The 111,158-nt window shown below is 71.2% G+C and carries 110 protein-coding genes and 1 tRNA gene (1 of these 111 only partly in view); 59 read left to right on the top strand and 52 right to left on the bottom strand.

The annotated features are described in order from the left end of the window. Positions 1–115: 115 nt before the first annotated feature. A complete protein-coding gene (locus ACIBVP_RS11505; protein ID WP_396105989.1) occupies positions 116–802 on the bottom strand; it encodes a FadR/GntR family transcriptional regulator in 687 nt (228 codons plus the stop codon). An 8-nt stretch (positions 803–810) separates the two neighbouring features. Next, positions 811–1,791 carry a lactonase family protein gene (locus tag ACIBVP_RS11510; RefSeq protein ID WP_396105990.1) on the bottom strand — a complete coding sequence of 327 codons (981 nt, stop codon included), beginning with the start codon at positions 1,789–1,791 and terminating at the stop codon, positions 811–813. Between the two features lie 84 nt (positions 1,792–1,875). Between ACIBVP_RS11510 and ACIBVP_RS11515 the strand changes: the two genes are divergently transcribed. After that, the gene (locus tag ACIBVP_RS11515; RefSeq protein WP_396106410.1) at positions 1,876–2,568 is read left to right on the top strand and encodes an SDR family NAD(P)-dependent oxidoreductase; all 693 of its coding nucleotides are present in this window, start codon (positions 1,876–1,878) and stop codon (positions 2,566–2,568) included. A 9-nt stretch (positions 2,569–2,577) separates the two neighbouring features. Continuing rightward, complete coding sequence (dgoD, locus tag ACIBVP_RS11520; RefSeq protein WP_396105991.1) at positions 2,578–3,729, top strand: galactonate dehydratase; 1,152 nt, start codon at positions 2,578–2,580, stop codon at positions 3,727–3,729. Positions 3,730–3,777: 48 nt separating this feature from the next. Here the strand turns inward: dgoD and ACIBVP_RS11525 are convergent, their stop codons facing one another. The 3 genes from ACIBVP_RS11525 to ACIBVP_RS11535 all read right to left on the bottom strand — a co-directional run bounded on the left by ACIBVP_RS11525 (position 3,778) and on the right by ACIBVP_RS11535 (position 7,520). Continuing rightward, the gene (locus ACIBVP_RS11525) at positions 3,778–4,248 is read right to left on the bottom strand and encodes a hypothetical protein (RefSeq protein ID WP_396105992.1); all 471 of its coding nucleotides are present in this window, start codon (positions 4,246–4,248) and stop codon (positions 3,778–3,780) included. A 260-nt stretch (positions 4,249–4,508) separates the two neighbouring features. Continuing rightward, the gene (locus tag ACIBVP_RS11530) at positions 4,509–5,090 is read right to left on the bottom strand and encodes a pyridoxamine 5'-phosphate oxidase family protein (protein ID WP_396105993.1); all 582 of its coding nucleotides are present in this window, start codon (positions 5,088–5,090) and stop codon (positions 4,509–4,511) included. Positions 5,091–5,153: 63 nt separating this feature from the next. Next, positions 5,154–7,520 (bottom strand): Tex family protein, encoded by a 2,367-nt coding sequence (locus tag ACIBVP_RS11535; protein WP_396105994.1) that lies wholly within the window; start codon positions 7,518–7,520, stop codon positions 5,154–5,156. Between the two features lie 169 nt (positions 7,521–7,689). Between ACIBVP_RS11535 and ACIBVP_RS11540 the strand changes: the two genes are divergently transcribed. From ACIBVP_RS11540 to ACIBVP_RS11550, 3 genes are all read left to right on the top strand, one after another. After that, positions 7,690–8,163 carry a MarR family winged helix-turn-helix transcriptional regulator gene (locus tag ACIBVP_RS11540; RefSeq protein WP_396105995.1) on the top strand — a complete coding sequence of 158 codons (474 nt, stop codon included), beginning with the start codon at positions 7,690–7,692 and terminating at the stop codon, positions 8,161–8,163. An 11-nt stretch (positions 8,164–8,174) separates the two neighbouring features. Beyond that, on the top strand, positions 8,175–9,773 hold the full coding sequence (locus ACIBVP_RS11545; RefSeq protein WP_396105996.1) for a DHA2 family efflux MFS transporter permease subunit: 1,599 nt from the start codon (positions 8,175–8,177) through the stop codon (positions 9,771–9,773). 84 nt (positions 9,774–9,857) lie between these two features. After that, on the top strand, positions 9,858–10,406 hold the full coding sequence (locus tag ACIBVP_RS11550; RefSeq protein ID WP_396105997.1) for a hypothetical protein: 549 nt from the start codon (positions 9,858–9,860) through the stop codon (positions 10,404–10,406). Positions 10,407–10,408: 2 nt separating this feature from the next. Here ACIBVP_RS11550 and ACIBVP_RS11555 read toward each other — a convergent pair whose 3' ends face one another. Beyond that, a complete protein-coding gene (locus ACIBVP_RS11555; protein WP_396105998.1) occupies positions 10,409–11,449 on the bottom strand; it encodes a YCF48-related protein in 1,041 nt (346 codons plus the stop codon). Between the two features lie 99 nt (positions 11,450–11,548). Here ACIBVP_RS11555 and ACIBVP_RS11560 point away from each other — a divergent pair, with 99 nt between their 5' ends. Next, complete coding sequence (locus ACIBVP_RS11560) at positions 11,549–12,043, top strand: PH domain-containing protein (protein ID WP_396105999.1); 495 nt, start codon at positions 11,549–11,551, stop codon at positions 12,041–12,043. Continuing rightward, positions 12,040–13,545: a PH domain-containing protein gene (locus ACIBVP_RS11565; protein WP_396106001.1), complete on the top strand. Its 1,506-nt coding sequence runs from the start codon at positions 12,040–12,042 to the stop codon at positions 13,543–13,545. The genes ACIBVP_RS11560 and ACIBVP_RS11565 overlap by 4 nt, the downstream gene beginning before the upstream one ends. Here ACIBVP_RS11565 and ACIBVP_RS11570 read toward each other — a convergent pair. Further along, positions 13,517–13,924 (bottom strand): RidA family protein, encoded by a 408-nt coding sequence (locus ACIBVP_RS11570; RefSeq protein ID WP_396106002.1) that lies wholly within the window; start codon positions 13,922–13,924, stop codon positions 13,517–13,519. The two genes, ACIBVP_RS11565 and ACIBVP_RS11570, sit on opposite strands and share 29 nt — an antisense overlap. Continuing rightward, complete coding sequence (locus tag ACIBVP_RS11575) at positions 13,921–14,676, bottom strand: NAD(P)-dependent oxidoreductase (protein WP_396106003.1); 756 nt, start codon at positions 14,674–14,676, stop codon at positions 13,921–13,923. The genes ACIBVP_RS11570 and ACIBVP_RS11575 overlap by 4 nt, the downstream gene beginning before the upstream one ends. Positions 14,677–14,753: 77 nt before the next feature. On the opposite strand from ACIBVP_RS11575, the gene ACIBVP_RS11580 reads away from it, so the two are divergent. Beyond that, a complete protein-coding gene (locus tag ACIBVP_RS11580) occupies positions 14,754–15,647 on the top strand; it encodes a LysR family transcriptional regulator (RefSeq protein WP_396106004.1) in 894 nt (297 codons plus the stop codon). On the opposite strand, the gene ACIBVP_RS11585 is transcribed toward ACIBVP_RS11580, so the two are convergent. Continuing rightward, positions 15,622–16,413, bottom strand: coding sequence for an rRNA adenine N(6)-methyltransferase family protein (locus ACIBVP_RS11585; protein ID WP_396106005.1), 792 nt, complete (start codon positions 16,411–16,413; stop codon positions 15,622–15,624). The two genes, ACIBVP_RS11580 and ACIBVP_RS11585, sit on opposite strands and share 26 nt — an antisense overlap. A gap of 164 nt (positions 16,414–16,577) precedes the next feature. Here ACIBVP_RS11585 and ACIBVP_RS11590 point away from each other — a divergent pair, with 164 nt between their 5' ends. Genes ACIBVP_RS11590 through ACIBVP_RS11600 form a run of 3 tightly spaced genes read left to right on the top strand, consistent with a single transcriptional unit; the run spans position 16,578 to position 20,580 of the window. Next, positions 16,578–17,597 carry an NAD(P)/FAD-dependent oxidoreductase gene (locus tag ACIBVP_RS11590; RefSeq protein WP_396106006.1) on the top strand — a complete coding sequence of 340 codons (1,020 nt, stop codon included), beginning with the start codon at positions 16,578–16,580 and terminating at the stop codon, positions 17,595–17,597. A gap of 43 nt (positions 17,598–17,640) precedes the next feature. Continuing rightward, positions 17,641–19,014: an FAD-binding oxidoreductase gene (locus ACIBVP_RS11595; RefSeq protein ID WP_396106007.1), complete on the top strand. Its 1,374-nt coding sequence runs from the start codon at positions 17,641–17,643 to the stop codon at positions 19,012–19,014. A gap of 12 nt (positions 19,015–19,026) precedes the next feature. Further along, positions 19,027–20,580 (top strand): acetolactate synthase large subunit, encoded by a 1,554-nt coding sequence (locus ACIBVP_RS11600; RefSeq protein WP_396106008.1) that lies wholly within the window; start codon positions 19,027–19,029, stop codon positions 20,578–20,580. Positions 20,581–20,867: 287 nt separating this feature from the next. On the opposite strand, the gene ACIBVP_RS11605 is transcribed toward ACIBVP_RS11600, so the two are convergent. Continuing rightward, positions 20,868–21,578, bottom strand: coding sequence for a DUF2625 family protein (locus ACIBVP_RS11605; protein WP_396106009.1), 711 nt, complete (start codon positions 21,576–21,578; stop codon positions 20,868–20,870). 64 nt (positions 21,579–21,642) lie between these two features. Then, positions 21,643–22,167 (bottom strand): isochorismatase family protein, encoded by a 525-nt coding sequence (locus ACIBVP_RS11610; protein WP_396106010.1) that lies wholly within the window; start codon positions 22,165–22,167, stop codon positions 21,643–21,645. Here ACIBVP_RS11610 and ACIBVP_RS11615 point away from each other — a divergent pair. After that, the gene (locus ACIBVP_RS11615) at positions 22,166–23,041 is read left to right on the top strand and encodes an oxygenase MpaB family protein (protein ID WP_396106011.1); all 876 of its coding nucleotides are present in this window, start codon (positions 22,166–22,168) and stop codon (positions 23,039–23,041) included. The two genes, ACIBVP_RS11610 and ACIBVP_RS11615, sit on opposite strands and share 2 nt — an antisense overlap. On the opposite strand, the gene ACIBVP_RS11620 is transcribed toward ACIBVP_RS11615, so the two are convergent. After that, on the bottom strand, positions 23,038–23,382 hold the full coding sequence (locus ACIBVP_RS11620) for an Lsr2 family protein (protein WP_396106012.1): 345 nt from the start codon (positions 23,380–23,382) through the stop codon (positions 23,038–23,040). The two genes, ACIBVP_RS11615 and ACIBVP_RS11620, sit on opposite strands and share 4 nt — an antisense overlap. An 86-nt stretch (positions 23,383–23,468) precedes the next feature. Between ACIBVP_RS11620 and ACIBVP_RS11625 the strand changes: the two genes are divergently transcribed. Further along, complete coding sequence (locus ACIBVP_RS11625) at positions 23,469–24,419, top strand: pyridoxal-phosphate dependent enzyme (RefSeq protein ID WP_396106013.1); 951 nt, start codon at positions 23,469–23,471, stop codon at positions 24,417–24,419. Here the strand turns inward: ACIBVP_RS11625 and ACIBVP_RS11630 are convergent. Further along, entirely contained in the window at positions 24,409–25,710 is a 1,302-nt protein-coding gene (locus ACIBVP_RS11630) for a hypothetical protein (RefSeq protein ID WP_396106014.1), read from the bottom strand. The genes ACIBVP_RS11625 and ACIBVP_RS11630 overlap by 11 nt on opposite strands. A gap of 186 nt (positions 25,711–25,896) precedes the next feature. Between ACIBVP_RS11630 and ACIBVP_RS11635 the strand changes: the two genes are divergently transcribed. Together ACIBVP_RS11635 and ACIBVP_RS11640 are read left to right on the top strand one after the other, a co-directional pair. After that, a complete protein-coding gene (locus ACIBVP_RS11635) occupies positions 25,897–26,388 on the top strand; it encodes a DUF3145 domain-containing protein (RefSeq protein WP_396106015.1) in 492 nt (163 codons plus the stop codon). 19 nt (positions 26,389–26,407) lie between these two features. Beyond that, positions 26,408–26,995 carry a hypothetical protein gene (locus ACIBVP_RS11640; RefSeq protein ID WP_396106016.1) on the top strand — a complete coding sequence of 196 codons (588 nt, stop codon included), beginning with the start codon at positions 26,408–26,410 and terminating at the stop codon, positions 26,993–26,995. A gap of 68 nt (positions 26,996–27,063) precedes the next feature. Here ACIBVP_RS11640 and ACIBVP_RS11645 read toward each other — a convergent pair whose 3' ends face one another. From ACIBVP_RS11645 to aceE, 7 genes are all read right to left on the bottom strand, one after another. Then, positions 27,064–27,960, bottom strand: coding sequence for a peptidoglycan-binding protein (locus tag ACIBVP_RS11645; protein WP_396106017.1), 897 nt, complete (start codon positions 27,958–27,960; stop codon positions 27,064–27,066). Between the two features lie 163 nt (positions 27,961–28,123). Beyond that, positions 28,124–29,371, bottom strand: a complete 1,248-nt coding sequence (locus ACIBVP_RS11650; protein ID WP_396106018.1) for a beta-ketoacyl-[acyl-carrier-protein] synthase family protein — start codon at positions 29,369–29,371, stop codon at positions 28,124–28,126. Between the two features lie 44 nt (positions 29,372–29,415). Then, on the bottom strand, positions 29,416–29,667 hold the full coding sequence (locus ACIBVP_RS11655) for an acyl carrier protein (RefSeq protein ID WP_396106019.1): 252 nt from the start codon (positions 29,665–29,667) through the stop codon (positions 29,416–29,418). Positions 29,668–29,795: 128 nt separating this feature from the next. Then, positions 29,796–30,770, bottom strand: a complete 975-nt coding sequence (locus tag ACIBVP_RS11660; protein WP_396106020.1) for a beta-ketoacyl-ACP synthase III — start codon at positions 30,768–30,770, stop codon at positions 29,796–29,798. A gap of 7 nt (positions 30,771–30,777) precedes the next feature. Continuing rightward, positions 30,778–31,737 carry an ACP S-malonyltransferase gene (locus ACIBVP_RS11665; RefSeq protein ID WP_396106021.1) on the bottom strand — a complete coding sequence of 320 codons (960 nt, stop codon included), beginning with the start codon at positions 31,735–31,737 and terminating at the stop codon, positions 30,778–30,780. 103 nt (positions 31,738–31,840) lie between these two features. Beyond that, positions 31,841–33,007 carry a PucR family transcriptional regulator gene (locus ACIBVP_RS11670; RefSeq protein ID WP_396106022.1) on the bottom strand — a complete coding sequence of 389 codons (1,167 nt, stop codon included), beginning with the start codon at positions 33,005–33,007 and terminating at the stop codon, positions 31,841–31,843. 691 nt (positions 33,008–33,698) lie between these two features. Continuing rightward, a complete protein-coding gene (gene aceE, locus ACIBVP_RS11675; protein WP_396106023.1) occupies positions 33,699–36,473 on the bottom strand; it encodes a pyruvate dehydrogenase (acetyl-transferring), homodimeric type in 2,775 nt (924 codons plus the stop codon). Positions 36,474–36,702: 229 nt separating this feature from the next. On the opposite strand from aceE, the gene ACIBVP_RS11680 reads away from it, so the two are divergent. The 3 genes from ACIBVP_RS11680 (at position 36,703) to ACIBVP_RS11690 (ending at position 37,741) form a co-directional block, all read left to right on the top strand. After that, positions 36,703–37,134, top strand: coding sequence for a DUF3052 domain-containing protein (locus ACIBVP_RS11680; protein ID WP_396106024.1), 432 nt, complete (start codon positions 36,703–36,705; stop codon positions 37,132–37,134). A gap of 54 nt (positions 37,135–37,188) precedes the next feature. Next, entirely contained in the window at positions 37,189–37,638 is a 450-nt protein-coding gene (locus ACIBVP_RS11685) for a peroxiredoxin (RefSeq protein ID WP_396106025.1), read from the top strand. Between the two features lie 31 nt (positions 37,639–37,669). Next, positions 37,670–37,741 (top strand) — tRNA-Val (locus tag ACIBVP_RS11690). 170 nt (positions 37,742–37,911) lie between these two features. Here ACIBVP_RS11690 and ACIBVP_RS11695 read toward each other — a convergent pair. Beyond that, positions 37,912–38,364: a hypothetical protein gene (locus ACIBVP_RS11695; protein ID WP_396106026.1), complete on the bottom strand. Its 453-nt coding sequence runs from the start codon at positions 38,362–38,364 to the stop codon at positions 37,912–37,914. Between the two features lie 155 nt (positions 38,365–38,519). Between ACIBVP_RS11695 and ACIBVP_RS11700 the strand changes: the two genes are divergently transcribed. From ACIBVP_RS11700 to ACIBVP_RS11715, 4 genes are all read left to right on the top strand, one after another. Beyond that, positions 38,520–39,020 carry a SigE family RNA polymerase sigma factor gene (locus tag ACIBVP_RS11700; RefSeq protein ID WP_396106027.1) on the top strand — a complete coding sequence of 167 codons (501 nt, stop codon included), beginning with the start codon at positions 38,520–38,522 and terminating at the stop codon, positions 39,018–39,020. Continuing rightward, a complete protein-coding gene (locus tag ACIBVP_RS11705; protein WP_396106028.1) occupies positions 39,020–40,078 on the top strand; it encodes a hypothetical protein in 1,059 nt (352 codons plus the stop codon). Before ACIBVP_RS11700 ends, ACIBVP_RS11705 begins: the two co-directional genes overlap by 1 nt. A gap of 198 nt (positions 40,079–40,276) precedes the next feature. Then, positions 40,277–40,486: a KTSC domain-containing protein gene (locus ACIBVP_RS11710; RefSeq protein ID WP_396106030.1), complete on the top strand. Its 210-nt coding sequence runs from the start codon at positions 40,277–40,279 to the stop codon at positions 40,484–40,486. Between the two features lie 24 nt (positions 40,487–40,510). After that, on the top strand, positions 40,511–41,044 hold the full coding sequence (locus ACIBVP_RS11715; RefSeq protein WP_396106031.1) for a 2'-5' RNA ligase family protein: 534 nt from the start codon (positions 40,511–40,513) through the stop codon (positions 41,042–41,044). 18 nt (positions 41,045–41,062) lie between these two features. Here the strand turns inward: ACIBVP_RS11715 and ACIBVP_RS11720 are convergent, their stop codons facing one another. Then, positions 41,063–41,737, bottom strand: a complete 675-nt coding sequence (locus tag ACIBVP_RS11720; RefSeq protein ID WP_396106032.1) for a DedA family protein — start codon at positions 41,735–41,737, stop codon at positions 41,063–41,065. A 103-nt stretch (positions 41,738–41,840) separates the two neighbouring features. After that, entirely contained in the window at positions 41,841–42,848 is a 1,008-nt protein-coding gene (gene lipA, locus ACIBVP_RS11725; protein ID WP_396106033.1) for a lipoyl synthase, read from the bottom strand. A gap of 131 nt (positions 42,849–42,979) precedes the next feature. On the opposite strand from lipA, the gene ACIBVP_RS11730 reads away from it, so the two are divergent. Beyond that, positions 42,980–45,460 carry a M14 family zinc carboxypeptidase gene (locus ACIBVP_RS11730; RefSeq protein ID WP_396106034.1) on the top strand — a complete coding sequence of 827 codons (2,481 nt, stop codon included), beginning with the start codon at positions 42,980–42,982 and terminating at the stop codon, positions 45,458–45,460. Between the two features lie 224 nt (positions 45,461–45,684). On the opposite strand, the gene ACIBVP_RS11735 is transcribed toward ACIBVP_RS11730, so the two are convergent. After that, on the bottom strand, positions 45,685–46,143 hold the full coding sequence (locus ACIBVP_RS11735) for a hypothetical protein (RefSeq protein WP_396106035.1): 459 nt from the start codon (positions 46,141–46,143) through the stop codon (positions 45,685–45,687). Positions 46,144–46,269: 126 nt separating this feature from the next. Here ACIBVP_RS11735 and ACIBVP_RS11740 point away from each other — a divergent pair, with 126 nt between their 5' ends. Next, positions 46,270–46,911, top strand: coding sequence for a TetR/AcrR family transcriptional regulator (locus ACIBVP_RS11740; RefSeq protein ID WP_396106036.1), 642 nt, complete (start codon positions 46,270–46,272; stop codon positions 46,909–46,911). On the opposite strand, the gene lipB is transcribed toward ACIBVP_RS11740, so the two are convergent. The 4 genes from lipB to lpdA all read right to left on the bottom strand — a co-directional run bounded on the left by lipB (position 46,886) and on the right by lpdA (position 51,767). Further along, the gene (lipB, locus tag ACIBVP_RS11745) at positions 46,886–47,614 is read right to left on the bottom strand and encodes a lipoyl(octanoyl) transferase LipB (protein WP_396106037.1); all 729 of its coding nucleotides are present in this window, start codon (positions 47,612–47,614) and stop codon (positions 46,886–46,888) included. The two genes, ACIBVP_RS11740 and lipB, sit on opposite strands and share 26 nt — an antisense overlap. A gap of 41 nt (positions 47,615–47,655) precedes the next feature. Continuing rightward, the gene (locus tag ACIBVP_RS11750) at positions 47,656–48,540 is read right to left on the bottom strand and encodes a TIGR01777 family oxidoreductase (protein WP_396106038.1); all 885 of its coding nucleotides are present in this window, start codon (positions 48,538–48,540) and stop codon (positions 47,656–47,658) included. Between the two features lie 72 nt (positions 48,541–48,612). Next, complete coding sequence (gene sucB, locus ACIBVP_RS11755) at positions 48,613–50,331, bottom strand: 2-oxoglutarate dehydrogenase, E2 component, dihydrolipoamide succinyltransferase (RefSeq protein ID WP_396106039.1); 1,719 nt, start codon at positions 50,329–50,331, stop codon at positions 48,613–48,615. A gap of 65 nt (positions 50,332–50,396) precedes the next feature. Further along, positions 50,397–51,767 (bottom strand): dihydrolipoyl dehydrogenase, encoded by a 1,371-nt coding sequence (lpdA, locus tag ACIBVP_RS11760; protein ID WP_396106040.1) that lies wholly within the window; start codon positions 51,765–51,767, stop codon positions 50,397–50,399. A gap of 139 nt (positions 51,768–51,906) precedes the next feature. On the opposite strand from lpdA, the gene ACIBVP_RS11765 reads away from it, so the two are divergent. The 3 genes from ACIBVP_RS11765 to ACIBVP_RS11775 all read left to right on the top strand — a co-directional run bounded on the left by ACIBVP_RS11765 (position 51,907) and on the right by ACIBVP_RS11775 (position 56,440). Then, positions 51,907–52,215, top strand: coding sequence for an oxidoreductase (locus tag ACIBVP_RS11765; protein WP_396106411.1), 309 nt, complete (start codon positions 51,907–51,909; stop codon positions 52,213–52,215). An 83-nt stretch (positions 52,216–52,298) separates the two neighbouring features. Next, entirely contained in the window at positions 52,299–54,452 is a 2,154-nt protein-coding gene (locus ACIBVP_RS11770; RefSeq protein WP_396106041.1) for an Hsp70 family protein, read from the top strand. Continuing rightward, positions 54,449–56,440 carry an Hsp70 family protein gene (locus ACIBVP_RS11775; protein ID WP_396106042.1) on the top strand — a complete coding sequence of 664 codons (1,992 nt, stop codon included), beginning with the start codon at positions 54,449–54,451 and terminating at the stop codon, positions 56,438–56,440. Before ACIBVP_RS11770 ends, ACIBVP_RS11775 begins: the two co-directional genes overlap by 4 nt. Here ACIBVP_RS11775 and ACIBVP_RS11780 read toward each other — a convergent pair. Then, complete coding sequence (locus ACIBVP_RS11780; RefSeq protein WP_396106043.1) at positions 56,437–57,936, bottom strand: leucyl aminopeptidase; 1,500 nt, start codon at positions 57,934–57,936, stop codon at positions 56,437–56,439. The genes ACIBVP_RS11775 and ACIBVP_RS11780 overlap by 4 nt on opposite strands. Before the next feature lie 98 nt (positions 57,937–58,034). Between ACIBVP_RS11780 and ACIBVP_RS11785 the strand changes: the two genes are divergently transcribed. Together ACIBVP_RS11785 and ACIBVP_RS11790 are read left to right on the top strand one after the other, a co-directional pair. Continuing rightward, positions 58,035–58,964, top strand: a complete 930-nt coding sequence (locus tag ACIBVP_RS11785) for a hypothetical protein (RefSeq protein ID WP_396106044.1) — start codon at positions 58,035–58,037, stop codon at positions 58,962–58,964. Between the two features lie 95 nt (positions 58,965–59,059). Next, entirely contained in the window at positions 59,060–60,157 is a 1,098-nt protein-coding gene (locus ACIBVP_RS11790) for a branched-chain amino acid aminotransferase (protein WP_396106045.1), read from the top strand. A gap of 142 nt (positions 60,158–60,299) precedes the next feature. On the opposite strand, the gene cobS is transcribed toward ACIBVP_RS11790, so the two are convergent. From cobS to ACIBVP_RS11805, 3 genes are read right to left on the bottom strand one after another with little or no spacing between them, the layout of a single operon-like run. Further along, positions 60,300–61,001: an adenosylcobinamide-GDP ribazoletransferase gene (gene cobS, locus ACIBVP_RS11795; RefSeq protein ID WP_396106046.1), complete on the bottom strand. Its 702-nt coding sequence runs from the start codon at positions 60,999–61,001 to the stop codon at positions 60,300–60,302. Beyond that, positions 61,001–62,071: a nicotinate-nucleotide--dimethylbenzimidazole phosphoribosyltransferase gene (cobT, locus tag ACIBVP_RS11800; RefSeq protein WP_396106047.1), complete on the bottom strand. Its 1,071-nt coding sequence runs from the start codon at positions 62,069–62,071 to the stop codon at positions 61,001–61,003. The genes cobS and cobT overlap by 1 nt, the downstream gene beginning before the upstream one ends. A 16-nt stretch (positions 62,072–62,087) precedes the next feature. Next, positions 62,088–62,600: a bifunctional adenosylcobinamide kinase/adenosylcobinamide-phosphate guanylyltransferase gene (locus ACIBVP_RS11805; protein ID WP_396106048.1), complete on the bottom strand. Its 513-nt coding sequence runs from the start codon at positions 62,598–62,600 to the stop codon at positions 62,088–62,090. Between the two features lie 24 nt (positions 62,601–62,624). Here ACIBVP_RS11805 and ACIBVP_RS11810 point away from each other — a divergent pair, with 24 nt between their 5' ends. Next, entirely contained in the window at positions 62,625–62,798 is a 174-nt protein-coding gene (locus tag ACIBVP_RS11810) for a hypothetical protein (RefSeq protein ID WP_396106049.1), read from the top strand. A gap of 12 nt (positions 62,799–62,810) precedes the next feature. On the opposite strand, the gene ACIBVP_RS11815 is transcribed toward ACIBVP_RS11810, so the two are convergent. The 3 genes from ACIBVP_RS11815 to ACIBVP_RS11825 all read right to left on the bottom strand — a co-directional run bounded on the left by ACIBVP_RS11815 (position 62,811) and on the right by ACIBVP_RS11825 (position 65,724). Further along, positions 62,811–63,797, bottom strand: a complete 987-nt coding sequence (locus ACIBVP_RS11815) for an aldo/keto reductase family protein (RefSeq protein ID WP_396106050.1) — start codon at positions 63,795–63,797, stop codon at positions 62,811–62,813. Positions 63,798–64,286: 489 nt separating this feature from the next. Then, positions 64,287–65,072: an SDR family oxidoreductase gene (locus ACIBVP_RS11820; RefSeq protein WP_396106051.1), complete on the bottom strand. Its 786-nt coding sequence runs from the start codon at positions 65,070–65,072 to the stop codon at positions 64,287–64,289. Then, positions 65,065–65,724 carry a DUF3043 domain-containing protein gene (locus ACIBVP_RS11825; RefSeq protein WP_396106052.1) on the bottom strand — a complete coding sequence of 220 codons (660 nt, stop codon included), beginning with the start codon at positions 65,722–65,724 and terminating at the stop codon, positions 65,065–65,067. The genes ACIBVP_RS11820 and ACIBVP_RS11825 overlap by 8 nt, the downstream gene beginning before the upstream one ends. A gap of 38 nt (positions 65,725–65,762) precedes the next feature. Here ACIBVP_RS11825 and ACIBVP_RS11830 point away from each other — a divergent pair, with 38 nt between their 5' ends. Both ACIBVP_RS11830 and ACIBVP_RS11835 read left to right on the top strand, forming a co-directional pair. After that, positions 65,763–66,872 carry a glycerate kinase gene (locus ACIBVP_RS11830; RefSeq protein WP_396106053.1) on the top strand — a complete coding sequence of 370 codons (1,110 nt, stop codon included), beginning with the start codon at positions 65,763–65,765 and terminating at the stop codon, positions 66,870–66,872. A gap of 112 nt (positions 66,873–66,984) precedes the next feature. Continuing rightward, positions 66,985–67,347, top strand: coding sequence for a HesB/IscA family protein (locus tag ACIBVP_RS11835; protein WP_378060901.1), 363 nt, complete (start codon positions 66,985–66,987; stop codon positions 67,345–67,347). Between the two features lie 64 nt (positions 67,348–67,411). Here ACIBVP_RS11835 and ACIBVP_RS11840 read toward each other — a convergent pair whose 3' ends face one another. Further along, positions 67,412–67,582, bottom strand: coding sequence for a hypothetical protein (locus tag ACIBVP_RS11840; RefSeq protein ID WP_396106054.1), 171 nt, complete (start codon positions 67,580–67,582; stop codon positions 67,412–67,414). Positions 67,583–67,777: 195 nt separating this feature from the next. Between ACIBVP_RS11840 and ACIBVP_RS11845 the strand changes: the two genes are divergently transcribed. Together ACIBVP_RS11845 and ACIBVP_RS11850 are read left to right on the top strand one after the other, a co-directional pair. Beyond that, positions 67,778–68,710 carry a carbohydrate kinase family protein gene (locus ACIBVP_RS11845; RefSeq protein WP_396106412.1) on the top strand — a complete coding sequence of 311 codons (933 nt, stop codon included), beginning with the start codon at positions 67,778–67,780 and terminating at the stop codon, positions 68,708–68,710. Between the two features lie 41 nt (positions 68,711–68,751). Beyond that, positions 68,752–69,579 carry a hypothetical protein gene (locus ACIBVP_RS11850; RefSeq protein WP_396106055.1) on the top strand — a complete coding sequence of 276 codons (828 nt, stop codon included), beginning with the start codon at positions 68,752–68,754 and terminating at the stop codon, positions 69,577–69,579. Here the strand turns inward: ACIBVP_RS11850 and asnB are convergent. Next, a complete protein-coding gene (asnB, locus tag ACIBVP_RS11855; protein ID WP_396106056.1) occupies positions 69,576–71,495 on the bottom strand; it encodes an asparagine synthase (glutamine-hydrolyzing) in 1,920 nt (639 codons plus the stop codon). The two genes, ACIBVP_RS11850 and asnB, sit on opposite strands and share 4 nt — an antisense overlap. A 144-nt stretch (positions 71,496–71,639) precedes the next feature. Between asnB and ACIBVP_RS11860 the strand changes: the two genes are divergently transcribed. Next, on the top strand, positions 71,640–72,608 hold the full coding sequence (locus ACIBVP_RS11860; protein ID WP_396106057.1) for a cytochrome c oxidase subunit II: 969 nt from the start codon (positions 71,640–71,642) through the stop codon (positions 72,606–72,608). Positions 72,609–72,626: 18 nt separating this feature from the next. Next, the gene (locus ACIBVP_RS11865) at positions 72,627–73,028 is read left to right on the top strand and encodes a cytochrome c oxidase subunit 4 (RefSeq protein WP_396106058.1); all 402 of its coding nucleotides are present in this window, start codon (positions 72,627–72,629) and stop codon (positions 73,026–73,028) included. 111 nt (positions 73,029–73,139) lie between these two features. Here the strand turns inward: ACIBVP_RS11865 and trpD are convergent, their stop codons facing one another. Further along, positions 73,140–74,177, bottom strand: coding sequence for an anthranilate phosphoribosyltransferase (gene trpD, locus ACIBVP_RS11870; RefSeq protein WP_396106059.1), 1,038 nt, complete (start codon positions 74,175–74,177; stop codon positions 73,140–73,142). 6 nt (positions 74,178–74,183) lie between these two features. Next, positions 74,184–74,591 (bottom strand): hypothetical protein, encoded by a 408-nt coding sequence (locus tag ACIBVP_RS11875; RefSeq protein WP_396106060.1) that lies wholly within the window; start codon positions 74,589–74,591, stop codon positions 74,184–74,186. A 225-nt stretch (positions 74,592–74,816) separates the two neighbouring features. Here ACIBVP_RS11875 and ACIBVP_RS11880 point away from each other — a divergent pair, with 225 nt between their 5' ends. The 5 genes from ACIBVP_RS11880 (at position 74,817) to ACIBVP_RS11900 (ending at position 79,896) form a co-directional block, all read left to right on the top strand. Next, positions 74,817–75,362, top strand: coding sequence for a heme-copper oxidase subunit III (locus tag ACIBVP_RS11880; RefSeq protein WP_396106413.1), 546 nt, complete (start codon positions 74,817–74,819; stop codon positions 75,360–75,362). A 55-nt stretch (positions 75,363–75,417) separates the two neighbouring features. Continuing rightward, on the top strand, positions 75,418–76,215 hold the full coding sequence (locus ACIBVP_RS11885) for a c-type cytochrome (RefSeq protein ID WP_396106061.1): 798 nt from the start codon (positions 75,418–75,420) through the stop codon (positions 76,213–76,215). After that, entirely contained in the window at positions 76,212–77,342 is a 1,131-nt protein-coding gene (locus tag ACIBVP_RS11890) for a ubiquinol-cytochrome c reductase iron-sulfur subunit (protein WP_396106062.1), read from the top strand. Before ACIBVP_RS11885 ends, ACIBVP_RS11890 begins: the two co-directional genes overlap by 4 nt. Continuing rightward, positions 77,339–79,033 (top strand): cytochrome bc complex cytochrome b subunit, encoded by a 1,695-nt coding sequence (locus ACIBVP_RS11895; RefSeq protein ID WP_396106063.1) that lies wholly within the window; start codon positions 77,339–77,341, stop codon positions 79,031–79,033. The genes ACIBVP_RS11890 and ACIBVP_RS11895 overlap by 4 nt, the downstream gene beginning before the upstream one ends. Before the next feature lie 116 nt (positions 79,034–79,149). Beyond that, positions 79,150–79,896, top strand: a complete 747-nt coding sequence (locus tag ACIBVP_RS11900) for a tat pathway signal sequence (RefSeq protein ID WP_396106064.1) — start codon at positions 79,150–79,152, stop codon at positions 79,894–79,896. 564 nt (positions 79,897–80,460) lie between these two features. Here ACIBVP_RS11900 and iolB read toward each other — a convergent pair. Genes iolB through ACIBVP_RS11920 form a run of 4 tightly spaced genes read right to left on the bottom strand, consistent with a single transcriptional unit; the run spans position 80,461 to position 84,781 of the window. Further along, positions 80,461–81,249, bottom strand: a complete 789-nt coding sequence (gene iolB, locus ACIBVP_RS11905) for a 5-deoxy-glucuronate isomerase (RefSeq protein WP_396106065.1) — start codon at positions 81,247–81,249, stop codon at positions 80,461–80,463. Continuing rightward, positions 81,246–82,142, bottom strand: coding sequence for a hypothetical protein (locus ACIBVP_RS11910; protein WP_396106066.1), 897 nt, complete (start codon positions 82,140–82,142; stop codon positions 81,246–81,248). The genes iolB and ACIBVP_RS11910 overlap by 4 nt, the downstream gene beginning before the upstream one ends. Then, entirely contained in the window at positions 82,132–83,076 is a 945-nt protein-coding gene (iolC, locus tag ACIBVP_RS11915) for a 5-dehydro-2-deoxygluconokinase (protein WP_396106067.1), read from the bottom strand. Before iolC ends, ACIBVP_RS11910 begins: the two co-directional genes overlap by 11 nt. Next, positions 83,069–84,781, bottom strand: a complete 1,713-nt coding sequence (locus ACIBVP_RS11920; protein WP_396106068.1) for a DEDD exonuclease domain-containing protein — start codon at positions 84,779–84,781, stop codon at positions 83,069–83,071. Before ACIBVP_RS11920 ends, iolC begins: the two co-directional genes overlap by 8 nt. 233 nt (positions 84,782–85,014) lie before the next feature. On the opposite strand from ACIBVP_RS11920, the gene ACIBVP_RS11925 reads away from it, so the two are divergent. Together ACIBVP_RS11925 and ACIBVP_RS11930 are read left to right on the top strand one after the other, a co-directional pair. Further along, the gene (locus ACIBVP_RS11925; RefSeq protein WP_396106069.1) at positions 85,015–86,373 is read left to right on the top strand and encodes an NYN domain-containing protein; all 1,359 of its coding nucleotides are present in this window, start codon (positions 85,015–85,017) and stop codon (positions 86,371–86,373) included. Between the two features lie 30 nt (positions 86,374–86,403). Next, entirely contained in the window at positions 86,404–86,970 is a 567-nt protein-coding gene (locus ACIBVP_RS11930) for an isochorismatase family protein (protein ID WP_396106070.1), read from the top strand. Here the strand turns inward: ACIBVP_RS11930 and ACIBVP_RS11935 are convergent. Next, a complete protein-coding gene (locus ACIBVP_RS11935) occupies positions 86,967–88,619 on the bottom strand; it encodes a D-alanyl-D-alanine carboxypeptidase family protein (protein ID WP_396106071.1) in 1,653 nt (550 codons plus the stop codon). The genes ACIBVP_RS11930 and ACIBVP_RS11935 overlap by 4 nt on opposite strands. A gap of 199 nt (positions 88,620–88,818) precedes the next feature. On the opposite strand from ACIBVP_RS11935, the gene ACIBVP_RS11940 reads away from it, so the two are divergent. The 4 genes from ACIBVP_RS11940 (at position 88,819) to ACIBVP_RS11955 (ending at position 93,090) form a co-directional block, all read left to right on the top strand. Next, complete coding sequence (locus ACIBVP_RS11940) at positions 88,819–89,034, top strand: hypothetical protein (RefSeq protein WP_396106072.1); 216 nt, start codon at positions 88,819–88,821, stop codon at positions 89,032–89,034. Between the two features lie 412 nt (positions 89,035–89,446). Then, complete coding sequence (locus ACIBVP_RS11945) at positions 89,447–90,523, top strand: NlpC/P60 family protein (protein ID WP_396106073.1); 1,077 nt, start codon at positions 89,447–89,449, stop codon at positions 90,521–90,523. Positions 90,524–90,600: 77 nt separating this feature from the next. Then, positions 90,601–91,947, top strand: coding sequence for a hypothetical protein (locus ACIBVP_RS11950; RefSeq protein ID WP_396106074.1), 1,347 nt, complete (start codon positions 90,601–90,603; stop codon positions 91,945–91,947). 9 nt (positions 91,948–91,956) lie between these two features. Beyond that, a complete protein-coding gene (locus ACIBVP_RS11955) occupies positions 91,957–93,090 on the top strand; it encodes a glycosyltransferase family 4 protein (protein WP_396106075.1) in 1,134 nt (377 codons plus the stop codon). A 266-nt stretch (positions 93,091–93,356) separates the two neighbouring features. On the opposite strand, the gene ACIBVP_RS11960 is transcribed toward ACIBVP_RS11955, so the two are convergent. From ACIBVP_RS11960 to ACIBVP_RS11975, 4 genes are all read right to left on the bottom strand, one after another. Continuing rightward, positions 93,357–93,731: a hypothetical protein gene (locus ACIBVP_RS11960; RefSeq protein ID WP_396106076.1), complete on the bottom strand. Its 375-nt coding sequence runs from the start codon at positions 93,729–93,731 to the stop codon at positions 93,357–93,359. Between the two features lie 11 nt (positions 93,732–93,742). Continuing rightward, positions 93,743–94,039 carry a YbaB/EbfC family DNA-binding protein gene (locus tag ACIBVP_RS11965; RefSeq protein ID WP_396106077.1) on the bottom strand — a complete coding sequence of 99 codons (297 nt, stop codon included), beginning with the start codon at positions 94,037–94,039 and terminating at the stop codon, positions 93,743–93,745. Beyond that, positions 94,036–95,049, bottom strand: coding sequence for a CHAP domain-containing protein (locus tag ACIBVP_RS11970; RefSeq protein WP_396106078.1), 1,014 nt, complete (start codon positions 95,047–95,049; stop codon positions 94,036–94,038). The genes ACIBVP_RS11965 and ACIBVP_RS11970 overlap by 4 nt, the downstream gene beginning before the upstream one ends. Before the next feature lie 62 nt (positions 95,050–95,111). Further along, the gene (locus ACIBVP_RS11975; RefSeq protein WP_396106079.1) at positions 95,112–96,251 is read right to left on the bottom strand and encodes an AMP-binding protein; all 1,140 of its coding nucleotides are present in this window, start codon (positions 96,249–96,251) and stop codon (positions 95,112–95,114) included. Positions 96,252–96,309: 58 nt separating this feature from the next. Between ACIBVP_RS11975 and ACIBVP_RS11980 the strand changes: the two genes are divergently transcribed. From ACIBVP_RS11980 to ACIBVP_RS12005, 6 genes are read left to right on the top strand one after another with little or no spacing between them, the layout of a single operon-like run. Further along, a complete protein-coding gene (locus ACIBVP_RS11980; RefSeq protein ID WP_396106080.1) occupies positions 96,310–96,693 on the top strand; it encodes a polyketide cyclase / dehydrase and lipid transport in 384 nt (127 codons plus the stop codon). Between the two features lie 10 nt (positions 96,694–96,703). Beyond that, positions 96,704–97,489: a metallophosphoesterase gene (locus ACIBVP_RS11985; protein ID WP_396106081.1), complete on the top strand. Its 786-nt coding sequence runs from the start codon at positions 96,704–96,706 to the stop codon at positions 97,487–97,489. Positions 97,490–97,516: 27 nt separating this feature from the next. After that, positions 97,517–97,957 carry an SRPBCC family protein gene (locus ACIBVP_RS11990; protein WP_396106082.1) on the top strand — a complete coding sequence of 147 codons (441 nt, stop codon included), beginning with the start codon at positions 97,517–97,519 and terminating at the stop codon, positions 97,955–97,957. 7 nt (positions 97,958–97,964) lie between these two features. Continuing rightward, entirely contained in the window at positions 97,965–99,092 is a 1,128-nt protein-coding gene (locus tag ACIBVP_RS11995; RefSeq protein ID WP_396106083.1) for an ArsA family ATPase, read from the top strand. Continuing rightward, positions 99,089–99,439, top strand: a complete 351-nt coding sequence (locus ACIBVP_RS12000) for a hypothetical protein (protein ID WP_396106084.1) — start codon at positions 99,089–99,091, stop codon at positions 99,437–99,439. The genes ACIBVP_RS11995 and ACIBVP_RS12000 overlap by 4 nt, the downstream gene beginning before the upstream one ends. Positions 99,440–99,459: 20 nt before the next feature. Further along, positions 99,460–100,386, top strand: coding sequence for an ROK family glucokinase (locus ACIBVP_RS12005; RefSeq protein WP_396106414.1), 927 nt, complete (start codon positions 99,460–99,462; stop codon positions 100,384–100,386). Between the two features lie 225 nt (positions 100,387–100,611). Here ACIBVP_RS12005 and ACIBVP_RS12010 read toward each other — a convergent pair whose 3' ends face one another. Then, positions 100,612–101,073, bottom strand: a complete 462-nt coding sequence (locus ACIBVP_RS12010) for a hypothetical protein (protein ID WP_396106085.1) — start codon at positions 101,071–101,073, stop codon at positions 100,612–100,614. A gap of 236 nt (positions 101,074–101,309) precedes the next feature. On the opposite strand from ACIBVP_RS12010, the gene ACIBVP_RS12015 reads away from it, so the two are divergent. From ACIBVP_RS12015 to ACIBVP_RS12035, 5 genes are all read left to right on the top strand, one after another. Further along, the gene (locus ACIBVP_RS12015; protein WP_396106086.1) at positions 101,310–102,080 is read left to right on the top strand and encodes a lysophospholipid acyltransferase family protein; all 771 of its coding nucleotides are present in this window, start codon (positions 101,310–101,312) and stop codon (positions 102,078–102,080) included. Between the two features lie 20 nt (positions 102,081–102,100). Continuing rightward, positions 102,101–102,604 (top strand): polyadenylate-specific 3'-exoribonuclease AS, encoded by a 504-nt coding sequence (locus ACIBVP_RS12020; RefSeq protein WP_396106087.1) that lies wholly within the window; start codon positions 102,101–102,103, stop codon positions 102,602–102,604. Positions 102,605–102,704: 100 nt separating this feature from the next. After that, positions 102,705–103,730, top strand: a complete 1,026-nt coding sequence (locus tag ACIBVP_RS12025) for a 6-phosphofructokinase (RefSeq protein ID WP_396106088.1) — start codon at positions 102,705–102,707, stop codon at positions 103,728–103,730. A 27-nt stretch (positions 103,731–103,757) separates the two neighbouring features. Next, the gene (locus ACIBVP_RS12030) at positions 103,758–105,128 is read left to right on the top strand and encodes an amidase family protein (protein ID WP_396106089.1); all 1,371 of its coding nucleotides are present in this window, start codon (positions 103,758–103,760) and stop codon (positions 105,126–105,128) included. A 461-nt stretch (positions 105,129–105,589) separates the two neighbouring features. After that, positions 105,590–106,978 (top strand): class II 3-deoxy-7-phosphoheptulonate synthase, encoded by a 1,389-nt coding sequence (locus tag ACIBVP_RS12035; RefSeq protein ID WP_396106090.1) that lies wholly within the window; start codon positions 105,590–105,592, stop codon positions 106,976–106,978. A 63-nt stretch (positions 106,979–107,041) separates the two neighbouring features. On the opposite strand, the gene ACIBVP_RS12040 is transcribed toward ACIBVP_RS12035, so the two are convergent. Continuing rightward, on the bottom strand, positions 107,042–108,259 hold the full coding sequence (locus ACIBVP_RS12040; protein ID WP_396106092.1) for a wax ester/triacylglycerol synthase domain-containing protein: 1,218 nt from the start codon (positions 108,257–108,259) through the stop codon (positions 107,042–107,044). 77 nt (positions 108,260–108,336) lie between these two features. Continuing rightward, positions 108,337–110,466, bottom strand: coding sequence for a PASTA domain-containing protein (locus ACIBVP_RS12045; protein ID WP_396106093.1), 2,130 nt, complete (start codon positions 110,464–110,466; stop codon positions 108,337–108,339). A gap of 125 nt (positions 110,467–110,591) precedes the next feature. Between ACIBVP_RS12045 and ACIBVP_RS12050 the strand changes: the two genes are divergently transcribed. Continuing rightward, the gene (locus ACIBVP_RS12050) at positions 110,592–110,963 is read left to right on the top strand and encodes an Rv2175c family DNA-binding protein (RefSeq protein ID WP_396106094.1); all 372 of its coding nucleotides are present in this window, start codon (positions 110,592–110,594) and stop codon (positions 110,961–110,963) included. Here ACIBVP_RS12050 and ACIBVP_RS12055 read toward each other — a convergent pair. Continuing rightward, positions 110,945–111,158: the end of a MauE/DoxX family redox-associated membrane protein gene (locus ACIBVP_RS12055; protein ID WP_396106095.1), read on the bottom strand. The gene runs 467 nt beyond the window's last position; 214 of the gene's 681 nt are visible here — the last part of the coding sequence; the start codon falls outside the window, past its right edge; it ends in the stop codon at positions 110,945–110,947. The genes ACIBVP_RS12050 and ACIBVP_RS12055 overlap by 19 nt on opposite strands.

The following is a 111,158-nucleotide window of genomic DNA, read 5'->3' on the forward strand; positions in this document are numbered from 1 at the left end:
TGTCGGTTTCGTGCACATGCCCAGCTGCCCGGTGTGCACGAAACCGACAACTCGTGGTGTTGGAGAGCGCGACTCGCGGTGTTTGGGGGCGCGACTCGCGGGTTGTTGGGTTTGGTTAGCGGGTGGGGGTTTGGTCTTGGCTTGACTGGTTTACCAGGGTTCGCATGGCTTGTTCCGCTGCTTCCGGGGTGTGTGCCGTTACCGCGTCCAGGACCAGGCGGTGGGCGGGGACCGGGTCGGGCGGGTTCGTGTGGTGGACGAACTTGTCGCGTTCCGCCAGGCCGATCGCGATGATCTGGGCGATCTGGGCGAGGAAGTCGTTGTGCGTCGCCAGGAGCAGGTGGCGGTGGAACATGACGTCGGCCGTCACGGCCGACTCCACGTCCTCCGCTGCCGCCATGGCGTCCAGGGCGTCTCCCAGTGCCGCGAGGTCCTCGTCCGTCGCGCGTTCCGCTGCCATGCGGGCCGCCGCGGGTTCGACGATGGCGCGGACCTCGGTCAGCTGGTCGAACAGGACGGGGTCCGGCGCGGACGCGGTGTGCCACCGCATCACGTCCGCGTCCAGCATGTGCCACGACGACCGCGGCCGCACGAACGTGCCGCGTTTCTGCCGCGCGTCGATCATGCCCTTCGCGGTCAGGACCTTCAGCGCCTCCCGCAACGCGGTCAGGCTGACGTCCAGTTCCGCTCGCAGGGTGGGCAGGTCGAGGACCGTTCCCTCCGCGTACTCGTTCGACAGGATGCGGCGGGCCAGGGTCTCCACCGTCTGACCGTGCAGGCCGCGCGGACGGTGCTGGGTCACCCGTGTCACTACCTGACGAGCACGCACGTCGGGGTGCCCGTCGGGTAGCGGACCTGCGCGCCGCCCTCGACCGGGAAGGTCACGATCGCGTCGTCCCGCTGCGCGGCCACGTACACGGTTCCGTCCGCGATCGCGAAGTGCCGCGGCCACGCCCCGCTCGGGTGGTCGGCGAGCGCGACCGGCGTCTCGGCAGCGATGTCGAACTCGGTGATGACGTCCGGGTTGCGGTTCGACAGGTACAGCCGATCGCCGACGATCTCCAGGTGCGCCACCCAGTTCGGCGCCTCGTTCTCCCATGGCTCCTTGGTGGCGGGCACAGTGGCGACCGGAGTGAACAACCCGGGCTGCTCCTCACGCACCACCACAAGAGTGCCGTTGACCTCGCCCACCACGTACGCGACGTCCGTGCCAGGCCTGCGGACCAGCTGGCGCGGCCCAGTGCCGGGCGGCATCGCCGACACGGACAGCGGGTCGAGCTTGCCGTTGTCCATCAGCTCGTAGCTGCGGATCTCGTCGGTGCCGAGGTCGACGACGCTCACGATGCGGTCCCGCACGACCGCCATGTGGACGTGCGCCGCCTCCTGCCGCTGCTTGTGCGGGCCGCGGCCCTCGTGCCTGACGAGATCGGTCTGCCCGGTGATCCGGCCGCTCTCGGCGAGCGCGAACACCGACAGGCTGCCGCTGGAGTAGTTGCTGCACAACAGGTACCGCTCGTCGGCCGACACCACGAGGTGGCAGGGGGCCGCGCCGCCGGAGGAGGTCGCGCCGAGCACCTCGAGGTCCGTCGAGACCGTGGTGATCACGCCGTCGTCCGACTCGTTCGCCGCGTACACGACCGGCGCCGACGGGTGCGCGGTCAGCCACGACGGCGAGAGCATCGGCAGCTCGCGGTCGGGGGTGAGGGTGCCATCCGCCGCACGCCGGAACGTGCTGATCCCGGCCCCGTTTCCCCCGGTGGCCGACGTGTAACTGCCTACCCAGACGTCCATGCGGTTCACCGTATCCCATCGACGGAATATCAACTCATAAATTAGTATTTATCGAGCGTTGGATCGATGGACGGAGCAGGCGACATGACGTGTGCGGTGGTGACGGGTGCCGCGGCCGGAATCGGTGCCGCGACCGTGGCCCGGCTGGCGGCCGACGGCTACGAGGTCGTGGGCGTGGACATCGCCGAGGTGTCGCCGGCCGACCACGTCCACCCGGTCGTCGGTGACGTGTCCGATGAGGACACCTGGCGGCGGGTCGCCGAGACCGCGACCGCGTTCGGCGGGCCGACGGCGTTGGTGAGCAACGCGTACACCCTCACCGTGAAACCGTTGCACGAGCAGGACCGGGCCACGTGGGACCGGCAGCTGGCGGTGAACCTGTCGGCCGCCTACCTCGGGTTCCGGGCCTGCCTGCCGACGCTGCGATCGGCCGTCCTGGTGTCGTCGGTGCACGCGAGGTTCGGTCTGCCCGGCCACCCGGCGTACGCGGCGACCAAGGGCGCGCTCGTGTCGCTCGCCCGGCAGCTCGCGGTGGAGTACGCGCCGGACGTGCGGATCAACGCGGTCCTGCCGGGGCCCGTGCTGACCGCCGCGTGGGACCGCGTCAGCGAACCCGACCGCGCACGCAGTGCCCGCGCGACCCCGGCCGGACGGCTCGGGGACCCGGCAGAGGTCGCGTCGGCGATCGCGTTCCTCCTGTCGGACGCGGCGTCGTTCGTGACCGGCGCCGAACTGCTCGTCGACGGGGGCTGGTCGGCGGCGAAGGACTCGTCCTGAGGGGAAACCGTGAAGATCACGAACATCGAAACGTTCCTGGTGCCGCCGAGATGGCTGTTCCTCAAGGTCTCGACCGACGAGGGGATCGCAGGCTGGGGTGAGCCGGTGGTCGAGGGCCGCGCGGAGAGCGTGCGCGCGGCGGTGCACGAGATGGCCGACCTCGTGCTCGGCCGGGATCCGCTGCGCGTCGAGGACCACTGGCAGGTCCTGCGGCGCGCCGGTTTCTACCGCGGCGGCCCGGTGCTGTCGTCGGCGCTGTCCGGGTTCGACCACGCGCTGTGGGACATCGCGGGCAAGGTGCGGCAGGCACCCGCGCACGAGCTGCTCGGTGGGCCGGTGCGCGACAAGGTGCGGGCGTACTCGTGGGTCGGCGGCGACCGGCCGGAGGGCATTCACGAGGCCGTGTCCGCGCAGGTCGCGGCCGGGTTCACCGCAGTGAAGATGAACATGGCCGGCCCGATGGCCGCGATCGCGTCACCGGGGGAGGCGGCCGCCGCGCTCGACCGGGCCCGTGAGGCACGCGACGCGCTGGGACCCGACCGCGACCTCGCCATCGACTTCCACGGCCGCGTGTCACCCGCGATGGCGCGGCGGCTGGTGCGGCTGCTCGAAGAGGTCCAGCCGATGTTCGTGGAGGAGCCGATCCCGCCGGAGCTGAAGGGGCCCGCGCTCGAGTCGGTGGTGACCGCGTCGACGGTGCCGATCGCGCTCGGCGAGCGGCTGTACTCGCGGTGGGACTTCAAACCCGTGCTCGACGCGGGCGTGGCGGTCGTGCAGCCGGACCCCGCGCACGCGGGCGGGCTCTCGGAGCTGCGGCGGATCGCGGCGCTCGCCGAGGTGTACGGCGCCTCGCTGGCGCCGCACTGTCCACTGGGGCCGATCGCGCTCGCGGCGAGCCTGCAGGTGGCGTTCGCGACGCCGAACTTCCTGATCCAGGAACAGAGTCTCGGCATGCAGTACCACGACGGCGGGGTCGAGCTGCACAGTTACCTGGTCGACACGTCGCCGTTCGCCTTCGTGGACGGACACGTCGCGCGGCCGACCGGTCCCGGCCTGGGCATCGAGATCGACGAGGCCGCCGTGCGTGCGGCGGACGCCGTCGGGCACGCGTGGCGCTCGCCCGTGTGGCGGCACGACGACGGGGGACTGGCCGAGTGGTGACCCGGCTCGACAACGGTGTGGTGCGGCCGGTGTCGTGCTGTCGTTCCGCTACCGGGGCGCGGAGTCGCCGTGGCCCTGAGGAAGTCGGCCGGAAGCTGCCATGCCGACCGGGGTCACCGGGCCGTGCCAGTGGCTGGGCGGGGTGCGTACGTCGGACAGCCACGTGCGCACCTCGGGCCGGTACAGCATGGTGATCACGGCGAACCCGAACGCGATGTTCGTGAGCCCGGCGAGCGCCCCGGTGGCCAGCGACACCAGCCCGCTGGCCGCCGCCAACCCCTCGACGACGATGACCGGGTAACGCGCCCAGGCGTTGCGCAGCACCAGGAACAGCGCGCTCACCGCCAGCACGGCCGACGCGAGCAGCGCGAAGCAGACGACGATGTACAGCGCGCCGGAGTCGGGCCGTCCGCCGAGCGAGTACAGCAGGACCGCGCCACCGAACACGTTGAGAATGATCTGCACGAACAGGATCGCGAGGACCAGCCACAGGTGGTTCGGCAGGGCACGTCTGACCATGCCGCGAACGCTGCCAAAGCCTGCGCACGGGCACAAGTGCGCCCCACGTTGTCCACAGGTGTGCCGGTTGTCCACAGCGGCACCGTTCGCACCCGGTTCTGTCGGTAGCCCCCGGTAGACTGGCATGGCGGGTGGCCCCCGGGAATGGGTGGGGCTTGAGGTTACGTACTGGGCGGCGTGTTTTCGCAGGTCAGAGGGTTGGTGGCCCGGGTTGGCGGGTGCGCGGCGCCTTGCCGGAGCCAGAAATCAGGTGTCGTCACCTAGGACGTTCGCGCGGGCAACGGCATCGGCAGTGCGGGCAGCCCGTCGATGCTGGTCACGTTGTGCGGTTTGTTCGCGCAGTAGGCGGCGAACTCCTCGTCGGTCTTGCGGCCGAAGTGCTGTGCGTGCTGGGTGCGTTCCTCGCGGTAGTCCATGAACGGCACCGCGAAGCCGCAGCTGTCGCTGACCATGACCGCCTCGACGAGGATGATCGCCCGCGCCGCGGGTCCGTCCGCACCCGCGAAGTGCGGGATCAGCTCGGCCCAGCGTGGGTCGTCGCGGAAGATCGGGGTGCCCCGGCCGTGTACGCGCAACACCTTCGGCGGCCCGGTGAAGGCACACCACATCACCGTGACGCGACCGTTCTCCCGCAGGTGGGCGACGGTCTCCGCGTGGCTGCCGCCGAAGTCCAGGTACGCGAGCGAATGCTCACCGAGGACGACGAGCGTCCCCTCCCGCCCCTTCGGAGACAGATTGACATGCCCGTCCGCGGCCAGCGGCGCTGAAGCGACGAAGAAGACCTTCTGCTCTTCGATGAATGCCCGCAGCCGCGGCGTGATCCCCTCGTAGACCTTCCCCATGGCGTCCAACCTACCCGGTGAGCCGGCCGGCTCCGTGGACTCGAAGCCGGCCGGACCGTGACGCTAGTTGGGCCGGTAGCCCGCCCGCCGCAGAGCGTCCGCCATCGCGCCGCCGGCGGGTGCCTGGTTGTTGCGGCGCTGCTGCCCGCCACCGCCACGCTGCTGGCCGCCGCGCTGACCGCCGCCGCGTGGCCCGCGGTCGCGGTCCCTGGGCTGGCGGGGCGTCGAGGTGTCCTCGTCCAACCGCAACGTCAGGGAGATCCGTTTGCGCTGGATGTCGACCTCGAGCACCTTCGCGCGCACGATGTCGCCCGACTTGACCACCTCGCGCGGGTCCTTCACGAAGGTGCGCGACAGCTGCGACACGTGGGCCAGCCCGTCGCAGTGCACGCCGATGTCGATGAACGCGCCGAACGCGGCCACGTTCGTGACCACGCCCTCCAGCACCATCCCGACCTTGAGGTCGTTCAGCGTGTGCACCGCGTCGTTGAAGGACGCCGTCTTGAACGCGGGGCGCGGGTCGCGGCCCGGCTTGTCGAGCTCGGCCAGGATGTCGGTGACGGTCGGCAGGCCGAACTGCTCGTCCACGAACTCGGCGGGGCGCAGCGACTTCAGCGTCTTCGTGTTGCCGATCAGCTCCGCCAGCTCCACGCCGGTCGACGACACGATCCGGCGCACCACCGGGTACGCCTCCGGGTGGACGCTGGACGAGTCCAGGGGGTCCTCGCCGTCGCGGATCCGCAGGAAGCCCGCGCACTGTTCGAACGCCTTCGGGCCCAGCTTCGGCACGTTCTTCAACGCGGACCGCGACCGGAACGGCCCGTTGGCGTCGCGGTGGGCGACGATGCTCGCCGCGAGCGAGCCGCCGATGCCCGACACGCGGGTCAGCAGCGGCACCGACGCCGTGTTCAGGTCGACACCGACGCCGTTCACACAGTCCTCGACCACCGCGTCGAGCGACCGGGACAGCTTGGTCTCGGAGATGTCGTGCTGGTACTGGCCGACGCCGATGGACTTCGGGTCGATCTTCACCAGCTCGGCCAGCGGGTCCTGGAGGCGGCGGGCGATCGACACCGCGCCGCGCAGGGACACGTCCAGGTCCGGCAGTTCCTGCGACGCGTACGCCGACGCCGAGTACACCGACGCGCCCGCCTCGGACACCATCACCTTGGTGAGCTTGAGCTCCGGGCTCTTGGCCAGCAGTTCGGCCGCGAGCTTGTCGGTCTCGCGGGACGCGGTGCCGTTGCCGATCGCGATCAGGTCGACGTTGTGCGCGCGAGCCAGCGCGTGCAGCTTCACGAGCGACTCGTCCCAGCGCTTCGCCGGGGCGTGCGGGTAGATCGTGTCGGTGGCGACCACCTTGCCGGTGGCGTCGACGATCGCGACCTTCACACCCGTGCGCAGACCCGGGTCCAGCCCCATGGTCGCGCGGGTGCCCGCGGGCGCGGCGAGCAGCAGGTCACGCAGGTTGGCGGCGAACACGCGCACCGCCTCGTCCTCGGCCGCCTGCCGCAGGCGGGCACGCAGGTCGACGCCGAGGTGCACGATGACGCGGGTGCGCCACGCCCAGCGGACGGTGTCGGCGAGCCACTTGTCCGCGGGCCTGCCCTGGTCGTCGATGCCGAACCGGGCGGCGATGCGGACCTCGTACTCGGTAGGGCCGGGCGGCTGGTTGTCGTCGCTGTGCGGGTCGAGCACCAGCTCCAGCATCTCCTCCTTCTCCCCGCGGAACATCGCGAGGATCCGGTGCGAGGGGAGCTTGGTGAACGGCTCGGAGAAGTCGAAGTAGTCGGCGAACTTGGCGCCCTCGGTCTCCTTGCCGGCGCGGACCTTGGCGACCAGGCGCCCGTTCTCCCACATGCGCTCGCGCAGCCCGCCGATCAGGTCGGCGTCCTCGCTGAACCGCTCGACCAGGATGTCGCGGGCACCCGCCAGCGCGGCCTGCACGTCCGCGACGCCCTTGTCCGGGTCGACGAACACCGCGGCGGCGGCCTGCGGGTCGGTGTTCGGGTCGCCGAGCAGGCCCTCGGCCAGCGGCTCGAGACCGGCCTCGCGGGCGATCTGGGCCTTGGTGCGGCGCTTCGGCTTGTACGGCAGGTAGATGTCCTCGAGGCGGGCCTTGGAGTCGGCGGCCATGATCTGGCCCGCCAGCTCGTCGGTCAGCTTGCCCTGAGTTTTGATGGAGTCGAGGACGGCGGCGCGGCGCTCCTCCAGCTCACGCAGGTAGCGCAGCCGCTCCTCCAGGGTGCGGAGCTGCGCGTCGTCGAGGGCGCCGGTGACCTCCTTGCGGTACCGCGCGATGAACGGGACCGTCGAGCCGCCGTCGAGCAGCTCAACGGCCGAGCGCACCTGGCGCTCGGCGACGCCGAGTTCCTCGGCGATGCGCAGGAAGACGGAGGGGGGAGTGGCCGTGGCTGTCACGGCGAGCATTCTGCCCCGCACCCCCGACAATGCCGATGGACGGGGGTTGCCTCTGTGCGTGCTCGATCGGTCGCGCATTGCAGTCAGTGACGGAGAACCGCTGAAGTTACGCTGAAAGCGGACTGAGACGCCGGGCACAGTCACTTGCAGTTAGTTGCGTCGATGCGATGATTGTATCGTGCAAGTAACGCCGCTCTCCTCCGTCGAGTCTGTCACCGATCAGGTGATGGACTGCCTTGCGCGGCTGAAGAAGAGCGGAGAGGCGCACATATTGGGTGTCGCCCGAGGACTCGATCTGTCATTCTCCCAGATGCGCGCGCTCTTCGTGCTCGCCGACAGCCAGGGGGAACTGGCTGTTCACGAGCTCGCCGGACTGCTCGGGCTGTCGATGGCGACCGCCGGGCGAGCCGTCCAGGGCCTTGCGAAGGCCGAGATGGTGACGCGCAGGGAGGACGACAACGACCGCAGGGTCAAGCGGGTCCGCCTGTCCGAGCACGGCCGGCAGTTCGTCGGCGGTCTCCTGCAGGCGCACCGCGAGGCTGTACGGGAATGCATCGAGTCGTTGAGCCACCACGAGCGTGAGCAACTTTCACAGGCACTGGCGCCTCTGCTCGCTCGGGGGGAACAGCCCACCACCACACCTGGCTGCTAGAGGGGATAGTTGTGACTGAAGTGCTCCCGCCGACGCCGTCGGCGGCCGGCACGGGCTCGGAGAAGCTCGACCGCAGAGTCCTTTCCATCGCGTCGGTCGTCGTACTCGGCGCGATCATGGCGATGCTCGACATCACCGTGGTCAACGTCGCGATCAACCACCTGATCGACGAGTTCGACACCACGCTGAACACGATCCAGTGGGTGGCCACCGGCTACACGCTGGCACTCGCGACCGTCATTCCGCTGAGTGGGTGGGCGGCGGACCGGTTCGGCACCAAACGGATCTACCTGACCGCGGTCTTCCTGTTCATGGTCGGCTCCGCGCTGGCAGGCATGGCGTGGTCGGTCGAGTCGCTGATCCTGTTCCGGGTTCTGCAGGGTCTCGGCGGCGGCATGCTGATGCCGCTCGGCATGACCATTCTGACCAAGGCGGCCGGTCCCGAGCGGGTCGGCCGCGTGATGTCGGTGATCGGCGTGCCGATGCTGCTCGGCCCGATCGTCGGCCCGATCCTCGGTGGCTGGCTCGTTGACGACGTGTCGTGGCGCTGGATCTTCTTCATCAACGTGCCGGTCGGCATCGTGACGCTGCTGCTCGGCGCCAGGATCCTGGAGAAGGACGAGCCGCGGCCGGCGGAGAAGCTCGACGTGCTCGGCCTGATCCTGCTGTCGCCGGGTCTCGCCGCGCTGATCTACGGCCTCGCGCAGGTCCCGGCGCACGAGGGCTTCGGTCACCCGGAGGTGTACGGGCCCGCGGGCGTCGGCGCGCTGCTGGTCGCCGGGTTCATCTGGCACGCGGGCCGCACGTCCGGTGCGCTGATCGACCTGAAGCTGTTCCGCGACCGGAGCTTCTCCGTCGCCACGGTGACGATGGTCCTGTTCACCGTCGCGTTCTTCGGCTCGATGCTGCTCATGCCGCTGTACTTCCAGCAGGTGCGCGGCGAGGGCGCGTTGTCGGCGGGTCTGCTGCTGGCCCCGCAGGGCATCGGCGCGATGGTGATGATGCCCGCCGCGGGCCTGATCGTGGACAAGTTCGGCTCGGCGCGCATCGCGCAGCTCGGCATCATCGTGATCGTCGGCAGCATGGTGCTGTTCACCCAGTTGGAGGGCGACACCTCGTACTTCGCGATCGGGACCGCGCTGTTCGTGATGGGCCTCGGCATGGGTATGACGATGATGCCGATCATGTCGGCGGCGCTGAAGACGTTGCGGCAGAACGACGTCGCCCGCGCGTCGACGAGCCTGAACATCATCCAGCAGGTGGCCGCGTCGATCGGTACCGCGCTGCTGTCGGTGATCCTGTTCAACGAGACGAAGGACCGGCTGGCGCCGCTGCTCGCGAACGCCCCCGCCGGTGCCGCCCCGGACATGAACGCCAAGATCACCGACCTGCCGGAGCCGATCCGCACGCAGCTCGCGAACCTGATGTCGGAGGCGTACTCGTCCACGTTCGTGTGGGCGCTGGTGCTCCTGGCCGTCGCGTTCGTCCCCGCGCTGTTCCTGCCGCGCGGCAAGGGCACGCCGCCCGCGCCGGAGCAGCCGCACGACGTGCTCCCGGAGGGTGTCGAGCCGCCGCCGATCCTGGACGAGCCCGCGGGCGACCGCCGCTAGTCCACAGTGCACAGGAAGGGCACTTTCGGGGCTGAAACCCTGAAAGTGCCCTTCGTGGTGTCGAGGGCCCTCTACGCTCCCGGCATGGACGAGAAGACCGACGATGTCACAGTGCTCCAGCGTGAGGTGCGGCTCCTGCGGCACCGCGTGCACTACCTCGAAGTCGCTCTCTTCCGCGCGGTGGTGGCCGTCGGCGCGACCGCGCTCGTGTTCGGGTACTTCCTGCCGTTCCTGTCCGCGGCCGAGGAGGGGGGCGGCTCGGACGAGGACGACACCATCGCGCTGATCCCCGCGATCGCCGGTCTCGCGGACGCGGGCGACGGTCCGTTCCGCGGTGAGGCGGCCATGGCCGCGATCGTCGTGGGCGGGTTCGTCCTGGTCATCCTCGTCGCACTGATCGCGCTCCTGCGGTTGTTCCGGGACCGGGTCAGCAGCCGCACCGTGCGGATCGCGCGGATCTGCGGGATCGTCCTGCTCGTCGTGTGCGGGCTGGCGTGGCTGCTGGTGTTCGCCCTCGCCGGTCACACCGAGGGCGAGTCGAGCGCGTTCTCCCCGGCCACCCTGTCGATCACGATCGGTGGCGCCGTGACCCTCCTGGCCACGGCGCTCCACCCTCAGGACTGGCGGGACTGACCTCAGCCCACCGTGAGCGTGGCGACCGCGCCGCGCGCGCCGGACGCCCAGCAACCGCCGTCGCGGGCGCAGTCGACCGAGTCGAAGCTGCCGTCGTGGAACTGGCGCCAGTTCCGGCCGCCGTCGAACGACACGTCGCTGCCGGTCGGGCCGACCGCGATCAGGGCCGTCGGCAGGAACGGGTGGTACGTGACCGCCGAGCGGTAGCCGGCCGGCGCGGTCTCCGGCGCCCGCCACGTCCTGCCGCCGTCGCGGGTCAGCGCCAGCGCGTCGGCGCCGCTCGTCGGGTTCGCGTAGTCGCCGCCGATCGCGATGCCGCCGCGCGGGTTGCGGAACGCCACCGCGAACACGCCCGCGCTCTCGCTGCTCGCCAGCGGTGTCACCGACGCGGTCCACGTGCGGCCGCGGTCCTTCGAGTGCAGCACGCGCGCGACGGTCGAGCCGCCGGTCGCGAGCCACGCGTCCTTACGCCCGGCCACGGTCACGCACTGGCCGCTCGCCGAGAACTGGTACTCGCCGGCCAGCGCGGGCGGCAGGCCCGTCACCCGCGACCACGTGCGCCCACCGTCCGATGTGGTCAGCACGCGGAACTCGCCGTCGACCGGGTCGCCGACCGCGAGCCCGTTGCGGGAGTCCCAGAACGCGAGGCAGTTGTAGAACGCGGCAGGCTCGGTGTTGCGGAACGCCTCCGTCCACGTGCGACCGCCGTCGGCGGTCCGGTAGATCCGCGACGACTCGCCCGCGCCGATCGACAGCGCCACCGCCGTCTTCGCGTCGAACGCCTCGATGTCGCGGAAGTCGAGTTCGGCGGTGCCCGGCGGGCCGACCTGCTCGAAGCGGCGGCCGCCGTCGACCGTTCTGAGCACGGTGCCGCGCTGCCCGGACACCCAGGCGACCTGCCTGCTCACCGCGGACAGCCCGCGGAACTGGGCGTCGGTGCCGGTGGGCAGCGTCTTCCAGGTCGGCGAGGTCGCGCTCGCGCCCGGTGGCGCGGTGAGGAATGCGGCCAGGACCAGCACGGAGATCATCAGCGCACGTTTCATGGGCGGCGACGTTAGCCGGGAATGTCCACCGAGGGAATGACATCAGAACCGGACTCCGGGTGGACGTGCGCCGACGGCGTCTTCAGTACCGTGACTCGCATGGAGGCACAGGTACGGCTGCGACCGCCCGCGAACAGGGTCGACCCGCGGGCGGTGCGGTACTGGATGACGGGGGAGGCGATCTCGAACGGGGTCGTCGCGGTGGTGCTCGGCGTGCTCGCCTTCCTGATCGAACCGGCGAGACCGTGGTTGCTGCTGGCGCTCGGGGTAGCGCTGCTCATCGGCATCCCGTACATGATCGTCATGCCGATCTGGCGGTACCGGGTGCACCGCTGGGAGGTCACCGAGGACGCCGTGTACACCCGCACGGGCTGGCTGTGGCAGGAGTGGCGGATCGCGCCGATGTCGCGCATCCAGACCGTCGACACCCAGCGAGGGCCGCTCGAACAGGCGTACCGGTTATCGAGCGTGACCGTCACGACCGCGTCGGCGGCCGGACCTCTCAAGATCAAGGGGCTCGACCACGAGGTCGCGGCCGACCTGGCGCAGAAGCTGACCGAGGTGACGCAGGCGCACCGCGGGGACGCGACATGACGACCGCGGGCAGCACCGCCGAGAACGGCTGGCAGCAGCTGCACCCGAAGACGATCCACGTCACGGCCGTCACCTTCGGCGGGCTCGCGGTCGGCACGGCCGCGCCGTTCGTGGTCGGGTTCGCGGAGAAGGCCGGGCTGGGGCTGATGCTGCTGATCGCCCTCGGCGGGGTCGTGGTGGTGACCGTCGCCGCGGCGCTCGTCGACCTGATGCGGTGGCGGCACACCAGCTACCGGGTCACCGACGAACGGGTGGAGCTGCGGTACGCGTGGGTGCTGCACAAGATGCGGTCCGTGCCGAGGGACCGGGTGCGGACGGTCGACCTCACGGCGAACCCGCTGCAGCGGGTGTTCGGCGTGGCGCGGGTGAAGATCGGCACCGGCGAACAGACGTCGGAGTCGAGCCACCTGACGCTCGACCCGGTGAGCAAGGCGGAGGCCGAGCTGCTGCGCAGGGAACTGTTGCGCAGAGCGGGAACCGCGACGGCCGAGACACCGGGCGACGAGATCGCCGCGCTGGACTGGAGGTGGATCCGGTACGCGCCGGTGTCGGTGACCACCCCGATCCTCGGCGCGGCCGCGTTCGGCGCGGTCATGCAGGTGTCGGAGTGGTTCAACCTGCAGGGCGCGGTGTTCCGGACGGTGCGCGACCTGTTCGGCGGGCTGTCGGTCGTCGGGTTGATCGCCGTGCTGCTGGTCGCCGCGATCGTGGTCGGCGTGATCGGTTCGCTCGGGTTGTTCGTGGAGATGTGGTACCGCTACTCGCTGCGCCGCGAGGACGGCAACCTGGTGATGTCGCGGGGCCTGCTCAACACCCGGTCGTTGACGTTGGAGCGGCGCAGGTTACGCGGGGTCGAGGTGATCGAGCCGCTGGGCGTGCGCACGATGGGCGCCGCGCGCGTGGACGTGATCGCGACCGGCATGCGGCGGCAGTCCGACGACGAGCGGACCGACCCGAAGACGGTGTTACCCGCGGCGCCGTTCGCGGTCGCGCGCCGGGTGGCGGCCGACGTGCTGGGGTCGGAGGCCGCGACCGCGACGGCGGTCACCGGTCACCCGCGTGCCGCGCTGGGGCGGCGGGTGCGGTGGGCGTTGTACTGCGTGCTCGGGCTGGTGGCCGTGTTCGCCGTGCTGGGCGTCCTGCTGACCGACGTGCTGTTACACCTGGCGTGGATCGCCGCGGTGGTGTGCACGCCGATCGCGCTGTTCCTGGCGTTCGAGGCGTACCGCAACCTCGGGCACGGCCTCGCCGAGGAGCACCTCGTCACCCGCTACGGCGTCGGCTCCCGGCGGACCGCCGCGTTGCTGCGCACCGGCGTGATCGGGTGGACGATCTCGTCGTCGCCGTTCCAGCGTCGCGCGGGCCTGGTGACGATCAGGGCGACGACGGCCGCGAACAAGGGCGCCTACCCGGTGTACGACGTGGGCGTCGACGAGGGGCTGCGGTTCGCGGACGAGGCGGTGCCCGGTCTGCTCAGGCCGTTCCTGGAACGACGGCGGTGATGTCGACCTCGAGGAGGGCACCCGGGCGGAACAGCCGCGACACCTCGACGGTGGTGCTGGTCGGCGCCGACCCGTCCAGGTACCGCGCGCGTACCTCGCCGTACTCGCGCAGCCGTGACAGGTCGGTGAGGTAGGTGCGGATGTTGACCACGTGGGCGAAGGTGGCGCCCCGGTCGGCCAGCAGCGCACCGATGGCGTCGAACACCTGCCGGGTCTGGGCCCGCATGTCGTCACCGCCGACGAGTTCACCGTCGTGGTCGAGCGCGACCTGCCCGGCGAGGACCAGCAGCCGGGCGGTGCCGAGGTCGATCTCGGCGAGGTTCGAGTAGGCCGCGGCGGGCGGCGGCGCGGTCGGGGGATTGTGGAAGGTGACGGTCATGGTCTGCCTCGTGGATCGGCCAGGACACCCAGTTCGGCGTCCGGTGGGGTGGTGTTCAGGCGGGCGAGCGCCGCTGTCGTGAGCGGGCCCGCGTGGTCGCCGAGGAGGGTGAGGTCCTTCGTGGCGAGCGCGGTCGTGAAGTGCGCGCCCTCGCCGCGTGCACGGGTGACGAACTGAGCCATCGGTCCGGCGGCGAGCAGCGTCTCGGCGTCCACGTCGAGCCGCTCCGCCAGCTCGCGGAGTTCGCCGAGCAGGGCGAGGCCGCCGATGAGCGCGGTGTTGACGACCAGCTTCGCGGCCGCCGCGGACCGCGGGTCGGGGAACGGCACGACGGTGCCGAACACCTCGAGGACCTCCCGGACACCGGTCAGGTCACCGCCCGCGAACACGGTCAGCTCACCCGCCCGCGCCTTGCCGACGCTGCCGCCGACGGGTGCAGCGACCAGCCGTCCCGGCACCAGCTCGGCGAGGGCGGCGACGGCGTCCGGCCCGATGGTGGACATCTCGACGAGCACGGTCCCGGGGTCGAGGTCGGCGGCGCGCACGACCTCGTCGACCGCCGCGGGCCCGCGGAGCATCGTGACGACGACCTCCGCGCCCGCGGCCGCCGCCCCAGGACTGTCCGCGCTCGCCGCACCCGGCACGGTGCGTCCGGGACCGCGGTTCCAGGTGGTGACGTGGTGGCCCGCGGTCACGAGCCGGGTCGCCATGGGCAGGCCCATCGTGCCGAGGCCGAGGAACGCGATCTTCACGACACCGAACCTAGAACGAGCCCGCACATGCGACAAGCGAATGATTCGTATGCCAGTGATGACCTACGCTCATGGGTATGGACACCGTCCGGCTCACCGTCTTCCGCGTCGTGGCGACGCTCGGCTCGTTCACCTCGGCGGCGAAGTCGTTGCGGTACACGCAGTCCGCGGTCTCCCGGCAGATCGCCGCGCTCGAGGACGACCTCGCCGTGGCGTTGTTCGACCGGGAGGCGCGCGGCGTGCGCCTCACCGAGGAGGGCCGGGTGCTGCTCGCGCACGCGGAGGCGGTGCTCGACCGGCTCGACGTGGCCCGTAGGGAACTGGCCGCGCTGCGCGCCGTCGACGGCGGCAGGCTGCGCATCGGCGCGTTCGCGACCGCCGAGGCCGCGCTGGTGCCGAGGGCGATGGCGGCGTTCCAGCGTGACTTCCCGAACGTCGAACTGTCCCTTTCGGACGGTCTGACCGCGGCACTGGCCGCCCGGCTCCGGGCGGGGGAACTGGACGTGGCGGTGGTGAACCACGGCCCGGCCCTCGACGGCCTCACCACCCACCACGTCCTGGACGACCCGCAGTTCGTCGCCCTGCCACCGGACCACCGCCTGGCGCGCCGGAAGTCGGTGCGGCTCACCGAACTGGCGGAGGAGAACTGGATCGCGGGTTCGACCACGGTCGAGGACACCCTGATCGGCGCGTGCCTGCGCTCCGGCTTCCGGCCCGAGGTGCGGTACGTCGTGCAGGAGTGGACGGCGAAGCAGGGCCTCGTCGCGGCGGGTCTGGGCGTCACACTGGTGCCCGGCCTGCTGATGGGAGCGGTGCGCCCCGACATCGTCCTCACGCGACTCCGCAGCCCGGACATGACGCCACGCAAGGTCGTCGCCGCGGTCACGGACAGAGCGGCCGTGCAACGGTTCCTGCCGTACCTGACAGCCTCCGCCCGCGCGCTGCTCACGGCATGCCGCGCGGCGGGATGACGTTGCGGTCCGCCGCCAGGGTTTGCGCCAGTGCCAGCCACACGGCCGCGGGGACCTCAGCCGCCGGGAGGCCGCCGAGGAGCCGGTGCGTGATCCGCCGTGGGGCCACCCCCTGCAGCGACACCCGTGCCGGTGCGCTCGGCCGGGCATAGGCCGCCGACAGCACCGCCCACAGGATCGACGACGTCCGGCGGTCCACTTCGGACCGGCGGCGCACGGCCAGGTGCGCGGCGTCCACCCGGGGTGCGGGCGTGAAGCACTCGGCGGGCACCCGCCGCCGCACGGTGAGCACGAACCGGCACGACCACCACGCCGACTCGAGGTCCCGGGGTCGCGCGGCCGTCAGCCGTTTCGCGAGTCCCCACTCCACCACCAGCTCCGCGCGGGAGAAACCGCTCGCACCCGGCGTCAGCAGCCGCCGCAACAAGGGCGTCGTCACCGCGAACGGGATGCTCGCCACCACGGCGAAGGCCCGCCGTGGCAGGCGGACCGTGCGCAGGTCGTCGTGCACCACCCGCACTCTCGGCCGGTCGTCGAAGCGGCGGCGCAGGTCGGCGACGAACCGGGCGTCGCGTTCGACGGCCAGTACCCGCGAGCCCGTGCGGGCCAGCGGGGCGGTGATCGTGCCGGGACCGGCGCCGAAGTCGATGACGAGGTCGTCCTCGCCCAGCTGGGCTGCGGACACGAGCGCGGTGATCACCCGTGTGCTGGACAACAGGTGCACACCGGAAGAAGACGCGGCGGGACGCCGCGGTCGGGAAGACATGAGTGCCTGGCTCCAAGCCGGAGAATCGAACAAGGGTGCTTGGAGACAGCGGCGTGAACGCCGTCAGGAAGAGGGAACCGCCGCTGTCAGCGCCGGCGCAGCCTCAAGAACGCACTCATACCGCCCACGTTAGTGATCGCGGCAACCGAATTAAGCTCGTCGCCATGGTCGACGTACTGGTCATCGGTGGCGGCATCGCGGGGGTCTCGATCGCCTACGAGCTGGCCGCCGACGCACGCGTGCTGCTCGTCGAGGCCGAACCCGAACTCGCGCGCCACACCACCGGCCGATCCGCCGCGATCTACGCGCCCAGCTACGGCGGCCCCGTCGTCCGCGAGCTCACGAAGGCCAGCGAGGACCTCTTCGGCGACGACGTCCTCACCCCGCGCCCGGCGCTGTGGATCGCCGTCGACGACGAGGGTGTCGAGCGCATCGAGAAGCTCACCGACAACGGGGGAGCCGAGCCTGTCACCGCCCAGCGGGCCGTCGAGATGTGCCGCGTCCTGCGGCCACCGCTCGCCGCGGCCGTCGACCGCACCGCCCAGGACATCGACGTGATGGCCCTGCACAGCCGCTATGTCCGCGGGCTGCGGGAACGCGGTGGCGAGATCCGCACCGGCGCGCCCGTCACCGGCCTGCGGCGCGACGGCGGCGGCTGGGCCGCGGGGAACGTCAGGGCCGACGTCGTGGTCAACGCGGCGGGTGCGTGGGCCGACCGGGTCGCCGAGCTGGCCGGGGTGCCGCCGATCGGGCTGCGGCCGCTGCGCCGCACCCTCGCGATCGTGCCCGCCGAGGCCGACCCGGCGTGGCCGATGGTCGCCGACGCCGCCGACCGCTTCTACTTCCGCCCCGACAGCGGCGGCCTCATGATCTCCCCGGCCGACGAGACGGCGAGCGACCCCGGCGACGTCAAGCCGGAGGACGCCGACGTCGCGCTCGCCATCGAACGGGTGAACGCCGTCACCACGCTGGGGCTGCGGTCGGTGCGCACGGCCTGGGCGGGGCTGCGTTCGTTCGTGGCCGACCGCGAACCCGTCGTCGGCTCGTGGCCCGACCACCCCGGGTTCGTGTTCTTCGCGGGCCAGGGCGGCTACGGCATCCAGATGGCACCCGCGCTCGCCCGTACGGGTGCCGACATCGCACTCGGGCGAATCCCGGCACCGGTGATCATGTCGCCACGGTGACGGGCGAACTATTGTTGCCCTCACCAATGCGGGAGGTAGTCCAATGGCGGACCTTGCGGCACGGCTCGAGGAGATCGTCGGTGCCGGAAACGTGCTCAGCGGCGACGCGATCGGCGACGACTACGCGCACGACGAGACACTGACCGCGACGGCGACCAAGCCCGCGCACGTCGTGCGGCCCGCGAACGCCGACGAGGTGGCGGCGGTGCTCACGCTCGCCGCCGAGAACGGCACGCCGGTCACCGCGCGCGGCAGCGGCAGCGGCCTGTCCGGCAGCGCGGTGCCCCGCGAGGACGGCATCCTCGTGTCGTTCGAGCGGATGAACAAGATCGTCGAGATCGACACCGTCAACCACGTCGCCGTCGTGCAACCGGGCGTGACGCTGCACGAGCTGGAGGCCGCGACCGCCGAGGTCGGCATGGTCTACCCGGTGTACCCGGGCGAGCTGTCGGCGAGCCTCGGCGGCAACGTGTCGACCAACGCGGGCGGCATGCGCGCGGTCAAGTACGGCGTCACCCGCCACCACGTGCTCGGCCTGCAGGCGGTGCTGCCGACCGGCGAGATCATCCGCACCGGCGGCAAGTTCGTGAAGGCGTCCACCGGCTACGACCTCACCCAGCTGATCGTCGGTTCCGAGGGCACGCTCGCACTGGTCACCGAGGCCGTGCTGAAGCTGCAGCCGCGCATGAAGGAGCAGGCCACGATCCTCGCGCCGTTCCCCGACCTGGCGTCGGTCGCGACGGCGGTGCCGAAGGTCGTCGGCTCGGGCCTCGGGCCGCTGATCCTGGAGTACATCGACGCGCTCACGATGGGCGCCATCACCTACACCGCCGACCTGCAGCTCGGCATCCCGGACGAGGTCAAGGAGAAGTCGCAGGCCTACCTGGTGGTGATGCTGGAGAACAACTCCACCCAGCGCCTGGAGGAGGACGTCGAGGCGGTCGGTGTGCTGCTGTCCGAGCTGGGCTCGCTCGACGTGTACTCGCTGCCCGGCGGTGCCGCCCGCAAGCTGATCGAGGCCCGTGAGAAGGCGTTCTTCACCGCCAAGGGCGCGGGCGCCGACGACATCATCGACACCGTGCTGCCGCGTGCCGCGCTGCCGGACTTCTTCGCGAAGGTCATGGAGATCGCGCAGGGCAACCAGACGCTGGTGGTCGGCTGCGGGCACGCGGGTGACGGCAACGTGCACCTGGCCGTGTTCCAGAAGGACGCCGAGGTGCGGCACCGGGTGCTGCACGAGCTGTTCGCGGCGGGCATGGCGCTGGGCGGCGCGATCTCCGGCGAGCACGGCATCGGGCGGGAGAAGAAGCAGCACTTCCTCGACCTCGAGGACCCCGCCAAGATCGAGCTGATGAAGCGGATCAAGCAGGCCTTCGACCCGCGGGGGATCCTGAACCCCGGCGTTCTCTTCGACTGAGAGGTATCACCGATGAACGGCGCCCAGGCGCTCCTGCGGACCCTCGTCGACGGCGGCGTCGACACCTGCTTCGCGAACCCCGGCACCTCCGAGATGCACTTCGTCGCCGCGCTCGACGCCGTGCCGGAGATGCGCGCGGTGCTGTCGCTGTTCGAGGGCACCGTGACCGGCGCCGCCGACGGGTACGGCCGCATGGCCGACCGCCCGGCCGCGACGCTGCTGCACCTGGGGCCCGGCATGGCGAACGGCCTCGCGAACCTGCACAACGCGCGCCGCGCGCACACGCCGTTGATCAACGTCATCGGTGACCACGCCCGCTACCACAAGGGCTTCGACGCGCCGCTGGAGTCGGACATCGACGCGCTGACCGGCTGGCTGCACGGCTGGTCCCGCACGTCGAAGTCCCCGGAGGAGATCGGCGCGGACGCGGCCGCCGCGGTCGCGGCCGCCATGCAGCCGCCCGGCCAGCTGGCGAACCTGGTGCTGCCCGCGGACGTGTCGTGGGCCGAGGGCGGCATGGTCGGTGAGCAGGTGGAGCCGGTCGCGGCCCAGCCCGTCGAGGACGACCGGGTGGCGGAGATCGCGAAGATCGTGCGGTCCGGGGAGCCGGTCGTGCTGCTGCTCGGGCACGGCACCACCCGTGAGCGCGGGTTGGTGGCCGCGAGCCGGATCGCCGCCGCGACCGGGGTCAAGCTGTTCGCGGAGACGTTCCCGGCCCGCATCGAGCGCGGCGCGGGTCTGCCCGCGGTCGAGCGGCTCGGGTACCTGGCCGAGCAGGTGCAGTGGCAGCTCTCGGAGGCCAAGCACCTGGTGCTGGTCGGGGCGAAGAGCCCGGTGTCGTTCTTCGCGTACCCCGGCAAGGCGTCGGAGCTGGTACCTGACGGCTGTCAGGTCCACGTGCTGTCGGTGCTGGGGGAGGACGGCACGGGCGCGCTGGAGCACCTGGCCGACCTGGTCGCACCCGACGCGTCGCCGGTGCTGCAGGAGGCGGTCCGGCCTGGCGTGCCGTCGGGAGCGCTGACGCCGCAGAACTGGACCGAGGTGATCGGCGCGCTGCTGCCCGAGGGCGCGATCGTGTCCGACGAGGCCAACACGTCGGGACTGATGATCCCGATGACGACGGTAGGCGCACCGCGCCACGACGTGCTGACGTTGACCGGCGGCGCGATCGGGCAGGGGTTGCCGGTGGCCGTGGGGGCGGCGGTCGCCTGCCCGGACCGGCCGGTGGTGTGCCTGCAGGCCGACGGCAGCGCGATGTACACGGTGTCGTCACTGTGGACGATGGCCCGCGAGGGCCTCGACGTGACGACGGTGGTGCTGAACAACCGGGCCTACGCGATCCTGCGGATGGAGCTGTCCCGGGTGGGCGCGTCCGAGGCCGGCCCGAAGGCGCGGCAGTTGCTCGACCTGTCCGGCCCGGACCTGGACTTCGTGTCGATGTCCAACGGGATGGGGGTGCCCGCGTCCCGGGCCACCACCGCCGAGGAGCTGGCCGACCAGTTCGCGAAGGCCCTCGCCGAGCCGGGTCCACACCTGATCGAGGCGATGGTCCCGCCGCTGCTCTGATCGACTTGTCCACAGGTGCACCGGTTATCCACAACGACACCGTTCGCACCCGGTTCTGTCGGCAGGCCCCGGTAGACTGGCATGGCGGGTGGCCCCCGGGAATGGGTGGGGCTTGAGGTTACCTACTGGGTGGTGCGTTTCCGCAGTTCAGAGGCTTGTCTGCCTGATTTGGCGGGTGCGCAGCGGGGATGGCAGGCCTCCCACCCTTGCCGAGCCTCACAGGCCGCTCCCGGAGACCTGCCCGTCCAGGCGAGGACACCACCGACGCTGCGTGCGGCGCGCACACGTCAGCTGGTCGCGCCCAGGAAGCCCGGGTCGGGCAGGCCCAACTGGCCACACATCTCGATGTTCAGAGCAAGGATCTCCGCCATCGGCGCAGGGCCGCGTTCCGTGGCGGCCAAATCGGCGTGGGCTTGCTCGCTCCACAGAAACGGGTACACCGCGATCCCGTGCGACGAACCCAGCGCCCGGGTCTCGGCTTCCCACCCAGGCCACCGCAGACTCTTGTAGAAGCTCGTCGTGCCACCTGCCGCCAGCCACGACAACCACGCGCTGTGCCCCAGGTCCAGGGCCTCCCACTCCAACGTGTCCGGCGCGAAGTACACCATCTGGCCCGGCGCCCCCGGCCTGCCGTACCCGGACGGGTTGACGCCGTTCAGCACGAACACCCCGCCCAGCACGTCCTGCCCCACGACCAGCCCGGCTTCCCGTTGCCAGCTCGGGTCGTGCATCCGGTTGACGTGCGCCAGGTTCGGGGGGCCGTCCGGTGCGGCCGCGCCGCCGAAGACCCGCACCCAGCCGTTGTCCACGGTCAGGCCACCCGTGTACAGGGTCAGCGCGCCGAGCGCGGAGGCCGCCGTCACCTGCAGGAGGCGCAGGCAATCCTGGCCCTGCACCGGATCACCGGGGAACATGCGCACCGGCTCCCTGCCCAGCTCGGCCCGCAGCTCCGGCCATGCCGGGTCGGCCACGTTGATCAGCTCGGTCAGATCGCGCACTCGGCGGATACTGCCAGACGTGGTCAGAGCGCGAGGGCCAAACGCGTCGCCTCCACCGAAGCCGCTACCGAGTAGGTAGCTGTGCGAGCAGCGCGTCGGTGGTGACGACCACACCGAGCTTCGGGAAGACGTACTCCACCGCGAAGTCGTGCGCGTGCTGGTCCAGGCCCGCCATCGCGTCCGTGACCAGGACGACCGAGTAACCGTGGTCGTCGGCGGCACGAGCGGTGGACTCGACACCGAAGTTCGTCGCGATGCCACCGAACACGACCGTCTCCACGTCGTGTTCGCGCAGGCGGTCGGCGATGTCGCTGTTCCCGAACGCGCCCCAGCTGTGCTTCACCACCACCACGTCACCCTCGGCCGGCGTGACGGCCAGCTCGCTGCCCTCGGGTTGCACGCCACCCGGCCGTTCGACGCGGACCCACATCACGAGCCCACCGCGCGCGCGGAACGCGTCCGCCAGCCGCACGCACCGGGAGAAGACCTGCTCACCCGAGTGCGGCGCGGTCGGCAACGCGATGATCCTCGGCATCAGATCGATCAGGACCATCGCCGTGCGCCTCGGATCGAGGTTCAATGGGCTCATGTCCGCGAAGCCTAACGACGTCGGCTTGTTCGGCCCGGACTCGGTCAGCTGGCAGCTGCACGCGGAACCCGCCATGTGGCTCGCCGGTATCCGGAGCCTCTACCTGCAGGCACTGCACCCCCGCGCGGTGGCGGGCATCGTGCAGAACTCGGACTTCCGGGGCGATCCGCTCGGCAGGCTCGTGCGCACCGCCAACTTCGTGGGCGCGGTCACGTACTGCCCACGTGACGAGGTCGAACGGCAGGCGGCGAAGGTGCGCGCCGTGCACCGGTCGTTGCGCGGTGTGTACGAGGGGCGCACGTTCCGCATCGACGAGCCGGAGCTGTTGCTGTGGGTGCACTGCGCGGAAGTCTCGTCGTTCCTGACCGTTGTGCGGCGGGCCGGGTTTCCGCTCACCGCCGCGCACGCCGACCGGTACCTCGACGAGCAGCGCCGGTCGGCGGCGTTGGTGGGCCTGGATCCGGACGAGGTGCCGGGGTCCGTCGCCGCGATGCGCGCCTATCTGCGGGACATGCGGCCGTTGTTGCGGCGCACCGAGGACACCGACGCGATCTACGACTTCCTGCACCGGCCGCCGGTCGGTGGGCGGCTCGCACTGGGGTTGTCCGTGTACGAGCCGTTGGTGGGGCACCTGGCGTACTCGCTGCTGCCGCGTTGGGCGGTGTCCCTGTACGGGCGGCGCGCCTATCCGTACGCCGTGAGCACGGCGATGATGAAGGGGCTCTCGGAGACGTTGCGGGCTCTGCAGAAGACCGTGCGGACCGTGGTCCGCGAGCCGCGGCTCGGGCCGCTGGTGCCGCACCCGGTGCTCGCGGCGCGACGCCTTGGCACGTGGGCGTTTCCGTCCGCGCGGAAGCTGCCCGCCGCCGCCTAGTTGGCGTGCGCTTCCTGGAAGCGGATCACGAGCGCCTGCGGCACGCGGCCACGCTCGGCGACCGTCTCGCCCTGGCTGCGGGCCCACTCACGCACGGCCTGCGTGTCCGGCTTGCCGTTGCCGGTCGCCGGCACCTTCGGTGTGGCGGTACCGCGCTGCTTGCGGCCTCCGACGCGGCGGGCGTGGCCGACGAACTCCGCCAGCGTGTCCCGCAGGCGGGCGGCGTTGTCGGCGGACAGGTCGATCTCGAACTCGACCCCGTCAAGGGCGAAGGTCACGGTCTCGTCGGCCTTCTCGCCGTCGAGGTCGTCGACCAGTTCGAGAATCGTTCGCTGCGCCACAAGGTCCTCCGCATTCGGATCAGAATTGAACGCCACGAGCTTAGCGCGGTGTGGCGTCACGACCCGCGCGGCGGCAGACTCGTCGTGTGGATCTCTCGGCCTTTCCCCGCGTCCCCCTCGGTTCCTGGCCTTCGCCGCTCGACCCGTGTCCTCGCCTGAGCGCAGAGCTCGGCGCGACGGTGCTCGTGAAGCGGGACGACGTCGGCGGCGTCGGGCTCGGCGGCAACAAGCTGCGCAAGCTCGAGTTCACGCTCGCCGCCGCGCTCGCCGACGGCGCCGAGAAGATCGTCACGTTCGGTGGGGTGCAGACCAACCACGGCAGGCTCACCGCCGCGTCCTGCGCGCGGCTCGGGTTGCGGTGCGAGCTGGTGCTCACGCGTTCCGTGCCGCGCTCCGGCTTCGCCTACGACCGGTCCGGCAACGTCGCGCTCGACGAGTTGTTCGGCGCCCGGGTGCACCTGTGCGACACCGACGACGAGGCGGCCGCGCTCGCCGCCGAACTCTCCGACGACCGGACCGTGACGCTGCCGGTCGGCGGGTCGAGCGGACTCGGAGTGCTCGGCTACGTCGCCGCCGCGGCCGAGCTGCGGGAACAACTGGGGGACCGCGAGGTCGACCGGATCGTCTGCGCGCTGGGCAGCGGGGGCACGGTGGCCGGACTCGCGCTCGGCACCGACACGCCGATCACCGCCGTCACCGTGTCACGGAAGGCGGACGCGGCCATGGCGGTGGTCGAGCAGGTCGCGGGGCTCGCCGCCGAGGTGCTGGCCTCCGGCGAGCCGAAGCTCGACCACGTCACCCCCGACGACCGCGCGCTCGGCGACGGCTACGGCGTGCCGACCGACGAGGTGTGGGCGGCGCTGCGGCTGTTCGCGCGCAGCGAGGGCATCGTGCTCGACCCCGTGTACACCGGGAAGGCGGCGGCCGGGTTGGTCGCGGGCGTGCGTCCCGGTGAGACGGTCGTGTTCTGGCACACCGGCGGTGCCCCCGGCCTCTTCGGCTACGCCCCCGACCTCGCCGCCGAAGCTAGGCGTTGACCTGGATCTGAAGCGCGCTGTCGGCGATCTTCGTCAGGGTCGCGTCGTCCGGTGTGGACGGCGCGCCGATCCACACGGCCTGCACGAGCTTGAGGCTGTTGCCCTCCCGGCCGCTCGCGAACGCGGCCGACTCGAAGAACGGCTTGGACCTGCCCGGCCACGGCTCGCCCTCGGTCGACGCGTCGGCGACCGCGCCGCTGCCCGGCTGGTCCGTGATCTCGTTCAGCTCCCCGGCCAGCGCGGTCTCCGGGAACCGCAGCACGGCGACCAGGACCGCGGCGCGCTTGCCGTCCGTTGTGGACTCGTAGCGGGCCCGCACCAGCTCCGAGCAGCGGTTGCGTTCCAGCCACACCTGCACGTCGCCGTACGCGTGCGCCGCGCAGTCGGTGTCGCTGATCGTGCCCTTCGGCTCGAACACGAGGCCGTCGACGGTCACGCCGCTGGTCTCGGTGCGGGTCGTGGTCGCGTCCTGCACCTCGTCGTCCGGGTCACCGGAGGACGTGACCGCGTACACGATGCCCGTGAGCAGCAGCAACGCCACCAGCACCGCCGCGCCGGCGGGCAGCCACCGGATGGGGGAGCCCGCCCGCTTCGGCTTCGCCGGCTGCGCCGACGGGCGCTGCCGCGCGGTCGCCACGCGAGGGATGATCGTCGTGCTGGCGGCGGCCAGTTCCGGGACGGCGGTGCTCGCGAAGCCCTCGCCGGACAGGTCGCCGGACAGATCGATGTCGCCCGCGTCGGGGGCGAGCGCGGCGATGATCGCGGCTGCCTGCGCGATCGTGCACGGCCGCTGGTGGACCGCCAGCTCACGGGACGCGTTCAGCAGCGTCTTGGGTTCCGGGTGCAGGATCCGCACCCCGCGCAGCAGGTCCGAGGTCGGCTGGTGGACCTGCGACACGTACGGCCCGACCGCCACGACCGTGCCCACCGGCAGCGGCTCGACCTTCGCGGCCTCCAGCGTGCGACTGATCACGCCGACGACCTCCAACGCGTCGGCGGCGGGGTTCACCGCGCCGTCCGGGCGCACGAGTGGCCAGCCGTCGGTCTTCCACTGGCCGGACATCGGCGCGTCGAGCCGGACCGCCGGGTCCGGCAGGTCGACCCCCACGACGACCAGCACGCCCCTCGGCAGCAGAACCACCGCGTCGACCGGCCGGTCGGCACCTTGCGGGTGTAACCCGATGAGGGCGACTCCGCCCACGATCGAGTCGCCGCGGCCCCACGACGTCAACGCCGCGCGCACGTCAGCGCCCACGATCGATGCCTCGTCACCGATCCGCACCACCCGCACCGCGCACCCCCCTGACAGAACGCATGCGGACCGACAGGCCCGACGGCACCACGGTAGCCAAGGGCCGATAGTGTGGCGTAACTGCCCGTGGTCAGGGCACAATGGACGCGACGTGTGTCACTGAAGGTCAAGCTGTCACGAGGACGTAGGGGAAGACGAATCCTCGTCGAGCAGCGGAGGTCAGCAGTGAGCACTCGTGGCGTTGTGTACGTCCACTCGTCGCCGTCTGCGGTATGTCCGCACGTCGAGTGGGCTATTTCGGGCACCCTCGGGGTACGTGCGAACCTCCAGTGGACCGCGCAGCCCGAAGCAGCCGGTCAGCTCCGCGCCGAGTGCGGGTGGACCGGCGATCCAGGCACGGGCGCGAAACTGGTCGCCGCCCTCAAGGCCTGGCCCATGCTGCGCTTCGAGGTCACCGAGGAGCCGAGCCCCGGCGTCGACGGTGAGCGGTTCTGCTTCGCCCCCACTCTCGGGCTCTGGCGTGCGAGGACCAGCGCGAACGGTGACATCGTCGTCGGCGAGGACCAACTGCGTGCCATCGCGGTTACCGCCCGCGCGGGTGAGGCGTTCGCCCACAAGGTCGACGAGCTGCTGGGCGCGTCGTGGGACGCCGCGCTGGAGCCGTTCCGGCGGGCCGGCGACGGCGCTCCGGTGACCTGGCTGCACCGCGTCGGGTGAACGTGGCAGTCTTGCCCACGTGTCCACGGGGTCCCCTCGGCAGCTGTGGCTGCTGCCGGTGCTGCTGATCACGGTGATCGCGACCGCCCTCGGCGGCCTGCTGGCGCGTGACCTGTACTCGGAAACTCCCGCCGATCCGCCGCCGACCGTGGTGGCGACGTCGCCGTCGCCGAAGCCCTCCGGGCAACAGCCGGGGCCCGCGACCGTGCAGGGCACCGCGGACGCGGTCGCCCACCCGCTGTACGGGACGCTCCAGCCGCTGCTCCAGACGTACTTCGAGGCCATCAACGACAAGGACTACGAGCGCTGGTCGTCGGCGGTCACCTACGAGCGGCAGACCAACCAGCCGGAACAGAAGTGGCAGAAGGAGTTCCGGAGCACCAGGGACGGCAACATCGTCATGCACCGCGTCGAGGCCCGCGGCGACGGGACGGCGCGGGTGCTGTTGACGTTCACCAGCACGCAGGACGTCGCGGACGCGCCCCGGGAGCTGCCGCGGCCGTGCATCCACTGGAACGTCGTGTGGGCGTTCTCCACGGAGGACGGCGACTGGAAGCTCGCAGCCGGCCCCGCGTCGGCGACACCCCAGCACGAACCCTGCGGCTGAGCTCCATGCCCTGAAAGCCGCTTTCGGGACGTTCAGTGTCCCGAAAGCGGCTTTCAGGGAGGTGCCGGTCAGGAGCCGCAGTTGGATGTCGGCAGGCTTGACAGGCTCGGCGGGGTCACGCCGTCGTAGATCGCCAGCAGCAGCGGTTGCGGGCAGCGCTTCACGCCGTCCGCCGAGCGGATCTCGATGTGCAGGTGCGGAGCGCCGGAGTTGCCGGTGTCGCCGGTCGTCCCGACCCTGGTCCCGGCGCTCACCGACGCGCCGTTCGCCACCGAGCGGGCCGACAGGTGGCAGTACACGATCCGCGCGCCGTCCGACCGCACCAGTCGCAGACCGATGCCGCAGGTCGTGCTGGAGTAATGCTCGGCGCGGGAGGCCGTCATCGAGTACGCGGGCACGTACGACACGATCAGGTCGATCGCGGGGGTGCCGTCCCAGTGCCCGACGTTGTAGTCCGAGCGGCCTGCCGCGGCACGGTCCAGCGGCAGCGCCCAGCCACCCGTGCCACCGCCACCGCCGCCGACGAGGGTCTGCCACGTCTGCGGGCCGACCACGCCGTCGACCGCGAGCCCGTGCGCGCCCTGGAACGTGCGGACGGCACGGTCGGTGGCCGCGCCGAACTGCCCGTCCACGGCGAGGCCCGAGCCGTACCGGTTGAGCTGCGTCTGTGCGGCGCGCACCGCTTCGCCGGTACTGCCCTGCCGGACCGAGACGATCAACTTCGGCCACGTCTGGGCGCCCACCGTCCCGTCGGCGGTGAGACCGTTGGCGCTCTGGAACGCCACGACCGCGGACTTGGTGGCCGGCCCGAACTCGCCGTCGGCGGCGATGCCGTGGCCGTGGTGGCGGAGCAGGTACTGCACCGTGGTCACGTTCGGTCCGGTGGCGCCCTGGCCGACGTTGGGCCAGGCGGGGAGGGCGTTCGCGGACGGGCTGAACAGGAACATGGCGGCCAGGACGGCCACCGTTATCGAGAGGACTCGGGGTAATCGCATGTGCATGGCCTTTCGCGCAGGGTACGAACGGTCGGAAAAACACTAACCAGCCGTTCGTTCCAGGCATAAGGCCCAGATGCACGAAGGGCACCTTCGCGGAAAGGTGCCCTTCGAAAAACTCACGCGGCAGGGCTCATGCCGCGGTGAAGACCAGCGCCACGTTGTGCCCGCCGAACCCGAACGAGTCGTTCATCGCGGCGGTCAGGTCGAGTTTGCGCGCCTCCCCGGCCACGACGTCCAGCTCGACCTTCGGGTCCTGGTTCTCCAGGTTCCTGGTCGCCGGGATGATGCCGTGGTAGATCGCCAGCAGGGTCACGATGCTCTCGACCGCGCCCGCGCCGCCGACCAGGTGGCCGATCGAACCCTTCGGGGCGGTCAGCACCGCGTGGTCACCGACCGCCTTCTTGATCGCGACCGCCTCGCCGATGTCGCCGACGACCGTCGACGTGGCGTGGGCGTTGACGTGGCCGATGTCGGCGGGGGTGAGCCCGGCCTGCCGGATCGCCTGGGTCATCGCGTTGATCTGGCCGATGCCCTCGGGGTGGTTGCCCGTGATGTGGTAGGCGTCCGAGGTGATCCCGGTGCCCGCGAGCTTGCCGTAGACCCGCGCGCCACGGGCCCGTGCGTGCTCGGCCGACTCCAGCACGAGCACACCGGAACCCTCACCGAGGATGAACCCGTCGCGGTCGACGTCGAACGGGCGGGACGCCCGCTCGGGCTCGTCGTTGCGCAGCGAGAGGGTGCGGGACTGCGCGAAGCCGGCCACCGTGATCGGGTGGATGCACGCCTCCGCGCCGCCCGCGACCACCACGTCCGCGCGACCGGTCTGGATCATCTGGTACGCCTGGGCCAGGCCCTCGGCACCGGACGCGCAGGCCGACGCCGGGGAGTGCACCCCGGCCCGTGCCCGCAGTTCGATGCTGACCAGAGCCGCGGGCCCGTTGGGCATCAGCATCGGCACGGTCAGCGGTGACACCTTGCGCAGGCCGTGCTGCTCCAGCAGGTCGTCCTGGTCGAGCAGCGTGACCGGACCGCCGATGCCGGTGCCGATCGCGACGCCGAGGCGGTCGGGGTCGACCGGCTCGTGCTCGTCGGACGGCAGTTCGTACCCGGCGTCCGCCCAGGCCTGCCGGGCCGCGATGACCGCGATCTGCTCGCAACGGTCCATCCTGCGCAGTTGCACCCTGGGCAGGACCTCGGACGGCTCCACGGCCAACGGGGCCATGAGCCGGGACGGCAGGCCGTACTTCTCCGCCCACTCGGTGTCGTTGGGTTTGATTCCGTTGCGGCCGGCGATCAGCCCGTCCCATGTGGACGTGACGTCACCGCCGAGCGGAGTGGTCGCGCCCATACCGGTGACGACGACTTCGACCGTGCTCATGGCGTCTCCGTGATCCTTACTCAGGGTGTCTTCTGGTGAACCCGTCAGGCGTTCTTCGAGACGTACGTCACGGCGTCGCCGACGGTCTTCAGGTTGGCGAGCTCCGCGTCCGGGATCTTGACCTCGAAGCGGTCTTCCGCCTGCACGGCGATCTCCACCATCGACAGCGAGTCGATGTCCAGGTCGTCCACGAAGGACTTGTCGGCGGTGACCTCGTCGGCCTCCACGCCGGCGACCTCTTCGACGATCTCGGCGAGGCCGGCCAGGATCTCCTCGTCGGTGGGCTTCTCTGCCATGCTTCTTATCTCCTTTGTTGGCCCGGACCGGTCGGCCCGGAAGTGTTGTCTGTTCGGGTCGCAAGCTCCCCGAAGTGTTTGTCTGTTCGGGTCGCAAGCTCCCCGAAGTGCCGTTGTGCTGGTGAAGATTACGGGCAGACCACGACCTGCCCGGCGTAGGACAGTCCCGCGCCGAACCCGACGAGCAGCGCGGTGTCCCCGGAGTGGATCCGGCCCGCGGCACGCATGTGGTCCATCGCCAACGGGATGGACGCGGACGAGGTGTTGCCGGAGGTGACGATGTCGTCGGCGACGACCATGTCCTCCCGCGCGCCCTCCTTCCGGAGCCTCTTCGCGATCGCCTCGACGATCCGCAGGTTGGCCTGGTGCGGGATCAGCACGTCCACGTCCTTGGGCGCCACCCCGGCCAGTTCGAGCGCCCGCATGGCGATCGGCGCGATCTTCGACGTGGCCCAGCGGTACACCGACTGGCCCTCCTGGTAGATCTTCGCCTGCTCGGTCATGCCGATCATGTCGACGAGGTCGCCCGCGGTGCCCCACGCGACCGGCCCGATGCCCGGCTCGTCGGACGGACCGACGACCGCGGCGCCCGCAGCGTCGGCGAAGATGATCGCGGTGGACCGGTCGAGCGGGTCGACCACGTCGGTCAGCTTCTCCGAGCCGATCACCAGCACACGTCCCGACGAGCCCGAGCGGACGAGGTCGGAGGCGACGCCGAGCGCGTAGCAGAAGCCCGCGCACGCGGCGTTGAGGTCGAACCCGCCGGCGGCCTTGATACCGATGAGGTCGGCGACCTGCGCGGCGGCGTTCGGGATCGGCGCGGTGGCCGTGCAGTTGGCGACGATCACGGTGTCGAGGTCGGACGGCGAGAGCCCGGCCGCGGCGATGGCCTTCGACCCGGCTTCGACGGCCATGCTGACGACGGTGTCCTTCTCGGAGCCGAAGCGCCGCTCCGCGATGCCGACGCGTTCGCGGATCCATTCGTCGTTGGTGTCCATGATCTTGGACAGGTCGTCGTTGGTGACGACGCGTTCCGGCTGGGCGCTGCCGATGCCGAGGATGCGGGTGCCGGGAACGCCTGACGCGCTCCGCAGTGCGGTCATGTGGAGGTCACTCCTCGTCGGCGGTGGTGAGCGCGGCGGTCACCTTCGCCAGGTCGTCCGGGGTCTTGAGCGCGGTGGTGGTGATCCCGCTGAACTCGCGCTTGGCGAGGCCGGTCAGCGCTCCGGCGGGTGGCAGCTCGGCGGTGGCGTGCACGCCCAGCTCCTTCATCGTGGCCATGCACAGGTCCCAGCGGACCGGGAGCGTGACCTGGTTCACGAGCCGTTCGAGCACCTCGGCGCCGTCGGTGACGCGGGCGCCGTCGGCGTTCGACAACAGCGTGCGGGCCGGGTCGGTGACGTCGACGTCCTTGGCCCTGCCCCGGAGCGCCTCCTGCGCGGTCGCCATGTAGCTCGTGTGGAACGCTCCCGCGACCTTGAGCTTGATGACCTTCTTCACGAAGTCCGGCTTCTCGGCGACGACCGCGTCGATGCCCGCGATCGGCCCGGCGGCGACGATCTGGCCCGCCCCGTTCATGTTGGCGGCGGTGAGGTCGTGCTCCGCGAGCCAGGCGACGACGTCGTCCGGTTCCCCACCCATGACCGCGGCCATCCCGGTCGGCGCGAGGTCGCACGCGGCGGCCATCTCCCGGCCGCGGACGGCGGCGAGCGCGACCGCGTCGTCGCTGGTCAGCACACCCGCGACGGCGGCGGCGGCCAGTTCGCCGACGGAGTGCCCCGCGACGACCACGTCGTCGGGCAGCGTGATCCGGGCGGCGAGCACCTCGTAGGCCAGCAGCGACGCGGCGACGACGAGCGGCTGGGTGACGGACGTGTCCTTGATGGCGTCGGCGTCCGCGACGGTGCCGAGCTCGACCAGGTCGAGGCCGGCGAGTTCGGACCACGCGGTGAGCCGCTCGCGGGTGCCCTCCACCTCGAGCCAGGGGGAGAGCATGCCGGGTGTCTGTGAGCCCTGACCGGGGGCGAGGAGAGCGAGCACGTATTCAAGGGAACACGCTGGACCGGCCATGACGGCATGCTGACACGGACCAAGTCGAGCTGGCCGAGTTGTAGGAACCCTACAAAGGTTACCGCGGCGTGAACGGCCTGGAGGGGCGATCCGTAGTAGGTCCCTACCACAGACCGCGTGCCCGCGACAGCCTGCCGACGGCAAGTGCGATGCGAAGCACGAGCGCGTCGCGAGGGAGGTTCGCGTTGTGCCCGGTGATCTCCGTGGCCTTCCGCAGCCGGTACCGGACGGTGTTCGGGTGGACGAACAGCAGCCGCGCGCAGGTCTCCAGCACGCCGCCGACCTCCAGGTAGGTCTCGACGGTTTCGAGCAGCGCCCCGCCCGCTTCCTCGAGCGGCCGGGCGATCTGGTCGATGAGCTGCCACTCGGCCTCGGGGTCCCCGGCGAGCGCCCGTTCGGGCAGCAGGTCGGTGGACCGCACTGGCCGGGGCGCGGAGGGCCATGCGACGACGGCACGCAGCCCGGACAGTGCCTCGACGGACGACCGGTGCGCGTCGGCGATGGTCGCGACGGTGGGCCCGGCGACGACGGGACCGTCGCCGAAGGAGGCGGTCATCTTCTCCAGCACCCGGGGTTGGTCGGTGTCCCCGGCGAGGACGACGATCAGCCGTGAGCCCTGCACGCCGAGGAGAACGGGCCGGCCGGCGCGGGCGGCGCGGCTGCGGACCTCGTAGAGCACGGTGGGCGGGTCGTCGGAGGGCGAGTTGCCGACGAGGACGGTGGCGGGTTCGTCGAGGTCCCAGCCGAGGGCGGCGGCGCGGGAGAGGAGGGATTCCTCGGCGTCGCCGCGGACGATGGCGTCGACGACGGAGGCTTCGAGGCGGGCGTCCCAGGCGCCGCGGGTTTCCGCGGCGGTGGCGTAGGACATGGCGGAGGTGAAGGCGACTTCCCGGCCGTAGCGGAGGACGGCTTCGGTGAGGACGTGCCGTTCGTCGTCGTTGGCGGCGAGGTCGGGGACCTCGCGTTCGATGACGTGGACGGCGACGCGGACGAGTTCGACGGTTTGCCGCAGGGAGATCCAGCGGGAGAGGTCGCGGGGGGCCTGCCGGAAGGCGTCGGCGGTGAGCCGGATGGCGTCGCCCTGGTCGCGGAGGTAGGCGGTGAAGCCCGCGGCGCCGGTCTGGGCGATGAGTTGGACGGAGGCGCGCTGGTCGGCGGGCATGCGGCCGAACCAGGGGAACTGTTCGTCCATGGACGCGAGGGCGGCTGAGGCGAGCTTCCCGGAGGCGCGGTCGAGGGCCGCAAGCGTTTCCTGCGACACCTTGACCATGTTGTGAGCGTAGCGATTCTGTTCGGGTTTCTGTTTCGTCGTGCGCGGCTCCTCCGGTTCGGGCGTGTTGTGGTTTGGCATGGATGGGGTCTGCCCTCCGGGGGGTCCTCGCCGGACGGGCAAGTCTCGGGGAGGGGCCTCACGATTCGGGCTTGTTGAGATTTGGCATGGATGGGTTCTGCCTGCCCTCCCGTCGTCCTCCCTCCGGGCTATCACACCGCGTCAAGGGGCCGGTGTTTGTGCACGGGGTGCTTCGGGCAGGCCCCTTGACCCGGTGTGATCGGGCTTCGCCAGGTCGACGGGAGGGCAGGCAGGCCGTCTTTGTGGGCTGGCGCCCGGCTTGTGCACGGGGTGTTGCCCCGCTTCGCGGGCCCGCGAAGCGGGCCGCCTTGTGCATGGCCGAGCTTGATCAAAGCGTCTTTCAGGGCGCTGGGGTGGGCGTAACCACGCTGGGTCGGGAACCGTCCGCACCGTGGGGGGTTCGGGGGGCTCGGCCCCCCGGCAGACACTGAGGCGAAGCGGCGGGAAGGTGGCCTCCGGACACCGAACAGCCCCGCCCGGCTTCGCCGGGCGGGGCCTCTCCCCGGTCCCCACCGGTAGCTCCACTATGGAGGGTCCGGGGAGGGGACGCCACTGCTGTCCCCCGATCGTGCTAATTGTTCATCAGCGCAGGTCAGGGGGTTACCTAGAGTCAGGCGACGCCCGGGTCGGACGTTTGCGGGCCGGCGGCCGTGATGTCGTCGATGCGGTACCGGCGTGCTGCTTCGACGACCTTGTTCTGGTCCAGCTCACCGGCCTTGGCCAGGGCCGCGAGGACGCCGACGACGATCGATTCGGTGTCGACGAGGAAGTGGCGGCGTGCGGCCGGTCGGGTGTCGGAGAAGCCGAACCCGTCGGTACCGAGTGTCAGCATCTCGCCGGGGACCCAGGGGCGGATGAGGTCGGGCACGGCACGCATCCAGTCGGACACCGCCACGACCGGGCCGTTCGCGTTCTCCAGGACGGAGGTCACGTACGGCTTGCGGGGTTCGGCTTCCGGGTGCAGGAAGTTGTGCCGGTCGATCTCGACGGCGTCGCGGCGCAGTTCGCTCCACGACGTCGCCGACCACACGTCGGCGTAGACGCCCCATTCCTCGTCGAGTTTCCGCTGGGCGGCCAGTGCCCACGGCATGGCGACGCCCGAGACGAGGATGTTGGCGTGGGGGCCGTCACCCTCCTGCGCCTTCTGGTACCGGTAGAGGCCGCGCAGCAGGCCTTCGACGTCGAGGTTCTCCGGCTCCGGGGCCTGGACGTACGGCTCGTTGTAGATGGTGAGGTAGTAGAAGACGTCCTCTGCCTGCTCGCCGTACATGCGCCGCAGGCCGTCCTTGACGATGTGCGCGATCTCGAACGACCAGGCGGCGTCGTAGGCGATGACGGCCGGGTTCGTCGCGGCCAGCAGCAGTGAGTGGCCGTCGTTGTGCTGCAGGCCCTCACCGGTCAGCGTCGTGCGGCCCGCGGTGGCGCCGAGGACGAAACCGCGGGCCATCTGGTCCGCGGCCGCCCACAGGCCGTCGCCGGTGCGCTGGAAGCCGAACATCGAGTAGAAGATGTAGATCGGGATCATCGGCTCGCCGTGCGTGGCGTACGACGTGCCCGCCGCGGTGAACGACGCGGTCGAACCGGCCTCGTTGATGCCCTCGTGCAGGATCTGGCCGCTCTCGCTCTCCTTGTAGGACAGCATCAGCGACGCGTCGACCGACGTGTACAGCTGGCCGAGCGGGTTGTAGATCTTCTGCGTCGGGAACATCGAGTCCATGCCGAACGTGCGCGCCTCGTCCGGGATGATCGGCACGAGCCGCGGCCCGATCTCCTTGTCCTTGGCGAGGTCGCGGACCAGGCGCACGAACGCCATCGTGGTGGCGACCTCCTGCTTGCCCGACCCCTTGCGCACCACGTCGTAGACCTTGTCGCCGGGCAGCACCAGCGTCTTGGCCTTCTTGCGGCGTTCCGGCACGAACCCGCCGAGCTGGCGGCGCCGCTCCAGCAGGTACTGGATCTCCGGCGAGTCCGGGCCGGGGTGGTAGTACGGCGGCAGGTACGGGTCGGTCTCCAGCTCCTGGTCGGAGAGGGGGATCCGCAGCGTGTCGCGGAAGTTCTTCAGGTCGTCGAGCGTCATCTTCTTCATCTGGTGGGTCGCGTTGCGACCCTCGAAGTGCGGCCCGAGGTTGTAGCCCTTGATCGTCTTGGCGAGGATCACCGTGGGCTGACCGTGGTGCTCGACGGCGGCCTGGTAGGCGGCGTAGACCTTGCGGTAGTCGTGGCCGCCGCGCTTGAGGTTCCAGATCTCCTGGTCGCTCATCGGCGTGACCAGCTCCTTCGTGCGGGGGTCCCGCCCGAAGAAGTGCTCGCGCACGAACGCGCCGTCGTTGGCCTTGTACGTCTGGTAGTCGCCGTCCGGGGTGGTGTTCATCAGATTGATGAGGGCACCGTCACGGTCGGCGTGCAGCAGCGCGTCCCACTCGCGGCCCCAGATGACCTTGATGACGTTCCAGCCCGCACCGCGGAAGAACGACTCCAGCTCCTGGATGATCTTGCCGTTGCCGCGGACCGGGCCGTCGAGGCGCTGCAGGTTGCAGTTGATGACGAACGTCAGGTTGTCGAGGCCCTCGTTCGCGGCCACGTGCACCAGGCCGCGCGACTCCGGCTCGTCCATCTCGCCGTCACCGAGGAACGCCCACACGCGCTGGTCGGAGGTGTCCTTGATGCCGCGCGCGTGCAGGTAGCGGTTGAACCGCGCCTGGTAGATCGCGTTCATCGGGCCGAGGCCCATGGACACGGTCGGGTACTCCCAGAAGTCCGGCATCAGCCGGGGGTGCGGGTACGACGGCAGGCCGGCGCCCGGACCGCCGTGGGAGTACTCCTGCCGGAAGCCGTCGAGCTGGTCGGCGGACAGGCGGCCCTCGAGGAAGGCGCGCGCGTACATGCCGGGGGAGGCGTGGCCCTGGAAGAAGACCTGGTCCCCTCCTCCGGGATGGTCCTTGCCGCGGAAGAACCAGTTGAAGCCGACCTCGTAGAGCGTCGCCGAGGACGCGTAGGTCGAGATGTGGCCGCCGACGCCGACGCCGGGCCGCTGCGCGCGGTGCACGGTCATCGCCGCGTTCCAGCGGACCCACGCACGGTAACGGCGCTCTGTCTCCTCGTCACCGGGGAACCACGGTTCCTTGTCGGTGGGGATCGAGTTCACGTAGTCCGTGCTGGTCAGTGACGGTACGCCGACCCGGCTCTCGCGGGCCCGTTCGAGCAGGCGAAGCATCAGGTAGCGCGCACGCTGCTGGCCTCCCGACGCGAGCATCGCGTCGAACGACTCGAGCCACTCGCTCGTCTCGTCCGGATCGATGTCCGGGAGGTGTGCCGCGAGACCGTCGCGGATGACCCGGACCCGCTCGGGCTGTTTCCTGCTGTTTTCGCTGTTCTGCGTAGCCAAGGGGTCTCCAGTGCCTGCGCTCATGGGGCTAACTCTGCCATCGTCGTCTCAATGGGCGCTCAGGTCATCCTTACCGACGAGTAACGGCCAGTTTTGGGATGGTCCGTACAGGGCAAACCCGGCGTGGGTGGTTGCGCGGTAGGGCAAGGTCAGTGTTCGCTGTCCCAATACCGATTCGCGGTCGGCCACTTCGGCCACCGCGGTGGCGTTCGAGGAGGAGTGAGAAGCCGTGGTCGCCGCGGGAGACGCCGGGAAGGCTGGCGTCGCCGAGAGGCTCGGGATCGAGCCGGGGATGGTCGTCCAGGAACTCGGGTGGGACGAGGACGTCGACGACGGCGCCCGAGCCGCCATCGAGGAACAGATCGGCAGCGACCTGCTGGACGAGGATGCCGACGAGGTCGTCGACGTCGTCCTGCTGTGGTGGCGCGAAGACGACGGTGACCTGGTGGACGCCCTGATGGACGCCATGGGACCGCTCGCCGACAACGGCGTGATCTGGGTCCTGACGCCCAAGACCGGCCGGGACGGGCACGTCGAGCCGAGCGAGATCGCCGAGGCGGTGCCCACGGCGGGCCTCGCCCAGACGTCGAGCGTCAGCGTCGGCGGCGACTGGTCGGCCACCAGACTCGTGTCCCCCAAGTCGGCGAAGACCAAACGCTGAGCTTCGTTAGGCTGTCCTGCGGCATGGTTCGCTCGCTTCGGAGGTGGCAGCTCGGTGGTCGACGTCGGTGGCAAGGCGCCGGAGTTCACGCTCAAGGACTACAACAAGCAGGACGTGTCGCTGTCGTCGTACCTCGGGCAGAAGCCGGTGCTGCTGGTCTTCTACCCGTTCGCCTTCAGCGGCATCTGCACCGGCGAGCTGTGCCAGCTCCGCGACGACTTCTCGTCGTTCGACAGCGTCCAGGTGCTCGGGGTGTCCGTCGACACCCCGTTCAGCCTGAAGAAGTGGGCCGAGCAGGAGGGCTACCAGTTCCCGCTGCTGTCCGACTTCTGGCCGCACGGCGCCGTCGCGCAGCAGTACGGCGTCTTCAACGAGAAGGCGGGCATGGCCAACCGCGGCACGTTCCTCATCGACACCGACGGTGTCGTGCGGTTCGCCGAGGTGAACCAGCCCGGGGAGGCCCGGGACCAGGAAGCGTGGAAGAAGGCGGTCGCGAGTCTGTGACCGTCCGGCCGGGTTCGCGCCCGGCCACCAGGGGCGTATAGCTCAGCGGAAGAGCACTCGGTTTACACCCGAGCGGTCGCAGGTTCGATCCCTGCTGCGCCCACTCCCTCCGCCTCACCCTGCTTGGTGCCTTCGGCACCTGCGCCGGGTCGGTCGTCGTGGTGTTGGGGGGCCGAGCCCCCCAAACCCCCACGGCGCGGTTGGTGGCGGACCCAGCGTGCGTGCGTCGAGGATTCGGTGACGGTCGCATCTTCCGCGATCGATGCTCGTCGGTCAGTTGTCTGTGATGATGATGTCCAGGCCGTCGTCCGGGTGGTAGGTCCAGGTCGCGTTCAACCCGCTCCACGTCGCGTCCTGCATGCCGTCCAGGGCTCGGGTCGAGTTCATCTGTGTCATCACGCTGTCCGGGGTTTCCAGGTAGTCGAGGAGGCAGCTGACCTCGGAGAAGGACAGGAAACCCGACGAGAGTTCCTCGCCGCGCATGTCAATGACGAGCGTGTGGCCGCTGTCGACGAGATCTCCGACCATGCAGTGGTCGTGTGCCGCCTGCAGCGGTGTGGTCGACGCTTGCGGGATGCCGTCCATCTGTCTGCCCGCGGTCGCGGTCGCGATGATGACTGCGACGACGGCTACGGACATCATCGCGACCGGGATGGCGAACCGGCTGAACGCGGTTGGGCGGTGCGATGGAGGAGCCGGATGCGGGTGCGTTGGGTAGCCGGTCATGGTCCTGTCCTTCGAGGGCGACTGGTGTTGATCCACGCGTCGGCGTGGATCTTGGGGGTGTTGCACCTCGCGGAGCGGTGTGGCCACTTTCTGTCCACGAACATTGCCGCGCCGGGGTGTAAACAGAACGTCGCCCCGCGGAGTCTTTCCCAGTGATGGCTGATTACGAGGAGTTCGTCCGGGCGCAGCTGCCACGGCTGCTGCGTTACGCGACGATGCTCACCGGGGAGCGGGAGCAGGCTGCTGACCTGGTGCAGGACGTGCTGGTCAAGGTCTACCGGCGGTGGTCGCGGATCAGCGACGCCGACCACCCGGACCGCTACGTCCTGCGGATGACCACCAACGGCTACCTGTCCTGGCGGCGGAGCAGAGCGGCGCGGCTGGTCACCGCGGCCGAGCTGCCCGACGCGGTGCGGCCCGACGACTTCGCGTCGGACCACGCCGTGCGTGAGGACATGTGGCAGCGGCTCGCGAGGTTGCCTCGGCGCCAGCGGGCCGTGGTGGTGCTGCGGTACTACGAGCAACTGGCCGACGCCGAGATCGCCGACCTGCTCGGCTGTGCCCAGGCGACCGTGCGTGCCCACGCCCACCGGGCTCTGACGACATTGCGGAACGGCCTTGCCATCGAGTTGGTGGCCGAGGCCATGGAGAGCTGATGGAGATCGAGAAGTTGATCAAAGACACGTTCACGGCGCACGAGCACGTCGCGCCCGACAGTGACACCGTGCTGGCTACCGCGCGGGAGCGGATCGACCGCAAGCGCGCGATCAGCAGGCCGCTCGCGGTCGCGGCCGGGGTCGTCGCGGTGACCCTCGCGGCGGCCGCCGTCGTGGTGCTGAACCGGTCCGCGGGTGACGACGGTATGCAGGCCGCCGCACCCACGTCCGGCGAGGTCACCGCCACCGCCCCGGCCGCCCCGGCCATCGCCGACCTGACGATGCCCTACACCCTCGGGTGGCTGCCGTCCGGTGACGTCGAGTACTACGTGCACCGGATCAACACCGGAGCCACCGCCGAGGACCCGCACACACCGATCTACGGCGGTGAGTACATGCTCTCCGTCGACGTCGGCGGCAAGAAGATCATGGTCGACGTCCAGGAAGTCAAGATGTCGCCGGTCGAGAACGCGGCGTTCAAGTCCGGCCCCGGCAACCCTGTCACCATCAACGGGAAGCGCGGTGTCGAGAGCGCCAACCCGGGCGGCCCCGCCGGCTACGAGGTGTACTTCGAGCACCCCGAGGCCGGGTCGATGTACGTGGGCGTCGGTCCCGAGAACGGTGGCACGGCGGACGCGCAGCAGTTGGTCGACATCGGCAGGAACATCGCCGAGAACATCACTTTCCCCGGCACCACGAAGGTCACCCCGTCGTTCGGGCTCGGCGCGCTGCCGGACGGCATGCGGATGTGCACTTTCGGCGTCGAGAAGTCGCTCAAGTCGTCGTCCCCCAGCGGGTCGGCCGACACGAGCTACGCGGTCGGCACGTGCGCCGCTTCCGAAGGTTCGGTCACGGTCAGCACGTCGGTCGTGAACGGGCCACAGGGCACCGCGGGGAAGCCCGTACAGGGGCACGAGACGCTCATCGCCGACGAGCGTGGCTACCGGTCCCTGTGGATCCTCGACGCGGTCGGCGACACCCCGATTCTCGTCGCGGGCAAGGTTCCCGCGGCCGACCTGTACGCCATCGCGAACGGTCTGGTGCTGCCCGCGAAGTGATGGAGGCGACCGCGGCGCCGAGCAGGGATCCTGATCGTTACTGGGAACGATCTGTGCGGGGTGTGAAGGGATCCTGATGCTCGGTTGCCGCGGGCCTCGGTCCACCATGCTCCATTGGGGGGATCGGAGGGCGGTGACGGTGTGTTACCGCCCTCCGAGAGGATCACCCGCGAGGGTGATGGGCGGTAGCGTGGCGGCATGTACCGCCAGCGGGTCCAGTCTTCTGCGGTGGTGTCCGTGGGGTACGACAAGAAGCGGCGCGTGCTGGAGGTGGAAGTCGAGGGCGGCGCCGTGTACCAGTACCTCGACGTGCCCGCGCGCGAGTACTTCGCCCTGATCAGCGCGGACAGCGTCGGGCGGTACTACAACCAGAAGATCAAGGCCACCTACGACTTCCGCAAGGTCTGACCGAGTACGTCGTGAGCTGATCGCATGCAACCCACCGAGAGCGCGGTCATCGTGCCGTTTCCGAGTCTCGACCCGCTCGTCGGGGAGTACCGGCAGCGGATGGACCGGGCCGCCGCGTGGGGCGTGCCCGCGCACGTGACCGTGGTCTACCCGTTCGTTCCGCCGCCGGTCGGCGCCGACACGCTCGAACTGCTGGCGGCCGCGCTGACCGACGTGTCCGCCTTCGAGTGCGAGTTCGCGCGGGTCGAGTGGTTCGGTGACGACGTGGTGTGGCTGGCGCCGGAACCCGACCGGCCGTTCCGGGACATGACCGCCGCCGTCTGGCGCGCGTTCCCCGACCACCCGCCGTACGGCGGTCAGTGGGGCGACTCGATTCCGCACCTGACCGTCGGTCACACCGATCCGGCGGGCATGCGGGCGGCCGCCGACGAGCTGCCGCCGCACCTGCCGGTCCACGCGCCGGTCGACCGAGTATGGGTGCTCGAGGGGACCGACGCCCCTGGCTCGTGGGGGATGGTCGCCGAACTCAGCCTCGCGGCGCCGCGTCCTGCGGGTTGACGGCGCCGGCCGGGAACGTCAGCCAGCGGGCTCCAGTTCCGGGTCCGCGTCACCCGGGGCGACCGTGACCGCTGCCGCGCGGGCCTTCTTGCGGCGCTTGCGGATGGTCATCGTGATGAGCAGAGCCACGACGAGGCCGCCCACCAGGACCAGGCCACCGGTGCTGATGAACCCCTCGATGCGTTTCGCAGCCTCGCCCAACGCGGCGCCGATCGCGATGTGCATGGCAGACCAACAGGCCGCACCCGCGACCACCGCGGGCAGGAACTTGCGGTACGCCAGACCTGAGGTGCCCGCGGCCGCGGGTGTCAGTGTGCGGACCACCGGCAGGAAGCGCGCGAAGAACACCGCCCACGCGCCTCTGCGGCGCAGGATGTCGGTGGCCTTGTCCCAACCCTCGGCGCCGTACTTCTGGACGACCTTCGTCTCGCGCAGGGCCGGGCCAAAACGGCGGCCGATGGCGTAGCCGATCGAGTCGCCGATGCCCGCCGCGACCGTGACGACGGCCCACAGCACGATGAAGCGCGACACCGAATCGACCGTGGTGGCCGCGATCAGCAGACCGCCCTCACCCGGTGCGATGAACCCGAGGCCGATCGTGCACTCCGCGAAGACCAGCGCCCCCGTGGCCCCCACCAGCGCGGGTTGCGGCAATGCCTGCAACCACTCCAGGACGTCGGTCACCAATGCCACGATCTGCTCCCCTCAGATGGTCTTCCCCCGGGCGCGCCAAGTTTGGCACTAGGACCGAGGAAATCACATCCGGGTTCCCCCTGACATCAACCCAGGAGCTGACTTATGAGTGCCTACTCAGGACTGATGAGATCTCCTGGGAGGCCGGTCCGGCTTCCGCGAGGTGGCGCAGCGCCTCCGGGACTTCCTCGCCGCGGTGCGCGATGGCCTGCGCGTACAGGCGGCCGGCCCGGTAGGACGACCGCACCAGCGGGCCCGCCATGACCCCGGCGAAGCCGATCGCCTCGGCGGTCTCCTTGTGCACGAGGAACTCCTCCGGCTTCACCCACCGGTCGACCGGGTGGTGGCGCAGGGACGGGCGCAGGTACTGGGTGATGGTGATGATGTCGCAGCCCGCGTCGTGCAGGTCCCGCAGCGCCGCCGTGACCTCGTCCGGGGTCTCGCCCATGCCCAGGATCAGGTTCGACTTCGTGACCAGGCCCTCCTCGCGGGCCTTCGTGATGACCTCGAGCGACCGCTCGTAGCGGAACGCGGGCCGGATGCGCTTGAAGATCCGCGGCACCGTCTCCAGGTTGTGCGCGAGCACCTCCGGCCGCGACCCGAACACCTCGGCCAGCTGGTCGGGGTCGGCGTTGAAGTCGGGGATCAGCAGCTCGACGCCGGTGCCGGGGTTGAGCGTGTGGATCTGCCGGACGGTCTCGGCGTACAGCCATGCGCCGCCGTCCGCCAGGTCGTCGCGGGCGACGCCGGTGACCGTCGCGTACCGCAGGCCCATCGCCTGGACCGACTCCGCGACCTTGCGCGGCTCCGTGCGGTCCAGCTCGGCGGGCCTGCCCGTGTCGATCTGGCAGAAGTCGCAGCGCCGGGTGCACTGCTCGCCGCCGATGAGGAACGTGGCCTCGCGGTCCTCCCAGCACTCGTAGATGTTGGGACAGCCCGCCTCCTCGCACACAGTGTGCAGGCCCTCGCGGCGCACGAGGCCCTTCAGCTCGGTGTACTCGGGGCCCATCTTGGCGCGCGTCTTGATCCACGCCGGCTTCTTCTCGATCGGCGTCTGGCTGTTGCGGACCTCGAGACGCAGCAGTTTTCGACCTTCGGGAGCGATCGTCACGACGTTCAGGTTACGCCCCTTGACTGGCTCCGATCGTGGCCGCTAGACACGGCCGACCCTGTGACTTCTGGAGGCAGTTCGTGCATGTCAAACGAAGAGTTCTCCTCGCACTGACCACCGCGGCGCTGGCAGTGACATCCCTCACTGCCGCACCCGCGGCCGCGGCACCGGTCCAGGTGCCGGGGCGTGACTACGGCAACGGGCCGGAACGCAACGAGGTGGCCGCGGCCGGTCCGGCGGCGGCCAAGCGCGCCGCCGGGCCGCTCGGTGAGAACAAGGCCGGCGTCCGCCAGGGCTACCCGCGCAAGACACAGCTGCGGGTGTACCCCGAGGACACCACGGACAAGTCGATCAAGCTCGGGCTCACGCCGTACCACGCGATCGCGCCCGAGCTGAACGCGTTGCAGGCCCGCAGCGACCGGATCTCCGTCGAGGTCGTCGGCCAGACCGGGCTCGGCCGTGACCTGTACCTGGTGACACTGACCGCGCCGGAGACGGCGATGGAGACCCGGCAACAGGACGCCTGGCGGGCGCTCATCGAGAACGACCCGGTCCGCGCGGCCCGCGACAAGGGCCTGGAGCGCGGCTACAAGGCGCCGGTGTGGATCAACAACAACATCCACGGCAACGAGTGGGAGGGCACCGACGCGGCCCTGCGCCAGATCGAGTACCTGGCGACCACGGACGACCCGGCTGCCAAGCGCCTGCTCGCCACCAGCCGCGTCTACTTCAACGTCACCGCGAACCCCGACGGCCGGGTGGCCGGCACCCGCGCGAACTCCGCCGGGTTCGACATGAACCGCGACTTCGTGACGAACACGCAGCCGGAGAACCGCGCCATGCGGGACATGATCATCGACACGCAGCCGGTGATCATGCTGGACGAGCACGGGTACGTCTCGGGCACGCTGATCGAGCCGACCGGTCCGCCGCACGGCCAGAACTACGACTTCGACCTCTACATCAGGCACGGCTACGCGGGCGGCCTGGAGATGGAGAAGGCCGTGCAGGGCCTCGGCTACCCGGAGGCACAGGACGTCGTGGTGCCGTTCCGCGACCTGCCGCCGGGTGAGTGGGACGGCTGGCCGCCGATCTTCACCGCGCAGTACGCGATGTACCACGGTGCCGTGTCGTACACGATCGAGATCCCGCTGCGGGTCAACAACGCCGCCTACGACCAGCTGCCGGTCGAGGAGCTGCGGCGGCGGTCGGCGATCAACACCGACGTGTCCGAGGCGACCATGAAGACCACGCTGTCGTACCTGTACCGGCACCGCGACGAGCTGGTGGACAACCAGATCGAGATCTTCCGGCGTGGCGCGGCCGGTGAGGCGCAGCGGTACCTCCCCGACGGGTTCGTGCCGGGCTTCGGACCGGAGGACCGGTTCACCACGGAGTTCCCGCGCGCGTACGTGATCCCGGCCGGTTCCGGGCAGCGGTCGGCGCCGGCGGCGGCACGGCTGGTGGACCTGCTCGTCGACCACGACGTGCGGGTGCGGCAGGCGACGCGGCCGTTCTCGCTGGGCGGGCGGAGCTACCCGGCGGGTTCGTACCTCGTGGACATGCACCAGCCGAAGCGGGCTCTGGCCAACGCCATGCTGGAGGCGGGCAAGGACCTGTCGAACGACGCTCCCCAGATGTACGACATCGCGGGCTGGAGCCACCGCCTGCTGTGGGGCGCCTCGGTGGACATCGTGCGCCACGGGCAGGTGCGGGTGCCGTCGCGGGACGTGGTGGCCGCGTCGCCGACCGGTGGCGTGGCCGCGGCTCCGGGCCGGGACCTCGCGCTGCGGGTGCTCGACGGCAAGGACGCGAGCGCGGTGAACGACCTGCTCGGGCGCGGTGTCGAGCTGCGGCGGCTGGCCGACGGGACGATCGTCGTGCCCGGGGCGTCGCGGGCGGCCGCCCGTGAGGTCGCGGACCGGTACGGCGTGCGGTTCACCGCGGCGAGCGGCGGGCAGGGGAGCCCGTTGCGGCACGTGACGGTCGCGGCCGCGGTGTCCGCCGACGAGCTGTTCGCGTTGCGGGAGATGGGCTTCGACGTGCGTCCGGTGTCGACGGCGACGCTCAACGCCGGGTACGACCTGTCGGGCGTCGACGTGCTGATGGTGTCGTCCGGCCTGCGGTACGACCAGCTCGTGCCCGCGGCGAAGGCGCGGGTGGACGCGTTGTTCGCGCGCGGCGGTGTGGTCACGCGCGGTGCGACGGGCTCGCGGTTCAACGCCGATGCCGGGCTGCTGCCGGTGACGGCGGTGCCGGGGCGCGGGGACGCGAACGGGATCGTGGACGTGGACAACTCGGGCGCCTCGGTGCTGACGGGGTCGACGCCGCAGTCGTTCGTGTACTCGCCACAGTGGTTCGTGCACCTCGGTGCCGGGGTCCGCGTCGAGCAGCGGTACGCGCCGGGCAACCCGCTGGTCGCGGGCCACTGGCTGCCGAACGAGAACGGCTCGGGCGGCCCGCAGGAGGCCGGCGGCCAGGCCGCGGTGGTCTCGGGCGAGGCGAAGGGCGCCCGGATCCTGATGTTCGGCACGGAACCGATGTTCCGCGCCCACCCGAAGGGCCTGTTCGCCCAGGTAGCCACCGCCATCTACTGGACCACCACCCGCTAAACCCCGCGAGTCGCGCTCTCAACCACCGCGAGTCGCGTTCTCAACCACCGCGAGTCGCGTTCACAACCACCGCGAGTCGCGCGCTCGCCCATACCGAGTTGTACGTTTCGTGCACATCCGCGGCGAGGCGGGCTGCACGAAACGTACAACTCGGTGCGTCTGGGCGCGCGACTCGCGGTGTTCTGGGGCGCGACTCGCGGTGTTTTGGGGCGCGACTCGCGGGGTTAGGCGCTGGGGGCCAGGCGGCGGAGTAGGCGTTCCACCGGGTTGCGGCGTGCGGGGTGTGGGGTGGTGCGTTGTAGTGCCACGAAGGCCGCGCCGATGGCTGCTTCTTCCGTTGGGGAGTCGCCTCGTTCTGTCAGGCCCGCGGCGTGGGCCAGTGCGCGGTGTTCGGCGTCGACGAGTGCGCGGAGGGACGCGGTGTCCGCGTGTGCGTCCAGGAGGGCCCGGAGGGCCTGGTTTTCTTCCGCTGTCCGGCGCCACGCCGCGCCTACCGCGTCCACCGGGTCCTCGTCGGAGAGTTCTGCCAGTTCCACGCGGGCCGTGAGCCGCTGGGTCCAGCGGTGGTGGAGTGCGAGCAGCAGTTCGTGCTCGTCGGGGAAGGCGTCGCTCGTGCGCAGCTCACCGGATTCGATGGCCGCGTTCAGTGCGTCTCTGCGGGCGTAGAAGTCCTGCCAGCCCATGGTTTGCCCCCTGCGTGATCGTGGTCATACCGTCGGTTTTCGACATACCGCCGGTATGGTCGAACAACATCAACGTACCACCGGTATGTGGCCCCTATGTGTCGTAACGTTGTGAGCGTGGTGACAATGCGGTCCAGGCGCGTCGACTACACCGAATCCACCAGGCAGGCCCTGGTCGACTCGGCCCTTCAGCTCTTCACGAAGCGTGGCTACGCGGCCACGTCCCTCGACACGATCGTCAAGAACGCCCGGGTGACCAAGGGCGCGCTCTACCACCACTTCAGCGGCAAGCAGGCGCTGTTCGAGGCCGCCTTCGACCAGGTCGAGACGGCGGCCATCGCGAAGCTCGCGACGGTGGTCGACGGTGACGGGTCGGCGTGGGCCCGGGCCATGGCGGGCATCCACGCCTACGTCGGCGTGTGCCTGGAACCGGCCTACCAGCGGATCGTCATCCACGAGGCGCCGGTCGTCATGGGCTGGGAGCGCTGGCGGGAGGCCGAGGAGCGCTTCAGCTACGGGCTCGTGCGCGCCACCGTCGAGTCGCTGATCTCCTCCGGGGAGATCGAGAAGCTGCCGGTCGAGGTGACCGCCCGCGTCCTGTTCGGCGCACTGCAGGCGGGCGCGGAGGCCATCGCGAGCGCGTCGGACCCGAAGAAGACGGCGGCCGACGTGACGAAGACCGTCACCGCCGTCATGGCGGGCATGCGACGGGCCGCCCTGCCCACGGGCGCGGGGGAGCCGCCTACCGCTGCGCCAGCTCGAAGCTGACGCCTGGGCTCGACGGCGTCCACCTCGGCAGCCAGCGGTCCTCGATCTCGAGGGTGCCCTCCAGGGCCGCCTGGACGCACTTCTCCGCGAGCGGCGCCACCTCGTCGACGGTCACCGTGCGGCCCAGTTCCTTCGACAGCGACGTCACACCCGCGTCCCGGATGCCGCACGGCACGATCCGGTCGAACGCGGCCAGGTCGGCGTTGCAGTTGATCTCGAAGCCGTGCATGGTGACGCCCCGCTGCACCCGGATGCCGATGGCGGCGATCTTGCGTTCCCACTGGCTGTCACTGCCCGGCAGCCACACGCCGCTGCGGCCCTCGACGCGGCCGGTGTGCACGCCCAGCTCGTCGCACACGGCGATCAGCGCCTGCTCGACGCGGCGCACGTACTGCACGACGTCCACCGGGTCGGCGAGCTTCACGATCGGGTAGCCGACCAGCTGCCCGGGACCGTGCCACGTGATCTTGCCGCCGCGGTCGACGTCGACGACCGGGGTGCCGTCGTCGGGCCGCTCGTCGGGCTCGGTGCGCTTGCCCGCCGTGTACACCGACGGGTGCTCCAGCAGCAGGAGCGTGTCCGGCCCGGTCTCGTCGGCACGAGCCGTCGCCACCTCGCGTTGCAGCTGCCACGCCTCGAGGTAGTCGATCGTGCCCAGCTCACGGACATGCACAGGAGCGCCAGACGCGCGACAGGAAGTCACGAACCCGACCCTACGCCGTCCACTCGCGACACGGGAGAGCGCTACTGGAGCAGCGACGACAGGGTCTCGTCGAGATCCACATGGCGGTGCGTGAAACCGTTGTGCGCCAGCACCGCCGGCACCATGCGCTGGCTGTAGAGGATCTCCCCGTCGCTGTCACCGGCCGCCAGCCGGATCGCGGGCGACGGCACGAACCACGGCGCCGGGCGTCGCGTGGCACGGCCGAACGCGGCGGTGAACTCGGTGTTGGTGACCGGGTTGGGGGAGCACACGTTCACCGCGCCGGACACGGAGTCGTGCTCGACGAGGTACCGGATCGCGGCAGTCTGGTCGGCCACGTGGATCCACGGCATGTACTGCCGCCCGTTGCCCAGCTTCCCGCCGAGCGCGAGCTTGAACAGCGGCTTGAGCATGCCGACGAGGCCGCCGCGCCGGGCCAGCACGTGCCCGGTCCGCAGCCGCACCACTCGGGCGCCCGCATCGGCCGCGCGTTCGGTCGCGGCCTCCCACCGGCCGCACAGGTCGGCGAGGAACCCGCTGCCGCGTGGCGCGGACTCCTCGACGACCTGGTCGCCCTTGTCGCCGTAGTAACCGGCCGCGGACGCGTTCACCAGCACCGGGACGCCCCGCTCCGCGACGGCCGCGGCCAGCACCTCGGTCGGCTCGACCCGGCTGTTGACCAGCAGCTGCCGCCGGGCGTGGCTCCAGCGGCCGCCCGCGATGGGCGCGCCGCACAGGTTCACCACGGCGTCCGCGCCGGCCAGGGCATCGTCGTCGATGCGCCCGGCCGGCGGGTCCCACGAACGTTCGTCGGCGCGCTTCGCGGTGCGCCGGACGAGCCGCAGCACGTCGTGGCCTGCCTCCCGCAGCTCGGTGACGAGCGCGGTGCCGATCAGGCCGGACGCACCGGCGACGACGACCTTCACAGACCGCTCCTCGCAGGCTCCGAGCGGCCGTTCGGGTCTCCCAGCGTCATCGGTTCGCTCCGCAAGCTCCGCTCACAAACCGAGTTCGCCCTCGAAGTTGCCTTCCTCCAGGCGGTTCTTGATCGTCGTCAGGAACCGGCCCGCGTCGGCGCCGTCCACCAGGCGGTGGTCGTAGGTCAGCGCCAGGTAGATCATCGAGCGGATGGCGATCGTGTCGTTGCCCTCGTCGTCGGTGATCACGACCGGGCGCTTCACGACCAGGCCGACACCCAGGATCGCCACCTGCGGCAGCTGGATGATCGGGGTGTCCCACAGCGCGCCCTGGCTGCCCAGGTTGGTCAGGTTGAACGTGGCGCCGAACAGCTCGTCCGGCGTGACCTTGTTCGCCCTGGTGCGCTCGGCGAGGTCGGCGATCTTGTGCGCGAGACCGGCGACGGAGAGGTCACCCGCGTTGTGGATGGCGGGGGTGAGCAGACCGCGCTCGGTGTCCACCGCGATGCCGAGGTGCTCGGCGCCGTGGTAGGTCACCTCCTTGGTCTCGTCGTTGATCGACGCGTTCAGCTTCGGGTGCTGCTTGAGCGCCTCGACCGTGGCCTTCGCGAAGAACGGCAGGAACGTGAGCTTCACGCCCTCGCGCTGCTGGAACGCGTTCTTGGCCCGCGAACGCAGCCTGGCGATCTTGGTCACGTCGACCTCGACCACCTGGGTCAGCTGCGCCGCGGTCTGCAGCGACTCGACCATGCGCCGCGACACCGTCTGGCGAAGGCGCGACATCTTCTCGGTCTTGCCGCGCAGGTCCGCGGACGGCGCCGGGGCGGCCTTTGCCGCGGCCGGAGCCGGTGCGGCGGGCGCGGGCGTCTTCGCGGCCTCGGCGGCGGCCAGCACGTCCTGCTTGCGGATGCGGCCACCGACGCCGCTGCCCTTGACCGACGACAGGTCGACGTCGTGCTCGGCGGCGAGCTTGCGCACCAGCGGCGTCACGTACGGGCCGTCGCCACGCGCGCCGTTGTCGGCCGCGGCGGGCGCGGGCTGCGGCTTCGGTGCGGGCTTGGGCGCCTCCTGCCTGGGCGCGGGGGCGGGCTCGGGCTTCGGCTCCGGCTTGGGTTCCGGCTTCGGGGCCTCCTGCTTGGGAGCCTCCTGCTTCGGGGCTTCCTGCTTGGGCGCCGCGCTGCCCGAGCCGACGATCGCGAGCTGCCCGCCGACCTCGACGGTCTCGTCCTCGGCCGCGGTGATCTCCAGCACGGTGCCCGCCACCGGCGACGGGATCTCGGTGTCGACCTTGTCGGTGGACACCTCGAGCAGCGGCTCGTCGACCGCCACGGTGTCGCCGACCTGCTTGAGCCACCGGGTGACGGTGCCCTCGGTGACGCTCTCGCCGAGCGCGGGCATGGTGACCGGGGTGCCCTCGGCGGAACCGCCGGAGTCACCGGAGGCTTGCGCGGGCGCCGCCTCCTGCTGCGGCTCGGGTTCCGGCTCGGGCTCGGACTCGGGCTCTGCCTCCGGCTCGGCGGCCTGGGTGTCACCCGAGTCGCCGGAGTCACCCGCGCCGTCCGCGGAGTCGCCGATGACGGCCAGCTCGGCGCCGACCTCGACGGTCTCGTCCTCCTCGGCGACGATCTTCTGCAGCACGCCTGCCGCGGGGGACGGGATCTCGGTGTCGACCTTGTCGGTGGACACCTCGAGCAGCGGCTCGTCGACCGCTACGGTGTCGCCCACCTGCTTGAGCCACCGGGTGACAGTGCCCTCGGTGACACTCTCGCCGAGCGCCGGCATCTGGACGGAGAACGCCATGGTTTCGCTGACTCCTTGAACTGATTGTGCTGGCCCTGCAGTGATGTTCGCTCCGCGAGCTCCGCTCAGGAGTGCACGTGCAGCGGCTTGCCTGCCAAGGCGAGGAACGCCTCGCCGAGCGCCTCGGTCTGGGTGGGGTGGGCGTGGATGAGCGGTGCGACGTCCTCGGGGTACGCCTCCCAGTTGTAGATCAACTGCGCCTCGCCGACAAGCTCGCCGACCCGCTCGCCGACCATGGTGATCCCGACGACCGGACCGTCCGGCGCCTTCACGAGCTTCACGCCGCCCGCGGTCTTCAGGATCTGGGACTTGCCGTTGCCGCTCAGCGCGTAGGTGTAGGTCTGCGCGCCGCCGAAGCGCTCCTTCGCCTGCGCCTCGGTCAGTCCGACGGACGCGACCTCCGGCTTGCAGTACGTCACGCGCGGGATCCCGGCCTCCTCGACCGGCCGCGGGTTCTGGCCCGCGATCTCCTCCGCGACGAAGATGCCGTGCGCGAAGCCGCGGTGCGCGAGCTGCAGGCCCGGCACCAGGTCGCCGACCGCGTAGACGCCGTCGAGGTTGGTGCGCAGGCGCTCGTCCGTGAGGACGAAGCCGCGCTCCATGTTCACCCCGGCCTCCTCGTAGCCGTGGCCCGCGCTGTTGGGGCCGCGGCCGACGGCGACCAGGAGCGTGTCCGCCTCGATGGTCTCGCCGGACTCCAGCGACACGGTCACGGCGTTGTCGCTCTGCTCCGCGCCGGTGAACTTCACGCCGGTCTTGTACTTGATGCCGCGCTTGCGGAACGCGCGCTCCAGCTGCTTGGACGCCCACTCGTCCTCGAGCGGCACGAGCCGGGGCAGCGCCTCGACGATCGTGACGTCCGCGCCGAACGACGCCCACACGCTCGCGAACTCGACGCCGATCACGCCGCCGCCGAGCACGACCACGCTCTGGGGGATGTAGTCCAGGTGCACGGCCTGGTCGCTGGTGATGATCCGGCCGCCGATCTCCAGCCCGGGGAGCGTCTTCGCGTACGACCCGGTGGCGAGCACGACGTTCTTGCCGGTGTACCGCTGACCGTTCACCTCGACGGTGTTCTGCCCGACGAACGTGCCGGAGCCCTCGACGATCTGGACCTTGTTGGCCTTCGCGAGCCCCTGCAGGCCCTTGTACAGGCCGCCGACGATGCCGTCCTTGTAGGAGTTGACGCCCGCGATGTCGATGCCCTCGAGGGAGGACTTCACCCCGAACTGGTCGCCCTCGCGCGCGAGGTCCGCGACCTCCGCGGCGTGCAGCAGCGCCTTCGTGGGGATACACCCGCGGTGCAGGCAGGTGCCACCGAGCTTGTCCTTCTCGACCAGGATCACGGACATGCCGAGCTCGGCCGCGCGGAAGGCGCAGGCGTAGCCGCCCGAACCGCCACCCAGGATCACGAGGTCAGCGGAAGTATCAGTCACAGGTTCTCCTCGGGGCCGGTCAGCGCCTTATGGGCACACCACACATCATCTTGTCACTACGTGCGGCAGGCTTGCGAGGTGGCCGCACAGGCACAATGAAGGGGACGAAGTTCACGTATCGGAGGTACCCACTGTGGGGATGTTCCGCCGGAAGAAGAGTGCTGGGCAGGTTCGGAGCGCCAGTAAGGCGGACACCTCGCACCTGGACGAATGGGCGTCGTCCCGGACAGGTGTCGAGGCGTACGTGGAACCGCGCACGCATGTGACTGAAACCACTGTTCTGCTGGTCGCGCACGACGGCGAGTGGACGCGGCGCCGCATCGCCGACGTGGACGCCGCCCGGCAGTTCGCGCGCAAGCGGTCGATGCCGCTGTACGAGGTGGAGCGGGTGGGGTACCCGAAGCGGATGCGGGAGTACCAGGAGCGTCAGAAGCGCCAGAGCAGCTGATCAGCCTCCTTTTGCGGGCTCCCCAAGAACGGGGTCTTCTGACAGGCTGACGCGCAATCCTTCGTCGTCGGTGAGGACTTGGCGTGAGCGTCACTGCTGTTGTCGACTTCGGCAGTTCGCACACCGTCACCGTCGTCCACGTGCCGGGCTTCGTGCCCCGCGTGGTCACCGTGGACGGCGAGCCGTGGCTGTCGTCCGCCGTGTTCCTGTCCCGGGACGACGCGCTCGTCGTCGGCACGGACGCGGTGCGGATGGGCGTCGCGGACCCGTCGCGGCTGGAGACCGGTGCGAAGGCGCGGCTGGCGAAACGCGAGGTCCTGCTCGGTGACACCGTCGTGCCGGTCACGACCGTCGTGCGCGCGGTGCTGGCGAAGGCCGTCCGCGCGGCCGCGGCGGTCGCGGGCGCACCCGTCGACCACCTAGTGCTCACGCACCCCGCGAGCTGGAGCACCGAACGGCTCGGCGGGTTGCTGTCGGCCGCGTCCGGTGTGGCGGCACGGATCAGCACGATCGCCGAACCGGTCGGCGCGGGTGTCTGGTTCGCGACACGGGGCGAGGTCGGGGTCGACGGCGCGGACCGGTTGCCGCTGGGTGCCGCGGTCGGCGTGCTGGACGTCGGCGGCGGGAGCGTCGACGTGTCCGTGGTGCGGCGCGAGCGGACGGGCATCGTCGTGGTCGGCCGCGCGACCATCCCGGACCTCGGCGGCGACGACTTCGACCAGCGGCTCGCGGACCACCTGCGGGCGACCGTGCCGGGGCTCGCGGACCGGCTGGCCGACGCGGCCACGCCGGAGCTCGTGCGGCTGCGGGAACGGGTGGCGTTCCGGCAGGAAATGCGGCGTGCCAAGGAGTTGCTGTCCCGGCACGACCGCGTCGACGTGCGGCTGCCCGGCGGTCTGCCCGCCGCCACGCTGACCAGGGCCGACCTGGAGCGGGTGCTGTACCGCGACCTCGACCGGATCACCGCGTTCACGCTGCGGGCCATCCTCCACGCCGGGGTCGAGGCATCCGAGCTGACGGCGTTGCAGCTGGTCGGCGGGTCCACGCGGATCCCGTTGCTGCGGCGGTTGCTGGCCGAGGTCGTGCCGGTGCCGATCCAGCTGGACGACCAGCCGGAGTCGGTGGTGGCGCTGGGGGCGTGCGCGGTCGCCGTGTCACACAGCGGGTCACGGGTCGCGGTGCCACGCCACGCGCAGGTCGCCGCGCACCGGCCGCCGGGGCTCGTCGGGCTGGTGCTCGTGGTCGCGCTGGCGGTCGCCGGGATCGCGTACTCGCTGCTGCGGCCCGCCGAGCCGGTCGGCGGGGATGCCGTCGCCACGACGGAGCGGTTCGCGCTGCCCGCGGCGGTGCACGGGGCGCCGCTGGTCACCGCGGGCGTGGCGACCGACGGGCTGGTGACCGGGCGGCTCGGCGTGCCGGTGCGGATGTTCGACGGGGTCACCGACGTGGACTGGACCGTGCGCGAGCTGCGTGACCCGGCCACCGACGACATGGTGGCCGTCGGCGCGGTCGCACCGTCCTCGAGCGTGCGGTGGGTGGTCGTGGACGCGTCGATCCGCGCGCGGGACGACGTCGCCGCGCCCTACTACCTCGAGGACACGTTCCTCATGAACGACCGCGGGCTGCTGATCCCGCCGGCCGGCGACGTGGCCATGCCCGCGTCGTGCCCCACCGAACGACCGCGGCGGCTGTCCGCGGGGGACGAGGCGCGGCAGTGCCTCGCGTTCGTGGTGGCGGCGCGAACGCCCGTGCGTGCGGTCGTGATCAGCAAGGTGTCCGGCGGACGGCAGGTGGGCGTGACCGTGCCGGTGCGGGGCGCGGAGCCCGTCATCAGCGGCCCTGCCGCGCCGGCGCTGGCGCCCGGCACACAGCGGCCGTTCGCCAGCGGCGGGGTGCCGGTGCGCGCGGCGGTCGTCGACGTCGTGACCTGGGCCGGTGCCTACGCCGATCTCGCGGTCGTCGACCGGCCGGGATCGCGGGCCGTGGTCGTGCGCGCGGTGGTGGCGGCGACGAGTTCGGTGTCCGTGCCCGCGCTCGCCGCGCGGCTGGTGCTGCGGGACGACCGCGAGCAGCCGGTGGCGGCGCGGACGGTGTCCGCCCGGCAGGGGTGCGCGGCGGAGACGGCGGCGGGCCGGTTCACACTGTGCGTCGTGTTCGTGGTGCCCGCCCGCATGCCGCTCGGTTCGGTGGCGTGGTCGGGTGACGACGCGAGCCCGTTCTCCTGGGGGTTGCGATGACGTTGGTGATCGACCTCGGGACCGTCAACACGGTCGCCATGCTCGACGGGCGCCTGGTGACCGTGGACGGCGCGCCGTGGCTGCCGTCCGTGGTGCACCAGGGTGTGGTCGGTGCGGACGCGCTGGCACTCGCGGGCGGCCGGGCGGTGCGGGACCTGAAGGCGCGGCTCGACCCGGACGACGTGCGGACGTTGTTCGCGCGTGTCCTGTCGGCGGCACGCGACCAGGGCGGCGTGCTCGGCGACGTGGTGGTGACCCATCCCGCGGACTGGCCGCCGGAGCGGGTGGCGGTGCTCGTGTCGGCCGCGGGCACGTGGGCACGGGCCCTGCCCGAGCCGGTGGCCGTAGCGGCCCTGCACGGCGTCGAGACCGCGCTGGTCGTGGACGCGGGCGGCGGCACGTGGGACGTCGCCGCGGTGCACGGGCGGTCGGTGGCCGCGACGGCGACGCTTCCCTTCGGCGGCAACGACGTCGACCGGCTGATCGTCGAACGGGTACGGCCGTCTCTGCGTGGCCCGGCCGACGACGGCGTGCTGCTCCCGTCCGCGCGGACGGGCAAGGAACTGCTGTCCCGCCACGAGACGACGGAGATCGTGCTCCCGGACCACCGGGCCGTGCGCCTGGACCGCGCCGAGTTCGAACGTCTGGTGGCGGGGCACGTGGACCGGCTCGCCCGGCTGGCGGCGAAGGTCGGTGCGCGGGCGGGCGCGACGCGCGTGCTGCTCGTGGGCGGGTCGAGCCGGATGCCGCTGCTGGCCCGCCGTCTCGCTGAGGTGACCGGGCTGCCGGTCACCACGGACCCGGAACCGGAGACGGCCGTGGCGCGTGGCGCGCAGCTGCTGTCCCGGCCCGTCGTGCTGGAGGACCCGCTCGCCGCGCCACCGGAACCCGCCACCCCGCCCGCACCACCGGTCCCGCCGCCGGTCTCGCCGCCTGCCCCGGCCGCGCCGCCGCGCGTCCGGCGCGCTCCGGCACGCAAACCGCTCGCGGTGGCGCTTCTGCTCCTGCTGGTCGCGGCCGTGGCCGTCGTCGCGGGCGGCAAGAAGGTCATGGACGGCCGTCCTGTCGCCGTCGCCCTGCCGCCACCGCTGCCCGAGGTGTCGATCCCGCCCGCCGTGGCCGGGAACGAGGTGGTCAACGCGGAGATCGCCACGTTCACGTCCGGTGCGCTCGGCGAGGCCGTCGAGTACCGCTATCCCGGCGGCACCACGTTCATGGTCACGTTCACCGGGGTCGAGACGGCCGTGACCGCGCTGCAGCCCTACGGCGAGGCGCCGGACGGGTTCCGCTGGCTCGTGCTGCGCCTCCACGTCGCGAACGTCGAGGGACCCGACTTCGCGGACGACCCGCTGGAGAGCGTCGCCGTCCTCGACGACCGGGGCCAGTGGTTGCGACAGCCCTACGGCGCCGGGCAGGTGGCCTGCACGCCCGGCGTGCCGCCCCCGAACCGGCTTCCCGCCGAGTCGGAGGTCGACCTGTGCGGGGTCGTCGCCGTGCCCGAGGCGACACCGGTCACCGCCGTCCTGTTCGGCGTGCGGTCGCCGGAGGCACAGGCGCCGCTGCGGTTCGCGGTCGACGTGCCCGCCGCCCGCGACCGGTCGGCACCCATGCGCACGGTCGGCAGGCTCGGCGGGGACGCGGTGACCGTTGACGGGCTGCGTGCCAGGGTCGACCTGGTCAGCACCCCGTCCGGCTACCTGAACAGGCAGGCGCCCGCACCCGGGCACCGGTTGGTGGTCGTGCGCGTGGCGATCACCGCGACCGGGCAACGGCACCTCACCGTCGCGCTACGGGACGACCGCGGCGCGTTCCTGTCCGGGCGCATAGAAGTGCTGCGCGGGTGCCCCGTGCTGCCCGGCCCGCTGGTGCCGGACACGCCGGTGTACGGCTGCCGCGTGTTCGAGGTCGCCGCCGACACACCGGTCGTCGGGGTCACGTTCGTCGGCCGCGGCCCGGACATGACCCGCTGGCCGACGTGGCGTGACTAGCCGTTCTCGGCGATGTCCGCGAGCACGGCGGCCAGCGTGCGCACCGGCTGGCCGGTGCCACCCTTCGGGGTGTAGCCCCACGGGCCGCCGTTGTTGAAGGCCGGGCCCGCGACGTCCAGGTGCGCCCACGGCACGCCCTCGGCGACGAACTCGCGCAGGAACAGGCCCGCGACCAGCATGCCGCCCCACCGGTGCCCGGCGACGTTCGCGAGGTCGGCGAGCCGTGAGTCCAGGTCGGCGCGCAGCTCCTCGGGCAGCGGCATCGGCCAGCCGCCCTCGCCGGTTGCCTGCGCGATGGCGGCCACGCGGTCGCGGAACTCGTCCGAGCCCATGATCCCGGCGGTGCGGCGGCCGAGTGACACGATCTGCGCGCCGGTCAGCGTGGCCGCCTCGACCAGGTAGTCCGGGCCGTCCTCGCAGGCGCGGACGATCGCGTCCGCGAGGATGAGCCTGCCCTCGGCGTCGGTGTTGAGCACCTCGACGGTCTTGCCGCCGTACATGGTGAGCACGTCACCCGGCCGGTACGCGGCACCCGAGGGCATGTTCTCGGCCATCGGCACGGTCGCGGTCAGCTCGAGCGGGTACTTGAGCTTCGCGGCGAGCACCATGGTGGCGACGATCGCGGCCGCACCGGACATGTCGGAGGTCATCTCGTCCATGTTCGCGGCGGGCTTGATCGAGATGCCGCCGGTGTCGAACGTGATGCCCTTGCCGACGAGCGCGACCTTCTTGCGTGCCTTCGGGCCCTTCCAGGACATCCGCACCACGCGCGGCGGGCGGGAAGAGCCCATGCCGACGCCCAGCACGCCGCCGAAGCCACCCTTGCGGAGCGCCTTCTCGTCGAGGATCTCGACCTCCACCCCGGCGGCCTTGCCGAGCGCGGCGGCCCGCTCGGCGAACGACGCGGGGAACAGGTCGTTGGGTGGGGTGTTCACCAGGTCGCGGGCGGTGCACACGGCCTCGGCGATCGCCGTCGCTGCCTTGAGCGTGGCCCGGTGGTCCTTCGCGGCGCCCTCGGCGGGGGCGACGACGTCGACCCGTTCGACCGGCCGTTCCCCCGTGTCCGAGCGGTACTCGGTGAACCGGTAAGCGCCCAGCACGATGCCCTCGACCGCGGCCTGCAGGTCCACAGTGGACAACGTGGTGACCGCGCGGGCGGTGCCGGCGAGCGCGCGGGCCGCGGCGCCGGACGCGCGGCGCACCTGCTCCGCGGTCGGTCCGTCGCCAGTGGACCTGCCGAGCCCGGCCGCGACCACGAGCCCGGCCTTGACCTTGCCCATGCTCGGGATCTTCACGACCTCGTCCTGCGCGCCGGTGGCACCGACGGTGCGCAGGACCTCGGCGAGGGTGCCGCCGAACGCGGCGTCGACCCGCTCGCTCCCCGGCGCCAGCGCGACGCCCGATCCGTTGCCGTCCTGCACGGTGCCGATGATCACCGCGTCGGCGGTGGCCTCGTCAGCCGTGGTGGTGGTCAGAGACAGCTTGGGCGCGGTCAACGAAAGCTCCTGTCGCTCGGTTGCTGACGCATGCTAACGACATGTTTCACACCTGCCCACCGTCAGGTGGCGCTGGGCACGTCTGACACGGTGGTCACGTGACCGATCGGCTACCCCTGGTGGACGGGCTCGCGCGCGGTGTCGCACCCGCCTTCGGCGCGGGACTTTTCCTCGGCCTGGCACCAGCTTCCGCGCTCGCCGGGTGGTGGCTGGTGGCCGGGCTGGTGCTCGCCTCGGCCGCCGCGGTCCTGTTGGCACTGTCCATACCGGACACGACGCCCGGTCCCGTCGCGTCATCACTGGGAATACTGGGAAGGATTGCCGCGGCCGTGGCGGTCGCCGCCACCTTCGGTGTGTACGTGATGCCGGAACGGTTACAGGTCGGTGCGGTCGTGCTGGTCGTCGCGGTCGCTGCCGTGGTGCTGCTCGCGCCGCCGTTGCCGCCCGTGGTCGACCGGATCGCCGCCGTGGTCGTGGTGGGTGTGCTCGTGGTGGTGGCCGTGTCGTGCTTCACGATCGTGCCGATCGCGCCACCCGTCGCCCCGGCGCCGGACGCCCCGGGCGCGGACGAGCCCCTCGGCCTGCTGCCGTCGGCGGCACTGCTCTATCTGTGCTTCGTCGGCGGGCGGACCACCCGGCGGGCGCGACCGGCGGTGGTCGTGGTGGTGCTGGCCGTCAGCGCCGCGGTCGCGGTCGGGGCGCTGCGCCAGCTCGGCGGTGAGCGGCTCGCGCTGTCACCCGCGCCGCTGCGGGACGTGCTCACGGCCGCCGACGCGGCGTCGATCGACGGGCTGCTCGCCGCCGGCGTCACCGTGGCGTGCGCGTTCGCGCTCCGTGCCTGCCTGACCGACGTGCGTGACTTCGCGCCGGGGCGTCGTTCACCGGTGGCCGCGGTCGTGCTCGCGGCCGGGGTCGCCGCGCTGGGCTCGCTGGTGCTCGAACCGGAACATGCCCTGGTCGGAGCGGCCGTACTGCTGCTGGGTGAGGCCGTGATCCGCGTGGTCGCCGGTCGTATGGATCGGGCATAGTAGGACGTCCAACAGTCCGTCCGCCGCGATGTTCGCTCCGCAAGCCCCGCTCAGGCGATTCTCCCAGCGGCCCGTCGAGAGTTACGGTGCTTTCCATGACACAGCAGTCATTCACCAGGACTCCCCATCCGGCGCCGGCGACCCCGGAGCGGATCGCGGCGGTATTGGCCAACCCGGGTTTCGGAGCGCATTTCACCGACCACATGGTGACCGCGCGCTGGAACCGCACCGACGGTTGGCACGGGGCGACGGTCGAACCGTACCGCCCGATCGAGCTGGACCCCGCGGCCATGGTGCTGCACTACGGCCAGGCGATCTTCGAGGGTCTCAAGGCGTACCGGCACGCCGACGGGTCCATCCAGTCGTTCCGCCCCGAGGCCAACGCCGACCGGTTCCGCCGCTCAGCCCGCCGCCTCGCCATGCCCGAGCTGCCCGACGAGCTGTTCCTCGGCTCGCTGCGCGAACTGGTCGCGGTCGACGGGCACTGGGTGCCGTCGGCCGACGAGGAGTCCCTCTACCTGCGGCCGTTCATGATCTCCACCGAGGTGGGGCTGGGCGTGCGACCCGCGTCCGAGTACCTGTACGTGCTGATCGCCTCGCCCGCCGGCTCGTACTTCGCGAGCGGCGTCAGGCCGGTGAGCGTGTGGCTGTCCACCGAGTACGTGCGTGCCGCTCCCGGTGGTACGGGCGCCGCCAAGTTCGCGGGCAACTACGCCGCGTCGCTGGTCGCGCAGGCGCAGGCCGCCGAGCAGGGCTGCGACCAGGTGGTGTGGCTCGACGCCGTCGAGCGCCGCTGGGTCGAGGAGATGGGCGGGATGAACCTGTTCTTCGTCTTCGGCTCGGGTCCGTCCGCCCGCGTGGTGACCCCGGAACTGACCGGATCGCTCCTGGCGGGCATCACCCGCGACTCGCTGCTGGCGATGGCGTCGGAGCTGGGCTACCAGGTCGAGGAGCGCCGCATCTCGACCGAGGAGTGGGAGAAGAAGGTCGAGTCCGGTGAACTGACCGAGGTCTTCGCGTGCGGCACGGCCGCCGTCATCACCCCGGTCGGCTCGGTCAAGCACGCCGACGGCGGCTTCACCATCAACGGCGGCGAGCCGGGCCCGGTGTCGATGCGCCTGCGCGAGACGCTGACCGCCCTCCAGCGCGGCACGGCCCCCGACCCGCACGGCTGGATGACCAAGCTCAGCTGAGTTGTCCACAGCCACACCGGTTGTCCACAGGCAAGATCGACTTCGGTCCCTCTGTCGGTGGACACCGGTAGGCTGGCATGGCGGGTGGCCCCCGGGATGGGGTGGGGGTTGGTCACGTACTGGGGGGCGACGTTTTCGCAGGTCAGGGCGCTAGGGTGACCAGTACGGCGGTTGTCGCCAGTTCGCTCGCCGCGCCGAGCACGTCGCCGGTGACGCCGCCGAACCGCCTCCTCGCGTGGTGGACCAGAAGCACGACCAGCCCCGTGGCGACCGCGATCGCCACCGGGCCCCGCCATCCCTGCGTGACCGACCCCGCCGCCAGTGCGACCACCCACCCGACCGGGACCAGCGTCGGCTGGCTCCCCGCCACCAGCGCGCCCAGGCCCTCCGGCCGGGCGGCGGGCACCGCCCGGTGGCAGCAGATCGTGAACGCCACCCGTCCCGTCGCGACGGCGAGTACCAGCGCCTGCCAGTCGTGGATCGCCGCGGCCTGAGCGCCCAGCACCAGCACGATCGCGACCACCCCGAACGGCCCGACCGGACCGTCGCGCATGATGTCGAGTGCCTTCTCCGGGCCCTTGTACGAGCCCAGCCCGTCGGCGGTGTCGGCGAGCCCGTCGAGGTGCATGCCGCGCGTCGCCAGCGCAAGGAACGCCACCACCAGGACGCCGCCGAGCAAGCCCTTGTCGAGCAGCACCAGCAGGCCCGCCGCGGCGCCGCCCAGAACCAGGCCGACGACCGGCGCGAACGTGATCGCCCACCGCGCGACGTCCCGGTCGACGTGCGGCACGTGCACGGGGAGGACGGTCAGCCAGGAGAAGGCCAGCCGGAGCCCGGCGAGCATCAGCTGTCGGCTGGCTCTTCTTCGGGCGCCTCGGCGTCCTCTGCCGGGCCGCTCACGCCCGCGTCCGCGAACGTCGCCATGTCCGTCAGCACTCGGACGGCCATCGTGACCAGGGGGATCGCCGCCGCGGCGCCCGAACCCTCACCGAGCCGCATGTCCATCTCCAGCAGCGGCTTCATGTCCAGCTGCTCCAGCACCAGCGTGTGCGCGGGCTCGGTCGACCGGTGCCCGGCCACCCACCACGCACGCGCACCCGGCGCCAGCTCCTCCGCCAGCAACGCCGCCGCGCTCGACACCACCCCGTCCAGCACCACCGGGGTCCGCCGTACCGCGGCCTGGGCGAGGAACGCCGCCATCGCGGTGATGTCCGCGCCCGCGACCGTCCGCAGCAGCGCCACCGGGTCGGCCGTCACCGGCTTCGCACGGCGCAGCGCGTCGCGGATGGCGGCGGTCTTGCGCATCCACGTCTGGTCGTCGATGCCCGTTCCCCGGCCGACCACCGCGACCGGCTCGGCCCCGGTCAGCGCCGCCACCAGCACCGCGGCCGGGGTCGTGTTCCCGATGCCCATGTCGCCCGCGACCAGCAGGTCGGCGCCCGAGTCGACCTCCTCGTCCGCGATCGCCCTGCCCGCCGCCAGCGCGGCCTCGACCTCGTCCTCGGTCAGCGCGTCCTCGACGTCGATCGCGCCGGAGGAGCGGCGCACCTTCTTCCCGTCCGCCGTGGTGTCGGTCGCGACCGACATGTCGACCACCCGCACGGTCGCGCCGGCGACCTCCGCCAGCACGTTGATCGCCGCGCCACCCGCCTGGAAGTTCGCCACCATCTGCGCGGTGACCTCGCTCGGGTACGCGGACACGCCCTTCGCCGCGACGCCGTGGTCGCCGGCGAACACGACCACCCTGGGGCGCGACAGCGGCTTCGGTGGGCACTGCCCCTGGCACGCGGCGAGCCACGTCCCCAGCTCCTCCAGCCGACCCAGCGACCCCAGCGGCTTCGTGAGCTGGGCGTGCCGTTCTTCTGCCGCCTGCCGCACGGACTCGTCGGGTGGGCTGACGACGTCGAACTCCATGGGAAGAACCCTCCAGTCAGCGCAGGCGCAGCGGGAGACCGGCCACGAGCAGCAGCACCTCTGCGCACACTTCCGCAAGGCCCGCGTTGAGCGTGCCGAGCTGATCACGGAAGAGCCTGCCAGAACGGGTCGACGGCACCACGCCCAGGCCGACCTCGGACGACACCAGCACCAGCGTGGCGGAGGACGAGGCGACCGCGGCCACCAGCCGGTCGCACTCGCGGTGCACGCCGTCGAGGTCGCCGTCCCAGGCGTGGTGGTCGTCCATGACGCCGGTCAGCCAGGTCGCGACGTCGTCGACCAGCACGGGACCGTGCGCGGACGTGAGGAACGCGGGCAGATCCGGCGGTTCGACCGTGCGCCAGCCCGGCGGGCGGCGGGCGACGTGGGCCGCGATGCGGGCCCGCCACTCGGCGTCGGTGGGGTCGACGCGGGCCGTCGCCACGTAGGTGGCCTCGTCGGCGGGCAGGAGTCCCTCGGCGTGCGCGGACTTGCCGGACCGGGCGCCGCCGAGCACCAGGGTCGTCACGGCCGCACGCTATCTTGTGCGGCCGTGACCTACCGCTGGGACCACGACGGTTCGCCGACCTTCACCGACCAGACCGCCGCCGAGGAGTGGCTGTCCGCCAACTGGCGTCACCTCCTCGACGCGGGCGTCGACGAGGTCACGCTGCTGGACGGCGACGAGGTCGTGTACGGGCCGATGAGCCTGCACCCCGCTGACTGACGCCGACCGACCTCAGCCCGTGAGCGAGGCGTCCCGCACGACGACGCCGTCGAGCGCCTCGTCGATCTTCTTCAGGACGTCGGCGTCGAGCTTCACACCCGCGGCCTTGACGTTCTCGTGCACCTGCTCGGGCCGGGTGGCGCCGATGATCGCCGAGGCCACGTTCTGGTTCTGCAGCACCCACGCGACCGCCAGCTGCGCCATGGACAACCCGACCTCGTCGGCGATCGGCTGGAGGTCCTGGACCTTGCGCAGCAGCTCGTCGTTCTGCAGGAAGCGGGAGATGAAGTTCGCGCCGCTCTTCTCGTCGGTGGCGCGGGAGCCCGCGGGCGGCGGCTGACCCGGCTTGTACTTGCCGGTGAGCACGCCCTGCGCGATCGGCGACCACACGATCTGGCTCAGCCCGGCTTCCTCGCTGGCGGGGACGACCTCGGCCTCGATGACGCGCCACAGCATCGAGTACTGGGGCTGGTTGGAGATGAACGGCACCTTCAGCTCACGCGCCAGCTCGGCACCGGCCGCGATCTGCTCGGCGTTCCACTCGGACACCCCGACGTAGAGCACCTTGCCCTGCCGCACCAGGTCGGCGAACGCGAGCATCGTCTCCTCGAGCGGCACGGACTTGTCGAAGCGGTGCGCCTGGTAGAGGTCGACGTAGTCGGTCTGGAGACGCCTGAGCGACGCGTTCGCCGACTCGAGGATGTGCTTGCGGCCGAGCCCCTTGTCGTTGGGGCCGCCGGGGCCGGTCGGCCAGTACACCTTCGTGAAGATCTCCAGGCTCTCCCGCCGCTGCCCGGCCAGCGCCCGCCCCAGCACGGCCTCGGCGCGCGTGTTGGCGTACACGTCCGCAGTGTCGAAAGTACTCACTCCCGCGTCGAGCGCGGCCTTCACACAGGCGACCGCCTGCTCCTCCTCGACCTGGGACCCGTGCGTGATCCAGTTCCCGTACGAGATCTCACTGACACTGAGGCCACTACGGCCAAGACGACGAAACTCCATACCCCCAACCTATCCCTGGACCAACTCCAGCCCACCCCGCGAGTCGCGTTCCCGGACGTGCCGAGTTGCGGTTTTCGTGCAGATCTTGGTCCGTGGGGATGTGCACGAACCCGACAACTCGGTGTGTGCCAGAGCGCGACTCGCGGTCCGGACTCCGCGAGTCGCGCGCCGGAACACCGCGAGTCGCGTTCCCGGACGTGCCGAGTTGCGGTTTCGTGCAGATCTTGGTCCGTGGGGATGTGCACGAACCCGACAACTCGGTGTGCGCCAGAGCGCGACTCGCGGTGTCTGGGGGCGTGACTCGCGTAGCAGACCTTGCGTGTCGTGGGCGAGTACACCGCGAGTCGCGTTCCCGGACGTAGCGAGTTGCGGTTTCGTGCGGATGTTGGGCTGCGGGGATGTGCACGAAATTGACAACTCGGTGTGTGCCAGGGCGTGACTCGCGGTGTCTGGGGGCGTGACTCGCGGGGTTTGTGCTTGGTTGTGGGGTTAGCGGCGGAAGCCGCCTTCTGTGTTCAGGACCTGGCCTGTTATCCAGCTTGCTTCGTCTGTGGTCAGCCAGGTGATCAGGCGGGCCGGGTCGTCTGGTTCGGCCCACCGGCCGCCCGGGAAGCGGGTTGCCACCGCCGCTCGGGTCTCGTCGGAGGCGTAGCCCGTGTCCACCGGGCCCGGGTTGACCGTGTTCACCGTGATGCCCTGGGCAGCCAGTTCGTCGGCGAGCGTCGCCGTGACCGACCACAGGGCGCCCTTGCTCGCCGCGTACGCCACCTCGTTCGGCATCGGGCCCTCGTTCTGACCCGACGTCAGGAACACGAGGCGGCCTGGGCGGCCCAGTGCCGCGAACGCCCGCGCCAGCAGGATCGACGCTCGCGCGTTCACCGCCCAGTGCGCGTCCAGCATGGCCGCCGTCTGGCTGGACAGTGGACCGTCCGAACCGGACAGGGCCTGGTTGCACACCACGATGTCCGGCGCGCCGAGTGCCGCGACCACCGCGTCGACCAGTGCCGCCGGGCCGTCGGGCGCGGCCAGGTCCACCGAACCGTGCGCGACCGGCGCCGACGCCACCGCACGTACGCCGTCGACCACCGCCGTGACGTCGTCGGCGCCCCACGGCTGCTCCGCGTCGTGTGGCGAGTAGTGGTGGACGTACACGCTCGCCCCGTACGCGGCGAGCCGCCTGCACGTCGCGTACCCGATGCCCGCCCGCCGCGACGCGCCCGTCACCAGCGCGACCCGGCCGCGCAGCGGGAGCGGGTCGCGAGCGAGCTCAGTCAATCTGGTCGCCCGGACGCACCCTGGGCTTCGGCACCCGCAGCTTGCGCAGTTGCGACGCCCGGATGAACGCGTACCAGCCGATCGACAGCCCGCGGACCGGCTCCTTCGGGAACTTCGCCCGCACCTTCCTGGTCAGCCTGCCGCCGAGCAGAACGCCCTCGATGATCATCGCGACCAGCATCAGCAGGCACAGGAGCGTGGTGTAGCTCTGGACGGCGGGGTTCGGCACCAGCAGCGCGATGAAGATCAGGATCGCGAGCGGCATGAACAGGCCGAGCAGGTTGCGGCGCGAGTCGACCGAGTCGCGGATGAACGCCTTGACCGGGCCGCGGTCGCGCGGCATCAGGTACTTCTCGTCGCCCGCCATCATGCGTTCGCGCTGGGTGGCGCGGATCTCACGGCGCTTGGCGGAGAGCTCCTTGCGCTCCTCCTTGTTGCCGCGCGCCCGCTTGATCGCCTCGCGGGTCGTGCGCGGCGGCGGCGCGACCGGGCCGCGCTTGCGCTGCTCGGCCTCACGGCGCTTGGGAGTCGGGCGGCCCTTGCCCGGCGTGTGGGCCTTGTTCCGCGCGGCTTCCTCCTCCGCGAGCCCCACCTCACCGCCGTCGTCGTCGACGTCGGCGCTGTCTGCTTCTTTGCGGCGAAGGAACCTCACACGCCAAAGGGTAAAGGAGGTGCAACTACGCTTTGACCATGCGGGTCCTGATCGCTCCTGACTGCTTCGGTGGGACGTTGACCGCGCCGGAGGCCGCCGAGGCCATCGCCGCCGGGTGGCGCAGTAGTGCGCCGGACGACGAGCTCACCCTCTGCCCCCTGGCCGACGGCGGCCCCGGCTTCGTGGACGTGCTGCACTCGGCCCTCGGCGGGCACCTGCGGCACCGGTCCGTGGCCGGTCCGCTCGGCGCGTCCACCGACGCCGTGTGGCTGGAACACGACGGCACGGCCTACATCGAATGCGCGCAGGCCTGCGGCCTGACGCTGGTCCCCAAGGAAGAGCGGGACGCGCTCGCCGCCAACACCGTCGGTGTCGGCGAGTTGATCAGCCACGCCCTCGACTCGGGTGTGCACACGATCGTCGTCGGGCTCGGTGGCTCCGGCAGCACCGACGGCGGCGCCGGCATGTTCCGGGCGCTCGGCGCGATCCCGGTCGGCGAGGACGGCGAGCCCCTGCCACCCGGTGGCGGCCCGCTGATCGACACCGCGCGGCTCGTCGGCGAGGTGGACCTGCGCGGCGTGCGGCTCGTCGCGGCCTCCGACGTGGAGAACCCGCTGCTCGGCAAGGACGGCGCCGCCCGTGTCTTCGGCCCGCAGAAGGGCGCCGACGACCTGGCCGTCCGCAGGCTGGAGCGGTCGCTGACCCGGTGGGCCGACCTGCTCGGCGAGGTCGCGGGCCGGGACGTCCGCGACGAACCGGGTGCGGGCGCGGCGGGCGGCCTGGGTGCGGCGCTCATCGCGCTCGGCGCCACCGTCGAGTCCGGCGCGGGCGTGGTCCGGCGGCTCACCGGCCTCGACGGCGCGCTCGACCGGGCCCAGCTGGTGGTCACGGGCGAGGGCAGCTTCGACTTCCAGTCGCTGCGGGGCAAGTTGGTGACGAGGGTCTCGGGCGCCGCGTCCGAGCGCGGGGTGCCCTGCGTGGTGCTCGCGGGCCAGGTCAGCGTCGGCCGCCGCCGCGCCGCGTCCGCCGGGGTGGAGCAGGCCTACTCGGTCGCCGAGCACGTCGGGTCGGCCGAGGCGTCGCTCGCCGACCCCTCGGGCACGCTCACGCAGCTCGCCAAGCACGTGTCCACACAGTGGCGGCTGTAACAGCGAGGGTCGAGCCGCATGTGTCACCATGGACGGTGAGGACGGGGAATAAACCACGGTTCGACCGCGATTGACCCCGGGTAGTAGGAGTCCGAAAGGTCGAGGGAGAACCATGACGACTGCCCAGGAGAACACCACCGAGACGGAGACGCACGGCGTGCTCCTGTCGGACGCGGCTGCCAGCAAGGCCAAGGCCCTGTTGGACCAGGAAGGCCGTGACGACATGCACCTGCGCATCGCCGTTCAGCCCGGTGGCTGCGCCGGCCTGCGCTACCAGCTCTTCTTCGACGAGCGCACGCTCGACGGCGACCTGTTCCGGGACTTCAACGGCCTGAAGGTGGCCGTGGACCGGATGAGCGCGCCCTATGTGCAGGGCGCGACGATCGACTTCGTCGACACCATCGAGAAGCAGGGCTTCACCATCGACAACCCCAACGCCGGTGGTTCCTGCGCTTGTGGCGACTCGTTCCACTGAGCAGGTGACGTGATACGGGCCGCGACGTGCACACGTCGCGGCCCGTTCTCGTTCACACAGTCGTTCAGACGTACTCCTCCAGGCTGCTGACCTGGGCGAACGTCGCCTCGTCCACCTCCCACAGCACTGGTTCCCGCTGGCCGGGGAGGGTGGTCCCGCCGTCGCGGAGGGCGTGGGGGATGTCGGCGCAGTCCGCGATCAGTTCGGCGAAGGACTCGGGTTCAGGTGTGCTCACGGCTCGAACTTAGGTCGGAAGTCCTCGTCCGCACGAGCCTTACCAACCGGTAGTCTCCAGCGAGTGCCCTAGTGGGTCTCGATCGGCGTCGCGCACTATCGTTGACGACTCCGTGTCACTCCAACTGACGACCACCAGACAGGGGAAGCCCTCGTGCCCGTAGCCGTCTCCGGAAGCATCGCCACCGACCACCTCATGCACTTCCCGGGCAGGTTCGCCGAGCAGCTCGTCGCGGAGCAGCTGCACCGGATCTCCCTGAGCTTCCTCGTCGACGACCTGGTCGTCCGCCGCGGCGGGATCGGCGCGAACATCGCGTTCGGCATGGCGGTCCTCGGCAGCTCACCCGTTCTGGTCGGTTCCGTCGGCGAGGACTTCGGCGACTACCGGTCGTGGCTGGAGCGGCACGGTGTCGACTGCTCCGGCGTGCGGGTCTCCGAGACCGCCCACACGGCGCGGTTCGTGTGCACCACCGACGACGACATGTGCCAGATCGCGTCGTTCTACGCCGGTGCCATGGCCGAGGCCAGGCTCATCGAGCTGCGTCCCGTCGCGGAACGGGTCGGCGGCCTGGACCTGGTGCTGATCAGCCCGGACGACCCGGACGCGATGCTGCGCCACGCGGAGGAGTGCCGCCAGCGCGGGTACGCGTTCGCCGCCGACCCGTCGCAGCAGCTCGCGCGCATGTCCGGTGAGCAGATCCGCGAGTTCGTCACGGGCGCGCAGTACCTGTTCTCGAACGACTACGAGTGGGAGCTCCTGCGGCAGAAGACCGGCTGGTCGGAGCAGGACGTCATGTCGAAGGTCGGCATGCGGATCACGACGCTGGGCGAGAAGGGCGCGGAGCTGGTCGACCCGTCCGGCACGTCCATCCACGTCAGCGCGGTGCCGGAGACCGTGAAGGCCGACCCGACGGGCGTCGGTGACGCGTTCCGCGCGGGCCTGCTGTCGGGGCTGGAGAAGGGCCTGTCGCTGGAGCGGGCCGCGCAGCTGGGTTCCTACATCGCGGTGCTGGTGCTGGAGACCGTCGGCCCGCAGGAGTGGACGCTGGACAAGGCGCTCGCCGTGCAGCGGATCGGGTCGGCGTACGGCCCGGAGGCGGCCGAGGAGATCGGCGCCATCCTCCCGTAGCAGGTACCGCTTTCGGGGCACGCCTGGTACTTGTCATTACTATGCGTGCTCTCGCGGTCACCGCTGCGTTCCTGTTGTTGTTCGCCGGTGTGGCGTCGGCAGACGTCGGACCGTGGCGGACCATCGGGTCCGACGTCGCGCGGCCCCTGGACGAGAGCCAGGGGCTGGCCGTGGTGGAACGGCCGCCCGGCACGGTCGTGAAGTACACGGGCGTCGGCACCATTCCGGCGTCGCTGCGCACGCGGGGCTGGAACCACGTGGGTGACCCGGGTGCGGGCCACGGTTACTACGTGGAGCCGTACCAGCGCGACGACCGCGGGGCGAAGCTGTTCCGCGTCCAGGCGCCGGACGGCTCGTGGGCCGAGTACCAGCACGCGCTGGAGTCGTGGGAGGCGAACAACAACTCGTTCGCCGCCGTGTCCCCGGACGGCCGCTGGATGGTGGCCGGCGAGTGGGGGACCATGGACCGGCTCCTGGTGCACCCCATGCCGGGCATCGCGCACACGAACCCGGCGGCGAACCTGCCGTACGCGTCGGCGGTCCGGCTCGACCGGCCGGTCCGCGACATCCAGGGCTGCGACTTCACGTCGGCCACCCGGCTGCTGTGCTCGTCGGACGACCCGGAGGGGTCGCTGTTCGGCGTGACGAAGCCGTTGCTGCAGGTGGACCTGGCCGCCCCGGTGGGCGGCGGGGACGTCACCGGACGGGTCACGCTGCTGGGCCAGCTGCCGCTGGTGAGCGGGTGCTCCGGCGAGTTCGAGGTCGAGGGCATCGACTACGACGAACGCGACGGCACACTGCGGGTCGTGGTCCTCTCACCGAGCATCTGCGTCGCGTTCGACAGCAAGACCTGGCGGTTCCGGCGTTAGAGCTTCACCGGGTAGTGCGGCTCCGGGATGCGCGGCCGGATGTTCTGCTCCACGAAGATCCCGTGCCACAGCATGTACACCAGCAACGCCCAGATCCGCCTGCTGTGGTCGAGCGTGCCCGCGCGGTGCTCCTCCAGGAGCTTCAGCACCGCGTTCTTGTCGATCTCCTCCTCGGTCTGCGACTTGAGGATGATCTGGCGGGCCCAGTCGTACATCTCCTCCTTCAGCCACAGCCGGATCGGCACCGGGAACCCCAGCTTGCGCCGGTTGAGCACGTGCTCGGGCACGATCCGCTTCAGCGCCTGCCGCAGCGCGTACTTCGTGGTCTCCTTGGTGATCTTCTCCTCGGACGGGATCTTCGACGCCACCTTGAAGACCTCCGCGTCCAGGAACGGGACGCGCAGCTCCAGCGAGTTGGCCATGGTGACCTTGTCGGCCTTCACGAGGATGTCGCCGCGCAGCCACGTGAACAGGTCCACGTGCTGCATGCGGGTCACCGGGTCCCACGCCGTCGACTCGCCGTACGGGCCCGCCGTGACGTCCTTGTGGCCGATCGACGGGTCGAACGTCTTCAGCACGGCCTGCAGCTGGTCGTCCCGGAAGATGCGCGCGTTGCCGTAGTAGCGGTCCTCCAGGGACAGCGCGCCGCGGCGCAGCAGGTCCTTGCCGCGCGTGCCATCGGGGATCTTCGTGGACAGGTTGCCCATGGCCTTGCGCAGCGCGCCCGGCACCTTCTCGAACGCGGCGAGCGAGATCGGCTCCTTGTAGATGGTGTAGCCCCCGAACAGCTCGTCGGCGCCCTCGCCGGACAGCACCACCTTCACGTGGCGGCGGGCCTCCCGCGCGATGAACCACAGCGGCACCAGCGCCGGGTCCGCCACCGGGTCGTCCAGGTACCACACGATCAGCGGCAGCGCCTCCATCATCTCGTCGGCGTTGACCGTTCTGACCACGTGTTTCACCCCGATCGCCGCCGCCGACTCGGCCGCGACGTCCACCTCGGAGTAGCCCTCGCGCTCGAAACCCGTCGTGAACGTGATCAGGTTCGGGTTGTGCTCGCGGGCGAGCGCGGCGATGGCCGTGGAGTCGATGCCGCCCGACAGGAACGACCCGACCGTCACGTCCGCGCGCATGTGCTTGGCCACCGAGTCGCGCAAGACCTCGGCGATCTCGTCGTACAGCTGCTCGGAGTCCTTCACCGGGGTCGGCCGGAACGTGTGGAAGAAGTACCGGTCCGTGCGCAGCTGCCCGCCGGGCGAGATGGTGAACGAGTGACCGGACTCGATGCGCCGCACGTCCGTGTGCAGGGTCTCCGGCTCCGGGACGTACTGCAGCGTCAGGTAGTGCTGCAGCGCGGTGCGGTCCAGCTCGGGCTTCAGGTGCAGCCGAGGGGCCAGCTCGAGCAGCGCCTTCTTCTCACTCGAGAACGCCACCCCGCCCGGGCCCGCCGAGTAGAACAGCGGCTTGATGCCGAACGGGTCACGGGCGCCGAACACCTCGCGGCGCCGCCAGTCCCAGATGACGAACGCGAACATGCCGCGCAGCTTCTGCACGGCGGCGGGCCCGAGGTAGTGGTAGAGGGCGACGATGACCTCGCTGTCACCGTTCGTGCGCATGGTCGCGCCGTGCTTCTCGACCAGCTCCTCGCGCAGCTCGAGGTAGTTGTAGATCTCACCGTTGAACAGCAGCGTGTACCGCTCCTGCACGCCCTCCGGGCTCCAGTGCAGCGGCTGGTGGGAGTGGTCGACGTCGATGATGGACAGCCGGTTGAATCCGAAGACCACCTCGTCGCCGGTCCAGGTGCCCGTTTCGTCCGGGCCGCGGTGGCGCTGGCACCGCATCGCCGCGGCGACCGCGTCCCTGGCGGCAACGGCGTCCTGTTCCGTCGGGCACACCACACCAAGCAGACCGCACACGGTTCGGCACAACCTTCCCTGTCGAGTGCTTGTGAGGGGTAAGTATGGCCGTCGTGGCCAGGGCGGCCCCTAAGCGGTGTGGCCTGGGCCTCTGGGCTACGCTCCAACGCTGTGATCACCGGTCTTCCTAGGAGGGATCGCGCAGTGGGCGGAACGCAGCGTTCGCGGGCATCGCGACTGACCACCATCGGTGGGCTCGTCGGACTGGTCGCGTTCACCGCGACGGGGTGCTCCGGCAGCGAGGTCCTGCGTTTCGGCTGGCCAGAGGGCGTCACGCCGCAGGCTGACCGCATGGCGGCCTTCTGGACCTGGACGGTCGTCGCGTCCCTGGTCGTCGGCGTCATCATGTGGGCGCTCATCCTGTGGCCGGTCGTCGCCCACCGCAAGAAGGGCGACACGCTCCCCAAGCAGTTCCAGTACAACCACTTCCTCGAGTTCATCTACACCGGCCTGCCCGCGGTCATCGTCGTGGTGCTCTTCTACTTCACGGTGACCACGCAGAACTTCGTGCTGGCCGAGGAACCGGAGGACCAGGTCGACGTGAACGTCGACGTGCTGGCCTTCCAGTGGAACTGGCAGTTCACCTACAACGAGTACGTGGACGCCGACGGCAAGCGGGTCGTGCCGCGCACCTCGGACGGTGAGCTGGTGACCACCACCGGCAGCACCACCGAGATCCCGCTGCTCGTGCTCCCCGCGCAGCAGACCGTGCACTACGACCTGCGCGCCCGCGACGTCATCCACTCGTTCTTCGTGCCGGAGTTCAACTTCAAGCGGGACGTGTTCCCGTACCCGGAGAAGAACAACCAGGACAACACGTTCCAGAACTCGATCGACCGCGAGGGCTCGTTCGTCGGGCGCTGCGCCGAGCTGTGCGGCACCTACCACTCGGGCATGAACTTCGAGGTCAGGGCACTGAGCCCGGAGCGGTTCGACGACTACATGCAGCTGCGCGTCACCACGAACGAGGAGACGGGCAAGCCGTACACGGCCGCCGAGGCACTCACCCGCATGGGCGAGGAGGACCCGTCGTGTGGCGAGCTGTGCAGCCCGACGGCGGTGACCACGTCCCCGTTCAACCCGGACCGCACCGCGCGGACCTCGTCGAACTGACGCCTGGAGAGGATTCCCATGAAGGTCGAAGCCCGGCTCTTCGACGTGACGACGGCGTTCTTCTTCCTCGCCGCCATCGTGTACGGCTTCTGGTCCAAGGAGCCGGTCGGCATCGTCGGCCTCGTCCTGACCGGCGGCCTGTCACTGATCATCGGGTCGTACTTCCACTTCGTCGCCCGACGGGTGGAGCGGCGGCCGGAGGACAACCCGGACGCCGAGATCAGCGACGGTGCCGGTGAGGTGGGGTTCTTCTCGGCCGGGTCGTACTGGCCGGTGGGGATCGCCGCCTCCGGTGGGCTGGCGGCTGTGTCGCTCGCCTTCTGGCAGGTGTGGTTGCTGGTCGTGGCGATCGTGCTGGTGTTGCTCACGGTCGGCGGGCTCGTGTTCGAGTACCACACCCGGCCCAACGCCACCGACTGAGTTTCCGCTGCTCGAGGCGCGTCTCCGGGATCCCCGGGGGCGCGCCTTTCTGGTGTGTCTCCGCGCGGACCGTGGGTGCTGAAGGACCCCTTCAGCACCCACGGTCCGGCGTCAGGACGCCAGTTCGCGGCTACGCGTGATCCACCGCTCCAGCAGGTCCGCCGCCTTGCCCGAGTCGATGGCTTCCGCGGCCGTGTCCAGACCGGCCTTCAGGTCGCCCGTCAGGTCGTCCGAGAGGCCCCTGAACGCCGCGATCGTGCCCGCCGCGTTGATCAGCACCGTGTCGCGGACCGCGCCCGCGTCGCCCGCGATCAGGGACCGCAGGACCTTCGCGTTGTCCGCCGCGTCGCCGCCTTTCAGGGCGTCCCGGGCGGCGGGTGCCACGCCCAGCGCCGACGGGTCGATCCGGTCCTCGCGCACGACGCCGCCGGTCGCCACCCACGCCTTCGTCGTCGTGGTGGTGGTGATCTCGTCCAGGCCGTCGTCACCGCGGACGACGAGCACCGAGAAGCCGCGGGACGCGAGCACGGAGGCCACGACCGGGGCCAGGCGCGCGTGTGCGCAGCCGATCAGCGCCGACGTCGGCTGCGCCGGGTTCGTCAGCGGGCCGAGGATGTTGAACACCGTCGGGATGCCCAGTTCCCTGCGGGTCGGGCCCGCGTGCCGCAGCGCCGGGTGGAACGCGGGGGCGTAGCAGAAGCCGATCCCCAGCTCACGGACGCACGTGGCGACCGCCTCCGGTGAGAGTTCGATCACCACGCCGAGCGACTCCAGCACGTCCGCGGCACCGCAGCGGGACGACTGGGCGCGGTTCCCGTGCTTGACCACCGGCACACCGGCGGCCGCGGTCACCAGTGCGCTCATCGTGGAAATGTTCACACTGCCGGATTGATCACCACCGGTGCCGACGACGTCGGCCGCGGCCACGTCCAGGGGCACGCGGTGCGCGTGGGCCAGCATCACCGTCGCGAGACCGGCCACCTCCTCGGGCGTCTCGCCCTTGGACCGCAGCGCGGCCGCGAACGCGCCGATCTGACCGCCGGTGGCCCGGCCGGTCATGATCTCCTCCATCGCCCACGACGTGTCGTCGGTGGTCAGGTCCTCACGCGCGACCAACCGGCCCAGCAGGCCGGGCCAGGTCTGTGCCATCCGGGCTCACCCCTGTACGACTGGGAGCTGCTTGTTGCGCAGCACGTCGGCGACCGTCTCCGCGGCGGCCAGCGGGTCGAGCGGGTGCGAGATCACCGCGTCGGCCTGCGACCAGGTGGCGAGCCATCGGTCGTCCTTGCGGCGGATCGCGATCACGATCGGCGGGCAGTCGTCGATCTCGTTCTTGAGCTGCCTGCACAGGCCGATGCCCCCGGTCGGCTGCGACTCGCCGTCGAGGATGGCCAGGTCGACGTTGCCCGCGTCCATCTCCATCAGCACGTCGGCGATGGTGGCGGACTCGTGGTAGGTCACGCGGCCGAGATCGGCGGCGGGACGGCGCCCGACAGCTGTGACAATCCTCTCCCGGACCTCGGGCCGGTGGCTGAACACGAGGATCTTCAGCGGGGAGCTCATGGCGGTGCCTCCGGCGGTCGAAATAGGGCAGGTCCGGACACCTGGATGCTATCCGGCACGGCTTCGCGGCCCGCAGGTGCCCGACAAAGGCTCGACGATCTCTCGAACCACCGCGCCACGCCCCAACCCCGATCAGCTGACCGGGGACCGACAGGCAATAATGCCCGCGTGACGACAGCAGCGCCCTCAATCAGCCAGCGTGTGCACTCGCTGAACCGGCCGAACATGGTCAGCGTCGGCACCATCGTGTGGCTGGCCAGCGAGCTGATGTTCTTCGCCGGCCTTTTCGCCATGTTCTTCACGGTCAAGGCGCAGAACGACACCGGCCACTGGCCCCCACCGCCGTACCACCTCGACGTGCCATACGCGCTCGTTGTCACGATCGTGCTGGTCGCTTCGTCCCTCACCTGTCAGATGGGTGTGTTCGCGGCGGAGCGAGGTGATGTGTTCGGGTTGCGCAGGTGGTACACGGTCACCCTGGTCATGGGCATCTTCTTCGTGCTCGGCCAGGCGAACGAGTACCGGACGCTGATCGAGGAGGGGCTCACCATCCCGTCCTCGGCCTACGGCACGGTCTTCTACCTGACCACGGGCTTCCACGGCCTGCACGTGACCGGCGGTCTCATCGCGTTCGTGTACCTGCTCATGCGCACCAAGATGAGCAAGTTCACGCCTGCACAGGCCACGTCGGCCATCGTCGTGTCGTACTACTGGCACTTCGTGGACATCGTCTGGATCGGCCTGTTCACCGTCATCTACTTCATTCCGTGATGCGACCGAGCCGCCGACTCGCCGGGTCCGAACTGACACCAGAGGTTGCCGCACAATGACCAAGAAACTCAGGGCACGCACCAAGCTCCGGCGCCGCATCGCGGGCCTGCTGGCGCTGGGCATCGCGCTCGTGGGCGTCGGCGCGTTGTACAGCGTGCTCGTCCCCGAGCCGCAGACCGCGCAGGCCCAGCAGGATCCGGTCTTGGTGCGCGAGGGCGAGAAGATCTACAACAACACGTGCATCAGCTGTCACGGCAGCAACCTCGAGGGCGTGCAGGACCGCGGGCCGAGCCTGATCGGCGTCGGCGAGGCCAGCGTGTACTTCCAGACCTCGACCGGCCGCATGCCCGCCGTCGCCCAGAGCGCGCAGATCCCGAAGAAGCCCCGGGTGCTGTCGCCGCAGGAGGTCGACGCGGTCGCGGCGTACGTCCAGGCCAACGGTGGCGGCGTGGAGATGCCGGAGGAGAGCGGCCAGGCGCTGCGCGGGGACGACCCGGCCCGCGGCGGTGAGCTGTTCCGGTTCAACTGCGCGTCCTGCCACAACTTCACCGGCCGGGGCGGTGCGCTGTCCTCCGGCAAGGAGGCGCCGGCTCTGGACGGTGTCACCGAGGACGAGATCTACGCGGCCATGGTGTCCGGCCCGCAGAACATGCCTCGTTTCTCCGAGCGGCAGCTGTCGCCGGAGGAGAAGAAGGACATCATCACCTACGTCAAGTCGGTGACGGACGGCAACAACAACCCCGGTGGTAACCCGATCGGCGGTCTCGGTCCGCAGTCGGAGGGGTTCATCGCGTTCTTCGTCGGGATTGCCGCTCTGCTCGGCATCACGTTGTGGATCGGGGCAAAACATTGAGCACGGACAAGCCTGAGGAGCTGCCCAGCGAGGAGGAGCTCGGGCAGATGTCCCGGGACGAGCTGGTCAAGCTGGGGAGCACGCTCGACGGCGTCGAGCTGGTCGAGTACCCGGACCCGTGGCCGGTCAAGGGCACGCGCGCGGAGAAGCGGGCAGAGCGCCAGGTCGCGTTCTGGTTCGCGCTCGCGGGCATCTCCGGTCTCGCGTCGGTGGTCGCCTTCATCTGGTGGCCCGCCAAGTACGTGGCCCCGAGCGAGGACGGCCACTTCATGTACTCGCTCTACACGCCGGTCCTCGGCCTCACCTTCGGCCTCGCCGTCCTGGGCATCGGCATCGGCGTGCTGCAGTACGTGCGGAAGTTCATCCCGCACGAGATCGCGGTCCAGCAGCGGCACGACGGTGGCTCGAACGAGCTGGACAAGGCGACGATCCTCGCCAACCTCGCCGACGCGGGCAACCGCAGCACGATCGCCCGCCGCCCGATGATCAAGCGGTCGCTGGCCTTCGGTGGTGGCGTTCTCGGCCTCGCGCTGACGGCGCTGCCGCTCGGCGGGTTCCTCCGCAACCCGCACGCGCAGTCCGCCAACAAGGACGGCCTGATCCACACCCCGTGGCAGCACACCGAGGAGGGCGAGAAGGTCTTCCTGCGCCGTGTCACCGGTGACAACGACGAGCTGTCCCTGGTGCGGCCGGAGGACCTCGACGGTGGCGCCATGGAGACGGTGTTCCCGTACCGCGAGGGCGACACCCACGAGGACTGGGTGAAGATGCTCAAGCGTGGCGACAGCCCCGTGATGCTGATCCGCCTGCGGCCCGCCGACGCGGCCAGGGTGATCAAGCACGAGGGCCAGGAGGACTTCAACTACGGCGACTACTACGCCTACACGAAGATCTGCAGCCACGTCGGGTGCCCGACCTCGCTGTTCGAGGCGCGCAGCAACCGCATCCTGTGCCCGTGCCACCAGTCACAGTTCGACGCACTGCAGTACGCCAAGCCGGTGTTCGGGCCTGCCACGCGCAAGCTGGCGCAGCTGCCCATCGCGGTGGACGAGGAGACCGGCTACTTCATCTCGACCGGTGACTTCATCGAGCCGATCGGGCCCGCCTACTGGGAGCGGAAGTCATGAGTGGAATGACCACGCCGACGAAGCCCGACAACATGGTCATGCGGGCGGCCGGTGGCGCGGCCAAGTGGGCCGACGACCGGTACCACCTGTCGGGCGGCATCCGCAGGCAGCTGAACAAGGTCTTCCCGACGCACTGGTCGTTCCTGCTCGGCGAGATCGCGCTGTACAGCTTCATCGTGCTGCTGCTGTCGGGTACCTACCTGGCGCTGTTCTTCGACCCGTCGATGGCCGAGGTCACCTACAACGGTTCGTTCGCGAACCTGCGCGGCCTCGAGATGTCCCGGGCCTACGAGTCGACGCTGTACATCACGTTCGACGTGCGCGGCGGCCTGTTCGTGCGCCAGGTGCACCACTGGTCGGCGCTGCTGTTCATGCTGTCGCTGACGATCCACATGTTCCGCACGTTCTTCACCGGCGCGTTCCGCAGGCCGCGTGAGGTCAACTGGGTCATCGGTGTCCTGATCTTCCTGCTGGGCTGCTTCGAGGGCCTCGCGGGCTACTCGCTGCCGGACGACCTGCTCTCCGGCGCCGGCCTGCGCATCACCTCGGGTCTGACCATGTCGATCCCGGTGATCGGCACCTGGGCCAACTGGCTGCTGTTCGGCAGCGAGTTCCCGGGCACGGAGATCATCCCCAGGCTCTACACCGCGCACATCCTGCTGATCCCGGGCATCCTGCTCGCGCTGATCGGTGTGCACGTGGGTCTGGTCTGGTACCAGAAGCACACGCAGTTCCCGGGCGTGCGGCGCAAGGAGACCAACGTCGTCGGCGTCCGCATCATGCCGACGTTCGCCCTCAAGGCGGGCGGCTTCATGGCCGTCGTCATCGGTGTCACCGCGCTGCTCGGCGGTCTGTTCCAGATCAACCCGGTGTGGAACTTCGGTCCGTTCTCCCCGGCCCAGGTCTCGGCGGGCACCGTGCCCGACTGGTACATGGGCTGGACCGACGGTCTGGTCCGACTGTGGCCCGCGTGGGAGGTCTACCTCGGGAACTACACGATCCCGGCGCCGTTCTTCCCGTTCATGATGGGTCTGCCACTACTGACCGGAGTGGCGGCGGTCTATCCGTGGATCGAGAAGAAGTTCACCAAGGACTACGCGCACCACAACCTGCTGCAGCGGCCGCGTGACGTGCCGGTGCGCACCAGCCTCGGCGTCATGGCGATCACGTTCTTCATGGTGTCGCTGCTGTCCGCCGCGAACGACGTGCTCGCCGAGAAGTTCGACATCTCGCTGAACGCGACGACGTGGATGGGCCGTGTCGGGTTGCTGGTGCTGCCGCCGCTGGCGTACGCGATCACGTACCGCCTGTGCCTCGGCCTGCAGCGGTCCGACCGGATGGTGCTGGAGCACGGTGTCGAGACCGGCATCATCAAGCGCCTGCCGCACGGTGAGTTCATCGAGGTGCACCAGCCGCTGGCCGGGGTGGACGAGCACGGCCACCCGATCCCGCTGGAGTACCAGGGCACCCCGGTGCCGAAGAAGATGAACAAGCTCGGCTCGGCCGGTGCGCCGGTCGCCGGTTCGCTGCTGCGGCCGGACCCGCCGGAGGAGACCGCGGCGCTGGCGAAGGCCCGCGCGGCGCAGCACGGCCACGGTGCCGAACTGGAGTCGGGCTCCGGTGAGACCGAGACCGGCACGTCGGTCGCGACGACCGACGAGGACCCGACGAAGAAGATCGGGCCATCATAAGGTTCCGCTCGATAGCGGCCGCCGCGTTCTTCGCGGCGGCCGCTGTCGTCGTGGCCGGGTGTTCTTCGCCGCCGCCGCACCTGGCCGCGGCCCACATGCGAGGGACGGAGTGCCCGTTGCCGGACGCGGGGTTCGACTGCGACTTCCAGCGCCGGATCGCCGCCGTGCAGGCGTACCTGGCCGACCGCCCCGGCACCACCGGCGTGGTCCTCCACGACCTGCGGACGGGCGCGGTGTGGCACAACGACCACGCCGCCGACCTCACGTGGACCGCGTCCACGATCAAGCTCGCGATGGTCGTCGACCTGTTCACCCGCGACCGCGCGGGCGAGATCACGCTCACCGAGGACGACCGCGCCCTGATCCGGTCCATGCTCCACTCGTCGGACAACGACGCGGCGGACACCCTGTGGTACCGGTACTCGGGCGACGACCACATGGCGTTCAACGACAACTTCCCGGCGTACGGGTTGACGTCGCTGGAGCCACAGGAGGGCTACACGGAGTTCTACCCGTACTGGGGCTTCCAGAAGTGCACACCGGAGGACCTGGACCGGCTGATCCACCACGTGCTGACCGACCTGCCGCCGGACGACCGCACCTACCTTCTCGACCAGATGCGCGCGGTGGCACCCAACCAGCAGTGGGGCGTGTGGGGCGCCGGGACCGCCGCGCAGCCCGGCGCCAAGAACGGCTGGTCGGAGGAGGACGGCGGCTGGGTGATGAACTCGGTCGGCTTCGCGGGCCCCGATGCGCGGTACACGCTCGCGGAAATGAACAACCTCCGCGGCGAGGGCGGCTACGACGCGGGCCGGGAGACCGTGACGCACGTGGCGGAGCTGCTCTTCGAGGGCCGCTTCTGATGTGCTGGGAACCGCTGGACGCACCGCCAGAAGGCGAGCCTGAGGCCTCCTTCCGAGGGCGTTGGGAGGATCGGCTGTGGTTGAACGTTCCTGGCCCGTTCTACACCGGCATGACTGACAACTGTTGGACAGGCCGGCTACACGCACCGCGTCATGTGCTTTACGGCGGCGAGTACTTCGGTGAGTACGTATACCGCCAGCCGACGACGTCGGCGGAGGTCCGAACAGTCGTGAGGGCGGCGCACGCAGATCCGTTCTGCGGTTACGCCTGCGACGGTGATGATCGATGGTCACCTGATTCCGTTCGGGAATGGTGGCGCGACCGAGCACGGGTGTCCGAGTATCTGGAGTCACTCCTGCCCGAATGGTCTTTCAGCGACAGCGCGGAGAAACGGGAAGCCGCCGTTGGACTGAGGGACTTCGCGTCCTACCTTGCCGAGGGACTCAGCGCGGATCTCCGAACATACCTTTTCCGGCTCGAAGAGGGCCGCTACCCGACAAGCTCAGGACCGCTGCCCGATCTTCGCTGAGCACTGACGGCCGCCCGGGGGAGCGGAGGAACGGTCAGCGGTAGAACGGCAGCCTCGGGTCGATCCGCTCCTCCCGCCACGTGTCGCGGATCCACCCGTGCGCGGGGTCGTCGCTGATCAGCCACGCGCGTTCGGTGCCCGGGCCCGCCATGACGTTCAGGTAGTACAGGTCGTACCCGGGCGTCGCCATCGACGGGCCGTGCCAGCCGTGGGGGATCAGCACCACGTCGCCGCCGCGGACCTCCTCCAGGATGTCGATCGGCCGCTCCTCGGTGCCGTACACGCGCTGGTACGCCATCCCGCCGTTCGCCACCTCGAAGTAGTAGATCTCCTCCAGCTCGCACTCGCCCGGCCGTGCCTCGTCGTGCTTGTGCGGGGGATACGACGACCAGTTGCCGCCCGGCGTGAGCACCTCGCACGCGATCAGCTTGTCCGCCTTGAACACGCCGGGCGTGCAGAAGTTGTTCACCTGCCTGCTGCAGTTGCCCGCGCCACGCAACTCGACGGGCGTCCGCGAGGCCGGGGCGTACCGGACCGGCAGGCGGTTCTCGCACACCGCCGACGGGAAGGCGATCTTCGCGCCCGCCGCCTCGATCCGCGCCGTGCAGTCACGCGGCAGGTACAGGAAGTCGGTGTTCGCGGTGAACACCGACTCGCGGCCGGTCAGCTCGTAGGTCTCGCCGTCCACCGTCACCGTGCAGCCACCCGACAGCGGGAGCACCAGCGTCTCCGCGTCGCCGGTCACCACCTCGTGCGTGCCGGTGACGGTCAGTACCGTCAGGCCGCTGTACGTCCAGCCCGCCGTCGCCGGGGTGATCCTCACAGCAGCCCCGCCGCGGTGTCGACGGCACGCGCCACGTCGTCGTCCGGTGGGTACAGCAGCGACCGGCCCACCACGAGACCGTGCACGGTCGGGTTGCGCAGTGCGCGCTTCCACCGGCCGTACGTCGCTTCCTGGTCCGCCGCCACCTCGCCGCCGAGCAGCAGCGTCGGCAGTGTCGTCGTCGCCAGCACCTGCGCCATCTCCTCCCCACCGTCGCCGATCACCGGGACCTTCAGCCACGTGTACGCGGACGTCGTGCCGAGCCCGGACGCCACCGCCAGTGCCGTGGTCGCGGCCCGCACCGACAGGTCGTTGCGCAACCGGCCACCGTCCCGGACGGACACGAACGGCTCGACCATCGCGATCAGCCGTTCGTCCGCCAGCTCGCTCACCGCGGCCGCGCACGCCGCCAGTGTCGCTGCACTGCGGTCGTCGCTGTAGTCGATGCGCAGCAGCATCTTGCCGCCGTCGAACCCGTTGCGGGCGATCGCGGCGGTGTCGTAGCCGGTGAACCGGTCGTCCAGTTCGAACGACGCACCCGCCAGCCCGCCCCGGTTCATCGACCCGAAGACGCTCCTGTCGTGCAGTGCCTCCAGCAACAGCAGGTCCTCGAGGACGTCCGCGGTGCCCAGCACACCGGTCACGCCCGGCCGCGCCAGCGCGATCGTCAACCGCCGCAGCAGGTCCGCGCGGTCGGCCATCGCCAGTGGACGGTCCCCGGCGGCCAGCGCGCCGCGGGCCGGGTGATCGGCGGCGATGATCAGGGCCTTGCCGTTGTCCCCCAACAGGGATTCCGGTCGGGTGCGGGCCTGCGCCAGCTCCGTGATCCGTTCGGGACGGCGGGCACGGGTCAGCGCGATCCCCCGCACGACCTCCGGCCAGTCAACCCGCATCCAGTACCTCCTCCACCTCGGCGGTCGTGGGCATCGCCGCCGAACAGGACAGTCGCGACGCGACGATGGCGCCCGCCGCGTTCGCGAACCGCATGGTGTGCTCGGTGTCCCAGCCGGACAGCAGGCCGTGGCACAGCGCGCCGCCGAACGCGTCGCCGGCGCCGAGGCCGTTCACCACCTCGACCGGGTGTGGTGGCACCTCGACCGCGCCCGTGTCGTCCACCGCCAGCACGCCCTTCGGGCCCTGCTTCACCACCGCGAGCCGGACCCCCTTGTCCCGCAACGCCTCCGCTGCCTCGTGCGGGTCGCGGGTGGCGACCGCGGTCTCGCACTCGTCGAGGTTGCCGACGGTCACCGTCACGTGCTCGAGGGCCTCCTGCACCCAGCGGCGGGCCGCCTCGCGCGACTGCCAGAACGCCGGGCGGTAGTCCAGGTCCAGCACCGTCGACGCGGCCGGGTCGCGGGTACGCAGCGCGGTCAGCGTGGCGGAGCGGCTCGGCTCCTCGCACAGGCCGGTGACCGTCACCCACAGGATCTTCGCCGCCCGGACCGCGTCCAGGTCCAGCTCGTGCGGGTGGATCACCAGGTCGGGCGCCTTCGGCAGTCGGTAGAAGTAGATGGGGAAGTCGTCCGGCGGGAAGATCTCGCAGAACGTGACCGGGGTCGGCAGGTCGGGCACGTCGGTGACGTAGCGGTCGTCGACGCCGAAGTCCCGCAGCGCGCGGTGCAGGTACGCACCGAACGGGTCCGCGCCCGTCCTGCTCACCAGCGCCACGCGGTGCCCGTACCGCGCCACGGCGACCGTCACGTTGGCCGCCGTGCCGCCGAGGTACTTCGCGAACGTCGTCACGTCCGCCAGCCCGACGCCGGTCTGCTGCGGGTAGATGTCCACCCCGAGCCTGCCCATGGCGATCACGTCGTAGGGATCACCCATTCGCCACCTCCACGCTGCGTGCGGCGTCAGCCCTGGTCAGCCACCCGCGCCAGCTCGCGGCGGCGCGGGCGGGCTCGGTCCACGGCTGTGAGCATCGAACCATCCTGGTGCCCGGCCGATCCAGCCATCGCAGCACGAGCGCCACTTCTTCGGCCGGAGCGCCGCGCAACGGGCCCTCGCCGGGCAGCACGGTCTCCGCCGACGCCGCGAGCGCGTCCACCACCGGCATCGGCGGCACCCCACGCCGCGCGACGCCCGCCGACGCCAGCCGCCCGTGCCGCACGACCGCGAACTCCCAGCCGTTGTTCCCGTCCGGCCTGGCCGCGATCAGCTCCGGCACCGCCGCCAGCGCGGCCAGCCGCTGACCCCGGTCCAGCGCGCGGACCAGCACGGCGAGCCGGTCCCGGTCGACACCGGCCTGCTCGAACCGCTGCGCCGCCGAGTGCGCCATGAGCCGCCGCTCCAGGCGGTGCAGCGGGTCCAGCAGCCTGCCCGCCACCAGCGACACGAACGACGACACCGACGGCGTGTACTGCTCGATCGTCTGTCTGCCCGCGCACGGCGCCGCGCAGCGGTGCAGCTCCGCGAGCGCACAGGGCGTGCCACCGGCCCGCTGTGCCGGGATCCGCACGGTGCACGGCCGGATGCCGGTCGCGTCCTGCAGCGCGACCATCGCGTCCTCCGCGAGCCCCCGCGACCGGAACGGGCCGAGCGCGCCGTCGCGCGGCGTCCGCACCAGCGACAGCCGGGGGAACGGCTCGTCGGTGAGCGTCAGCCACCACGCCTGCTTCGGGTTCTTCGACCGCCGGTTGTACGCGGGCTTGTGCGCCGACAGGAGGCGCAGCTCCCTGACCTGCGCCTCCAGCGAGTGGGCGCACTCGACGTGGTCCACCCGCACCGCGAGCGCAACCATCTCCCGCAGCCTGCGGCGGGTCTCGCTGGCGGTGAAGTACTGCCGCACGCGTCGGCGCAGGTCGCTCGCCGTGCCGACGTACAGCACCTCCTCGCCCGGCCCCCGGAACAGGTACACACCCGGTGTCGACGGCAGGTGGGCCGCCATGGACCGCTTGCGGCGTTGTTCTGGCGTGACGTCGGGGATGTAGTCGTGCAGCTCCTCCAGTGTCTGCACACCGATCGACCCGACCCGCTCCAGTAACGAGTGGAAGACGTCGACGGTCGCCCGCGCGTCTTGGAGCGCGCGGTGGTTGGGCGTGGTGGACGCGTGTAAGAGCTCTGCCAGCGCGGACAGCCGGCAGCTCGGCGCCTCCTCCCTGGTCAGCACCCGTCTGGCGAGCTGGACGGTGCACACGACCGCCGGTTTCGGCCAGCGGTAACCCATCCGCTCGCACGCCTTGCGCACGAAGTTGGTGTCGAAGCCCGCGTTGTGCGCCACCAGCACGGCGCCGCTGATGAACTCCAGGAACGCCGGCAGGACGGTGTCCAGGCGGGGCGCCGCGTAGACCATGGCGTCGGTGATGCCGGTCAGCGCGACCACTTCCGGCGGGATGCCGCGGCCGGGGTCCACGAGCGTGGCGAACTCGCCGAGCACCTCACCGCCGCGCACCTTCACCGCGCCGAACTCGGTGATCGTGTCCTCGTCGCTGACCCCGGTGGTCTCGAGGTCGAACACGACGAAGGTCGTGGCACGCAGCGGCGTGCCGAGTTCGTCGAACGCGAGCTGCTCGCTCGCCCCCGCTTTCGTCATGCCGGGCAAGCTAGACCCGACCACCGACAAAGCCGGTCGGTGCCAGGGCACGTCCCGCGGATCTCAGCCGCGGGATTCGCGCCCATCTGGCCGCTGGCTGCGTTGTCGGAAAGCCCGAGTACAACCCGGTACGAGGGCTTCCCTCCGCCTTGCCAGCGACCAGATGGATCACGAATCCCATCGGCCGATATCCACGGAACGCGCCCCGCTCACCTGGGGACTAACCTGGTGTGATGGTGCCGTCGATCCAGCCGGTCGATCCAGTCGACCCGGGGGACGAGCCGTCCGGGGCGCCGGACGGCGACTCTACTGTGGACTGGACCGCGCTGCCGGACGCCGTGCGCACCAGGATCGCCGAGCTGGGCGCGGACGCGCTGGGTGCGTTGCCCAAGGTCGACGTGCCGCAGCAGTTGCGCGCCGTCGCGAAGTTCACCCCCGCCAAGCGGGCGCGACTGGGTGCCGGCGCCATCGTCGCGAGCCTGCGGGACTCGGTCGCGTTCCGCACCGCCGTCGTCGAGTGGTGCCGTGAGCACCGGGCCGCCGCGCTGGACATGTCCGGTGACGACCCGGCGGCCGTGGCCGCCGCCGCGGTCCTCCTGGGTGCCGACAACGCGCCGCACTACCTGGAGCTGGTGTCGCGCCGCGCCTCCGACGCCGGCCTGCGGGCCCAGCGGGACGCCGCGGTCGCCCGTGCCGACAAGGCGGAGACCGAGCTGGCGAAGGTCCGGGCCGAGCTGGAGGACGTTCAGGACGCCGTCGACCGGGTCCGCGCGGAGGGCGAGGCCGAACTCGAACGGCTCCGCAAACGCCTCCGCGAGCAGGGCGTCCGGGTGCGCAAGGCCAAGGACGAGGCCGAGAGCGCGGCAGGCGAGATCGAGCGGATCCAGGCCGAGGCGCAGGCGCGGGTCACGGCGCTCACCGAGCAGCGCGACCGCGAGCGGGAACGGGCCGAGAGCGAACGGGGCCGTGCGGAGCGGGCCGAGGCGGACGCCGAGATGGCCAGGCAGTCGGCGCGCGAGGCACGGCAGGCCGACGAGGTCCGGCTCGCGTTGCTCGTCGACACGCTCGACGGCGCGGTCACGGGTTTGCGCAGGGAGCTGGCCCTCGGCGGGTCGGGGCCCCGCCCCGCCGACCTCGTGCGCGGCGCGACGGAGGCACACGGCTCGGTCGGGCGCGTGGAGGACCCGGCGGCACTGGACCGGTTGCTGGCGCTCCCGTCGGTGCACCTCGTGGTCGACGGCTACAACGTCACGAAGACCGGCTATCCCGAGCTGTCGCTCTCCGAACAGCGGGAACGGCTGATCCGCCAGCTCGCGGCCCTTGCCGCACGCACGTCGGCCGAGGTGACGCTCGTGTTCGACGGCGCCGGGGTGGTCGCGGTGCCGACGACGGCGCCCCGGGGCGTGCGGGTCCTGTTCTCCGACCCCGGTGTACTGGCCGACGACGTGATCCGCGCGCTGGTGACGGCCGAACCGGAGGGCCGTCCGGTGGTCGTCGTGACCTCCGACCGCGCGGTCGCCGACTCGGTGCGCCGCCGCGGCGCGCACCCCGTCCCGTCCGCCGTTCTGCTGGCCCGCCTCGGACGGAGCTGAATTGTCGGTGGTCGGGTCTAGGTTCACCGCATGACAACTTTGGAGAACCGCCCGGGCACCGCACTGCTGGTCATCGACGTCCAGAACGGCGTGGTGGCGCAGGCCCACGAACGTGACGCGGTGGTCGCGAACATCGCGGCCCTGGTCGACAAGGCCAGGCAGGAGCAGGTCCCGGTCGTCTGGGTGCAGCACTCGAGCGACGAACTGCCGATGGGCAGCGACAGCTGGCAGTACGTCCCGGAGTTGCCGCGTGGCGACGCCGAGCCGCTGGTGGAGAAGCGGTACGGCGACTCGTTCGAGGACACGACCCTCGAGTCGGTGCTCGCCGACCTGGAGGTGGGGCGGCTGGTCGTCACCGGAGCGCAGACCGACGGTTGCGTCCGCGCGACGTTACACGGGGCGTTCACCAGGGGGTATGACGCGATCCTGGTGAGCGACGCGCACACGACCGAGGACCTGACGCAGTGGGGCGCGCCCGCTCCCGACCAGGTCATCTCGCACACGAACCTGTACTGGAACTTCCAGTCGGCGCCGGGCCGCACGGCGGGCACCGTCTCCACGGAGGAGGTGGACTTCGCCGCGCAGCCGGTTTCCTAGGTACCGAACTCCCAGTGCCACGGCTCTTCCCGGCCGCGGCCGGGCCACGCCCACTCCGGGTTGACCCAGCCGGCCGACGGCGCGTTGGCGCGGAGCCACGCGTACTGCGGTGAGCCGAACGACTGCGCGCCACCACACAGGTCGAGTGCCAGGCCCCAGCCGTGGTTGCTGGTGCCGGGCACGGCCGCGAGCGCCGGCTTCCGCGCGTACAGCCGGACCTGCGCGTCGAACGTGCGGTACGAGTCGGTGACGCACAGCGGTGCGCCGAACCTGGTGGCGTACGCCTGGTTCAGCGCACCGAACGCGGCGGCCGCGTCGCAGCGCAGCACGTGGCCGCCGACGCCGATCGGGCACAGGGCGGTCCGCGGGATGAACCCGTTCGGATACCCGCCCCAGAGGCCGGACGGCAGCGACACGCCACCGCAGCGCCACGGCAGGCCGTCGTCGGTCGCCTTCGGGACGGCTCGTGCCCGCACGTGAGCGAGCGCGGGCCGGGCGAAGCCGAGCGCGTCGGCGGGCAGGTCGGTGACCACGACGCCCGCGACACGGGCGTCGGCGGCGAGCATCGTGCGGTCGTCGAGCACGATGCCGACGCCCTGCACGCCGTACCGCTCCGGTCCGAGGAACACGAGGTCGCCGGGGTGCGGCCGCGTGACGGGGGCGAGCACGGCGTACTGGTCGGCGATGCCCGCGGGCACCGCGGCGCCGTACGCGGCGCGGACCAGCCCGTCGCACGAGTAGGCGGCGGGGCCCGTGTCCTTGGGCGCGTACGGCTTGCCGAGCGCGTCCACGGCCCGGGTGACGGCGGCGATGGTCTCGGCGGGCAGCACGAGCAACCGGCCCCCGGACGGCAGCACGCGTTCCGCGACCCCGGGTTCGGACAGCGGCGTCAGCCCGGCCGGGAAGCGGGCCGTGTCACGCAGTCGCGCGGCGGCTGGTGGCATGATGCCCGCCGCCGCGAGCCGGTCGAGGTACGCGCGCCAGTTGCCGGCCGTGGTCCGGTTGCGTTGCTGCTGCGCGTGCTGCTGCGCGACGACCGCGGCGTCGGTGTCGGCGACGATCCCGCGCAGTTCCGAGGAGATCGCGGCGGCGCGGTTGCGCGCGTCCCCGTCACGCCGGTCGAGGTCGGCCTTGCGGCGTGCCGCGGCGGCCGCGGTCGCCTCGGCGGCGTCCTCGGCCGCCGTCGCCGCGCTCTGCCTGCGCACGGCGCCGGCGAGACGCCCGTCCTGGTCGGCACGCAGACGGCCGAGGAGGTCGGTGCCGTCGAGGAACTCGGCCGGGTCGTCGGCGGACACCAGGGCGCGCAGCCCGGTGGGCTGGGCGAGGGTTTCGTAGACGGTCGCGGAGTAGGCGTCCACCTCGGCCTGCTGCGCGGCGACGACCCTGTCGGCGGCCGCGCGTGCCGCCCTGGCCTTCGCCGCGGCGTCGTTCGCGGTCCGCAGGTCCCGTTCCGCGCTGTGGATCCGGCCCGCGAGGTCCGCCAGTTCGCGCTGCACGCCGGCCGCGGTGTGCTGTAGGCGCGCCACCTCCGGCGCGGCGAACGCCGCGCCGGGCCGTGGGTCCGTCGCCGGGGCGCCGGGCGGGCCCGGTTCGACGGGCGGCGCGGCGAGCACTGCGGCGGCCAGCGCCAGTCCCACCGCCACGCGCACGCGGCACCTCCCCGTCCTGATGTCGTCCGGTGTCCTCACCGCGTACAACGCGCCTGGGGCGGACGGGGATGCGGTCCGCCCGGTTCACCGTGTTCGCCGACTCTCGGTGGACGGTTCGCGGGCGTCGACGAACTGCGGACGTCGGCCCTGAGCTGCGCGAACCCCGAAATTGTCGGTGGTGTCGCATAACGTGCCGGGCATGAGGAACGACAAGCGATCGGAGCTCGGCATGATCATCGACTGCGACAGCTGCGTGGTCCGCGGCCTGGCCTGCGGGGACTGTGTCGTGAGCGTCCTGCTCGGGGTGCCGCCGAACGTGGAGATCGACGCGCTCGAACAACGCGCGATAGACACGCTCGGCCGTGCCGGCATAGTCCCGAGGCTGCGGCTGGAGCCCATCGACCGGTCAGCGTGAGCCGATTTGTCCGACACGCGGGGCCGAAACCATCTGTCGCCGAGCGGTCGGTAAACGTCGCCGAGTGGCACGAGCGGATTAACGCAAGCCGGTGAACAGTGGTGTTGCCGTAGTCACACATTGGAGTCAGGGCTGCTCCATTGGTGTCCAGGGCTATCTGATCCACATTTTTCGGCGGGCCCGGTAGACGCATCGACTCACGTTTCGTAACCTGTCCGAGATCTCGCGGCCGACAGCGGCACACCCCCGAGGCCGCAACGCGGGATCGCCGTCGAAGTCGGCCTTGTCGAGAGGCCGGACCGGTTCCCCCACGGTGGGTGGGGCACTGAGGCTGGACAGCCGTTCTTGCGGTAGTCCCTTGCCGCCAGCGCCACCCGATCGGCGGTTCGGATGTAAGGGAGAGACGCGCGACGTGGCGTCGCAAAGAACCAAGCGCGCAGTCCGTGCCGGGTTGAGTGTCACCGCCGCTGCGGCGCTGCTCACCTTCGTGCCGGGACCTGCTCTCGCGCTTCCCCTCGCCTACCAGCAGCCGCCGCCCCCGGAGACGGCTTCCGAGGCGCTTGCCCAGTACAAGAAGCTGTCGGACCAGGTCAGCGATGTGAACGAGGACCTGCTGGCCGCGAAGACCGACCTCGACAAGAAGAACGCCGCGCACCGCAAGGCCAACCAGGACCTCGCCGCCGCCAAGAAGGCGCAGGCCCAGGCGATGGCCGACCAGGAGGCGTTCCGCGGCAAGGTCGACAACCTGACCAACGCGTCCTTCCAGGGTGCGCGGTTCAACAAGCTGTCGGCACTGCTCACCGGCTCGTCGGCGGACGACTTCCTTGAGCGCGCGTCCGCGCTCGGTGTCCTCGCCGCCGACAACGAAGAAGCGCTCGCGAAGTTCAGCGCGGCCGTGAACCAGGCCGACGCCGCGCAGGCGAAGGCGGCCGGCGCCAAGAAGCGTGCCGCCGACGCGGCCGCGGCGGCGAAGAAGCTGGTCGACAAGGTCACCAAGACCAAGAACACCCTCGAAGACCAGATCGAGGAGGTCGAAGAGGCCTACCAGGAGCTGTCCGGCGCGGAACAGCAAACCCTGATGGGCGAGGAGGACAACTCCGTCTACCTCGCGGTCGGCCCGGGCCTCGGTCCCGCGGCGGCGGAGGCTGCCATGTCGCAGCGCGGTGACATGTACGTGTGGGGCGCGGCTGGTCCGGACACCTACGACTGCTCCGGGCTGACCATGTGGGCCTACAACCAGGTCGGCATCAGCCTCCCGCACTCCAGCCGTGCGCAGTTCGGCTACGGCAAGTCCGTGGCCTATGGCGAGTGGAAGGCCGGTGACCTGCTGTTCTACGGCAGCAGCGCGAGCTCCATCCACCACGTCGCCATGTACGTCGGTGACGGCATGCTGGTGCACGCCTCCCAGTCCGGCACCCCGGTCAAGACCGGGGCGGCCCCGGACGGCGGCGGCAGCGACTACCTCGGCGCCAAGCGCATCGTCGGCTGACGCCGTCGACATCGAACACCTCGGGACCGGCGCGTTCGCGTCGGTCCCGAGGCGTATTGGCACCTAACATGCTCTCTGTGCAGCCCAGGTCGAAGGTGCGGACGTGGCTCGGCGCGGCGGTGGCCGCGATCGTGCTCGCCGGCCTCGCGCTCGTGTCGCTGCCCGGCGCCGACCAGCAGGCGGGCCCGGCCGCCGGTCCCGGCAGGCCGATGGGCGCGGTCAGCCCGGCGCCCGAGGCCGACGCGTCCCGCGCCGACGCCGTCACCGACCTGCTGAACCGCCGCGCCAAGGCACTGGTCGACCACGACGAGCAGGCGTTCCTCGCCACGCTCGACCCGAAGGCGGACGAGGCCTTCGTCAGCACCCAGCGCAGGCTGTTCGACAACCTCGCCGGTGTCCCACTAGACGAGTGGAGCTACCGCCTGCACCCGGACGACGCGCTCGACGTCGCCGAGGTGCCGTCCCGGTTCACCTCGGCGCCGTCGGACGAGCTGTGGGCGCCCGCGGTCGACCTGCGGTACGCGCTGCGCGGCGGCGACGTCATCCCGACCGAGCGCGCGATGGGGTTCCTGTTCGCCCGGCACGGCGACGACTGGTACCTGCGGTCGGACACCGCTCTGGACAGCCTGGGCAGGCGCACGTGGCGTGGCCCGTGGGACTTCGCGCCGTGCGTGGTCACCACCACCGAGCACGGCATCGTGCTGAGCCATCCCGGCAGCAAGCCGATGGTGGACCGGCTGGTCCGCGAACTCGACCCGTCGGTGCGCGCGGTGAGCGAGCTGTGGCCGACACCGTGGTCGCGGCGGGTCGCGGTGCTGCTGCCGGACTCGCCGGGGGAGATGCGTGCGCTGGTCGGACCGGACTTCCCGGTCGAGTCGGTGGTGGCCGTCGCGGTCGCCGACCGGGTCGACAACAAGACCCGCACGGTCGCCGGCCAGCGGGTGGTGCTGAGCCCGAACGGGGTGCGCAGCCTGTCGATCCCGTCGCTGCGGATCGTGCTGCGCCACGAGATCACCCACCTCGCCGCCCGCGCGGACACCGTCGACGGCTCGCCGACGTGGCTGCTGGAGGGCTTCGCGGACTACGTCGGCTACCGAGACAGCGGGGTCACCCTCGCCGAAGGTGCGCCTGACCTGGCCAAACAGGTGCGCCAGGACGGTCCGCCCGCCGGGCTGCCCGAGGACAGGGCGTTCCGCTCCGGCGGTTCCGACCTCGACCTCGCCTACCAGCAGAGCTGGTCACTGGCCCGCTACGTCGCCGAGACGCACGGCGAGGCGGCGCTGATCGCGATGTACCGCGAGCTGGCGGCGGCCGGTCCGGTGTCGGCCACGGAGACCGACCGGATACTGCGTGACGTGCTCGGATCCGACCGCGCGGAGCTGGTGCGGGGCTGGCAGTCGTACCTGAGAAAAGCGCTCAAGTAGGGTTCTCGGGTGCCTCGGACCCTGGTGGTGACCAACGACTTCCCGCCACGCAACGGCGGTATCCAGTCCTACCTGCACGCACTGGCGAGCCGACTGCCCGAGGACGACCTGGTCGTCTACGCGCCGGCGTGGGAGGGCGCCCGTGAGTTCGACGCGGCGCAGCCGTTCCCGGTCGTGCGGCACCCGACGAGCCTGATGCTCCCGGTGCCGGACGTGGCGCGGCGGGCGAAGGAGATCCTGCGGGCCGAGGACTGTGACGCCGTGTGGTTCGGTGCGGCCGCCCCGCTGGCGCTGCTCGCGCCGACGCTGCGCAAGGCGGGCGCCGAGCGGGTGATCGCGAGCACGCACGGCCACGAGGTGGGCTGGTCCATGCTGCCCGGCGCGCGCCAGGCGCTGCGGCGGATCGGCGACACCACGGATGTCGTGACGTTCGTCAGCAAGTACACGCGTTCCCGGTTCGCGTCGGCGTTCGGCCCGATGGCGGCGCTGGAGCACCTGCCGTCCGGTGTGGACACCGAGCAGTTCCGCCCGGACTTCGCCGCGCGCAAGGAGATCCGCACACGGCACGGCCTTGGCGACCGGCCGGTCGTGGTGTGCGTGTCCCGGCTGTGGCCGCGCAAGGGGCAGGACATGCTGATCCGCTCCCTGCCCGCGATCCGCGGGCGGGTTCCGGAGGCGGCGCTGCTGCTGGTGGGCGGTGGCCCGTACGAGGACCGGCTGCGCTCGCTGGCGGCGCAGCTGGACGTGGCGGAGCACGTGATCTTCACCGGCCGGGTGCCGTGGGAGGAGCTGCCCGCGCACTACGTGGCGGGCGACGTGTTCGCGATGCCGTGCCGGACGCACGGGCGCGGGCTCGACGTCGAGGGGCTCGGCATCGTGTACCTGGAGGCGTCGGCGTCCGGTCTGCCGGTGGTCGCGGGCAACTCCGGTGGTGCGCCCGAGGCGGTGCTCGACGGCGTGACCGGCAACGTGGTCGACGGCCGCGACCTGCCGACGATCGCGAAGAAGGTCGGCGACCTGCTGGCGGATCCGGCGCTGGCGACGGAGATGGGGGAGGCCGGGCGCCGGTGGGTGTCGCGGCACTGGCGCTGGGAGGACATCGCCCACCGGTTGACGCGCCTGCTGGACGGCTCCGCGTTCTGAGGGGCCGGCCTCCGGCCCCCGTTTTCCAGCGTACCGGCGACCACCGACAGGAAGGGCGGCTCGCGGGGTCGGCTTGTGGACAACCGCACGGCGGCCTCCGGCCCCCGGTTGCCAGCCTACGGGCGGGCACCGACAGTGCGGTGCGCTCCGTGCGCACACTGTGGACAACCGTGCTCGTTGTGGACAAGCCCTTGTCCCGCAACGGTTTCCGCCGGTCCGTGTCGGTGGTGGCTGGTAGCGTGGTTCGAGGGGGCCGGCGGCCACCCTCAGCGCGGCACCGCCCAGGTCTCGATCTGCGAGAAGTCGTCCGTCACCTCGGGCATCGGCCGCGGCGGTGTGGGTTCCGGGAGCACGAGGGCACGTAGCTCGGCCGCCACGTCCTCGCCCGCCGCCGGGGCCAGCACCTCGATCCCCGCGTTCAACGCCGCCGCCGACGCCTCCTGCACCAGGCGGAAGATCTCCGCCGCCAGCGGCTCCGGCCCGGCCGCCAGCGCGTGCGGCGCCAAGTCCAACGCGATCAGGCGTCCCTCCAGGTTCACCGTCGCCGCGATGCCGTCACCGCTCGCCGTCGCGGTGATCCGGCTCAGTGCCGTGAAGACCTCCGAGGTGGGCCGGGTGCTCAGCTCGATCAGCTCGTCCACCGACCACTCCGTCACTGCGCCCGCCACGTGTCCGGGACCGTCGACTCGGCCCGCTCGGTCAGCGACTCCGCCTGCGCCAGCCCCAGCAGCGACGGATCGACACCGGTCAGCGCCGCACGCAGTGCGTGCTTCGTCCGCTGGTTCGCCTGCGCCGTCGCCATCGCGACCGCTTCGACGACCGTCGCCGCCAGCGCCGCCGCGCCATGGTCCAGTGCCGACCGCGTCAGCCCCAAACCCGCCATGGCACCGCCCGGGCAGACCTCGGCCGTCACGCCACGCACGGTCGCCGTGCCTCTGATGTCACTCACCTCGGGTGCACCCCTCCGTAGAACGTCGCGCTGGACAGGGTGTGGGTCACGCGCCGCACCTGGTCCCCGGAGTTGCCCTCGATCAGGGTGACCCGGTCGCCGTGCACGCTCTCCACGATCCCGATGTGCTTGCTCGTCGCCGTGCTCTCGGGGCCGGTGCCGAACAGCAGCACGTCACCGGGCCTCGCCTCGTCGAGGTCGTTCCTGCCGTACGCGAGGCCGCGTTCGCGACCCCAGTCGTAGACGTCGCCCGTGAACGGCAGGATCCCGATGTCCACCCCGGACTTCTGCCACACCCACGTCGCGAAGTTGGCGCACCACGGGCCCGTCGGGCCGTACTTGTTCGCGTTGCCAGGTCCCTCGTGGTAGCCGAGCTGGCCGCGGGCGCGGTCGAGGACCCGCTTGCCGAGGGCACCACCCTCGCGCTTCTTGGGCTTGCGCTCACCGGGGTCGGCGTACCCGTCGTGCTCGACGCGGCGTTCGAGCTTGCGCAGGTCCGCCGCCGCGTCCTCCATCTCCCGGCGCACCGCTCGCAGGTGCTTGACCGACTCGTTGGTGTACGTGCGCACCAGGTCGACCACCTGCCCGACCGCCCGCAACAGCGCCGCCCGCTGCCCCGCGCCCTGCACCGCCCGGGCGCCGTCGAGGATCGCGGCCGCCTTCGTCGTGTACTCGTCAACCAGGTGCGCGACCGCGCGGTGGTTCGCGTCCAGCGACGACGCCGTGGCCGCGACGATCGACGCGCCCTTCGCGGCGGCCGCCGCCGTCACGTCCAGCGCCTTGGTCATCGTGCGGGCCTTGCGGTCGAACGACGCCGCGGCCTTGCCCTCCCAGTGGCCGGTGGCGGTCGCCGCGGTCGTCCTGTGCTCGGCGTGGTGGCGTTCCACCGCCCGCGCGGTCGCCTCCAGCGCCGCCTGAGCCCGATACGCGTCCTCCGCCTTGCCCGCCAGCTTGTTGCGGTGCGCGATGAGCTGTCCCGCGACCTTGCGCGCGATCACCTGCGAGTCCATGCGCCCACGATCGGGCCCCGTACGCACGGGTGGAAGCACCGGTGCACGGACGGGCACACGCACTACTCGGACAGTGCGGTCCCCAGCTGGTGCACCTCGATGCCGATGCCGCGGAAGAAGTTCACCCGCTGCCCGTCGAGCGGCACACCCGACGTGAGCGCGGCGACGCACCGGCCACCGAACGCGGCACGCAGCTTCGGGTACACGATCTTGCCCGCCATCGCGTGCTTGAGCCGCAGTGCGAGCGACACCGAACCCCGCTGCGCGCCGTACGAGATGGCCACCGACTCGGCGGTGTCGAACACGAACATGTTGCCGTCCGCGTACGCCTTCGCACGGGCCGAGTCGTGGAACCGCCCCAGCAGCTCCGCGTCGGCGACGATCACCCGGGGCCGGAACACGCCGAGGTCGGTGAACAGGTCGTCGGAGTCCGGCGCGTGGCCGAGCGTGGTGCGCGTGTACACGCAGGCCAGCGTGATCAGCCGGGTCGGCAGGTCCGCGAGCTGCAGCAACACCAGCAGCGAGTGGCCTGCCCGCAGCGGCGCCGGGTGCGCCGCGATCGTCCCGCGCACCTGCGCCAGCAGCTCGCCGTGCGTCAGCTCGGCCCGCTTCGGGTGGTCCCCGTGCGGGTACACGACCGTCGCGATGTCGTCCGTGCGCACGGCCAGCCTGCGCTCGTGGGCGCGGTCGTCGAAGACCTGCGTGCCGAGCGCGGTCAGCTCCTCGACCGCGGACGGCACCTCCTCGTCGCCGTCCAGCTGCCACACCCACACGATCTCGGGCAGCCGGTCCACGACCCGCCGGACCGTCTCGCGGTGCGCAGCCGACTCCACGAGCACCGCGCACGCGCCGGAGTCCGACAGGATCCACTCGACCTCGGCGGACGTCGCCGTCGGGTCGACCGGCACCGTCGCGGCGCCGACCGACCAGCACGCGAAGTCGAACAACGTCCACTCGTAGCGGGTCGCCGAGAACAACGCGACCCGGTCGCCCGGCCGCAGCCCCGCGGCGATCATGCCCTTCGCCAGCTCCAGCACCTGCGTGGCGAACTCGCGGGTGGTCACGTCCACCCACGAGCCCGCGTCGCGGCGGCGGAACCCGATGGTGGCGCCGAACCGCTCCGCGTTGGCCCAGACCATGTCGGTCAGGCTCTCGGTGCCGGTAACGGAACCGGTCGCAGCGCCGTTCACACTGTCGGTCACACCAGGCAAACTAGCGTGCCGGTGCACTCGGCGCGTTTCGAGGCGGTGGCTGTCTGACATGCTGCACCCCGTGCCCGCTGTTGACGTGATCGACGAGACCTTCCTCGCCGTGCCGCCGGAGGTCGTCGCGGCCGCGTTCGCCGATCCGCGTGCCTGGCGCCGGTTCTGGCCCGACCTCGACCTCGACGTGTACGCCGACCGCGGCGCGCAGGGCCTGCGGTGGACGGTACGCGGTGCGCTGGTCGGCACCATGGAGGTGTGGCTGGAGCCCGTTCTCGACGGCACGGTCCTGCACTACTTCCTGCGCGCCGACTTCCCCGAGCACAAACCTGGCAAGCCGCTCAAGGAGGTCGCCCGCCGCCAGCGCGCGGCCAAGGCGGTGGCGCTGGACCTCAAGTTCGTGCTGGAGGACGGCCGACCGCCCGGCGTGCCGCCCGCATAGTCTCGTACCCATGCGGGTTCACGTGGTTTCGGACGTGCACGGCAACGCCGAGGCACTCGCCCGTGCCGGCGAGGGTGCGGACGCGCTCGTCGTGCTCGGCGACCTGATCGACTTCGTCGACTACCACGACCACAGCGGCGGCATCCTCGGCTCGGTGTTCGGCCCGGCGGCGGTCGGCGAGTTCGCCCGGCTGCGGCGCGAGCGGCCCGCCGAGCTGCCCGCGTTCTCCCGCGCGCTGTGGGAGGGCCTCGGTGACCCGCAGGCGGTCGTGGCCGACGCCGTCCGCGCGCAGTACGCCCGGCTGTTCGGCGCGATGACCGCGCCGACCTACGCCACGCCCGGCAACGTCGACACGCCCGACCTGTGGCCCGAGTTCGCGGGCGAGCACGTGCACGTCCTCGACGGCGAGGTGGCCGAGATCGGCGGGCTGCGGTTCGGGTTCGTCGGCGGTGCGCTGCTCCCACCTGGGATTACGGCACGCAGGCCGGGCGTGTTCCGGCCCTACCTGCGCACCGAGGAGGACTTCGCCGCCGGCGTCGCGCGCCTCACCGACGTCGACGTGATGTGCACGCACATCCCGCCGGACGTGCCGGAACTCACCTACGACGTGGTCGCCCGCCGGTCCGAGCTCGGGTCGCCGTCGCTGCTCGACCTGATCGTGAAGCAGCAGCCCAGGTGGGCCGTGTTCGGCCACGTCCACCAGCCGCTCGCGCCGCGTATGCGCGTCGGGTACACGGAGTGCGCGAACGTCGGGCACTTCCAGCGCGCCGAGCGGCCCTACGTGCTGCGCTGGTGAGGCCTACGCTCGGGTAGCCTCCCCGGCATGGCCGACGAGTCCACCCAGTCCATCGTGGTCGACGCGCCACCGCAGGAGATCATGGCGGTGATCGCGGACTTCCCGGCGTACCCGGAATGGGCGAACGCCATGAAGAAGACCGAGGTCCTCGACGAGTTCGAGGGCGGCAAGGCACGCGAGGTGCGGTTCACGCTCGACGCCGGGCCGTTCAAGGACGTGTACACCCTGGCCTACGACTGGGCGGACGACGGCCTGTGCGTCGACTGGCACCTGGTCAAGGGGCAGATGCAGAAGGCGCAGAAGGGCCAGTACCTGCTCACGCCCGAAGGCGACAAGACGCGGGTCACCTACACCCTGTCGGTGCAGCTGGCCGTGCCGATGATCGGCCTCTTCCGCCGCAAGGCCGAGAAGATGATCATGGACATCGCGCTGAAGGAGCTCAAGCGCCGAGTGGAGGGCGCCCAGTAGGGCACCCATGGACCGGCCGGCGCGACTGCTCCTGTTCACCGGCAAGGGGGGAGTGGGCAAGACCACCCTTGCCGCGGCGACGGCTGCCCGCCTCGCGGTGAGCGGGCACAAGGTGCTGGTCGCGTCCGCCGACCCCGCGCACTCGCTCGGCGACGTGTTCGGCGTCCCGGTCGGCAGCGAACCGTCCGAAGTGGACACCTGTCTGTACGCGGCGCACGTCGACGCGCGCGGGCTCGTCGACCGGTCGTGGCAGTCGATCCGCACGCAGCTGCGCGGCGCGCTGTCCGGGCTCGGGCTCTCCGACCTGGACGCCGCCGAGCTGACCGTCCTGCCCGGCGTCGACGAACTCCTCGCGCTGACCGAGGTCGCGCGGCTCGCGTCGGAGGGTCCGTGGGAGGTCGTCGTCGTGGACTGCGGGCCGACCGCGGAGACGCTGCGGCTGCTCGCGTTGCCCGAGGCGGTCGGCGCCTACCTCGAACGGTTGTCGCTCGGCAGCCACATCGCCCGGCTCGCCATGCACCTCGACCGGTTGCGGGACCTGCTCGTGGACCCGGCGCGGACGTCGGTGCGGCTGGTGCTGACGCCCGAGCGGCTCGTGGTCGCCGAGACCCGGCGCACGCTCGCCGCGTTGGCACTGCGGGGGATCAGGGTCGACGCGTTGATCGCGAACCGGCTCGTGCCGCCCGCGAAGCGCTGGCAGGGCCCGGCGGCGAGCTGGCTGCGCACCCGGCGCCGCGAACAGGACGCCGTGCTGTCCGAACTGGACTCGTCGACCACGCTGCCGGTGCGGCGGGTGGAGCACCGCGCGGCGGAACCCGTTGGGGTGGCCGCGTTGTCGCTGCTCGCCGACGACCTGTACGGCGCCGACGACCCGCTCACGACCACGGGCCCGTACACCGCGCCGCTGCTGTCGATCGACACCGTCGACGGCGCCTACGAACTGACGGTGGCGCTGCCGCTCACCGACGCGGCCGACGTGGACCTCGCACGGGTCGGCGACGACCTGGCGATCACCGTGGACGGCGTCCGGCGGCTGGTCGCGCTGCCGGTGCTGCTGCGCAGGCACACCGTGACCGACGCGGTGACCGGCCCGAACGGGCTGGTGCTGCGTTTCGAGGCAGGAGGGGCCGCGTGAGTTCTGAGCCGGGAAGCCGACTGGTCGAGGAGCTGCGGCTGCTCGCCGACGCGGTCGCCGACCGGGCCGGGCCGTGGCTGGACCGGGTGGCGGCCGACGACGAGTCCACCTGCACGTGGTGCCCCCTGTGCGCGGCGGTCGCGGTGGTGCGGGGTGAGCCCAGCGAGCTGGCCACGCGCGGTCTGGACGCGGCGGCCGACCTGGTGGCGCTGTTGCGTGCCGTGCTGGCGGACCGGTGGGAGCCGGGGGTGTCGCACATGCCCGGGTTCACGCCGTCGGGTCCCTCGTCCTCGTCCTCGTCCTCGGGAAAGGTGCAGCACATCCCCGTCCGGCGGGAGCCTCGTTGAGGGCCAGGACGACGATCGGGGTGGACATCGGGGGGACGAGCGTGCGGGCCGGGGTGGTGGACCGGCACGGCAACGTCCTGGACACCGCGCGTGCGCCGACACCGGCCGGGGAGGCCGCGCTGGAGGACGCGATCGTGTCCGCGGTGACCGGGCTGCTCGGCGGCAGGCACCGCGTGACCGGCGTGGGGCTGGCCGTGGCGGGGTTCGTGACCACGGACCGCCGGTCGGTGATGTTCGCGCCGCACCTGGCGTGGCGCGACGCGCCGGTGGCGGACCGCATCGCGAAGCGGGTCGGGCTGCCGGTGGTGCTGGAACACGACGCGAACGCGGCGGTGGTCGGTGAGCACCGGTTCGGCGCGGCACGCGGTGCCGGCGTGGCGTTGCTGGTCGCGATCGGCACCGGCATCGGCGGCGGCCTGTTGCTGAACGGCGAGCTGTTCCGCGGCGCGCACGGCGTGGCACCGGAACTGGGGCACCTGCGGCTCGTGCCCGGCGGCCGCGCGTGCCCGTGTGGGAAGCAGGGATGCTGGGAGCGGTACTGCAGCGGCACCGCGCTGTCGACGACCGCGATCGAACTGCTGGCGAGGCACCGGGGCAGACCGACGCTGCTGCTGCGGGACTCCGAGGACGCGCGGGCGATCACGGGCCGCAAGGTGGCGGCCGCGGCGCGTGAGGGTGACCAGCTGGCGCAGCGCGCGATGTCCGAGCTGGCCCGGTGGCTCGGCGAGGGCCTGGCGCTGGCGGCGGACATCTACGACCCCGAGGTCGTCGTGATCGCGGGCGGCGTGTCGGAGTCGGCCCCGCTGTTCCTGGACGACGCCCGCGACCACTACAAGAAGATGATCACCGGCGCGGGCTACCGCCCCCTGGCCCGCATCCGCACAGCCCAGCTAGGCGACGACGCGGCCCTGGTAGGCGCAGCAGCCCTGGCAGCAGACAACGCCTGACCCCCAAAAAAACCCCCGCGAGTCGCGCCCAGGAACCCCGCGAGTCGCGCTCTCGGACACCGCGAGTCGCGCTCTCGGGCATGCCGAGTTGTCGGTTTCGTGTAGGTGATGCGGGGTCTGAGGTGCACGAAACACACAACTCGTTGTGTACGAGCGCGCGACTCGCGGTGTTTGTGCGCGCGACTCGCGGTGTTGGAGAGCGCGACTCGCGGGGTGTGTGGGGGGTCAGATTTGGGCGCCGTCGTCTCTGGCGTCTGGGTTTTTCGGGGTGTTGCGGGGTCGTAGGAGGAGCATGACGCCGCCGGAGATGATCGAGAGCAGGGCTATCGGGGTCGCGATCCTGGCGTCCAGGCCGATCAGGGTGGGGACGACCAGGAGGACGACGCCCAGCACGATCAGTACCAGTGCCACGATCGTCATGGGGCGCAGCTTCGGGAGTGGGGGTGGTTCCGGGGGGACGTAGTGGTCCTCGTCGGTGCCCCACGACCAGTCCCAGTCGGTGTCGTGGCCGCGCCACGCCTGCGGGGGCTCGGCCGGACGCGGTTGAGCCGGCGTGGGGGCGGTCGGCGTTTCCGGTTCGTCCAGCGGTTCGTTCAGGTCCGGAAGCGTTCGGCCGACACCCTCGCGTTCCAGGTCCGCCACGATCTCCGCGAACGCGGCGTCTACGTCGTCAGGCCGGTCGGACACCCAGGCCTCCTCGGTTCGCGAGCCAGCGATCAGGTGCTCGGTCCATGGTCGCACGAACTGGGCCCACCATGGCCGGATCTCCTGTCCATGTTTACTCGTTGGGTACCGTGGATGTCCGGGAGAGTTAGTCCTGTTACATGTTCCGACATTCGGGTGGCGAAGCATTGTGCGCGTCCGCCACCCTTCGTACGCTCGACAAACGGCGGACGCCGTGGCGAAAGGGAGGCACAGGACCGGTGCTGTACTTCTGGATGAAGTGGGTGTTCCTGGGGCCGGTGCTGAGACTCTTCTTCCGTCCCGAGGTCGAGGGTGGCGAGAACATCCCGGCCGAGGGCGGCGCGCTGCTCGCCAGCAACCACCTCGCCGTGGCCGACTCCTTCTTCCTCCCGCTGATGCTCTCCCGCCGCGTCACCTTCCCGGCCAAGCTGGAGTACTTCACCCAGACCGGTGTGAAGGGCAGGTTGAAGAAGTGGTTCTTCACCGGCATGGGCCAGATCCCGATCGACCGGTCCGGTGGCGCCGCCGCACAGGCCGCGCTCGACACCGGCATCCGGCTCCTGCGTGAGGGCCACCTGCTCGGCATCTACCCGGAGGGCACCCGCTCGCCAGACGGCCGCCTGTACAAGGGCAAGACCGGCCTCGCCCGCATGGTGCTCGAGTCCCGCGTCCCGGTCATCCCGGTCGCCATGTTCGGCACCGACAAGGCCAACCCCATCGGCTCCAAGATGTGGCGGCCGCACAAGATCCGCATCAAGATCGGCAAGCCGCTGGACTTCTCGCGCTACGAAGGCCTCGCGGGTGACCGGTTCGTCGAGCGGTCCATCACCGACGAGATCATGTACGCGCTGATGGAGCTGTCCGGCCAGGAGTACGTCGACATCTACGCGGCGAAGGCCAAGGAGTTGCTCGCCGAGGAGCAGAACGGCAAGCCGACCGAACTCCCCACGCAGCAGCGGCGCACCGCGGGCCGTGACGCGGACCGGATCCCCGAGACCGAGGCCGGCTGACCCACCACTAACCTCGCTGGGTGCGGTTCTTTTTTGACACCGAGTTCATCGAGGACGGTAGGACCATCGACCTGGTGTCGATCGGTGTTGTGGACGAGCGCGGACGGGAGTTCTACGCCGTCTCCACGGAGTTCGATCCGGACAGAGCCGGGCCGTGGGTCCGGGAGAACGTGCTCGACAAGCTGCCGCCGCCCGCCGACCCGGCGTGGTGCGACCGCAGGACGATCAGGGACCGACTGCTGGAGTTCCTGCGCCGCGATCGCGAACGGGTCGAGCTGTGGGCGTGGTTCGCCGCCTACGACCACGTCGCGCTCGCCCAGCTGTGGGGTGACATGCCCGCGTTGCCCCGCGAGCTGCCCCGGTTCACCCGCGAGCTGCGCCAGCGGTGGGAGGACGTGGGCAAACCGGTGCTGCCGCCACCGCCGACCGACGCGCACGACGCGCTCGCCGACGCGCGGCACAACCTGGCCCGCTGGCGTGTGATCGAGGCGGAGCGTGTGAAGCGCGGGTTCCCCGCCAGTTAGCGGGGCTGCCTTGCTGCACCGATACAGAAGATGGCACCCTACGGGCTGACAAGACCCGAACAGGACCCGTGCTCTAGCGGCCGGATGGAGGATCGAGCACATGCGCGTCGGATTGCTCACAGGTGGCGGTGACTGCCCAGGACTGAACGCGGTCATCCGCGCCGTGGTCCGCAAGGGCATCGAGGTTCACGGCTGGGAGACCGTCGGCTTCCGCAACGGCTGGCAGGGGCCGATCGAGGGCCTGACCAGGCCGCTCGGGCTCGACGACGTCGAGGACATCCTGACCAGGGGCGGCACGATCCTCGGTTCCTCGCGGACGAACCCGTACAAGGTCGACGGCGGCGTCGACAGGATCAAGGCGACGCTCGCCGAGCAGGGTGTCGACGCGCTGGTCGCGATCGGCGGCGAGGACACCCTGGGTGTCGCGAAGCGCCTGACCGACGACGGCGTCGGCGTGGTCGGCGTGCCGAAGACCATCGACAACGACCTCGGCGCCACCGACTACACGTTCGGTTTCGACACCGCGGTGCACATCGCCACCGAGTCCATCGACCGCCTGCGCACGACCGCCGAGTCGCACCACCGCGCGCTGGTCGTCGAGGTCATGGGCCGCCACGCGGGCTGGATCGCGCTGCACTCCGGTCTGGCCGGTGGCGCGAACGTGATCCTGGTGCCGGAGCGGCACTTCTCGGTCGACCAGGTCGTCGAGTGGGTGAAGCGCCGGTTCGAGCGCGAGTACGCGCCGATCATCGTGGTCGCCGAGGGCGCGCTGCCCGAGGGCGGCGAGGAGAAGCTGCTGACCGGGGAGAAGGACGCCTTCGGTCACGTCCGGCTGGGCGGTATCGGCACCTGGCTCGCCGAGGAGATCGCGCAGAAGACCGGCAAGGAGTCGCGTGCGGTCGTGCTGGGCCACACCCAGCGCGGTGGCACCCCGACCGCGTACGACCGCGTCCTCGCGACCCGGTTCGGCCTGCACGCGGTGGACGCGGTGGCCGACGGCGACTTCGGCGTGATGGTGGCGCTGAAGGGCACCGACATCGTGCGCGTGAAGCTGGCGGAGGCGACCGCCGAGCTGAAGACCGTGCCGCTGGAGCGGTACCAGGAGGCCGAAGTCTTCTTCGGCTGAGGTCCTGCGCGGGACTAGTGTTCCCGCATGGACCTTGACGAGCTGTTGTGGTCGGGCGCGGACGCCCAGGCCGCCGCCCTGCGCGACGGCACGGTGTCCGCGCCCGACCTGCTCGAGGCGGTGCTCGCCCGTCTCGACGCGGTCAACCCGGCGCTGAACGCGTTCCGCGTGGTGTACACCGACAAGGCACGTGAGCAGGCGGCCGACGCGCAACGGCGGCTCGACGCGGGTGAGCGCACGCCGCTGCTCGGCGTCCCGGTCGCGGTGAAGGACGACCTGGACGTGGCGGGTGACGTCACCGCCATGGGCGGGCGGCCGCAGTTCCCGCCCGCGGAGGCGGACGCGCCGACGGTGGCGCGGCTGCGTGCGGCGGGCGCGGTGCTGGTGGGCCACACCAACACACCGGACCGGTGTCTGTGGCCGTTCACCGAGACCCTCACGAACGGCGCGACGCGCAACCCGTGGCAGCTCGACCACACACCCGGCGGCTCGTCCGGCGGTTCGGCCGCCGCGGTGGCGGCGGGTGTCGTCGGCGTGGCGACGGGGTCCGACGGCGGCGGCTCGGTCCGCATCCCGGCGAACTTCTGCGGCCTGTTCGGTCTGAAGACCACCCGCGGCCTGATCAACATGGGCGACGAGGAGCACTGGCACGGCCTGGCCGGTGTCGGCCCGCTCGGTCGCCGGGTCGCGGACGCGGCCGCGATGCTCGACGTGGTCGCCGACGAGCCCGGCGGCTACCGGGAGGCCGTCGACACCGACCCCGGCCCGCTGCGGATCGCGCTGTCGTGGCGCACCCCGCTCGGCCCGACTCCCATCGAGCGGCAACGCAAGCAGGCCGTGCGCGACACGGCGGACCGGCTGCGCGCGCTCGGGCACACGGTCGACGTGACCGAGCCGCCGCTCGGTGTGCGGCCGAGCCCGCAGTTCCTGGTCCGGTACCTGCGCGGGGTCGCCGACGACGTGGCGCAGCTGCCGCACCCGGAGTGGCTGGAGCCCCGCACCCGGCGCATCGCCGCACTGGGCAGGCGGGTGCCGGACGCGGTCCTGGCGCGTGCGCGTGCCGCCGAGGCGGGCCTGCATTCGCTGATGGCCGGGTTCTTCGGCGACTACGACGTGATCCTGCAGCCGGGGTGGACCGGCCGGCAGCCCAGGATCGGGCGGTTCCACGGCAGCGGCGCGTCGCACACGCTGGGCGTGGTGTCGCAGGGCATCGCGTTCTACCCGACGTGGAACGTGCTCGGCTACCCGGTGGCCGCGCTTCCCGTCGGGTTCGACGACATCGGGTTGCCGATCGGCGTGCAGCTGATCGGGGCCGCGGGTTCGGAGGCGACGCTGTTGTCGTTGTCGGGCCAGTTCGAGCGGGCCCACCCGTGGGCGGCGCGACGGCCGTCGCTGTAGGCGCTGGCCTCCGGCCCCCGGTCGCCACGCTACGGCACGGCACCGACAGCGATGCCCGGCTCGCGGGCTTTCGGGCGGGGTTGTCCACAGGTCGCGCGGTTGTCCACAGGTGAGGGTCCAGTGCGGGCCCGGTGTCGGCGTGCCGTCCTACGCTGGCAACCGGGGGCCGGAGGCGCCTGATTCGTCACATCGGGTGGGTGCTGCCGCCAGGGCTCGTTCCAGATAGTGGGCGACCCGATCCGGCCAGGGCTTCGTCGTGGGGCATGGCGGGGAACGTCGTCCCGACGGCCCTGTCTGCCTGCCGCAACCGCTCCGACGAGGCGATTCGCGTGACAGGTGTCCGGGGTGGGAACACCGAACCCGGCGCCAGTGGGTTCCACATCGTGGGAGACAGGGTGGAACGATCAAGCCGGCCTACTGTCGGCGTAAACCGGGCTGACACGCCCGGCTACGCTGGTCCCGTGAACTGGACCGTTGACGTGCCGGTGGACACGCTGCCCGAACTCCCGCCGCTGCCGCCGGCGCTGCGTGCTCGCCTGGACGACGCGCTGTCCCGGCCTGCCGCTCAGCAACCCGACTGGCCGGACCGCGAGCAGGTGCGCCAGGTGCGCACGCTGCTGGAGAGCGTCCCGCCCATCACCGTCCCCAACGAGATCGACCGTCTGCGCGACAAGCTCGCCGAGGTCGCCCGCGGCGAGGCGTTCCTGTTGCAGGGCGGCGACTGCGCCGAGACCTTCGTCGACAACACCGAGCCCCACATCCGCGGCAACATCCGCACGCTGCTGCAGATGGCCGTCGTCCTGACCTACGGGGCGAGCCTGCCCGTCGTGAAGGTCGGCCGCATCGCCGGGCAGTACGCCAAGCCGCGCTCCAACACCACCGACGCGCTCGGCCTCCCCGTGTACCGCGGCGACATCATCAACTCGCTCGTGCCCAAGCCCGAGGCCCGCGTGCCCGACCCGGGCCGCATGATCCGTGCCTACGCGAACGCGGGCGCGGCCATGAACCTCGTGCGCGCGCTCACCGCGGCCGGCATGGCGGACCTGTCGAAGGTCCACGAGTGGAACAAGGACTTCGTCAGCAACTCGGCCGCCGGTGAGCGGTACGAGGCGCTGGCCACCGAGATCGACCGCGGCCTGCGGTTCATGCAGGCGTGCGGCGTCGAGGACTCGTCGCTGCACAGCACGGAGATCTTCGCGAGCCACGAGGCGCTGCTGCTCGACTACGAGCGCGCCATGCTCCGCATGGACACCCGGGCGGCCGACCCGCGCCTGTACAACCTGTCGGCGCACTTCCTGTGGATCGGGGAGCGGACCCGCCAGCTCGACGGCGCGCACATCGCGTTCGCGGAGCTGCTGTCCAACCCGATCGGCGTCAAGATCGGCCCGACCACCACGCCGGAGCTGGCCGTCGAGTACGTCGAGCGCCTCGACCCGCACAACACGCCGGGCCGCCTCACGCTGATCTCCCGCATGGGCAACGGCAAGGTGCGCGACGCGCTGCCGCCGATCATCGAGAAGGTGCAGGCGTCGGGTCACCAGGTGATCTGGCAGTGCGACCCGATGCACGGCAACACGCACGAGTCGTCCACCGGGTACAAGACCCGCCACTTCGACCGCATCGTCGACGAGGTCCAGGGCTTCTTCGAGGTGCACCGCCGCCTCGGCACCCACCCGGGCGGCATCCACGTCGAGCTGACCGGCGAGGACGTCACCGAGTGCCTGGGCGGCGCCCAGGACATCTCCGACGACGACCTGGCAGGCCGCTACGAGACGGCCTGCGACCCGCGCCTGAACACCCAGCAGTCGCTCGAACTGGCGTTCCTGGTCGCGGAGATGCTCCGCTCCTGACCCGTGGCCCTGAAAGACGCTTTTCGGGACGCGCACCGTCCCGAAAAGCGTCTTTCAGGGCATTTACTGCGCCAGCTCGTGCAGCGTCACGCACGACTTGCTGATCGCGTTCGCCAGCACGTCGATGTCGGGCACCGCGTCCCGGTCGGTCTGCAGACCGATGTGGACGGCGTCCCGGTACGGCGAGATCGCCACGCCCAGCGCGTGCCCGGGCGCGAGCGGGCCGAACGGATAGATCTCCGTCAGCGGAGCGCCGTCGACCGTCAGCGGCACCGCGGGCAGCGGCACGGTCGTGACCACCGTGTCGAACAGCAGCGGCGCCCCGAAACCCGTGAGAGGCCCGGCCAGCCGGTGCACCGGGGACGGCAGCGCGTTCGCGAGGATCGCCAGCGTGCCGCCACCCCGTGCCGGTCCGGCCGCCTTGTTCGCTTCCATCGCCGCGCGCACCGCACGCAGCCGTGCCACCGGGTCCGCCAGCCCGACCGGCAGGTCGCACAGGTACCCGGACAGCTGGTTGCCACCCGCGCCACCCCGGGCCCGCGTGTTCACGGGGATCAGCGCGCGCGGCGTCCGCCCGTCGACCGGGGCGCCGCGCGACCGCAGCCACTCCCGGAGCCCGCCCGCGAGCACCGCGAGCGCCACGTCGTTGGTGGTGCCGCCGTGCTGACGCCGGATCTGCCGCACGTCCGCGAGGTCGAGGCGGACGAACGCCACCCGCCTCGCGGTCCCGCCGGACGTGAGCATCGCCGGCACCGGCGGCCGTCGCACGGCACGCGCGACCGCACCCGCCATCGCCGCCGTCTCACCGAGCCCGTACGACTGCGGGGCGGCCGCTCTGGTCGGCGGCACGCCACCGTCGACCAGGGCACCGGCCAGCGCCACGGCACCGGCACCGTCGGCCAGCGAGTGGTGCAGCTTGACGAGCACCGCGAACCGGTCGCCGGGCAGCCCGGTGACGATGTGCACGTCCCACGGCGGCCTGGTCAGGTCCAGTGGGGTCGCGAGCCAGCCCGCCGTGTACGCCTCGAACGTGTGCTGGCCCAGCGCCTCGTACGTGTGCACGTGCGCGGCCGGGTCGAAGTCGGTCGCGGGCCACCACGACGGGAACCAGCCGCCGTCGACCCGCAGCCCCGGCAGGCGCGCGGCCCGCTCGACCAGCAGAGCCCGCAGACGATCGAGGGACACCGGCCCCCGGAACACCGCCACCGCACCGAGGTGCATCGGCCTGGCCCGCGTCTCCAGGCTCAGAAACGCCGTGTCCAACCCAGTCAGTCGGCCCATGGCTTCAGCTCACCAGCGTTCCGTGTCCTGCGAGTTACGCGTGTGCGAAGTCGTAATTCTTCACCCTTTCGCGCAGGTCAGGGAATTGCCCAGATGGTGACCTTCGAGTTGGGCTCGACCTTGCTGTTAGGCGCCGGGTTCTGCGCGAAGACCCGGCCACCGGCGCCCGGGAAGGCCTGGACGTCGACCTGCAGGCCCAACCCGGTGAGGATCGCCTTCGCCTCGTCGACGGACCGGTTACCCACATCGGGCACGGTCACCGCGTTGGAGACGTAGACGGTGACGACTTTCTGGTCGCCCTCGACCGTGGTGCCGATCTGCGGGTCCGTCCGGACGACCCGGCCGGCCTCGATTTCCGCCGAGAACTCCGGTTGGCCGTCCTGCGGTGTGTAGCCCGCCTCGGTGAGCGCCTGGAACGCCTCGTCGCGGGTCTTGTTGCGCACGTCGGGGATGGGTTTGGGTTCCGGACCCTTGCTGATCACGATGATGACGGGCGCGTTCAGCCGCAGCTCGGTGCCGGGCTGCGGGTCGACCGTGACGACCTTGCCCTTCTCGACCTCGTCGCTGTACTCGTTCTTCCCGTCGTCCTTCTCCGGCCGCAGGCCCTGCTTGCGGATCAGGTCGGCCACCTCGGCCTCTTCCGCGCCCGCCCGCACCTCGGGCACCTTCGGCCTGCCCAGCGACACGAACACCGTCACCTGGTCGCCGCGCAGCATCTCCTCGCCGGACGCGGGGGCGGTGCGGATGACCGTGCCCGCCTTGACGTCGTTGTGGTGTTCGGTCTTGACCTGCGGGTTCAGGTCGCTGGCCTGCAGCTTCCGCTCGGCCTCCGAGGTCGCCAGGCCCTCGACGGACGGCACCGTGCTGTACCGGCCGGAGGTGAACCACCAGGTCGACGTGCCGACGAGCGCGAGCACCACCACCGCGATGGCGCTCCACAGCGCGATCGACGTGCCGTTCCTCTTCGGCCTCGGCCCCTGCGGCGGCCGGCCGCGCGGCGGACGCGGCGGCCCGCCGGGCGGCTGTTGTGTCGGGAAGGGCGCCGACACGGGCGGCGTGTACTCGGTCGCGGCCGCCGAGGCGGCGGTCGCCAGGTCGGTGCGCAGCATGGCACGCGTGCCCTGCGGGCCGACCGGCCGGAAACCGGCGGGCGCCGGCCGCACGATCGTGGCGCCGGACGGCGTGGCCGCGGACACGGCCGGTGCGTTGCGCACGGTCTGTTCGGCGTTGCCGAGCACCAGCCCGCCGGACGAGGTGCCGTCGGCGATCATGGCGGGCGACACCGGCATCGTGCGGTCCGCGACCGTCGGCGCGGGCACCGGGACCGGCACGCGCGGCGCGCCGGTGATCACGCGCAGCTTCTCCACCTCGGCGAGGAACGCGGCGCCGTCCGTGGGCCGCAGCGCCGCGTCGCGCCTGGTGGCGCGCACGACCAGGTCGTCGAGCTCTGGCGGGAGACCGGGCACGAGCGTCGACGGGGCGGGCACGTCGTCGTTCACGTGCCGGTAGGCGACGGAGATCGCGTTGTCGCCGGTGTAGGGGGCGCCGCCGGTCAGCGCCTCGAACAGCACGATGCCGGCCGAGTACACGTCGCCCGCCGCGGTCGCGTTGCCGGTGGTGACCTGCTCGGGGGAGAGGTAGGCGACCGTGCCGAGGATGACGCTGGCGCTCGTGGTTCCGGCGCTGTGCACGGCCCTGACCAGGCCGAAGTCGCCGACCTTGACCGTACTGCCGCCCTCGCCGCCGTGCCCGATGAGCACGTTCTCCGGCTTGACGTCCCGGTGCACGAGCCCGGCGCGGTGCGCGGCGGCCAGCGCGGAGAGCACCGGCTCCATGATCGCGAGCGCGGTCGGCACGTCGAGCGCGCCGCGCTCGTTGATCAGGTCGCGCAGCGTCCCGCCGTCGACCAGCTCCATCACCAGGTAGACGAGATCACCGTTCGGTGACTTGTCGACCCCCTGGTCGTGTACCGCGACCACGTTCGGGTGGTGGATCTTGGCGGCGGACCTGGCCTCCCGCTCGAAGCGGTCGACGAAGGCGCGGTCGTCCGCGAACCGCGCGTCCATCACCTTGATCGCGACCTGGCGGTCGAGACGCGTGTCCAGCCCGCGGTACACCGAGGACATACCGCCGCGGGCGAGCAGCGCGTCGACCCGGTACCGCTGCTCGAGCAGCGCACCGATCAGGCCGGCTCCCCTTTCTTCCACGCCCGTGATGGTACGGAGCCCGGCGTCACGGCGGGGCGAAGCGGTCGATTTGTGGGTCACGAGCAGATCACACGAGCCGAAAACAGCCTGCGCGCCACAGCCCCACCTGTGGCATCGTTTCCCATGTGAGTGCGATCCCTACCGCCGACGACGTGCTGGGTGCCGAGGTCGAGGTGCTACCGCTGCCGGACGTGGCCGACCGGCTCGGTCTGCCGGTCAACAAGGTGCGGCAGGCGCTGCGGGACGGTCAGCTGCTCGCGGTCCGCAGGGACGGGGTGCTGGTCGTGCCCGCACCGTTCCTCACCGCGGACGGCCAGATCGTCAAGGGCCTGCCCGGCACGATCACGGTGCTCGCGGACGCCGGCTTCACCCCCGACGACATGCTGCGCTGGCTCTTCGAGCCGGACGACACGTTGCCGGGCGGCACCCCGATCGACGCGCTGCGCGCCACGGGTGGCCGCGAGGTGAAGCGCAGGGCTCAGGCCCTGGCGTTCTGAGCGGCCTGACGGGACCGCGCGCTCTGCTCGGCTTCGAGCGCGCGGTGCAGCCTCGCCTGCTCCGCGTCCGTGCCGACGTGCACGAAACCGGCCAGGAACACCACCCGCGCGAGCAGTCGCCCGCCACGGGTCGGTGCCGCGCGCCGTCCCAGCCTGCCTGCCACCGAACGCGACCGCACGGGCGCCACGCGGCCA

Origin of the sequence: Actinophytocola sp. NPDC049390 (assembly GCF_044466355.1) — a bacterium.
Lineage (GTDB): Bacteria > Actinomycetota > Actinomycetes > Mycobacteriales > Pseudonocardiaceae > Actinophytocola.

What these genes read in the sequence shown, in the direction of transcription:
- ACIBVP_RS11510 (WP_396105990.1), bottom strand. Translation starts at nt 1,791, where the DNA reads ATGGACGTCTGGGTAGGCAGTTACACGTCGGCCACCGGGGGAAACGGG.
- ACIBVP_RS11515 (WP_396106410.1), top strand. Translation starts at nt 1,876, where the DNA reads ATGACGTGTGCGGTGGTGACGGGTGCCGCGGCCGGAATCGGTGCCGCG.
- ACIBVP_RS11525 (WP_396105992.1), bottom strand. Translation starts at nt 4,248, where the DNA reads ATGGTCAGACGTGCCCTGCCGAACCACCTGTGGCTGGTCCTCGCGATC.
- ACIBVP_RS11530 (WP_396105993.1), bottom strand. Translation starts at nt 5,090, where the DNA reads ATGGGGAAGGTCTACGAGGGGATCACGCCGCGGCTGCGGGCATTCATC.
- ACIBVP_RS11535 (WP_396105994.1), bottom strand. Translation starts at nt 7,520, where the DNA reads ATGCTCGCCGTGACAGCCACGGCCACTCCCCCCTCCGTCTTCCTGCGC.
- ACIBVP_RS11550 (WP_396105997.1), top strand. Translation starts at nt 9,858, where the DNA reads ATGGACGAGAAGACCGACGATGTCACAGTGCTCCAGCGTGAGGTGCGG.
- ACIBVP_RS11555 (WP_396105998.1), bottom strand. Translation starts at nt 11,449, where the DNA reads ATGAAACGTGCGCTGATGATCTCCGTGCTGGTCCTGGCCGCATTCCTC.
- ACIBVP_RS11560 (WP_396105999.1), top strand. Translation starts at nt 11,549, where the DNA reads ATGGAGGCACAGGTACGGCTGCGACCGCCCGCGAACAGGGTCGACCCG.
- ACIBVP_RS11565 (WP_396106001.1), top strand. Translation starts at nt 12,040, where the DNA reads ATGACGACCGCGGGCAGCACCGCCGAGAACGGCTGGCAGCAGCTGCAC.
- ACIBVP_RS11570 (WP_396106002.1), bottom strand. Translation starts at nt 13,924, where the DNA reads ATGACCGTCACCTTCCACAATCCCCCGACCGCGCCGCCGCCCGCCGCG.
- ACIBVP_RS11580 (WP_396106004.1), top strand. Translation starts at nt 14,754, where the DNA reads ATGGACACCGTCCGGCTCACCGTCTTCCGCGTCGTGGCGACGCTCGGC.
- ACIBVP_RS11585 (WP_396106005.1), bottom strand. Translation starts at nt 16,413, where the DNA reads ATGTCTTCCCGACCGCGGCGTCCCGCCGCGTCTTCTTCCGGTGTGCAC.
- ACIBVP_RS11590 (WP_396106006.1), top strand. Translation starts at nt 16,578, where the DNA reads ATGGTCGACGTACTGGTCATCGGTGGCGGCATCGCGGGGGTCTCGATC.
- ACIBVP_RS11595 (WP_396106007.1), top strand. Translation starts at nt 17,641, where the DNA reads ATGGCGGACCTTGCGGCACGGCTCGAGGAGATCGTCGGTGCCGGAAAC.
- ACIBVP_RS11600 (WP_396106008.1), top strand. Translation starts at nt 19,027, where the DNA reads ATGAACGGCGCCCAGGCGCTCCTGCGGACCCTCGTCGACGGCGGCGTC.
- ACIBVP_RS11615 (WP_396106011.1), top strand. Translation starts at nt 22,166, where the DNA reads ATGTCCGCGAAGCCTAACGACGTCGGCTTGTTCGGCCCGGACTCGGTC.
- ACIBVP_RS11610 (WP_396106010.1), bottom strand. Translation starts at nt 22,167, where the DNA reads ATGAGCCCATTGAACCTCGATCCGAGGCGCACGGCGATGGTCCTGATC.
- ACIBVP_RS11650 (WP_396106018.1), bottom strand. Translation starts at nt 29,371, where the DNA reads ATGAGCACGGTCGAAGTCGTCGTCACCGGTATGGGCGCGACCACTCCG.
- ACIBVP_RS11655 (WP_396106019.1), bottom strand. Translation starts at nt 29,667, where the DNA reads ATGGCAGAGAAGCCCACCGACGAGGAGATCCTGGCCGGCCTCGCCGAG.
- ACIBVP_RS11660 (WP_396106020.1), bottom strand. Translation starts at nt 30,770, where the DNA reads ATGACCGCACTGCGGAGCGCGTCAGGCGTTCCCGGCACCCGCATCCTC.
- ACIBVP_RS11665 (WP_396106021.1), bottom strand. Translation starts at nt 31,737, where the DNA reads ATGGCCGGTCCAGCGTGTTCCCTTGAATACGTGCTCGCTCTCCTCGCC.
- ACIBVP_RS11670 (WP_396106022.1), bottom strand. Translation starts at nt 33,007, where the DNA reads ATGGTCAAGGTGTCGCAGGAAACGCTTGCGGCCCTCGACCGCGCCTCC.
- ACIBVP_RS11695 (WP_396106026.1), bottom strand. Translation starts at nt 38,364, where the DNA reads ATGACCGGCTACCCAACGCACCCGCATCCGGCTCCTCCATCGCACCGC.
- ACIBVP_RS11700 (WP_396106027.1), top strand. Translation starts at nt 38,520, where the DNA reads ATGGCTGATTACGAGGAGTTCGTCCGGGCGCAGCTGCCACGGCTGCTG.
- ACIBVP_RS11705 (WP_396106028.1), top strand. Translation starts at nt 39,020, where the DNA reads ATGGAGATCGAGAAGTTGATCAAAGACACGTTCACGGCGCACGAGCAC.
- ACIBVP_RS11710 (WP_396106030.1), top strand. Translation starts at nt 40,277, where the DNA reads ATGTACCGCCAGCGGGTCCAGTCTTCTGCGGTGGTGTCCGTGGGGTAC.
- ACIBVP_RS11715 (WP_396106031.1), top strand. Translation starts at nt 40,511, where the DNA reads ATGCAACCCACCGAGAGCGCGGTCATCGTGCCGTTTCCGAGTCTCGAC.
- ACIBVP_RS11735 (WP_396106035.1), bottom strand. Translation starts at nt 46,143, where the DNA reads ATGGGCTGGCAGGACTTCTACGCCCGCAGAGACGCACTGAACGCGGCC.
- ACIBVP_RS11740 (WP_396106036.1), top strand. Translation starts at nt 46,270, where the DNA reads ATGCGGTCCAGGCGCGTCGACTACACCGAATCCACCAGGCAGGCCCTG.
- sucB (WP_396106039.1), bottom strand. Translation starts at nt 50,331, where the DNA reads ATGGCGTTCTCCGTCCAGATGCCGGCGCTCGGCGAGAGTGTCACCGAG.
- ACIBVP_RS11765 (WP_396106411.1), top strand. Translation starts at nt 51,907, where the DNA reads ATGTTCCGCCGGAAGAAGAGTGCTGGGCAGGTTCGGAGCGCCAGTAAG.
- ACIBVP_RS11775 (WP_396106042.1), top strand. Translation starts at nt 54,449, where the DNA reads ATGACGTTGGTGATCGACCTCGGGACCGTCAACACGGTCGCCATGCTC.
- ACIBVP_RS11790 (WP_396106045.1), top strand. Translation starts at nt 59,060, where the DNA reads ATGACACAGCAGTCATTCACCAGGACTCCCCATCCGGCGCCGGCGACC.
- cobS (WP_396106046.1), bottom strand. Translation starts at nt 61,001, where the DNA reads ATGCTCGCCGGGCTCCGGCTGGCCTTCTCCTGGCTGACCGTCCTCCCC.
- cobT (WP_396106047.1), bottom strand. Translation starts at nt 62,071, where the DNA reads ATGGAGTTCGACGTCGTCAGCCCACCCGACGAGTCCGTGCGGCAGGCG.
- ACIBVP_RS11815 (WP_396106050.1), bottom strand. Translation starts at nt 63,797, where the DNA reads ATGGAGTTTCGTCGTCTTGGCCGTAGTGGCCTCAGTGTCAGTGAGATC.
- ACIBVP_RS11830 (WP_396106053.1), top strand. Translation starts at nt 65,763, where the DNA reads ATGCGGGTCCTGATCGCTCCTGACTGCTTCGGTGGGACGTTGACCGCG.
- ACIBVP_RS11835 (WP_378060901.1), top strand. Translation starts at nt 66,985, where the DNA reads ATGACGACTGCCCAGGAGAACACCACCGAGACGGAGACGCACGGCGTG.
- ACIBVP_RS11845 (WP_396106412.1), top strand. Translation starts at nt 67,778, where the DNA reads ATGCACTTCCCGGGCAGGTTCGCCGAGCAGCTCGTCGCGGAGCAGCTG.
- ACIBVP_RS11850 (WP_396106055.1), top strand. Translation starts at nt 68,752, where the DNA reads ATGCGTGCTCTCGCGGTCACCGCTGCGTTCCTGTTGTTGTTCGCCGGT.
- ACIBVP_RS11865 (WP_396106058.1), top strand. Translation starts at nt 72,627, where the DNA reads ATGAAGGTCGAAGCCCGGCTCTTCGACGTGACGACGGCGTTCTTCTTC.
- trpD (WP_396106059.1), bottom strand. Translation starts at nt 74,177, where the DNA reads ATGGCACAGACCTGGCCCGGCCTGCTGGGCCGGTTGGTCGCGCGTGAG.
- ACIBVP_RS11875 (WP_396106060.1), bottom strand. Translation starts at nt 74,591, where the DNA reads ATGAGCTCCCCGCTGAAGATCCTCGTGTTCAGCCACCGGCCCGAGGTC.
- ACIBVP_RS11880 (WP_396106413.1), top strand. Translation starts at nt 74,817, where the DNA reads ATGGTCAGCGTCGGCACCATCGTGTGGCTGGCCAGCGAGCTGATGTTC.
- ACIBVP_RS11885 (WP_396106061.1), top strand. Translation starts at nt 75,418, where the DNA reads ATGACCAAGAAACTCAGGGCACGCACCAAGCTCCGGCGCCGCATCGCG.
- ACIBVP_RS11895 (WP_396106063.1), top strand. Translation starts at nt 77,339, where the DNA reads ATGAGTGGAATGACCACGCCGACGAAGCCCGACAACATGGTCATGCGG.
- ACIBVP_RS11910 (WP_396106066.1), bottom strand. Translation starts at nt 82,142, where the DNA reads ATGCGGGTTGACTGGCCGGAGGTCGTGCGGGGGATCGCGCTGACCCGT.
- iolC (WP_396106067.1), bottom strand. Translation starts at nt 83,076, where the DNA reads ATGGGTGATCCCTACGACGTGATCGCCATGGGCAGGCTCGGGGTGGAC.
- ACIBVP_RS11920 (WP_396106068.1), bottom strand. Translation starts at nt 84,781, where the DNA reads ATGACGAAAGCGGGGGCGAGCGAGCAGCTCGCGTTCGACGAACTCGGC.
- ACIBVP_RS11925 (WP_396106069.1), top strand. Translation starts at nt 85,015, where the DNA reads ATGGTGCCGTCGATCCAGCCGGTCGATCCAGTCGACCCGGGGGACGAG.
- ACIBVP_RS11930 (WP_396106070.1), top strand. Translation starts at nt 86,404, where the DNA reads ATGACAACTTTGGAGAACCGCCCGGGCACCGCACTGCTGGTCATCGAC.
- ACIBVP_RS11940 (WP_396106072.1), top strand. Translation starts at nt 88,819, where the DNA reads ATGAGGAACGACAAGCGATCGGAGCTCGGCATGATCATCGACTGCGAC.
- ACIBVP_RS11970 (WP_396106078.1), bottom strand. Translation starts at nt 95,049, where the DNA reads ATGGACTCGCAGGTGATCGCGCGCAAGGTCGCGGGACAGCTCATCGCG.
- ACIBVP_RS11980 (WP_396106080.1), top strand. Translation starts at nt 96,310, where the DNA reads ATGCTGCACCCCGTGCCCGCTGTTGACGTGATCGACGAGACCTTCCTC.
- ACIBVP_RS11985 (WP_396106081.1), top strand. Translation starts at nt 96,704, where the DNA reads ATGCGGGTTCACGTGGTTTCGGACGTGCACGGCAACGCCGAGGCACTC.
- ACIBVP_RS11990 (WP_396106082.1), top strand. Translation starts at nt 97,517, where the DNA reads ATGGCCGACGAGTCCACCCAGTCCATCGTGGTCGACGCGCCACCGCAG.
- ACIBVP_RS11995 (WP_396106083.1), top strand. Translation starts at nt 97,965, where the DNA reads ATGGACCGGCCGGCGCGACTGCTCCTGTTCACCGGCAAGGGGGGAGTG.
- ACIBVP_RS12025 (WP_396106088.1), top strand. Translation starts at nt 102,705, where the DNA reads ATGCGCGTCGGATTGCTCACAGGTGGCGGTGACTGCCCAGGACTGAAC.
- ACIBVP_RS12030 (WP_396106089.1), top strand. Translation starts at nt 103,758, where the DNA reads ATGGACCTTGACGAGCTGTTGTGGTCGGGCGCGGACGCCCAGGCCGCC.
- ACIBVP_RS12040 (WP_396106092.1), bottom strand. Translation starts at nt 108,259, where the DNA reads ATGGGCCGACTGACTGGGTTGGACACGGCGTTTCTGAGCCTGGAGACG.